At 60.3% G+C, this 114,562-nt stretch carries 104 protein-coding genes, 3 tRNA genes and 1 pseudogene (2 of these 108 only partly in view); 42 read left to right on the plus strand and 66 right to left on the minus strand.

The genetic code is table 11. From position 1 onward, the window contains the following. Both OHL14_RS09600 and tsaE read left to right on the plus strand, forming a co-directional pair. Positions 1-237: the final stretch of an NAD(P)H-hydrate dehydratase gene (locus OHL14_RS09600; protein ID WP_263379124.1), read on the plus strand. It extends 1,437 nt beyond the left edge of the window; the window shows 237 of its 1,674 coding nt (coding positions 1,438-1,674); its start codon lies beyond the left edge, outside the window; the stop codon is at positions 235-237. 171 nt (positions 238-408) lie between these two features. Then, positions 409-858 carry a tRNA (adenosine(37)-N6)-threonylcarbamoyltransferase complex ATPase subunit type 1 TsaE gene (gene tsaE / locus OHL14_RS09605; RefSeq protein ID WP_263379125.1) on the plus strand — a complete coding sequence of 150 codons (450 nt, stop codon included), beginning with the start codon at positions 409-411 and terminating at the stop codon, positions 856-858. Between the two features lie 895 nt (positions 859-1,753). Here the strand turns inward: tsaE and OHL14_RS09610 are convergent. From OHL14_RS09610 to OHL14_RS09655, 10 genes are all read right to left on the minus strand, one after another. Continuing rightward, positions 1,754-2,482, minus strand: coding sequence for a class I SAM-dependent methyltransferase (locus OHL14_RS09610; protein ID WP_263379126.1), 729 nt, complete (start codon positions 2,480-2,482; stop codon positions 1,754-1,756). A gap of 125 nt (positions 2,483-2,607) precedes the next feature. Continuing rightward, the gene (locus OHL14_RS09615; protein WP_263379127.1) at positions 2,608-2,952 is read right to left on the minus strand and encodes a DUF59 domain-containing protein; all 345 of its coding nucleotides are present in this window, start codon (positions 2,950-2,952) and stop codon (positions 2,608-2,610) included. Between the two features lie 30 nt (positions 2,953-2,982). Beyond that, complete coding sequence (locus OHL14_RS09620) at positions 2,983-3,387, minus strand: hypothetical protein (protein WP_263379128.1); 405 nt, start codon at positions 3,385-3,387, stop codon at positions 2,983-2,985. A gap of 5 nt (positions 3,388-3,392) precedes the next feature. After that, positions 3,393-3,545: a hypothetical protein gene (locus OHL14_RS09625; protein ID WP_263379129.1), complete on the minus strand. Its 153-nt coding sequence runs from the start codon at positions 3,543-3,545 to the stop codon at positions 3,393-3,395. Between the two features lie 19 nt (positions 3,546-3,564). Further along, a complete protein-coding gene (locus OHL14_RS09630; RefSeq protein ID WP_263379130.1) occupies positions 3,565-4,044 on the minus strand; it encodes a hypothetical protein in 480 nt (159 codons plus the stop codon). Positions 4,045-4,204: 160 nt separating this feature from the next. After that, complete coding sequence (locus OHL14_RS09635; RefSeq protein WP_263379131.1) at positions 4,205-5,242, minus strand: polyprenyl synthetase family protein; 1,038 nt, start codon at positions 5,240-5,242, stop codon at positions 4,205-4,207. Between the two features lie 187 nt (positions 5,243-5,429). Further along, positions 5,430-7,334 (minus strand): hypothetical protein, encoded by a 1,905-nt coding sequence (locus OHL14_RS09640; RefSeq protein ID WP_263379132.1) that lies wholly within the window; start codon positions 7,332-7,334, stop codon positions 5,430-5,432. A 216-nt stretch (positions 7,335-7,550) separates the two neighbouring features. Beyond that, entirely contained in the window at positions 7,551-8,099 is a 549-nt protein-coding gene (locus OHL14_RS09645) for an MOSC domain-containing protein (protein WP_263379133.1), read from the minus strand. Next, a complete protein-coding gene (locus OHL14_RS09650; RefSeq protein ID WP_263379134.1) occupies positions 8,096-10,768 on the minus strand; it encodes a penicillin acylase family protein in 2,673 nt (890 codons plus the stop codon). Before OHL14_RS09650 ends, OHL14_RS09645 begins: the two co-directional genes overlap by 4 nt. A 114-nt stretch (positions 10,769-10,882) precedes the next feature. Next, positions 10,883-11,971 carry a CPBP family intramembrane glutamic endopeptidase gene (locus OHL14_RS09655; RefSeq protein WP_263379135.1) on the minus strand — a complete coding sequence of 363 codons (1,089 nt, stop codon included), beginning with the start codon at positions 11,969-11,971 and terminating at the stop codon, positions 10,883-10,885. Positions 11,972-12,107: 136 nt separating this feature from the next. Between OHL14_RS09655 and OHL14_RS09660 the strand changes: the two genes are divergently transcribed. The 4 genes from OHL14_RS09660 (at position 12,108) to OHL14_RS09675 (ending at position 15,940) form a co-directional block, all read left to right on the plus strand. Continuing rightward, entirely contained in the window at positions 12,108-13,715 is a 1,608-nt protein-coding gene (locus OHL14_RS09660) for a Na+/H+ antiporter (RefSeq protein ID WP_263379136.1), read from the plus strand. 174 nt (positions 13,716-13,889) lie between these two features. Next, positions 13,890-14,894, plus strand: a complete 1,005-nt coding sequence (locus OHL14_RS09665) for a phosphoesterase (protein WP_263379137.1) — start codon at positions 13,890-13,892, stop codon at positions 14,892-14,894. Between the two features lie 120 nt (positions 14,895-15,014). Next, a complete protein-coding gene (locus OHL14_RS09670) occupies positions 15,015-15,410 on the plus strand; it encodes a hypothetical protein (protein WP_263379138.1) in 396 nt (131 codons plus the stop codon). Between the two features lie 146 nt (positions 15,411-15,556). Beyond that, a complete protein-coding gene (locus OHL14_RS09675; protein WP_263379139.1) occupies positions 15,557-15,940 on the plus strand; it encodes a MarR family winged helix-turn-helix transcriptional regulator in 384 nt (127 codons plus the stop codon). 1 nt (position 15,941) lies between these two features. On the opposite strand, the gene rseP is transcribed toward OHL14_RS09675, so the two are convergent. Further along, a complete protein-coding gene (gene rseP, locus OHL14_RS09680; protein WP_263379140.1) occupies positions 15,942-17,315 on the minus strand; it encodes an RIP metalloprotease RseP in 1,374 nt (457 codons plus the stop codon). 161 nt (positions 17,316-17,476) lie between these two features. Then, a complete protein-coding gene (gene dxr, locus OHL14_RS09685) occupies positions 17,477-18,646 on the minus strand; it encodes a 1-deoxy-D-xylulose-5-phosphate reductoisomerase (RefSeq protein ID WP_263379141.1) in 1,170 nt (389 codons plus the stop codon). Between the two features lie 271 nt (positions 18,647-18,917). On the opposite strand from dxr, the gene OHL14_RS09690 reads away from it, so the two are divergent. Beyond that, positions 18,918-19,841: a carboxypeptidase-like regulatory domain-containing protein gene (locus OHL14_RS09690; protein WP_263379142.1), complete on the plus strand. Its 924-nt coding sequence runs from the start codon at positions 18,918-18,920 to the stop codon at positions 19,839-19,841. Positions 19,842-20,219: 378 nt separating this feature from the next. On the opposite strand, the gene OHL14_RS09695 is transcribed toward OHL14_RS09690, so the two are convergent. Further along, positions 20,220-21,065 (minus strand): phosphatidate cytidylyltransferase, encoded by an 846-nt coding sequence (locus OHL14_RS09695; RefSeq protein WP_263379143.1) that lies wholly within the window; start codon positions 21,063-21,065, stop codon positions 20,220-20,222. Between the two features lie 170 nt (positions 21,066-21,235). On the opposite strand from OHL14_RS09695, the gene OHL14_RS09700 reads away from it, so the two are divergent. Next, positions 21,236-23,101 carry a glycoside hydrolase family 127 protein gene (locus OHL14_RS09700; protein ID WP_263379144.1) on the plus strand — a complete coding sequence of 622 codons (1,866 nt, stop codon included), beginning with the start codon at positions 21,236-21,238 and terminating at the stop codon, positions 23,099-23,101. A 101-nt stretch (positions 23,102-23,202) separates the two neighbouring features. Here the strand turns inward: OHL14_RS09700 and OHL14_RS09705 are convergent, their stop codons facing one another. From OHL14_RS09705 to OHL14_RS09720, 4 genes are all read right to left on the minus strand, one after another. After that, on the minus strand, positions 23,203-24,120 hold the full coding sequence (locus OHL14_RS09705) for a hypothetical protein (protein WP_263379145.1): 918 nt from the start codon (positions 24,118-24,120) through the stop codon (positions 23,203-23,205). Between the two features lie 138 nt (positions 24,121-24,258). Then, positions 24,259-25,386: a hypothetical protein gene (locus tag OHL14_RS09710; protein WP_263379146.1), complete on the minus strand. Its 1,128-nt coding sequence runs from the start codon at positions 25,384-25,386 to the stop codon at positions 24,259-24,261. 132 nt (positions 25,387-25,518) lie between these two features. Then, the gene (gene uppS, locus OHL14_RS09715; protein ID WP_263379147.1) at positions 25,519-26,433 is read right to left on the minus strand and encodes a polyprenyl diphosphate synthase; all 915 of its coding nucleotides are present in this window, start codon (positions 26,431-26,433) and stop codon (positions 25,519-25,521) included. A gap of 323 nt (positions 26,434-26,756) precedes the next feature. Then, positions 26,757-27,353: a helix-turn-helix domain-containing protein gene (locus tag OHL14_RS09720; RefSeq protein ID WP_263379148.1), complete on the minus strand. Its 597-nt coding sequence runs from the start codon at positions 27,351-27,353 to the stop codon at positions 26,757-26,759. A 188-nt stretch (positions 27,354-27,541) separates the two neighbouring features. Here OHL14_RS09720 and OHL14_RS09725 point away from each other — a divergent pair, with 188 nt between their 5' ends. Next, positions 27,542-28,153 carry an HD domain-containing protein gene (locus OHL14_RS09725; protein WP_263379149.1) on the plus strand — a complete coding sequence of 204 codons (612 nt, stop codon included), beginning with the start codon at positions 27,542-27,544 and terminating at the stop codon, positions 28,151-28,153. Here the strand turns inward: OHL14_RS09725 and OHL14_RS09730 are convergent. Together OHL14_RS09730 and OHL14_RS09735 are read right to left on the minus strand one after the other, a co-directional pair. Then, on the minus strand, positions 28,150-28,539 hold the full coding sequence (locus OHL14_RS09730) for a hypothetical protein (RefSeq protein ID WP_263379150.1): 390 nt from the start codon (positions 28,537-28,539) through the stop codon (positions 28,150-28,152). The two genes, OHL14_RS09725 and OHL14_RS09730, sit on opposite strands and share 4 nt — an antisense overlap. Further along, the gene (locus OHL14_RS09735) at positions 28,529-29,206 is read right to left on the minus strand and encodes a nicotinamidase (protein ID WP_263379151.1); all 678 of its coding nucleotides are present in this window, start codon (positions 29,204-29,206) and stop codon (positions 28,529-28,531) included. Before OHL14_RS09735 ends, OHL14_RS09730 begins: the two co-directional genes overlap by 11 nt. Positions 29,207-29,321: 115 nt before the next feature. Between OHL14_RS09735 and OHL14_RS09740 the strand changes: the two genes are divergently transcribed. From OHL14_RS09740 to OHL14_RS09760, 5 genes are read left to right on the plus strand one after another with little or no spacing between them, the layout of a single operon-like run. Continuing rightward, on the plus strand, positions 29,322-30,362 hold the full coding sequence (locus OHL14_RS09740; protein ID WP_263379152.1) for a carboxypeptidase-like regulatory domain-containing protein: 1,041 nt from the start codon (positions 29,322-29,324) through the stop codon (positions 30,360-30,362). A 27-nt stretch (positions 30,363-30,389) separates the two neighbouring features. Next, positions 30,390-30,959 carry a PPC domain-containing DNA-binding protein gene (locus tag OHL14_RS09745; protein ID WP_263379153.1) on the plus strand — a complete coding sequence of 190 codons (570 nt, stop codon included), beginning with the start codon at positions 30,390-30,392 and terminating at the stop codon, positions 30,957-30,959. A gap of 31 nt (positions 30,960-30,990) precedes the next feature. Continuing rightward, a complete protein-coding gene (locus OHL14_RS09750) occupies positions 30,991-31,863 on the plus strand; it encodes a beta/alpha barrel domain-containing protein (RefSeq protein WP_263379154.1) in 873 nt (290 codons plus the stop codon). A gap of 53 nt (positions 31,864-31,916) precedes the next feature. After that, positions 31,917-32,372, plus strand: coding sequence for an acyl-CoA thioesterase (locus OHL14_RS09755; protein WP_263379155.1), 456 nt, complete (start codon positions 31,917-31,919; stop codon positions 32,370-32,372). 20 nt (positions 32,373-32,392) lie between these two features. Beyond that, positions 32,393-33,130: an SDR family oxidoreductase gene (locus OHL14_RS09760; protein WP_263379156.1), complete on the plus strand. Its 738-nt coding sequence runs from the start codon at positions 32,393-32,395 to the stop codon at positions 33,128-33,130. A 73-nt stretch (positions 33,131-33,203) separates the two neighbouring features. On the opposite strand, the gene OHL14_RS09765 is transcribed toward OHL14_RS09760, so the two are convergent. The 6 genes from OHL14_RS09765 to OHL14_RS09790 all read right to left on the minus strand — a co-directional run bounded on the left by OHL14_RS09765 (position 33,204) and on the right by OHL14_RS09790 (position 38,472). Then, a complete protein-coding gene (locus tag OHL14_RS09765; protein ID WP_263379157.1) occupies positions 33,204-33,974 on the minus strand; it encodes a glycosyltransferase family 2 protein in 771 nt (256 codons plus the stop codon). A 114-nt stretch (positions 33,975-34,088) separates the two neighbouring features. Beyond that, on the minus strand, positions 34,089-34,433 hold the full coding sequence (gene cyaY, locus OHL14_RS09770; RefSeq protein WP_263379158.1) for an iron donor protein CyaY: 345 nt from the start codon (positions 34,431-34,433) through the stop codon (positions 34,089-34,091). A 31-nt stretch (positions 34,434-34,464) separates the two neighbouring features. Continuing rightward, entirely contained in the window at positions 34,465-35,445 is a 981-nt protein-coding gene (locus OHL14_RS09775; RefSeq protein WP_263379159.1) for a hypothetical protein, read from the minus strand. Between the two features lie 30 nt (positions 35,446-35,475). Next, the gene (locus OHL14_RS09780) at positions 35,476-35,958 is read right to left on the minus strand and encodes a single-stranded DNA-binding protein (protein WP_263379160.1); all 483 of its coding nucleotides are present in this window, start codon (positions 35,956-35,958) and stop codon (positions 35,476-35,478) included. Positions 35,959-36,037: 79 nt separating this feature from the next. Further along, complete coding sequence (locus OHL14_RS09785; RefSeq protein WP_263379161.1) at positions 36,038-37,207, minus strand: acyltransferase family protein; 1,170 nt, start codon at positions 37,205-37,207, stop codon at positions 36,038-36,040. 185 nt (positions 37,208-37,392) lie between these two features. Further along, positions 37,393-38,472: a LolA-like protein gene (locus tag OHL14_RS09790; protein WP_263379162.1), complete on the minus strand. Its 1,080-nt coding sequence runs from the start codon at positions 38,470-38,472 to the stop codon at positions 37,393-37,395. A 260-nt stretch (positions 38,473-38,732) separates the two neighbouring features. On the opposite strand from OHL14_RS09790, the gene dnaK reads away from it, so the two are divergent. The 6 genes from dnaK (at position 38,733) to OHL14_RS09820 (ending at position 44,103) form a co-directional block, all read left to right on the plus strand. Continuing rightward, positions 38,733-40,646 (plus strand): molecular chaperone DnaK, encoded by a 1,914-nt coding sequence (gene dnaK / locus OHL14_RS09795; protein ID WP_263379163.1) that lies wholly within the window; start codon positions 38,733-38,735, stop codon positions 40,644-40,646. Between the two features lie 260 nt (positions 40,647-40,906). Beyond that, entirely contained in the window at positions 40,907-41,191 is a 285-nt protein-coding gene (locus OHL14_RS09800) for a hypothetical protein (protein ID WP_263379164.1), read from the plus strand. Between the two features lie 99 nt (positions 41,192-41,290). Further along, entirely contained in the window at positions 41,291-42,184 is an 894-nt protein-coding gene (locus tag OHL14_RS09805; protein ID WP_263379165.1) for an Fpg/Nei family DNA glycosylase, read from the plus strand. A gap of 38 nt (positions 42,185-42,222) precedes the next feature. Then, positions 42,223-42,501, plus strand: coding sequence for a type II toxin-antitoxin system RelE/ParE family toxin (locus OHL14_RS09810; RefSeq protein WP_263379166.1), 279 nt, complete (start codon positions 42,223-42,225; stop codon positions 42,499-42,501). A 31-nt stretch (positions 42,502-42,532) separates the two neighbouring features. Beyond that, the gene (locus tag OHL14_RS09815; RefSeq protein ID WP_263379564.1) at positions 42,533-42,850 is read left to right on the plus strand and encodes a HigA family addiction module antitoxin; all 318 of its coding nucleotides are present in this window, start codon (positions 42,533-42,535) and stop codon (positions 42,848-42,850) included. 11 nt (positions 42,851-42,861) lie between these two features. Further along, on the plus strand, positions 42,862-44,103 hold the full coding sequence (locus OHL14_RS09820) for a J domain-containing protein (protein ID WP_263379167.1): 1,242 nt from the start codon (positions 42,862-42,864) through the stop codon (positions 44,101-44,103). Between the two features lie 2 nt (positions 44,104-44,105). Here the strand turns inward: OHL14_RS09820 and OHL14_RS09825 are convergent, their stop codons facing one another. Beyond that, positions 44,106-45,065, minus strand: a complete 960-nt coding sequence (locus OHL14_RS09825) for an SDR family NAD(P)-dependent oxidoreductase (protein WP_263379168.1) — start codon at positions 45,063-45,065, stop codon at positions 44,106-44,108. A 100-nt stretch (positions 45,066-45,165) separates the two neighbouring features. Between OHL14_RS09825 and OHL14_RS09830 the strand changes: the two genes are divergently transcribed. Both OHL14_RS09830 and OHL14_RS09835 read left to right on the plus strand, forming a co-directional pair. Then, complete coding sequence (locus OHL14_RS09830; RefSeq protein WP_263379169.1) at positions 45,166-45,594, plus strand: MerR family transcriptional regulator; 429 nt, start codon at positions 45,166-45,168, stop codon at positions 45,592-45,594. 303 nt (positions 45,595-45,897) lie between these two features. Next, positions 45,898-47,079, plus strand: coding sequence for a glycosyltransferase (locus OHL14_RS09835; RefSeq protein ID WP_263379170.1), 1,182 nt, complete (start codon positions 45,898-45,900; stop codon positions 47,077-47,079). Between the two features lie 289 nt (positions 47,080-47,368). On the opposite strand, the gene OHL14_RS09840 is transcribed toward OHL14_RS09835, so the two are convergent. Both OHL14_RS09840 and OHL14_RS09845 read right to left on the minus strand, forming a co-directional pair. Beyond that, complete coding sequence (locus tag OHL14_RS09840; RefSeq protein WP_263379171.1) at positions 47,369-49,366, minus strand: ArnT family glycosyltransferase; 1,998 nt, start codon at positions 49,364-49,366, stop codon at positions 47,369-47,371. Then, positions 49,363-51,405: an ArnT family glycosyltransferase gene (locus OHL14_RS09845; RefSeq protein WP_263379172.1), complete on the minus strand. Its 2,043-nt coding sequence runs from the start codon at positions 51,403-51,405 to the stop codon at positions 49,363-49,365. Before OHL14_RS09845 ends, OHL14_RS09840 begins: the two co-directional genes overlap by 4 nt. 145 nt (positions 51,406-51,550) lie before the next feature. On the opposite strand from OHL14_RS09845, the gene OHL14_RS09850 reads away from it, so the two are divergent. Then, positions 51,551-53,125 carry a Ppx/GppA phosphatase family protein gene (locus OHL14_RS09850; RefSeq protein WP_263379173.1) on the plus strand — a complete coding sequence of 525 codons (1,575 nt, stop codon included), beginning with the start codon at positions 51,551-51,553 and terminating at the stop codon, positions 53,123-53,125. Here OHL14_RS09850 and OHL14_RS09855 read toward each other — a convergent pair. The 5 genes from OHL14_RS09855 to OHL14_RS09875 all read right to left on the minus strand — a co-directional run bounded on the left by OHL14_RS09855 (position 53,077) and on the right by OHL14_RS09875 (position 58,461). Then, positions 53,077-53,613 (minus strand): SixA phosphatase family protein, encoded by a 537-nt coding sequence (locus OHL14_RS09855; RefSeq protein ID WP_263379174.1) that lies wholly within the window; start codon positions 53,611-53,613, stop codon positions 53,077-53,079. The genes OHL14_RS09850 and OHL14_RS09855 overlap by 49 nt on opposite strands. An 81-nt stretch (positions 53,614-53,694) precedes the next feature. After that, positions 53,695-54,336 carry a class I SAM-dependent methyltransferase gene (locus OHL14_RS09860; RefSeq protein ID WP_263379175.1) on the minus strand — a complete coding sequence of 214 codons (642 nt, stop codon included), beginning with the start codon at positions 54,334-54,336 and terminating at the stop codon, positions 53,695-53,697. Continuing rightward, positions 54,333-55,256: a hypothetical protein gene (locus tag OHL14_RS09865; RefSeq protein WP_263379176.1), complete on the minus strand. Its 924-nt coding sequence runs from the start codon at positions 55,254-55,256 to the stop codon at positions 54,333-54,335. The genes OHL14_RS09860 and OHL14_RS09865 overlap by 4 nt, the downstream gene beginning before the upstream one ends. Before the next feature lie 152 nt (positions 55,257-55,408). Next, on the minus strand, positions 55,409-57,232 hold the full coding sequence (locus OHL14_RS09870; protein WP_263379177.1) for a glycoside hydrolase family 57 protein: 1,824 nt from the start codon (positions 57,230-57,232) through the stop codon (positions 55,409-55,411). Positions 57,233-57,426: 194 nt separating this feature from the next. Beyond that, positions 57,427-58,461: a BON domain-containing protein gene (locus OHL14_RS09875; protein ID WP_263379178.1), complete on the minus strand. Its 1,035-nt coding sequence runs from the start codon at positions 58,459-58,461 to the stop codon at positions 57,427-57,429. Between the two features lie 314 nt (positions 58,462-58,775). Between OHL14_RS09875 and OHL14_RS09880 the strand changes: the two genes are divergently transcribed. From OHL14_RS09880 to OHL14_RS09895, 4 genes are all read left to right on the plus strand, one after another. After that, a complete protein-coding gene (locus tag OHL14_RS09880) occupies positions 58,776-59,165 on the plus strand; it encodes a YtxH domain-containing protein (RefSeq protein WP_263379179.1) in 390 nt (129 codons plus the stop codon). Positions 59,166-59,264: 99 nt separating this feature from the next. Further along, on the plus strand, positions 59,265-59,819 hold the full coding sequence (locus OHL14_RS09885) for a hypothetical protein (protein ID WP_263379180.1): 555 nt from the start codon (positions 59,265-59,267) through the stop codon (positions 59,817-59,819). Positions 59,820-59,941: 122 nt separating this feature from the next. Next, complete coding sequence (locus OHL14_RS09890) at positions 59,942-60,208, plus strand: hypothetical protein (RefSeq protein ID WP_263379181.1); 267 nt, start codon at positions 59,942-59,944, stop codon at positions 60,206-60,208. Between the two features lie 41 nt (positions 60,209-60,249). Beyond that, positions 60,250-60,612 carry a hypothetical protein gene (locus OHL14_RS09895; protein WP_263379182.1) on the plus strand — a complete coding sequence of 121 codons (363 nt, stop codon included), beginning with the start codon at positions 60,250-60,252 and terminating at the stop codon, positions 60,610-60,612. Between the two features lie 17 nt (positions 60,613-60,629). Here OHL14_RS09895 and alaC read toward each other — a convergent pair whose 3' ends face one another. Both alaC and mnmA read right to left on the minus strand, forming a co-directional pair. Next, a complete protein-coding gene (alaC, locus tag OHL14_RS09900; RefSeq protein WP_263379183.1) occupies positions 60,630-61,817 on the minus strand; it encodes an alanine transaminase in 1,188 nt (395 codons plus the stop codon). Between the two features lie 87 nt (positions 61,818-61,904). Next, positions 61,905-63,047, minus strand: a complete 1,143-nt coding sequence (mnmA, locus tag OHL14_RS09905) for a tRNA 2-thiouridine(34) synthase MnmA (RefSeq protein ID WP_263379184.1) — start codon at positions 63,045-63,047, stop codon at positions 61,905-61,907. Between the two features lie 174 nt (positions 63,048-63,221). Between mnmA and OHL14_RS09910 the strand changes: the two genes are divergently transcribed. Both OHL14_RS09910 and OHL14_RS09915 read left to right on the plus strand, forming a co-directional pair. Beyond that, a complete protein-coding gene (locus tag OHL14_RS09910) occupies positions 63,222-64,493 on the plus strand; it encodes an MFS transporter (RefSeq protein WP_263379185.1) in 1,272 nt (423 codons plus the stop codon). Between the two features lie 545 nt (positions 64,494-65,038). Further along, positions 65,039-68,506: a Plug and carboxypeptidase regulatory-like domain-containing protein gene (locus OHL14_RS09915; RefSeq protein WP_263379186.1), complete on the plus strand. Its 3,468-nt coding sequence runs from the start codon at positions 65,039-65,041 to the stop codon at positions 68,504-68,506. Between the two features lie 75 nt (positions 68,507-68,581). Here OHL14_RS09915 and OHL14_RS09920 read toward each other — a convergent pair. Both OHL14_RS09920 and OHL14_RS09925 read right to left on the minus strand, forming a co-directional pair. Next, a tRNA-Arg gene (locus OHL14_RS09920) sits at positions 68,582-68,658 on the minus strand. 32 nt (positions 68,659-68,690) lie between these two features. Then, complete coding sequence (locus tag OHL14_RS09925) at positions 68,691-69,329, minus strand: hypothetical protein (protein WP_263379187.1); 639 nt, start codon at positions 69,327-69,329, stop codon at positions 68,691-68,693. Between the two features lie 199 nt (positions 69,330-69,528). On the opposite strand from OHL14_RS09925, the gene OHL14_RS09930 reads away from it, so the two are divergent. After that, complete coding sequence (locus OHL14_RS09930) at positions 69,529-69,756, plus strand: hypothetical protein (protein ID WP_263379188.1); 228 nt, start codon at positions 69,529-69,531, stop codon at positions 69,754-69,756. Positions 69,757-69,781: 25 nt separating this feature from the next. Here the strand turns inward: OHL14_RS09930 and OHL14_RS09935 are convergent, their stop codons facing one another. The 3 genes from OHL14_RS09935 to OHL14_RS09945 form a co-directional block, all read right to left on the minus strand. Continuing rightward, a complete protein-coding gene (locus OHL14_RS09935) occupies positions 69,782-70,825 on the minus strand; it encodes a YheT family hydrolase (protein WP_263379189.1) in 1,044 nt (347 codons plus the stop codon). Positions 70,826-70,827: 2 nt separating this feature from the next. After that, on the minus strand, positions 70,828-71,613 hold the full coding sequence (locus tag OHL14_RS09940) for a DUF72 domain-containing protein (RefSeq protein WP_263379190.1): 786 nt from the start codon (positions 71,611-71,613) through the stop codon (positions 70,828-70,830). A gap of 68 nt (positions 71,614-71,681) precedes the next feature. Continuing rightward, a tRNA-His gene (locus OHL14_RS09945) sits at positions 71,682-71,756 on the minus strand. 67 nt (positions 71,757-71,823) lie between these two features. On the opposite strand from OHL14_RS09945, the gene OHL14_RS09950 reads away from it, so the two are divergent. Both OHL14_RS09950 and OHL14_RS09955 read left to right on the plus strand, forming a co-directional pair. Then, complete coding sequence (locus tag OHL14_RS09950) at positions 71,824-72,357, plus strand: DUF4112 domain-containing protein (protein ID WP_263379191.1); 534 nt, start codon at positions 71,824-71,826, stop codon at positions 72,355-72,357. A gap of 41 nt (positions 72,358-72,398) precedes the next feature. After that, positions 72,399-72,475: transfer RNA gene (locus OHL14_RS09955), tRNA-Pro, on the plus strand. Between the two features lie 58 nt (positions 72,476-72,533). Here OHL14_RS09955 and OHL14_RS09960 read toward each other — a convergent pair. The 12 genes and pseudogenes from OHL14_RS09960 to OHL14_RS20220 all read right to left on the minus strand — a co-directional run. After that, positions 72,534-72,995 carry a chemotaxis protein CheX gene (locus tag OHL14_RS09960; protein ID WP_263379192.1) on the minus strand — a complete coding sequence of 154 codons (462 nt, stop codon included), beginning with the start codon at positions 72,993-72,995 and terminating at the stop codon, positions 72,534-72,536. Between the two features lie 14 nt (positions 72,996-73,009). After that, the gene (locus OHL14_RS09965; protein ID WP_263379193.1) at positions 73,010-73,843 is read right to left on the minus strand and encodes a CheR family methyltransferase; all 834 of its coding nucleotides are present in this window, start codon (positions 73,841-73,843) and stop codon (positions 73,010-73,012) included. Continuing rightward, entirely contained in the window at positions 73,840-74,961 is a 1,122-nt protein-coding gene (locus tag OHL14_RS09970) for a protein-glutamate methylesterase/protein-glutamine glutaminase (protein ID WP_263379194.1), read from the minus strand. The genes OHL14_RS09965 and OHL14_RS09970 overlap by 4 nt, the downstream gene beginning before the upstream one ends. A gap of 36 nt (positions 74,962-74,997) precedes the next feature. Further along, positions 74,998-75,372, minus strand: coding sequence for a response regulator (locus OHL14_RS09975; RefSeq protein ID WP_263379195.1), 375 nt, complete (start codon positions 75,370-75,372; stop codon positions 74,998-75,000). Positions 75,373-75,482: 110 nt separating this feature from the next. Then, a complete protein-coding gene (locus OHL14_RS09980; protein WP_263379196.1) occupies positions 75,483-77,405 on the minus strand; it encodes a methyl-accepting chemotaxis protein in 1,923 nt (640 codons plus the stop codon). Between the two features lie 62 nt (positions 77,406-77,467). Next, entirely contained in the window at positions 77,468-77,941 is a 474-nt protein-coding gene (locus OHL14_RS09985) for a chemotaxis protein CheW (protein WP_263379197.1), read from the minus strand. Beyond that, positions 77,938-80,622, minus strand: a complete 2,685-nt coding sequence (locus OHL14_RS09990) for a chemotaxis protein CheW (RefSeq protein ID WP_263379198.1) — start codon at positions 80,620-80,622, stop codon at positions 77,938-77,940. Before OHL14_RS09990 ends, OHL14_RS09985 begins: the two co-directional genes overlap by 4 nt. Before the next feature lie 27 nt (positions 80,623-80,649). Beyond that, entirely contained in the window at positions 80,650-81,138 is a 489-nt protein-coding gene (locus tag OHL14_RS09995; RefSeq protein ID WP_263379199.1) for a hypothetical protein, read from the minus strand. Then, positions 81,135-81,500: a response regulator gene (locus OHL14_RS10000; protein WP_263379200.1), complete on the minus strand. Its 366-nt coding sequence runs from the start codon at positions 81,498-81,500 to the stop codon at positions 81,135-81,137. The genes OHL14_RS09995 and OHL14_RS10000 overlap by 4 nt, the downstream gene beginning before the upstream one ends. 387 nt (positions 81,501-81,887) lie before the next feature. After that, positions 81,888-82,955, minus strand: coding sequence for a 3-deoxy-7-phosphoheptulonate synthase (locus OHL14_RS10005; RefSeq protein ID WP_263379201.1), 1,068 nt, complete (start codon positions 82,953-82,955; stop codon positions 81,888-81,890). Positions 82,956-83,012: 57 nt separating this feature from the next. After that, positions 83,013-83,441, minus strand: a complete 429-nt coding sequence (locus OHL14_RS10010) for a sugar transferase (protein ID WP_263379202.1) — start codon at positions 83,439-83,441, stop codon at positions 83,013-83,015. 55 nt (positions 83,442-83,496) lie between these two features. Next, positions 83,497-84,021 (minus strand): annotated as a pseudogene (locus OHL14_RS20220) (glycosyltransferase family 2 protein); the annotation flags it as partial. 258 nt (positions 84,022-84,279) lie between these two features. On the opposite strand from OHL14_RS20220, the gene OHL14_RS10015 reads away from it, so the two are divergent. After that, on the plus strand, positions 84,280-86,451 hold the full coding sequence (locus OHL14_RS10015) for a polysaccharide lyase family 8 super-sandwich domain-containing protein (RefSeq protein WP_263379203.1): 2,172 nt from the start codon (positions 84,280-84,282) through the stop codon (positions 86,449-86,451). A 293-nt stretch (positions 86,452-86,744) separates the two neighbouring features. On the opposite strand, the gene OHL14_RS10020 is transcribed toward OHL14_RS10015, so the two are convergent. The 4 genes from OHL14_RS10020 to OHL14_RS10035 form a co-directional block, all read right to left on the minus strand. Continuing rightward, complete coding sequence (locus OHL14_RS10020) at positions 86,745-87,320, minus strand: cob(I)yrinic acid a,c-diamide adenosyltransferase (protein WP_263379204.1); 576 nt, start codon at positions 87,318-87,320, stop codon at positions 86,745-86,747. Positions 87,321-87,344: 24 nt separating this feature from the next. Next, on the minus strand, positions 87,345-90,686 hold the full coding sequence (locus OHL14_RS10025) for a S41 family peptidase (RefSeq protein WP_263379205.1): 3,342 nt from the start codon (positions 90,684-90,686) through the stop codon (positions 87,345-87,347). A gap of 116 nt (positions 90,687-90,802) precedes the next feature. Next, on the minus strand, positions 90,803-91,489 hold the full coding sequence (locus OHL14_RS10030) for a CDP-alcohol phosphatidyltransferase family protein (protein WP_263379206.1): 687 nt from the start codon (positions 91,487-91,489) through the stop codon (positions 90,803-90,805). A gap of 18 nt (positions 91,490-91,507) precedes the next feature. Further along, positions 91,508-92,299 (minus strand): hypothetical protein, encoded by a 792-nt coding sequence (locus OHL14_RS10035; protein WP_263379207.1) that lies wholly within the window; start codon positions 92,297-92,299, stop codon positions 91,508-91,510. A gap of 166 nt (positions 92,300-92,465) precedes the next feature. Between OHL14_RS10035 and OHL14_RS10040 the strand changes: the two genes are divergently transcribed. Both OHL14_RS10040 and OHL14_RS10045 read left to right on the plus strand, forming a co-directional pair. Beyond that, positions 92,466-93,308, plus strand: coding sequence for a winged helix-turn-helix domain-containing protein (locus OHL14_RS10040; protein WP_263379208.1), 843 nt, complete (start codon positions 92,466-92,468; stop codon positions 93,306-93,308). Positions 93,309-93,497: 189 nt separating this feature from the next. Further along, a complete protein-coding gene (locus OHL14_RS10045) occupies positions 93,498-97,178 on the plus strand; it encodes an alpha-amylase family glycosyl hydrolase (RefSeq protein WP_263379209.1) in 3,681 nt (1,226 codons plus the stop codon). A gap of 261 nt (positions 97,179-97,439) precedes the next feature. Here the strand turns inward: OHL14_RS10045 and OHL14_RS10050 are convergent, their stop codons facing one another. Together OHL14_RS10050 and OHL14_RS10055 are read right to left on the minus strand one after the other, a co-directional pair. Then, positions 97,440-98,276, minus strand: a complete 837-nt coding sequence (locus OHL14_RS10050; RefSeq protein ID WP_263379210.1) for a hypothetical protein — start codon at positions 98,274-98,276, stop codon at positions 97,440-97,442. Positions 98,277-99,204: 928 nt separating this feature from the next. Then, positions 99,205-100,059, minus strand: a complete 855-nt coding sequence (locus OHL14_RS10055) for a DNA-methyltransferase (RefSeq protein WP_263379211.1) — start codon at positions 100,057-100,059, stop codon at positions 99,205-99,207. 176 nt (positions 100,060-100,235) lie between these two features. On the opposite strand from OHL14_RS10055, the gene OHL14_RS10060 reads away from it, so the two are divergent. The 4 genes from OHL14_RS10060 to OHL14_RS10075 all read left to right on the plus strand — a co-directional run bounded on the left by OHL14_RS10060 (position 100,236) and on the right by OHL14_RS10075 (position 103,321). After that, a complete protein-coding gene (locus OHL14_RS10060) occupies positions 100,236-100,700 on the plus strand; it encodes a MaoC family dehydratase (RefSeq protein WP_263379212.1) in 465 nt (154 codons plus the stop codon). A 59-nt stretch (positions 100,701-100,759) separates the two neighbouring features. Beyond that, entirely contained in the window at positions 100,760-101,734 is a 975-nt protein-coding gene (locus OHL14_RS10065; RefSeq protein ID WP_263379213.1) for an MBL fold metallo-hydrolase, read from the plus strand. 103 nt (positions 101,735-101,837) lie between these two features. After that, positions 101,838-102,371, plus strand: a complete 534-nt coding sequence (locus OHL14_RS10070) for a hypothetical protein (protein ID WP_263379215.1) — start codon at positions 101,838-101,840, stop codon at positions 102,369-102,371. A gap of 35 nt (positions 102,372-102,406) precedes the next feature. Continuing rightward, positions 102,407-103,321 (plus strand): rhomboid family intramembrane serine protease, encoded by a 915-nt coding sequence (locus OHL14_RS10075; RefSeq protein ID WP_263379216.1) that lies wholly within the window; start codon positions 102,407-102,409, stop codon positions 103,319-103,321. Between the two features lie 86 nt (positions 103,322-103,407). On the opposite strand, the gene OHL14_RS10080 is transcribed toward OHL14_RS10075, so the two are convergent. Then, positions 103,408-103,821, minus strand: coding sequence for a helix-turn-helix domain-containing protein (locus tag OHL14_RS10080; protein WP_263379217.1), 414 nt, complete (start codon positions 103,819-103,821; stop codon positions 103,408-103,410). Positions 103,822-104,001: 180 nt separating this feature from the next. Further along, the gene (fabG, locus tag OHL14_RS10085; protein WP_263379218.1) at positions 104,002-104,748 is read right to left on the minus strand and encodes a 3-oxoacyl-[acyl-carrier-protein] reductase; all 747 of its coding nucleotides are present in this window, start codon (positions 104,746-104,748) and stop codon (positions 104,002-104,004) included. A 70-nt stretch (positions 104,749-104,818) separates the two neighbouring features. Between fabG and OHL14_RS10090 the strand changes: the two genes are divergently transcribed. After that, a complete protein-coding gene (locus OHL14_RS10090; RefSeq protein WP_263379219.1) occupies positions 104,819-106,399 on the plus strand; it encodes an FAD-dependent thymidylate synthase in 1,581 nt (526 codons plus the stop codon). Positions 106,400-106,562: 163 nt separating this feature from the next. Here OHL14_RS10090 and OHL14_RS10095 read toward each other — a convergent pair whose 3' ends face one another. From OHL14_RS10095 to OHL14_RS10110, 4 genes are all read right to left on the minus strand, one after another. Then, positions 106,563-106,856, minus strand: a complete 294-nt coding sequence (locus tag OHL14_RS10095; RefSeq protein ID WP_263379220.1) for an addiction module antidote protein — start codon at positions 106,854-106,856, stop codon at positions 106,563-106,565. A 102-nt stretch (positions 106,857-106,958) separates the two neighbouring features. Next, positions 106,959-107,156 (minus strand): type II toxin-antitoxin system RelE/ParE family toxin, encoded by a 198-nt coding sequence (locus tag OHL14_RS10100; protein ID WP_263379221.1) that lies wholly within the window; start codon positions 107,154-107,156, stop codon positions 106,959-106,961. A gap of 20 nt (positions 107,157-107,176) precedes the next feature. Next, entirely contained in the window at positions 107,177-108,187 is a 1,011-nt protein-coding gene (locus OHL14_RS10105; protein ID WP_263379222.1) for an ABC transporter substrate-binding protein, read from the minus strand. Between the two features lie 31 nt (positions 108,188-108,218). Continuing rightward, on the minus strand, positions 108,219-108,950 hold the full coding sequence (locus tag OHL14_RS10110) for a queuosine precursor transporter (protein WP_263379223.1): 732 nt from the start codon (positions 108,948-108,950) through the stop codon (positions 108,219-108,221). A 133-nt stretch (positions 108,951-109,083) separates the two neighbouring features. On the opposite strand from OHL14_RS10110, the gene recA reads away from it, so the two are divergent. Further along, positions 109,084-110,172, plus strand: a complete 1,089-nt coding sequence (gene recA, locus OHL14_RS10115) for a recombinase RecA (protein WP_317890408.1) — start codon at positions 109,084-109,086, stop codon at positions 110,170-110,172. Between the two features lie 205 nt (positions 110,173-110,377). On the opposite strand, the gene OHL14_RS10120 is transcribed toward recA, so the two are convergent. Both OHL14_RS10120 and OHL14_RS10125 read right to left on the minus strand, forming a co-directional pair. Continuing rightward, entirely contained in the window at positions 110,378-111,982 is a 1,605-nt protein-coding gene (locus OHL14_RS10120; protein ID WP_263379224.1) for an alpha-L-fucosidase, read from the minus strand. Positions 111,983-112,007: 25 nt separating this feature from the next. Next, entirely contained in the window at positions 112,008-114,083 is a 2,076-nt protein-coding gene (locus OHL14_RS10125) for a glycoside hydrolase family 88 protein (protein ID WP_263379225.1), read from the minus strand. Between the two features lie 274 nt (positions 114,084-114,357). Here OHL14_RS10125 and OHL14_RS10130 point away from each other — a divergent pair, with 274 nt between their 5' ends. Further along, on the plus strand, positions 114,358-114,562 hold the beginning of the coding sequence (locus OHL14_RS10130) for an aldose epimerase family protein (protein WP_317890409.1). Its footprint extends 869 nt past the window's final position; the window shows 205 of its 1,074 coding nt (coding positions 1-205); it begins with the start codon at positions 114,358-114,360; its stop codon lies off the right edge, out of view.

Raw genomic sequence — 114,562 nt, forward strand, 5'->3', positions numbered from 1 at the left:
GCGATGCTGGCGCAGTATGCGCGGTCGGGTGAGGCTACGGACGTGGCGAAGGCGGTAGAGGCAGCGGTGTATCTGCATGGACTGGCCGGGGATTTCGCGACGGCGGCGCAGGATGAGCACACGGTGCTGGCGACCGATACGGTGGCGCATCTGAAGGATGCGTTCAAGGCGCGGGTGCGGGATGAGGATGGGTTTGTGCGGGTGGTGGGGAGAGGCCGGGGGCCGGGAATCAGCTGAAGCGTCGGGCTTTGTTCAGCTTAGAGCTTGGAGTGTTTGAGCTTAGAGTGTTTGAGGTTGGAGTGTGCCCGCGGCTCTCGCTACAGTAAAAATAGGAGTCTCTCTGCCGCGGCGCAAAGGCGCGTCTCCGGTCGAGAATATACAGCATAGGTTGGGAAAAGTAGAAGGGCGATGATGAGAGAGTGGACACGAGAGAAGCGGCTGCGGACTCGCAGTGAGAATGGGACGCTGGGGTTAGGCGAGATTATGACCGAGCTGCTGGTGGCTCCGAAGCTTGTGGTGCTGCGGGGCGACCTGGGGATGGGGAAGACGACGTTAGTGCGCGGGATGGCTGCCGCGCTGGGAGCAGACGCGAGCGAGGTGACAAGCCCGACCTTCACGCTGGTGCATGAGTATAGAGGGCGGAAGACGCGGCTGATTCATCTGGATCTGTATCGGCTGGAGAACGAGGCCGAGGTGGAGACGACCGGGCTGTGGGAGATGGCCGATGCCGGCGATGCGCTGGTGATGGTGGAGTGGGGTGAAAAGTTTGCAAGCGTGATGGAGCGGGCGGACGCGGTCGTGTCGATGGAGCAGGGCGAGGTGGAGAATGAGCGGCTGCTGCATGTGGTGTGGAGATAGGGCTGAGAAGTGAGAAGACAAGAGTGAGAAGTGTTGAGTGGAAAAGGCTGCGTTCGACGCAGCCTTTGCTTTTTGGTTCGGATTAGATTCTGGGGTGGTTCAGAAGCAGATTCCCTGCGGGAATGACAAAGCAAAATCAGAAGCAGACTCCCTGCGGGAATGACAAAGCAAGAGCAGAAGCAGGTTCCCTGCGGGAATGACAAAGCAGGCTTAAACACTAAAGCCGCGACGGGGAGGTCGCGGCTTATTCGATCCGAGTCTAACGGGCCGAAGCTTACAGGTTGCGCCAGTTGCCGTTGGTGCGGGCACGGATACCGATGAAGCTGGGGACGAAGACGGTGGAAGCGAAGACGGTTGCGATGAGTGCGAGGTACATGGTTCTTTCTCCTGTGGCGCGCGCGGCCGGACGTGCCGGGATAGCGGCGCTCTACTACTGCTAGTGATGCTTGGGGTATTTTTCAGGGATGGCGGACTTGAGATCAAGACTCAGCCGTCGCGTTCCCTGTCGTAAAGTTCGGGTCCCTTGTTGGTTGACCCTGTGGGGCTCGTCACCCGTCCTGATCCGTCAGGACGCTCCAGCGACTGCACTCTTTACTCGTCTATTAGGATGTCAGAAACCGCGAAAGGTTTCAACCTTTTATCGTTCACCCTGGGCGGTATTCGGATCGAGGCTCGTTTGAGCGGCGGTTCAAATATCGTCTGTTGTGGATACGGGGGTGGGGTAGGATTGGTTCCGTTTATTTTGAAAATGTTTTTGGCGGAAATGCAGTTGCATCTCCGCTATGTCCGCAAGAGCGCGGACTTCAGTCGAGATGACAACGTACCAGGTGGGCCTGGAGAAGCAGGTCCTTCCCCTTCGACTTCGCTCAGGGTCAGGATGACAATTTCAAAGGCACTAGTCCTTGTGGCGGCCGGTGAAGCGGTAGATGGCGCAGAGTTCGTCGCCGGTGGAGCCGTATTCTTTTTGCTCGGCGATGGCTTCCAGGTCGGCGACGTGGTCGGCGGGGGACATCGCGATGGAGCCCTTCCAGAGGCGGGTGAAGGCGGGGTGGCGGTCGAGGTAGGAGTCGTGCTCGGAGTTGGCGTAGACGAGGTCGAAGGGGTGGGAGGCTGCGGCCTGCGAGGTTTCGACGTGACGGAGGAAGCGTTTGAGGATGGGCAGCTCGAAGGGGTGGAAGAGGAAGGCGAGGGTGGGCGCGGAGGGCAGTGGGTGCCTGGTGGCGTCGGCGTGGTGGAGTGAGAGGGGGGCGAGGGCGTTGGCGGTGGGATCGTGCTGCCAAAGGGCGATGTTGGCGGTGGCGATGCGGACGAGTTCGGCGTTGAGCTCGACGCCTTCAACACGGAGAAAGGGGTGTTGCGAGGCGAGGAGCAGGGCGCGGCCTTTGCCGGCGCCGACGTCGAGGAAGACGGTGCGCTCGATGGGGCTTTGGGGGGCTGCGTGCTGCATCCAGAGGTCGATGATGCCCTGAAGGATGCTGGGAGCGATGCCGTAGTAGGCGGTGAGCTCGTCGACGGGGACGCCGGTGCCGTCGGCGATGACGGAGCCGGGGATGAGACCGGAGGTGTCGGTGCCGTGGAGCTGGTCGAAGGGGTGGATGGCGGGTTGGGGCTTCTTGCGGGGCACTAACGTGAGCATAGCGTAGGCAGAAGGGGGTAGAGGAGAGAAGAGGGAGGAGAACTGCAGGGGGCTCCGCTACGTGGGACGATGAAGCTATCCTTCTCCGGTCGAGATGACACATTTTCTGTGGATTAGAGGATGGAGAAGAGGGCGGGAAGGATGGCGAGAGAGACGGCGGAGATGGCCGGGGTGCCGAGGAGGCGGTTTTCGATCTGGGCGGCGAGTTGCGCGGTGGCGGTCTCGTCGGAGGTGGGGGCGAGCAGGGTGATGGCGGCTCGGTAGCGCGGAGGTACGCCGGGGATGCCTGCGCCGGGGGCTTCGGTGTCGAAAGTGAGGGTGGCGGACTTGATGAGGTTCGCTTCGACGACGTTGCGGCCGAGTGCGGTGTAGCAGTCGCGGAGGAGGGTGAGGAGGTCGGCTTCGATCATGAGGGGTGCAGAGGTGATTCCGGAAGACAGCAGGTCCTTCCCCTTCACTTTGCTGAGGATGACAATGTTTGAAGGGAGCTAGTTGGTGGTGTCGAGGTGGTATTTGCTGCAGCCATCGAGGTGACGGGTGCTGCGGTCCTTCCAGGAGGTGTCCCTCGAGGGGTGGTTGACGCCCTGGCGGTAGAACTGGAGCCAGGTGAGGCAGCCGTTGAGGTCGCCGGTGGTGGTGTCGTGGGTGGCGTCAAGCTGTTTTTGGAACGCCTGCATGAGGGGATCGAATTGGTCGTTCGGCGCATCGCGCTTGGCGGCTGCCTGATCGAAGGCGGTCCAGACGGGTGTCTGGACAGGGGCCGGGTGCGTGGTGGTGACGACGCGACCGGAGCCTTCAGTGGGAATGGCTGCGTGGCGGTGCCTGTAGATATTGAAGGCGAAGAGAGCGAAGATCACGGCGATGAGGACGAAGTGGCGCGGCTTGAGAGACACGATCTTTACGAGACCCTGCGGAGAATAAACTTTGGCTTATCGGGGTTCTTCGCGTCTTCAGCTTGCTGTTCGAGGCGGCGGCGTTTCAACTCGGCAAGCTTTTCCTTATTGACCGGCTTGCCGCTGACGATGCTGGTGTTTTTGAAATGAACGACCATGAACGGCTTCTCTCCGAGGCTAAGGATTGACGGCTGTTCGAACCAAGTCCGTCCGAGACCATTGTACTCCGTCCGAGACAACGAGCAGGGTCACCTTCATCCATACGATGCGTTCGGCTGTCTCGGGGACGCTCCAGCACAGGGTGTCGGCCATGGCCTCACCGGGTTCGAGGGTATCGTCTTCGGTAAAGATATCGAAGACACGAATGATCTCTTCTGAGAGGTCTTCACGAACGATGGAGAGTTCGCAGGATGTGTCTTCGTGCTCTACCACGTGCTGCGTATTGCCAATGTTCTTGACGGTCAACTTGATGTCGCAATAGAGGTTGCCGCGCGTGAAGACGGTGCCGACGATGTCCAGCTCGAGCTTCTGCTCGTAGGTGCGACCCTTTTGGTAGTTCCAGTAGGTCCAGACGCCTCCGAGCAGGACGGCGGCAAGCTTGATGATCTTGTCTGCGACGTCAAGCGCGAAGGTGAAGTGCGGATGGGTGGTCTGCAAGGGAAATCCATCGGGAAGCTTGGCAAGGCGTTCGTACGTGAAAAGAGGTTTAGAGCGTAGGCGCGGCGATCGGTTTCGGGGTTCTTCGACTTCGCCCGGCGCAAAGAACGCGCCGGGCTTCGCTCAGAATGACAAGAGATGGGGCATTCAGGACTATCCGCTAGTTTTTGCGTTCGACGAGGTAGCTGGCGAGGGCCTTGAGTGGGGCGGCGGCTTCGCCGAAGGGTTCGAGGGCGGCGAAGGCGTCCGCGATAAGCTGGGCGGCGTCTTTTTCGGACTGCTCGATGCCGTAGACGGCGGGCCAGGTGGCCTTGTCGGAGGCGGTGTCTTTGCCTGCGGTCTTACCGAGCTGCTCGGAGGATTGGGTCATATCAAGGATGTCGTCGACGATCTGGAAGGCGAGACCGGCTTTTTCGCCGAAGGTGCGGAGGCGGGCGATGGTGTCGATACGCTTTGCATGTTGCTCCGCTAGCTGCGTCTCTGTGGCTTCCTTCCGAATACGAACTGCCTCCTCGGGGGTGGCGTCCTTTGGGGTTATAAAGCCAACGTGCGCGGCTGACGTAAGGCCGAGGAGGCCGCCCGAGACGATGCTGGTGGTGATAAGGGCGCCGGTCTTGGCGCGGTGGATGCGCTCGACGAGGTCGGCGGTGGGCTTCTGGCCCTCGCCTTCGATATCCATGACCTGTCCGCCGATCATGCCGGAGGGGATGCCCGTGTCCTGGTCTTCCTTGAAGCGGCCGACGCCGGTGCCGATGGCGAGAGAGAAGTCATGCAGGATGGCGACGATGGTCGCGGCGGGAGCGGGAAGCTGCGCGAGGGTCTGGAAGGCGAGGGTCTGCAGGGCGTCTCCAGCGAGGATGGCGATGGCTTCGCCGTAGACGACGTGGCAGGTGGGCTGGCCGCGACGGAGATCGTCGTTGTCGAGCGCGGGGAGGTCGTCGTGGATGAGCGAGTAGGTGTGCACCATCTCGAGCGCGGCGCCAAGGTCGGCTGCACCTTCAGGGAGAGTGCCGGCGACCATGCGTGCGGCTTCCATGCAGAGCACGGGGCGGAGGCGTTTGCCACCGGCGAAGGTGCTGTGGCGCATGGCGCGGTGGATAGAGTGAGGCATTGTGGTGGCAGAAGGGAGCAGGCGCTCCAGAGCGGCGTCGGTGAGGGCTGCGCCAGAGGTGAGGATGGTTTTGACGTCGGTGTTCATGGGCAGTTCTGATTCTACGGGAAGGCAGGGAACAGGGAGTTAGGAGTAGGGAATAGGAGAGCTGTTGGGACTGCGAGAGTGGCGGATGGGCAGGTTTCTGTTCAGCCTGGAGCTTCGAGTGATTGAGCGAAGAGGGGACTCGCTTATGGCTTCGGGCCTTTGTGCAAGTGCTTGGCGCCCGGCCAGCTTAGGACCTGTAGGTTGGTTCTGGGTTCCAGAGGAGGAGCATGAGGGCAAGGCCGGAAAGGCAGAGGCCGAGGATCTGGTCTTCGCTATAGTGCCAGTCGATGTTGACGAGCGTGGAGCCAGCGGCGGTGATCGGGATGACGAGCAGGCCGTCGTCGCGCTGCAGGTGTTTGGGTGCGAAGGGTACCGGGTCGGCTTCGCCGCGCTCGGTGACGCGCCAGCTGGGGTAGTCGCGGAGATTGAGAATGAGGTAGCCGGGGCGGTTGGTATGCACGGTGATGCTGTGCGGGGCTGGGGTGGAGAGGGTCTGGGAGTCGGGGATGGGAGTGTCGTCGGTGGTGATGCTGGGGTCGAGCTCGGCGGCGGTGGGCGTGGTGTGCAGCGCCTGTGCGTTAGGGCTGGTTGCGAGCCACCAGCCGGGGTTGTTGGAGCGGAGGGTGTCGTTGTCGGCGGCGATGGGTGTGTACTCGTCGGTGGGGGGAGCGCCGTGGTGCGTGGTGTAGAGGGTGGTGATGGTGTTGGGTTGGTCGGGGGTGTCGCAGGCCTGCGCGTAGAGGTGATAGCCGAGGAAGGTGAGGAGGAGTGGCAGGGCAAGAGCTGTGGCTGCGGACAAAAAGACAAATGCAGGGGGCTCTCCACTGCGTCTGCGCTCTGCTTCGTCTTCGGTCGAGATGACAGCGTCCTTGGTGGGATGGTGAGTGAGACGGTGGATCAGGAGGGCCAGGGCGAAGGCGAGGACTGCGGAGAGGAGGGTGAGGAGTCGCCAGGGGAACTGGAGGTATTGGAGGTTGGGCAGGTGCTGCCAGAGGAGCGACGAGGCGGGTGTGAGCAGCAGGCCGATGACCACGGTGAGGATGGTGAGCGTGGTGGCGAGGGTGCGGGTGGACTCGGCTGAGGCGAGGTCGCGGTCGGTCGTGTCGGCGGCGTCTTCGAGAGGTGACGGTGCGAAGAGGAAGAGGCCAACGAGGGTGAAGATAGTCAGCGCGAGGAGGGTGAGAGCGAGGGTGCTTGCGGTGTGGTTGACGGCGTTATGCGCGGCGTCGGCGGTGGTGGTGAAGAGGTAGTTGTCCTGCACGCGCATGTTGGGGATGACGGCCATGGCGACCTGTACGAACTGGCGTTCGTACGCGGCGGGGATGAGGTAGAAGGCGGGGAGGGTGAGTCCGAGGAGGGTGGCGTAGAGGAAGGTTTGGGTGAGGCGGAAGGGGCTGGGGCTTGCAGGTTGGAAAGCTCCGGAGAGTGTGGGGGCGTCCAGCTCTGTCGGGGTCCTTCGGCTGCGCTGCGCTCCGCTCAGGATGACGAACAGTATGCGGAGGAGGGCTAGCAGGGCGAAGGCGTAGCTGGCCATGACGGCGGCAGGGGCGTTGGTGAGCCAGAGCAGGGCGAGGGGGATCGCGAGGCCACGGACGGTGGGGCGTGGTTTGAAGAGGCCTGCGAAGAGGAGCGGGATCCAGGCGGCGGCGAGGAGTTCGGCGAAGGCGGTGCGCTCGTAGGCGCAGAAGAGGATGTAGGGGTTGGCGAGATAGAAGGCTGCGGCGATGAAGGCTGCGGTGGTGGAGGTGTACTGCCTGGCGAGGTGGTACATCGCGAAGCCCGAGGCGAGGAGCGCGAGGAAGATGTACGCGATGGGAGCGGCGGTGATGGGGAGGACGCTGGTGAGCGCTGCGCCGAAGAGCCAGGAGAGCGGCGGATAGAAGAGGAAGCGGGGTTCGCCGGCGTTCCATGCGGGCGTGATGGCCCAGCGGGGGTAGTCGCCCTGGCCGAGTTGGTGGGCGGCGTCGAGCCAGCTCTGGAGATGGAAGGACATGTCCTGCCCGCAGGAGATGCCGTGCAGGAGCAGCGGCAGGATGGCGAGGAGGGCCGCGATCGGCAGCAGGAACAAGGGGAGTTTGGTGGTGCGCGGCATGGAGCTATTGTGCCATTGCGATGCGAGATGCGAGGTTCCAGGTGTTCAGGGGTTGAGTGGTCCTTTACAAGTTGTCATCCTGAGCGCAGCGAAGGACCTACTTTCTGCCGGTGAGGTATGGATGCCTGCGCCAGAAGCAGACCTTTGCTGCGCTCAGGATGACAATGGGAAGAGGTCGTACCTCGTATCTGGCACCTAGAACCTCGCCTCTCGCACCTAGACGGGGCCGAGGGGTTCGTGGGGCTCGGGTGGGAGTTCGACGCGGATGGGGTCATCCGGATGGATGAGGCCGCCGGTGAGGACGATGCTCATGATGCCCGCACGGCGGGTGCGCTGGCCGGTGGCGTCGCGGTCACCCCAGAGGAGTTGTTGCAGGCCGCTGGCGTGCTTGTCGACTTGCGAGCAGGGTGTGCGGAGGCCGGTGACCTCGAGGATTGCTTCAGGTCCGATGTGGAGGCGCGTGGAGCGCGGGAGGGTGAGGAGATCGAGGTGGCGGGTGAGGAGGTTTTCGCCGATGTCTCCGGGCTGGAGAGGGAAGCCCTTGGCGGCGAGTTCGTCGAGCATCTCGGCGGCGAAGAGATGGACTTGCGCGAGGTTTGGCTGGGTGGGGTTCTTCCGTTTGAGGTAGAGGTGCTGGGTGGTGGTGCCGCGGTGGGCGTCGCCTTCGATGCCTTCGCCAGCGATGAGGCGCAGAGAGAGTTGTGGCTGCTTGGAGAAGCCGTGGCGGGAGCTGCAGGCGAGGGCGATGATGGTGGGTGAGGTCATTGGGGGAGCAGCTTCAGCGTGTGCGAGGTGGTGGGTTGGTTGAGGGGCATGAGGAGGGTTGTGCCTGCCTGCCATAGGGGAAACTGATCGAGGTAGAAGGGGCTGGCGGGGTTGCCGGATTCGCCGGTGGTGATGTTGGCGAAGGTGTGGTCGGGGTTGGCGAGGTCGGCGGTGAAGCGTTCGCTGGGGCCGAAGTGCAGGCCAGCGGCGTGGACGGTGGTGTTGTCTCCGCCGAGGGGTTGGAGGCCGGTACCGGTGCGTGCGCCTATGAGGCGGCTGAGGAAGGACTCGCTGCCGAAGACAGGGTGAGCGATCTCGACCGGATGATAGACGCCGTACTTCCATGTGGCGAGGTTGCCGGGTGCCTGCTTGAGGGCGCGAGCGACGGCGCCGGTGAGGAGGTCGTTCCAGTTGGGGAAGTTTGCGGGGAGCCAGCGTTTGGGCTGGTGCGCGATGAGGCGTTCGAGCGCTGTGCCTTTCTCTCCCCAGAGATAAAGGGCGGTGAGGTCGGCGTTCTGTTTGTCATCGGTGACGCCGTGGGCGCGGAGTTGCGCGCTGAGGAGCATGGGCCAGAGCTCGGTGCGTGTGGCTACGGTGATGGTGGCTGCGGCGGAGTCAGTGGTGAGATCGCCGTGCCAGGCGCGCAGAAGATTGGCGGCGTCGTGGAGGCGCTTGTCGGCGTGGAGAGCAGAGGGTGATGCGTGGTCGAGGGCGTAGGCGAGGCGCTGCGCGATGACGAGGTCGACGTCGGAGTGGACATCTGTCTGGACGTGGAGCATGTCGGCTGGGGTGAGGTTGGTGCGGTTGTCGAGGAGATGCCGGATGCGCTCGACGCGGTAGGGATCGACCCAGTTGTTGGTGATGGTGTAGGGGTAATTGTCGGGGGTGATGCGGGCGTTGGCGGTTGCGAGGACTCCGAAGGGTGGGTCGATGATGGAGGGCAGCTCGTTGTAGGGGATGTAGCCTGCCCACTGGTGCGTGGGGTCGAGGGCGTCGACGGGAGTGTTGGCGAGCGGAGAGCCGATGGTGTAGTCGATGACGGGAGCGGCGGGGGTCTGCTCGGGTGAGGGTTTGACGGTGAGCTGCGTGGGGTCTTCGTCGGTATCGGGTGAGACGGGCGCGGCGATGAGTGAGGGCAGGGCGCGCTGGCGATGATCGAGCGCGCCGCGAATGGGGATACGGCCAAGGGTGTGGTAGCCGATGTGTTGCGCGTCGGCGTAGACGAGGTTTTGCGAGGGACCGCCGAAGGTGCTGAAGGCGTTGACGAGCGAGGCGGCGTCCTGCGCGGAGTTGATGGCGAGGAAGGGCGAGGTGATGGCGGTGGGGTCGTAGATGTTCCAGGCGAGGGCGAGGGCGCGGCGCTCGGATTTGTAGAGCGGTGAGATGACGGGTGTCTGGATGGTGGAGGTGCCGATGCTGTGGGTGGTGGTGAGGACGTCGAGGGTGAGGTCGCGTCCGCCGCGGACGTGGATATTCTCGGGGTGGTGGGTGACGGGTGCCCAGGAGCCGTCGAGTTGCTGGAACTGGGTGTCGGAGCCGGAGCCTTGCAGGTGCTCGATGTAGAGGTCCTGCACGTCGGAGCCGGTGTTGGTGAGTCCCCAGGCAACGTGCTGGTTGCGACCGACGATGACGAAGGGGACGCCGGGCAAGGTGAAGCCTTCTACGTCGAGAGAGTGATCGTTGATGTGTAAGGCGGCTTCGTACCAGATGCCGGGGGCTGTGAGCGAGAGGTGCATGTCGTCGGAGAGCAGGGGCGCGCCGGTGGCGGAGCGGTTGCCGGCGACGACCCAGTTATTCGAGCCTGCACGGCAGCCTTCGCAGGTCTCGCGGGAGAGGGCGGTGTTGGTGGTAAGGAGGTCGTGGGGCGTGGCGGTGGGTCGTAGCGAGGACTGTGAGTTGTCGAGGGGGATTTGGGGGACGTCGACCGGGGCGGTGAGGTCGACGGGCGGCTGCATGGGTGGATGATCACGCCAGGATCCGACGGGGTACATGTCGGCGATGAGGTTGGCTGGGAGATGTGCGGCGAGGGCTTCGCGATTGAGCTTGGTGGGGAAGCTAGTGCTGAGGTCCTGGCTCATAACGAGAGCGATGAGCAGCGTGTCGCGAGGTGTCCAGGGGGCGGGCGTGTAATGGAGTACGTGGAACTCGACGGGCAGGGAGTTGGCATGGGTGTCAATGTAGGCGTTGATGCCGCGGGCGTAGGCGTTGAGCTGGTGCAGCTGGTCTGCTGGGAGAGCATTGACCGCTCGTTCGGCGGCGTTGCGGAGTTGGAGGTAGCGCTGCTGGCGATCGTGGTCGACCATGGACGGGCCGAGGATTTCGGCGAGCTCGCCCGCGCCGTGTCGGCGGAGGGCGTCCATCTGCCAGAGGCGGTCGGTGGCTGTGAGATAGCCCTGGGCGAAGAGTAAGTCGTCGAGGCTGTTGGCATCGATCGAAGGGACGCCGTGCGGGTCGCGCGTGATCGTGACGGGGGCGCTGAGGCCAGCGATGTGGACCTCGCCGTCGAGCTGCGCGAGGTTCGTATGCAGCGTGTGGCGCAGGTAGATCGTGGTAACGAGGGCCGCGAGGACGAGGAGGAGCAGAAGGATCTCTGTGGCGAGGACGAGGCGCTTCGCCGTGTGGGTGCGGAGGCGAGAGGTGGTGCTGGTGGTGGGAGTGGCTGTGCTCATGCGCTAGGGAGATTCTAGCGGGAGGCTACGGGGCTGAAGCCCCTGATTTTAGTCGGAAGGTATGAGACCCGACCTTGAAGGGTCGGGCTATCTGAGCTGTGGCTCACGGTCTCACTAATAGGTTGGGCTGATGGTGGGAGCGGTGTTGGCCTCCTCGGGTTGTTGCTCGATGGCGGGCTGTGAGCCTAGGCTGGCAAGGTGGATGGCGCCTAGCGTGAGCAGCAGGGCGATGCTGGCGAAGATGCTGCCTTCAGGGCCGTCGGCTCCGCCGGAGAGGATGGCTTTGCCTTGCGAGTGCGTGATGAAGAGGCGGCCGATGCTGATGTTGCCGCTGTCAGCTACACCGAAGAGGTAGGACTGTGCCCAGTCCCAGGTGGCGTGGAAGCCGATGCCCCACCAGAGCGAGCCGGTGCGCCAGAGGGCGTAGGCGAAGACCATGCCGGCGAGAAAAACCTGCACGAGGCCGAAGAGGTTTTCGCCACCGTTACCGAGGTGAGCGCAGGCGAAGAGCAGCGAGAGGAGGGTGGCGGCAATCCAGAAGGCTGCGGCGCGAGGGTTGCCCGGAGAGAGTCGCTCAGCCCAGCCCCAGACGCCGCGCATGAGGGTGAACTGCATGTAGCCGCGGAAGGAGTACTCCTCTGAGAAGCCGACGCACAGGAAGGCGAGCAGCCACTTGATGCCATAGAGGTAGATGGCTACGCCGTGGAGGTTCTGGCCGTCGAAGACGATGAAGTGACCGAGGTGCAGAACGAGGATGACGAGGCTGAGCATGACGAGTCCCCAGAAGGCACCGGGGAGGATGTCAGCGAGGCGATTGCGACCGATGCCGTAGGAGGCGAGCGGGCGGCGTTCGCCGCGCGAGAAGAACCAGGCGAGGGCGAAGAGGCCGAGAAAGCTGATGCCGTCCTGTACGGTGACGAGCACGGGAACGAAGTCGATGTGGATATGAGGCTTGGGAGCGCCAGGGCTGGCGCTGGCTTGAAGGCGGGCCTGCATGATCTGCTTTGCCTGGCCGGTGGCACCGACGGCGAAGAGGCCGCCGATGGCGGAGAAGATGATGTAGCCGAGGATCCAGATGGCGATGCCGTAGCCGGCGCGAAGACCGAAGCGACCGAAGAAGAGCGGGTTTGCAGCAGGCGGCGCAGGCGGCGGTGGGAATGTCAGGGGCTCTGCTGCGAGGGGCTGCTCGGAGTACGGTTCCATGGGGGTCCTTTGCGATTGCTACTGATGATACGTGCAAAGGCATTCGTGATGAGATAAGTATCCTGCAAAACCATGTCCGAAGATCCGGACACGGGGCACCCGGAGACGTTGTGGGTTAGGGTGTTGAGGAGGAGGAATGGCTTTGACCCTTTCCGCAATGCAGGGAATTCTGCTGATGCTGCTGGTGCTGGTGGCCGCTTGTGCGCTGCTGGCGGAGCGCGTGAAGGTGCCGTATCCGATTGTGCTGCTGGTGGCAGGGCTGGGTTTGAGCTTTGTGCCGCATGTGCCGCGGGTGCCGTTGAAGCCGGAGATTGTGTTCCTGGTGTTTCTGCCGCCGCTGCTGTATCACTCGGCGTGGCTGACGAGCTGGCGTGAGTTTCAGCGGAACATGGTATCAATCGTGATGCTGGCGGTGGGGCTGGTGACGTTTACGGTGGTGGGGATTGCGCTGTTTTCTGACCATGTGATCGCGGCGCTGGATTGGAAGTCGGGGCTGGTGCTGGGAGCAGTCGTGGCGACGACGGACGCGATTGCGGCGACGGCGATCGGCAAACGTATTGGTCTTCCGAAGGGAGTGATGGATCTGCTGGAAGGCGAGAGCCTGCTGAACGATGCGACGGGCCTGCTGGCGCTGGAGTTCGGCGTGCTGATCGTGGTGCAGGGGCAGACGCCAACCGTGGGCATGGCGGTGGGCAGGTTCCTGTGGTTGATCGTCGGTGGCGTGGGTGTGGGGCTGGTGCTGGGCGCGCTGGTGGTGTGGCTGGAGCGTTTTATCGACGATGCTCCGGTGGAGATTGTGATCAGCCTGGTGACGCCGTATGCGGCGTATCTGATCGGCGAGCGCATCGGGGCTTCAGGTGTATTGAGTGTGGTGGCATGCGGGCTGCTGGTGAGTCGCAAAGGGAGCCAGCTGTATTCGCCGGCTGCGCGCATGCAGTTGAGTGCGGTGTGGCAGTCGCTGGATTTTGTGCTGAACGGGCTGGTGTTCTGCCTGATCGGACTGCAGTTGCCGTATGTGCTTTCGGGGATGGTGCGTGGCTACTCGTGGGTGACGCTGGTGAAGTATGGGCTGGGGTTCAGCGCGGTGCTGATCGTTCTGCGGCTGTTGTGGATGTATCCGGCGGCGTGGGTGGCGTATGCGATTCGAACACGGTGGCTAAAACAACAGCATGCGCAGCCGTCGGTGAAGGGGACCTTCGTTGTGGGATGGACGGGGATGCGTGGCGTGGTGACGCTCGCTGCAGCGATTGGACTGCCGTACCAGCTGGCGGATGGGCGGCCGTTTGAGCAGCGCGACCTGATTGTGTTTCTGGCGTTTTGTGTGATCCTTGTGACGCTGGTGGGACAGGGGCTGACGCTGCCGATGTTGATTCGCGCGCTGGGCATGGCGGGTGTAGATACCGAGGTAGCAGAAGAGAAGAAGCTGGCTCGTGGTACTGCTCTGGAGGCTGCAGTCGCGTGGTTGAACGAGGAGCGCGCGAAGGCGGAGATGGCGTCGTGGCCGATCTTCGACAACATGCTGAAGACGTATGAGAGCCGTCTGAAAGTCTTGTGCAAGGCAGAGCCGGGCGAGAGTGGGACGCAGACGGCCAAGGTGCAGGAACTGGTGCGTGGAGCGGCGCGGCAGCAGCGACATGCGCTGCTGCGGCTGCGTGCTGAAGGTCGCGTGGGGGACGAGGCGATGCGTGCGGTGGAGCGTGAGCTGGACCTGATGGAGACGCGGCTGGATACGGCGAACTCGTGAGGCAATTCGGACAGGAACGGCGAAGTACCGACGTCCGCTCACTCCGGGGCTAAAGCCCTGAACTTCATTTGACTCTAGACGTACGGGCTAAAGCCCGTACCCTTCAACGCGCGTATGTGCAGAGATTCCGTGCGACCGTTATCCTAAAAGGATAAAGGTTTAAAAGGGTGACGCGTGTCTGCTTGCAAGGTTTTTTATCACGACAAATGTTTTGATGGGGCGTGTTCGGCCGCGCTGTTCACGAAGTTCCATCGCGAGTGTGTGGGGACGGCGACGGAGTTTGCGTATCAGGGGTTGGTGCATCGTGCGGGACAGCTGATGGACGATGCCTGGTGGGGCGCGGGTGAGAATGCGATTGTGGATTTCAAATACTCGGCTTCGCCGCGGTTGACGTGGTGGTTCGATCATCATCAGTCGGCGTTTGCGAGCGCGGAGGATGAGGCGGCGTTTCGCGCGGGGCAGGGAACGGAGGGCACGCCGGGGCCATTGGCGATGCGGCAATTCTTTGACCCGAGTTATATCAGCTGCACCAGCTGGATCGCGAACATCGCGAGCACGAAATTTGGCATGGATATTTCGAGGTTGAAGGAGCTGTTGTACTGGGCGGACATCGTGGATGGAGCGAAGTATGAGAGCGCGAAGTCTGCGGTGGAGATGGAAGCTGCCGCGATGAAGCTGACGATGGTGGTGGAGAGTGCGAGCGATGTCGATGGTGTGTCGATGTCGCGGCAGATGATTCCGCTGCTGACGGAGATGCCGCTTGATGCGGTGCTGGGGCAGCCATTTGTGCAGGGGGCGCTGGGACCTCTGATGGGGCGGCATCATGCGCTGGTGAAGCTGATTGGAGAGCGCGCGGTGTGCGAGCGTGGCGTGATTCGCTTCGATATTACGGACCATCCGACGGAGGGATACAACAAGTTCATCCCGTATTACCTGCATCCGGAAGGGACGTACAACGTGGGGCTGTCGCGGTCGAGCTTTCGGAACAAAGTGTCGGTGGGGACGAACCCCTGGACGAAAAAGCCAGCGAGTGAACTGGCGAATATAGCGGCGATCTGCGAGCGGTTTGGTGGTGGGGGACATGCGCGGGTGGGAGCGATCAGCTTTCCGGTGGAGGCTGCGGAGGAGGCGAAAGCCGCGGCGAAGGTGATTGCGGAGGAGCTGGCTTTGCTGGGATGAGAGGACTCCTGCGAAGGGTAAGTGTTCAGCGTAGAGCCAGGAGTAAAGACAGCCAGGAGTGGGGCTATGGCTTTCCTTCGCATTTCCATGTATATACATGGAAATGCGAATGGAGGTTTTATGCGTTCTTTACTAACGAGTGTTCTGGCTTTTGGAATTTGTGCGGGAGCTGCTGGCATGAGGGCGCAGGCTCCGATGATGCAGAGTGTGCCAACGACGAAGGTGCTGGCGATCGGGCATCTGACGGTGGAGCGCGGAGCCATCGGTGGCGTGATGCCGAGCGAGGTGCGGGAGACGGTGAAGCTGTATCTGGGCGGCAAGATTGACCAGTGGTATGTGCGGCAGGACGGCAAGGGCGTGGTGTTTGTGATGAATGTGACTTCGGTTGAGGAAGCTCATGCGCTTCTGGAGAAGCTGCCTTTAGGGGTGAACAAGATGATGGAGTTTGACCTGATGCCGCTGGGGCCGCTCCGCCCGCTGTCGATTTTGCTGGCTGAGCCTGCGGCAAAGCCATAAATCCTGAAGCGCAGGCCTCAGGGGCTAAAGCCCCTTCTCAATTTAGGCGGGATGGATGTACGAGCTGAAGCTCGTACCCTTCAAAGCTATGCTCGATTTTCCCGGAGCAGATAAAGGGTGTTGTCATGCGGTGCTATTGTGCGACGGTGCGGCGGTTGTCCCGGCGGCTGACGAAGATGTATGAGCAGGAGTTGTCGGCGGCGGGAATGAATGCGGCGCAGTATGAGTTGATGAGTCACTTGAAGGCGCGGCCGGGGAGCAGCCAAGGATCGCTGGCGGTGTCTGTCGATATCGATCAGACGACGCTGTCGCGGAATCTGAAGCTGCTGATGGAGCAGGGGCGCGTGGTGAGCGATGTGTCGAAGGCCGATGCGCGGCGCGTGGAGTATCGGTTGAGTTCGCAGGGTGTCCGCGATCTGAAGGCGGCTGTGCCTTGCTGGAAGCGCGCGATGGTGAGGGTGGAAAGAGAACTGCCACACCCTGAGAGTGTGTGGCAGTCGCTTGAAGCCTTAGGTGAAGCGGTCAGCTAATTCATCGGCCTATGTGTAGTCGCGAGATGTCGTTGAACATGACGAAGACAAACATGCAGATGATGCAGACGAAGGCGATCTGGTAGATGCGCTCCTTGAACTGCTGGTTTACGTCGCGCCGGATGATGCTTTCGACCAGGAGGAAGAAGATCATGCCGCCGTCGAGTGGAGGGAAGGGCAGCAGGTTGAAGATGGCGAGGTTGATGGAGATGAAGCTCGTCATTTCAACTAAGGACCACGGGCCGATCTGGAAGGCGAGGTCGATCTGCTGAGCGATGCCGACGGGGCCGGACATCTGCTTGACGGAGACGTGGCGGGTGAAGAGGCCCTGCAGGATGCGGACGAGGAGAAGCGACTTCGCTTTGTTGTCCTTGATGGACTGAGCGATGGCCTTGCCCCAGGGCAATTGCACGACATCGACGGGTGCAGCCTTGGGCAGGAACCCTATTTGATACTGCTTGGTCTTGGCGTCGACGCTGACCTGCTCGGGCACCATGCTGAGCGTAACCTGCTGGCCGGAACGGTTGACGAGGATGGTTGCGGGTGCGCCGTTGCGGTCGTTGAAGTAGGCGTGCAGCGTCTGGACAGAGTGCGGCTGGATGTTGTCCACGCGCAGAATCTGGTCGCCGACCTTGAGGCCTGCGTGATCGGCGGGCGTGCCAGCGGAGACGCTGGAGACGCCGATGGCGTTGGCCTGCATCTGCGGGATGAGGCCGATGGTGGCGAAGGAGTCGAGCGAGAGTTCGCCGTCTGCGTCGGGGGTGATGGGCAGCGTGGCTGAGGTCGGCTTACCTTCGTGGGTAAAGGTGATGGGCAGCGACTGGTTCAGGTTGAGAGCGGACTCGTCGAGCACCTGCTCCCAGGTGGGATTGTCGGCGGTGCCGAAGTGCGTGAGGGTGTCTCCAGCGACGAGGCCGATCTTTGCGGCAGGTGTGTTGGTGGGGACGTAATCGACGACAGCCGGGCCGTTGAGGTACTGATCGACCTCATGATGGTAGTGGCCTGCGAATGCGAGCAGGAAGAACGACAGCACAAAGTTCGCAGCCGGGCCTGCGAGCGCAATGAGGATGCGCTGGAAACGGGTCTTGGAGGTGAACTCATCGGGAGCACCGGTGTTGGATTCGCCACCCATTTCCCCGGCCATCTTGACGTAGCCGCCGAGGGGGAGCGCGGCGATGCGGTAGTCGGTGCCGTTGTGGGTGTAGCCGAAGAGCCGTTTGCCGAAGCCGATGGAGAAGACCTCGACGCGGACGCCGCACATCTTGGCGACGATGAAGTGGCCGAACTCATGGATGAGCACCATGATGCCGAGCACGATGGCGAAGAGGACAACGATACGGGCGTCGACGAAGAGAGTGTGAAGGAAAGAGTGCATAGTTTGGAGAGGTCAGTCGATACGGGTGCGGCTACGTCTTTGTCTCAAAGGTGCGTTCAATGGTCCCAGCGGTAAACGGGGATTGCCAACCGAAGCAAGAAGCAGGTCTTTCGCTGCGCTCAGGATGACAATGCCTGCAGGGCAAAGTCAAAATCAAGACACTAATTTCCGATGAAACTGCGGGCGCTTTCGCGCGCGCGGAGGTCGGCTGCAAGCACCTCCTGGATAGACGCAGGGGAACCGGTGGGGGTGTCCGCCAGAACCTTTTCGATTGTACGCGGTATGCCGAGGAAGGGCAGCTTTCCGTTGAGGAACGCGTCGACGGCGATCTCGTCGGCGGCGTTGAGCGCGATGCAGTGGTTCTGGCTGGCTGCGGCGGCCTCGTAAGCGAGGCGCAGGCAGGGGAAGCGCTCGAAGTCGGGCTGCTGGAAGTCGAGATGCGCGAGGGCGGCCATGTCGAAGGTGAGCGGGGTCTTGCCTTCAACGGCGATGCGTTCAGGGTAGGAGAGCGCGTAGAGAATGGGCAGGCGCATGTCGGTGACGGAGATCTGCGCGAGGATGGAGCCATCGATGTACTCGACGAGCGAGTGGATGGTGGACTGCGGATGCACGGTGACCTTGACGGCCGAGGGCGGTAGATTGAAGAGGCGGCAGGCTTCGATGATCTCGAGACCCTTGTTGAGCATGGTGGCCGAGTCGACGGTGATGCGCTGGCCCATGACCCAGGTGGGATGTTTGAGGGCTTGTGCCGGGGTGATGTGCTCGAAGTCTGCGAGCGGCGTGTTGCGGAACGGACCACCGGAGGCAGTGAGCCAGATCTGCTTGACCTCGTTGGAGGCTCCGCCACGAAGGCATTGATGGATGGCGTTGTGCTCGGAATCGATGGGCAGGAGATCGACGCTTTGCTCGCGGGCGGCGGCGAGGATGAGATCGCCTGCGGCGACGAGGCACTCCTTGTTGGCGAGACCGATGGTCTTGCCGGAGAGCACGGCGGCGTAGGTGGCTTCGAGTCCAGCGACGCCGACGATGGCTGAGACGACGAAGTCGGCGTCGGGTAATGTTGCGACGCGGACGGTGCCTGCGGTACCGTAGACGACTTCGACGCCGGTGATGCCTTTTTCCCTGAGGCGCGTGGCGAGCTGGTGGGCGAGCTCTTTGGTGGCTATGGAGATGACCTGCGGACGCCAGCGTTCGCATTGCGCGAAGGCGACGTCGAGGTTGGTGCCAGCGGCAAGGGCGACGGGATGAAAGCGGTCGGGGTAGGACTCGCAGAGGCTGAGCGTGCTCTGACCGATGGAGCCGGTCGAGCCGAGGAGGGCTATCTTCTTCACATAAGTATTTTCGCAGAAGATAGAGCCGTTACGGGTGGGGTTCATCGGAACACGAGGCACAGGCAACATTTTGCACCCCTAATGCATCTGCGACCGTCTATTACGGGAGCTGCCAACTGGCGGTGAACGCTCCTCGCGAGTGCATCGCGTAGTTGAAAGGCCTATGAACCAAAGACAATTTTGCTTGTTTCTGCTGCTGGGGACTTGTGTGTCCGCAGGGGCCCAGGAAGTCCCTTCTCCGCATGCGAAAACTGAGTCGACAGCAGCCTTGATGGTATCGGCACCGACACCGCAGACCGGCGTGGTGACAGGGATAGTTACGGACATCGATGGAGCAGCGATTCCTGGTGCGACGGTCATGTTGCAAGGAGCAACACCGGAGGACCGCTGGATTGTGCGTTCGGATGATGGTGGTGCGTTCCACGTTGATGGTGTGAGGCCAACGGTTTCCTATGCGGTGTCCGTGAGTGCGAACGGGTTTGGTTCGTGGACCTCTACGGTGCAGGTGCAGCCGGGCGAGCACTTCGAACTAAAGGATGTCGCGTTGAAGGTGTCCGTAGTGGAGACGTCTGTTTCGGCGGAGACGTCAGAGCAGATTGCGATAGAGCAGGTACATGCAGAGGAGCATCAGCGCGTATTGGGCATTGTGCCAAACTTTTTCGTGAGTTATGCGCCTGATCCGCAGCCGTTGTCGACGAAGCTGAAGTTTCAGCTGGCGTTTCGTGCGGCTACGGATTCGGTAACGCTGGCGAGCGCAGTGTTTGTGGGTGCGATTTACCAGGCATCCGATACGCCGGGTTATGTGCAGGGTGCAAAGGGCTATGGGCAGCGCGTGGGCGCAGCGTATGCGAATGCAGCTACGGATGTGATGATCGGCGGCGCGATTCTGCCTTCGTTGCTGCACCAAGACCCACGATATTTTTACAAGGGCACAGGCACGAAGAAGCAAAGGGCGCTGCATGCGTTGTCTGCTCCATTCATCGCGAGAGGCGATAACGGGAAGCAGCAGTTTAACTTCTCGAGTATCGGGGGTGACGTTCTCTCGAGCTCATTGGAGAATGTGTACTATCCGCCGGTGGATCGAGGGGCGCATCTGGTGGTGAATGGCGCGTTGATTGACACAGCCGGGCGGATGCTGAGTGCGCTGGCGCAGGAGTTTTTGCTGAACAAGGTGACGACGCACAGCGGGCAATAAGGCTGGTTGATGCCGCGCAGGGGCTGCACTGAAATAGAGTCAGCCGCGCGCACTTTTCGCTTCGAGGGCAGCCAAGCGTTCTCGAAGCTCTGTCGATTTTGTCTGATAGTTGTCGAAGGTTATCGGACAAGTGTTGCACCGATTGGGTCAGCTTATCGTCGATGGACTTGGTGGCCTGCACCTGTTTTTCATCTCGGCGCCGCATCTCTGTGCGAATCAAATCAAAACTGGTATTCATCTCGCTGCGAAGAGACGCAACCTCGACCTTAATCGCTTTAGGTTCAGGGACAAGGAAGTCCTGAACAATCTCTCGTACCGAGTCGATGCTGCTCTCCGTTTTCATCGCGGTAACGGCCTGAGGGAGCTCCTATACCGGAGCTATAAATTCCCGAGCGAAAACGTATGCAGAAGGGCGATGACGAGCCAGAGTACGGGCGCAGCCATCAGCAGGGCGTCGATGCGGTCGAGGACGCCGCCGTGGCCGGGGAGCAGGGTGCCGGAGTCCTTGATACCGGCACCACGCTTGAGGGCGGATTCCAGGAGATCGCCGAACTGAGCGGCGACGTTGAGCAGCAACGCGAGCAGGACGAAGACCCACCAGGGATCAGAGGTATGCAGGCTGGTAAAGCTGGAGCCCTGCTGACTGAACCAGTCGCCGAGCAGTACGATCGCCATGCCGAACACGATGCTGGCGACGACCGAGGCGATGGAGCCTGCCCAGGTTTTGTTGGGAGAGAGATGCGGGGCGAGCTTGCTCTTGCCGAAACGCTTGCCGATGTAGAGGGCGGCGATGTCTCCGGACCACACGCAGAGGAAGAGAAAGAGCAGCAGAGCGATGCCGTTCTCTTCGTTGTAGATCTTGGGGATGAGCGTGAGCGGGTAGGCGACGTAAATGAGCATCAGCACGCCCGCGGAGGTTTCCCAGAGGACGCGTTCGAGTGAGGTTCTGAAGGCGGCGACGGCGAAGAGGATCAGCGTGACGGTAGAGACGACGGTGATGGTGTCGTCGGGCTGATAGAAGACGGCGAGGAAGAAGGCGGCGATGGCTCCGAAGGTCCACCAGATGGGAAGGGGGCAGCCACCGGCGACGGTGAAGCCGCGGAACTCCCACGCGGCGAGGCCGGCGACGATGGCGGCGAGGAGAGTAATCATCCAAGGCTTGCCGAAGAAGATGAGCGCGCCGACGAGGGCGATCAGAACGATGGCTGTAAGGATTCGCTTCATAAGTCAATGTTGAGGATACAGGGGGTGGAAGGCAGGGGGAAGAGGAGAGGGGGTAGGGAGGTTCTATGAAGGGATAAGGGATACGGGATAGAGCAGGAGAGGTAAGGCGCAATGTATTGCCGGGTCGTTACAATCGATGGGCGTTTTCAATCCTGATGTCTGAGGTGCTTATGGCTGGTCGAATTTCCAGACGGTCGATGCTGCGTGGTGGCGTACAGGCGGGAGCGGCGATGGCGTTGCCTCGAATGGCGTGGGGTGCGTTGGCGGGAGCGAAGCCGCTGGAGGAGGTGGGTTATGGGCAGGTGACGATGAAGAGCCCGCTGCTGGTTTCTCAGCGTGAGAGCTCGCACGCGGTGCTGATGGGGCTGGACAATGTCGACCTGGTGAAGCCGTATCGCGTGATGTGTGGGATGAAGGACGCGCCGGGTGAAGACCTCGGCGGCTGGTATACGTACAACGCGGACTTCAACTACAGAGTCTGGCAGAAGACGGGATTTTGTCCAGGACATACGCTGGGGCAGTGGGTGTCGGCGCTGTCGCGGTACTACGCGACGACGGGTGATGTGGCCACACGAGACAAAGTGCTGGCGATCAACAAACTGTATGCGTTGACGGGAATGTGTTCTGCGGAGGCTGCGCAGTTTTATGCGAAGACTCGATTCATAGCTTATACGTATGACAAGCTGACGTGCGGGCTGGTGGATTCGGCGACGCTCGTGAAGGACCCGGATGCATGGAAGATCCTGGGAGCGACGACCGATCAGGCAATGAAGGCTTTGCCGGGACATGCGGTGGAGTATGGCACACATTGGCGCGCAGGCAAGGACGACAGCTACTCGTGGGATGAGAGCTATACGCTGCCGGAGAACCTGTATCGCGCGTATGGCGCAGGGGCAGGAGCGCGGTATCGGCAGATGGCCGCGCAGTATCTGGACGATCCGCTGTACTTCGATCTGCTGGCGAAGAACGAGCCAGTGATTGCAGGCAAACATGCGTATAGCCATGTGAATGCCATGTCGTCGGCGATGCAGGCTTATCTGGTGGAAGGGAGCGATAAACATCTGCGTGCAGCGAAGAATGGCTTTGCGATGGTGCAGGCGCAAAGCTTTGCAACGGGTGGCTGGGGGCCGGATGAGTTGCTGCGTAAGCCGGGTTCGGAGGATGTGTTCGAAAGTCTGACGAAGTCGCACAACAGCTTTGAGACTCCGTGTGGCGCCTATGGGCATATGAAGCTGACGCGTTACCTGCTGCGCGTGACGCGCGATGGTCACTACGGCGACAGCCTGGAGCGTGTGCTTTGGAACACGGTGCTGGGAGCACTGCCTCTGCGTGCGGACGGCACGGCGTTTTATTACCAGGATTTGAACTTCAAAGGGACGAAGAAGTATTCAGACAGTGTGTGGCCCTGCTGCTCGGGGACGCTGCCGCAGGTGGCGAACGACTATGGCATCTGTAGTTACTTCCGCGAGAGCGCCGCAGCGCACGGTCACAGCGCGGTGTGGGTGAGTCAGTACTTTGAGTCGGAGCTGCGGTGGCAGGAGGATGGGTCGCCGGTATTGCTGGAGCAGCGAGCGCCCCAAGGGCAGGCGGCGTATCCGCTGGGGGATACGGTGGAGTTTCGCGTGAGCGTAGAGAAGCCGACGCGGTTTGCATTGAAGCTGCGCATCCCTGTGTGGTGCGAGAAGGCGACGATCTATGTGAATGGAGCGAAGGTGCCGGTTCAGCCGGTGCTGGGGTTCGCGACGGTGCAGCAGGTGTGGCGGGATGGCGATCGCGTGGAGTTGGAGCTGCCTGCGAAGGTACGGCTTGAGCAGAGCTTCGCGACGCATCCAGAGGTGGTGGCGGTGATGTATGGGCCGCTGGTGCTGTTTGCGCAGACGAAGGAGCAGCCGAAGATTACGAAGGAGCAGGCGCTGGGAGCGCGGCGGGTTTCGAGAGGGGTGTGGGTAGTGGATACGGCGAGTGGGTCGTTGAAGCTGGTGCCTTATACGGATGTTGGCGATGCGGAGTATGCGACGTATCTGCGGATGACTTAGGCGGAAGAGAGATAGGCGGGAGCTGTCGTGTGTCTTAACGCGCGATGCCCACCTTAGCGACGATAGAGCCGTCGCAAAGATGGGGCACCGGTTCATACTCTTCAGCCGCCGGCGCATTCCGAAAGCGGGATGTGGTTGGCTTCGCAGAAGGCGTCCTGCGAGGCCTTCTGGTTGGCCAGGCTGTTTTCGAACTCATGGTGAAGGATGAGTCCGCCGGCTACGCCTGCAGCCACCACGCTGCCGGTGATGATGAGGGCGGTACGCGCGAAGTGGTAGTTGGGGTAGGTTGTGAGTTCCGCTGTTTCAGTGTTGGAGAGGGGCTGGCCTGCGAGGACCTTCAGGCGGCTCAAAAGGTTGGTGACGGAGAGGTTTTCCCAGCGGGTGAGTGTGTCACCTCTGCCTTTGAGCAGGATGGGCGAGGTGACGGTCCAGAGCGGGACCATGGTTTGCGTATCGACGATGGTCAGCTGGAAGGCGGGCGAGACGATGGGGGTGACGCTACCTCGCGCTCCGGTGACGTTGGTGGTGGTGATGATGTTGCGAAGGCGGAAGATCAGTTCAGCCTGGGCAGGGGCGCTGACAAGTTGGTAGCGGCCCCAGCTTTGCAGGGCGGCATAGACCTGGTTGTAGACCTGCGTGGAGTCGATGGGGAAGTTGGGGTCGGCTCCGGCGTTCGTGAAGAAGATGGTGTGCGCGGTGCGAAGCTGGCTGGGCACAGGCGTATTCGGATCCATGGGAGCGACGGGGTACTGTGGTCGTGAGGAACTGTATATCGGCGCGGACGTGGCATTGTCCTGTGCGTTCTGCATGGCTTGCTGTGCTGCCTGCATGGCCTGCTGGTTTGCTTGTTGGGCAGCCTGTGCCGCCTGCTGGCTGGCCTGCATGGCGTCCTGCGCGGCTTGCGTGCCGGGGTCTATCTGGGCGAGTGCCCGATGGGAGAGAAGCGTGACGGTGAGGAAGAGGGCGACGACGGGGAGGGAAGAGAGACGGCGAATTGCACGGCGAGCGACGTTCTGCACGGGAGTGGCCTCAGGTTAGGCGGCTAGAAGATGTGCCAGTCAACCTGTAGGTGAAAACGTTGATACATAAAGGAAAGTCGCTCGTCGATGTAAATATTTTTACGGTAGCGGTAACGCGGGTTCTTTTCCGAACCGACGCTACCGCGGGTTGGTAATGAGTTCGCTGAGCTGCCGCGAGCGTTCGAGGGTGACGTAGGCGGCGGTCTGATCGGCGATAGTGGGCGAAGCGTTGGTCAGAGAGATGAAGGCGCGCCAGTGGTCGCGGAGATTGAGCCAGATCTGTTCTGTGTCTTCGACGCCTTTGTAGGTGATGGTGGTGCCTGCGAGTTTTTTAGGGATGGCGACGCGTGCGGTCTTGAGGGACGCGTCCAGGGACTTTTCGGCTTTCTTGAGGTCGTACGTTTCGGTGAAGCTGGGAGCGGTGACGCGTTTGAGGTCTTCGAGGAATCGGTCGGCGAGGTTGTTCTGCTCTTCGAGCTGCGCGGAGCTGAGAAAAGGTGTCGCGGCGACAGGAGGAGCAGGGGCTGCGGCGTCCGATGCGGGACGATCGAAGATATGCGTGATCTGGAACGTCTTCTCTGCTGTGTGGAAGCCGGCGAAGACGGGCGTTGCTCCGGTGAGGTCGAGTTCGTTCTGGATGTGTGCGTCTTCGAAGTCCTTCTCGGCGGCGAGTAGGTCGTTGAAGGGAACCCGTGCCGCTTCGGTTAGGTTGGCGCGGAGAGTGTCGAAGCCGCGGTTACGCTCGGCGGCGGACTGGCGAGCCTCGATGCTGGTACACCAGTCGCGGGTGTTGGCGGTGTCGGCGGTCGCGCAGAGGTCGAGTGGTTGTGCGGATGGCGTTTCGCGGGCTGCGGCGAGGTGGTCAAGGCGGGCCTCGATCTCCGAGGGTGCAGCCCAATTTTCGCAGGTGTAGCGCGTGGCGAGGTCGAGATTCTGCGCGGTGCCCTGGCCATTGGCGTAGATCATGCTGAGAATGCCTGCGCCGGGAAACGGATTGGAGGGGTTAGCTGCGGGATCGGGATGAGTGTATTCGACGGCGGCGCAAGCGAGGGCCGCTTTGTAATCGACCGCCTGACCAATGCCGAAGTAGGTGACGGTGGAGTCGCAGTCGGGCTTGAGATTGGGAGTGGCTGCGGGAGGCGTGAAGGTCTTTGCCAGAGCTTCTCGACAGACCGCGCGATATTGCGGGTCGGTGTCGTCGAGCTGGGCGTGAAGGGCGGGAGCCGAGACGCAAAGGAGTGCAAGGGCGAGCGAGAAGGTCTTCATCAAAGTGAGACAGGGTCTTCTTGGCTATAGATTTTGTTGATTTAGATCAAGCCAAGTATAGGAGAGACGCGGGGGTACAGAAGGCGCAGTCAGAATGAGTGCCTTAAGCCAGTTCGGCTCGTGCTGCGGGAGTTAGCTGCGGGCGAGTTCGGCTTCGGTGGGGAGGGTGTCGGAGAGGTCTTCGTCGGAGGATTCACCGAGGCCGCCGAAGCGGCGCTCGCGCTGCTGGTAGTCGGCGATGGCTTCGAGCAGGTGGAGGCCGCGGAAGTCGGGCCAGAGGCGTTCGGTAACGAAGATTTCGGCGTAGGCGATCTGCCAGAGCAGGAAGTTGGAGATGCGCTGCTCGCCCGAGGTACGGACGATGAGGTCCGGGTCAGGCATGTGCGCGGTGTAGAGCGCGGAGGAGAGCTGCTGTTCGTCGAGGCGGGCGTTGATGGCGTCGTCGACGCCTTCGGTGGCGAGCATGTCCTCGACGGAGATGCCGCGGCGGTGGGCTTCGGCCAGCATGTTATGGACGAGCTTGCGGGTGGCGTCGACTATCTCCGACCGCGAGCCATAGTTGAGGGCGAGGGTGAGCGTGGTGCCGGTGTTTTTGGAGGTCTGCTCGGTGGCCCACTGCATGGTGTCCTGCACCTCGGAGGGCAGTTCGTGGGTGCGGCCGATGTAGGCCATGCGGATGTTGTTGTCGTTCATCCGCTTGACGTTCGAGATGAGGTAGCTCTTGAGGAGCTTCATCAGGAAGTTGACTTCGGTCTTTGGCCGTCGCAGGTTGTTTTCGAGCGAGAAGGCGTAGAGGGTCAGCCAGGGAAGGTTGATGCGCGAGGCGGTCTCGACGACGAACTGGACGGATTCGGCACCCTGTTGGTGGCCGAGGAAGCGCTTGAGGGCACGTTTGCCAGCCCAGCGACCGTTGCCGTCCATGATGATGGCGACATGCTGCGGGATGCGGGTGGGGTCGAGCGTGGCATAGATTGCGCGCTCGTCTACTGAGAGCTCGTGAGCTCTGTCGGATGGTTGGAAACCGCGAATGTTATTGGTGTCGCGCAATGGTGTCTCGCAACAATGACGATAGCTCAAAAGCAGGAAGTAGGGAATAGGAAGTAGGGAATAGTGATGACGAGGGTGGTGCGGTTGCTCTGGTTTGGGCCCGCGGCCGCTAAGATGCAGATCTCTCCGCTGCAGCGCATAAAGCCTGCCTTCGGTCGATAGGACAACGTGTTTTGGAACGCCAAAAATAAACTTAGATTCCCTGCTGCGGGAATGACAAACCAGGCAGAGGAGGCGCGGGAGGGGGAGAGGCACCGCAGCGGCTCGACGAACGAGCGGAGCTGCCGCGGTGCTTGGAGAGGAGGTGTTTGCTGCTTCGCTGACTAGGCGGAGCGGCGGGTGCGGGTCTGGTTGGCAGCCTGAGCCATCTCGCGTACATGGTTCAGAAAGATGGACTTCTGCGTGGAGGTGAGGTGAGCGCTGTAGCGGGCTAGCTCAGCCAGGAAGGGATCGGCGGTGAGCATGGCCGTCTCGTCCTGGTGACGGGTGGGGGCGTCACGGAGCAGGGCGGAGATGTCCACCTGCAGGGCGCGGGCGAGGCGCTCAAGCGAGGACAGCGTGGGCATGGCCTTGCCGTTCTCGATCTTGGAGATGTAGGTGCGTGGCACGCTCATGCGGGCGGCGAGCTGACGCTGCGAGAGGTTGCGAACATGGCGCAGATCGCGGACGGCGGTCGCTACGGAGATACCTTCGCCCTTGATGGCGACGACGGCTTCAGTGACGAGAGCGATGGCCGACTGGGCTTTGGGGGGCTCGGGGAGCAGGGACTTCTTGCAGCGGCGGCAATGGTCGACGGCCGAGCGGAACTGGTTGAGCTTGCAGTGCTCACAGCGAACGACCTCTCGCTGGGGGGCAGCCTGCAGCTGCGATGCTTCCATAGGTCCGACAGGGTTGCTGACGGGCGCGATCATGGTTGCCATGTTGTGTGATGCGGACGGCTGCCAGAGCGGGGCACCGTACGGAGACGTCCCAAAGGAGGCCACCGATGAACATAGAGTGACACTGGGGTATCGTGTGAGTCAAGAGGAAGCCCGAAGATTCTGGCAAGAAACGTGGTATGAAGGGTACGAGAACCCAACTAGTTAACAGGCATCAGAAAGGCTGAGCGATGGCAGAGTGGAGTGCGGTGGAAGCGGAGAGGTTGCTGCGGGAGTGGACGCAGGGTGAATCGCTGGTGAAGCATGGTCTGAGTGTGGCTCGAAGCACCGAGGGCTATGGGCAGCGTGAGGCAGCACGGCTCGGGTTGGAGGGTGCGGAGGCGGAGAGATTTGCGGAGATGTATCGCTGCGCCGGGCTGCTGCATGACATGGACTATGAGCGGCATCCGTCGGTCGAGGAGCACCCGTTTGTCGGCGTGGCGTATCTGCGGGAGAACGGTTGGCCGGAGGAGATTTTGCAGGCCATCCTGGCCCATGCTGACTACTCGGGCGTAGTGCCGGAGACGCACCTGCAGCGGGCGTTGTTTGCGTGCGATGAGCTGTCAGGGTTTCTGACGGCTTGTGCGTTGGTGAAGCCGACGAAGTCAATCGCGGATGTAGAAGTCGCTGGCGTGAAGAAGAAGATGAAGGATAAGGCATTTGCGCGGGCGGTGAAGCGTGAGGATATGACGCGTGGGGCGGAGTTGCTGGCGATTCCGATCGAGGAGCACATCGGGAATTGTCTGGTGGCGTTGCAGGCGCATGCGGCAGAGCTGGGGTTGGCGGGGACCAGCGCTGACTAGCGGCAACCGCGCAGCATTGCGAACCAGACGATCGAGAGCACGATCGAGCCGAGGATGCCGAATATGAGCAGGGAGTTGCGGGGGCTCGAGACGGTGACCGAGGAGTAGGCGTGCAGGTGGTCGCTCGGGGTGTCGGGGTTGTAGCGGATGGGGAAGAGAGTGTTCTGGGCTAGATAGTGGTCGGAGACGAATTCGCCTCTGTGGATTGTGTCGACGCCGTCTTCGTTGGGGGCCCAGTAGTTGTAGGTGATGCGGAAGTGCTTCGTCGTCGGAATGCCGACGAGGGCGCGGCCTGCGCCGAAGTCGTATTTGCACGAGAGCACGGTGGCCAGGGCTTCGGGCCAAGCCTCGGGAGTGGTCGGGTTTTCGGCGGGGCTAACGGGCATAGGGTTCGAGGGCTAGCACTTCTTCTGATGAGATGCGACGAACGTTGAGGTCGGCAAAAGTCTTATTTGTGGCCTCGATGCTGGCGGTGGCGATGCCCCGGCAGAGGTCTTCGATGACCCAGGTATCGAATCCAAGCTGGGCGGCGGCAATGGCGGAGAAGCCTACGCAATAGTCGTAGGCGAGGCCGCAGAAGAACAGGCGATGCAAACCGCGGGCCTGCAGATAGGCGGCGAGCCCCGTGGTAGTGGTGCGGTCGTTTTCGGTGAAGGCGGAGTAGCTGTCAATGTCGCGGCGGAAGCCTTTGCGGAGGATGAGCTCGGCGTGGGGGATGGAGAGCGCAGAGTACAACTCGGCGCCGGGTGAGCCCTGCAGGCAGTGGTCGGGCCAAAGATGCTGGATGCCGTACGGAGCCTGGACTGTGTCGGTGAAGGGCTTGAGGCCGTGCGTGCTGGCGAGGGAGATATGGCCTGCCGGGTGCCAGTCCTGCGTGAGGATGACGTGGGTGAAATGAGCAGCGAGAGCGTTGATGCCGGGAACGATCCCTTCGCCTCCAGGCACCGAGAGTGAACCTGTGGGGCTGACAAAGTCGTCCTGCATATCGATGACTAGCAGGGCGTCGTGGTCGGTGAGGGTGACGGGTGGGAGGGTGTGGACCTCTGCGCTCATGCATTCGATTGTACGGCGATGCTGGCTGGAGACGGCTGGGTTGGCCGAGATGCGGGCAGGGAGCGAAAGTTTCTGTTTTTTCATGGTTACCCGCTATGCTCGGAAAGTGTTCTTGATGCGAGATAGGTTACCCACTGGCTGGGTACGTGGTGGGGTGCTGGGTTATCTGCTGTTGCTGTCGGTGCATGGAGCGCTGGCGCAGCAGACGTTACCCGATTCTCCGTCGGCTGTGCTGGCGCAGAACCAGAGCTTGAGTGGAGCGGTGAAGGACGTCGGTGGAACGCCGGTCGCCGATGCGACCGTGAACGTTGTCGGACCCGGCGGGTTTGCGCGTTCGACGACGACGGATGAGGATGGCGAGTACCGGTTTGAGGGCGTGCCGGTGGGCGAGTTCGTGCTGACCGTTAAGGCCGAGGGTCTGGCCGAGAGTTCTGCGAAGGTGGCGGTCGAGGCCAACGAGCAGAAGACTGTCGATGAGTTTTCACTGAAGCTGGTGGCGGCACACTTCGAGGTGAATGCGATCTCGCAGGTGCAGATGGCGGAAATTCAGCTGAAGCAAGAGGAGCAGCAGCGGTTGCTGGGAATTCTGCCAAACTTCTTCGTGACCTACGATCACAATGCCGTGCCGCTGACGAGTAAACAGAAGTTCAAGCTGGCGACACATAACGCGCTGGACCCGGTAAACATCGGGGTGGTTGCGCTGGTCGCGGGCGTGGAGCAGATTGACGGTACTTTCTCAGGCTATGGCAGCGATATGCCTGCCTATGGCGAGCGGTTTGGCGCGGGCGCGGCCAACCTGGCGATCGGAACGTATCTTGGGGGAGCCATATATCCATCGCTGTTTCACCAGGACCCGCGCTACTTCTACAAGGGCACGGGCACGATTCGCCAACGGGCGTTATATGCGCTTTCGACTGCCGTGCGCCAGAAGGGCGACAACGGCAAGTGGCAGCCCGCGTATTCGAGCATTCTTGGAGACTTTAGTGCGACTGCGATTGCGAACGCTTATTACCCGCCGCAGAACCGCAACGGTGCGGGGCTGACGCTAGGGCTTGGGGCTCTCACGGTTTTATCCGACGCGGTCAATAACCTCGTGCAGGAGTTTGTCCTGAACCACGTTACGACCAAGGGCAAGAAGCAGAAGAGCACACCGTAGGCGTAGCCTGTTAGCTGGAGGTGCATCATGCGCAGAGGGTTGCTGATGGCGGTTTTGATGGTGGGATGTGTGGCCGCGGGCGCGCAGGTTTCGAACCAGGCAGAGGCGGGCATGATCTCGCCATCGCAGCCAGTGCCGGTGGGCAAGGCACCGGGTATGAAGTGGCAGCTGGTGAAGGATACGCCCGGAGAGAAGGTTTACGCGGTCATCTTCTACAAGGGGGATGAAGCGCTGAGCGGACTGACGGACTTTGCGATTGCGAACAATGTGAAGGACGCGCATTTCACTGGCATTGGAGCTGTGAGTAGCGCTACGCTGGCGGCGCTTGATCTGTCGAAGAAGAGCTATAAACGGATTCCGGTGACGAGCCAGGCTGAGGTGCTGAGCTTGATCGGTGATATCGCGTTGTTCAACGGCAAGCCAGTGGTGCATATGCACGCTACGATCGGGCGCCCGGATGGAACGGTCACGGGCGGGCATGTATTTGAGCTGAATGTGAATCCGACGCTGGAGGTTTTTGTGACAGCGTATCCTATGGGGCTGGCGAAGAGGCCGGATGATGCGTCGGGGATGAAGGTGATTGATCCGAAGCCGTAGGCTTATAGAGATTGGGAAGGCGAACAAGCGGATGGTAAAGATTGTGGAGAGCACGCGGAGTGCGTGGCAGTCGTTGGCGAAGGTGGTGCCGACGGAGATCAAGGCGGAGTATCTGCGGGCGGTGGTGGCTGCGGGGTTTACGCATCTCGATGCGATGAGCCTGGTGTCAAAACAGGCGATGCCGCAGATGGCTGACGCGGAGCTGGTGCTGGAGTACCTGGATGCTCCGGAAGACACAGAGATCATTGCGATGGTGGCGAATGCGAAGGGAGCGGAGCGCGCTGTGGAGAGCGAGCGAGTGACGACGATGGCGTTTCCGTATTCGATCTCGCCGCTGTTTCTGGATCGCAACCAACGACAGACGCCGCAGGAGGCTCTGGACCAGCTCGAGCAGATCGGCGAGATTGCTTACAAGAACGGGCAGGACGTGGTGGCCTATGTCGCGATGGCGTTTGGCAATCCGTTCGGTGATCCATGGGACATCGATGAGGTGGTGAGTGCTGTAGATCTGCTTGTCGATAACGGCGTGGCGCAGGTGGTGTTGTCGGATACTTCTGGCACGGCGACGCCGGCGTTGTTGAGCAACGTGATCGCATGCGTACTGGGAGTGCATGAGGATGTGGAGATAGGCGTGAAGCTGCGCGTCACCGCAAAGGATGGAGCCGAGAAGATTCGCGCCGCGTTTGAGGCGGGTTGCCGACGTTTCGACGCGACGCTGGGTGGCGTGGGTGGACCCCCGATTGCGGCGGGGTTTGAGGCCGATGCCGTGGTAAATCTGCCGACCGAGTTGCTGGTGGAGACGCTGCGGAAGTTGGGCGCGGAGATGCCGGAGCTGGAGTCACTGGACAGGCTCGTGATGACGAGCCGCGCGCTGGAGAAACGCTACGCTGCGGTCGTGCAGTAAAGTAAATGATTCATGCTCACACATTTGAACGCTATATAGGTGGAGACAATTGCATGAATCAGCGGGATAAGGTTTTGGAGCAGGGGTACGCCGACACGCGGGTGCGTGTGCGGTATGCAGAGACTGACCAGATGGGTGTGGTGTATCACGCGAACTATCTGGTGTGGTTCGAGGTGGGCCGCGTGGAGATGATGCGCCAGATCGGTCTGGAGTATCGCGAGATGGAGCGCGAAGAGGGTGCGCTGATCGCGGTGGTTGAGGCGACGGCTCGCTATAAAGCTCCAGCACGCTATGACGATGAACTGATTATCCGGACGCGGATCGCGAGTGCGCGCGCGGCGGTGCTGCGCTTCAAATATGAGGTGCTGCGGGTCAGCGATGAGGCTTTGTTGTGCGAGGGTGAAACAGTTCACCTGGTTGTTGGACGGGACATGAAACGCCGCACGATGCCGGAGAAATATGTAGAGAAGTTTGGGTCACTGATCCTTAGGATGGTGAAGGCAGAGTAGCTCTGCCGGGAGCGAGAGTCATGAGCGAGACAAAGATTGCGCTGATCAGCGGAGCGAACAAAGGCATCGGGTTGGAGACGGCTCGGCAACTTGGCAAGCTCGGGTATACGGTGCTGCTGGGGTCGCGCGATGCGCTGAAGGGCGAGGTTGCCGCGCGAGTGTTGCGCGACGAGAAGATCGACGCGCGTGTGGTGAAGCTCGACGTAACGAAGCAGGGCGACATCGATGCGGCTGCAGCGATGGTCGAGGCAGAGTTCGGCAAGCTCGATGTGCTCGTGAACAACGCGGGCGTGATGATCGAGAAGGGCTGGACGAAGAACACGACCAGCGAGACGACGCTGGAAAATCTGCGCGCTACGTTTGAGGCGAACTTGTTCGCGGTCTTTGCGCTGACGAAATCTTTGCTGCCTGCTCTGAAGAAGAGCGAGGCGGGCAGAATCGTGAATGTGTCGAGCATCCTGGGATCGGTGAGCTTGCAGGCGACGAAGGGTTCGCCGACGTATTCGACCAAGCTGTTTGCGTATAACGCCTCGAAGGCTGCGCTGAATGTGCTGACGATCTCGCTAGCGCATGAACTGCGAAGCACGAAGATCAAGGTGAACTCGGCACATCCGGGCTGGGTGAAGACGGACCTTGGCGGCGATGCGGCGCCGATGAATGTGGTGGATGGAGCGAAGACCGAGGTGGAACTTGCGACGCTCGGTGAGGATGGACCGACGGGCGGATTCTTCCATAACGGCAAGGAGATCGCCTGGTAGGCATCAAGTGAGAAGACAAGAGTGAAAAGACCAGAGTGAATTCTTCCTTTGTTTCTTCACTCTTGTCTTGTCACTACTGTCTATCTTTTTCCCATGCTTTTGCGTACTTCCAGCTGGTGTAGGCAGCGTGGTAGAGATGCAGCAGGAAGCCCTCGCGGCCATCTGAGAAGCCGAAGCGGAAGAGGTAGTTCTTCACGAACGTCAGCGCGGGGATGAGCGCTGTAGTGGTGATGAATGTGAGCAGCGATCGGCTGGTGCGACCTTTAGCGACGAGGACATCAGCGCCAAGGGAGCTGTAGCGGTCCATGTGCTCGATGTAGTCGGAGAGCGTGGGATAGGCATGGTGGATCAGATCGCCGTGGAGCGTTGCAGTGCTGCCGGTGAAGTGAATCACCTCATGCACAGGGCGGACGGTGAAGCTTGGTGTGGCTTCGGCGCTGCGACGGAAGAGGCGCAGCTTGGCGTCGGGATAAAAACCGCCACGCTTGATCCAGCGGCCAAGGAAGAGGTTACGACGCTTGAGGTAGAAGCCTTCGGCTGCGGGCTGCTTGGTGAGGAGAGACTGGATTTCCTGCTGCAGTTCAGACGTAAGTTCTTCGTCGGCATCGAGCGAGAGCAGCCAATCGCCGGTGCATTGGGCGAGGGCGAAGTTCTTCTGCTCGGCGAAGCCAGGCCAGGCTCGCTCGATGACAGTGGTGTTAAAGCTGCGGGCGATCTCAACGGTGCGGTCGGTGGAGTGGGAGTCGACCACGACGATTTGGTCAGCCCAGGTGACGCTGGCCAGCGTGCGTGCGAGGTTGGCCTCTTCGTTGTGGGTAACGATCGCGACCGAGAGTGTGGGCATGGTGAGGATTATGGCTCAGAAAAGAATGCAGATCCTTCGCTTCGCTCAGGATGACAATGTTTCGCAGGATGACAGTGTTTCTGAGGATGACAATGCTTCAAAGTTTGGCTAAGGCTAGGTGAGCGAGATCGAGTCGTCGCCGATCTGCTCGCGGAGCAGGCGCTCGGTGAGGGTGCGAAGGTCTTCGCCGGACTTTGGCAGCGTGAAGGCATTCTTTGCCTCGTCCCACTCGAGCTTGTAGCTGGTGGAGAGCGCAGAGATCCAGACCTGTCGGACGGGCGTGTTTGGCGTGAAGACGAACTTTGCTGAGCCGTCTTCAAAGAGAACATTGAGTACGCCATTCTTCTCTTCGGTCTCGAAGATGGGCTCATCACCAAGCTCTTCGGCGCGGATGAGGGACTGCTTCAAGGCTTCGAGAGCTTTGTCGGATACGTTGCGGAAGGTAGCTTCATCGATCATGTCTCTACCAGTGTAAGCGGAGTGGACGAGATTAGTGGCTGGCGGCGAGTGCGGCTGGCGGGCAGGGGCCGGAGTTCGCGGTGGGTTCGTAGCGCTGCGTCGTTTCGGAGAAGGCGTAGGGCTGGCAGGCGAAGGTGCGCAGGTGCGACTGCTGATAGGTCGCCGAGTTTGCGAGGGGATCGAGAGCTTCGCGGGGTGCGAGATGGCCGGTGGCCGTGACGAGCAGCGAGTGCTGCGTTGGATCGGCGGGATCGGGCTGCAGCCAGCGACGGGTGAGATCGCAGCCGGGACGCTTGGCGATGTTGCAGGCGCGGGCGCTGGAGACGAAGCTGATGAGGGTCGTGAGTTTGTTGTTCAGCACGCGAAGGTGCGCTTCGTTTTCGGTGAAGTCGCCGTTCGGGTTGTTCTGCGTGGCTCGATAGACGGCTCGGTAACGCTCGTGCTGCATCAGTGAGCGAGCAAGATGCAGGAAGGTCGCGGGCGTGGTGTTTGGGTCGCTGAAGGGCGTTGCGTAGACGACTGTAGCGATGCGGTGCCAGCTGTCGCCTTCGGGCACGAGGATGGCGCTGACCATGTGCTGGTCGAGCTCGATGGTGACGATGGCGTCGAGATCGTCGGTGAGGCCGAGGGCGATGAGGTCGAGCTGGATCGAATGCGGATAAGGGACGTGTCCGCGTGAGAGATACTGGCCGGGCGTGCCGAGAGCGGAGAGCGCTGCGATGCGGGTCCGGTCGTCATCGGCCTGCAGCTGGCGGGTCAGGGATTGCGGCGCCGGGACACCGTAGTCGACGATGGCGATTTGCAGAGCGCCGAGGCCGGAGCTTACCGGGACGATGGCCTGCGTGTTGTTGCCTGGCTTTTGGGGTGGTGGGGTTGGCGGCGAGGAAAGACCGTTGTGGCGCTGCCCGTTTGCAGCTGGGGTAAACACAGCTGCAAACAGCGCGAGCGCGGACGCGAGCAGGCAAGGCACGAATGTCGATCTCGTTGGCAGCGAGTGAGGCAGGCGGCACATGAGGGCTGCAGTCCTTGCGGCGTCGAGTGGCTAGAAGGGGATGTCGTCGTCGGTGATCTGCTGATCGCCGTAGTCGGGCGTGGAGGCGTAGCTGGCACTGCTGCTCGTCGCCGGAGCGGACGAGGAGCGTGAGCCGCTGTAGGAGCCGGAGCCACTGCTGCTACCGCCGCCTTCACCACGACCGCCGAGCAGGGTGAGCTCGTTGACGAGGATCTCGGTGCGGTACTTCTTCTCGCCGGAGGTCTTATCGTCCCAGGAGCGGGTCTGGAGCTTGCCTTCGATGAAGACCTGCGAGCCCTTCTTGACGTAGTCGCGGATGATCTCAGCGGTGCGTTGGAAGGCTACGAGGTTGTGCCATTCGGTCTTGTCGACCCAGTTTCCTGTGGAGTCCTTGGCGCGCTCGGCGGTAGCGAGCGAGAAAGTGGCAACGGTCATGCCGTTAGGGGTGGTGCGGATTTCAGGGTCCTTGCCGAGGTTGCCGAGGAGCAGAACTTTGTTAACGCCTTTTGCCATGAGTATGTCTCCGTATCGTTGTCGAGGATAGCAGAAGGGTGGGGGAGGATTCTGGGGGGAAAGGGCTCTGGACCGGGTGCTAGGGGAGAGGTTGATGCATGGGGAATCGGTATTTGAGGCGGAGGAAGGGTTTTTCGATCAGCTGGAAAGAGAGCCAGGCGGTGGCCAAGGTGAGGGATAGCGCGAGCAGGAAGCGGACGGCGAAGTAGAGCAGGCCGTGGCCGGTCGGTATCAGCGTCAGAGTGAGTCTATGGATGGTTGGTTGCAAAACGAGCTGAGAGAGGTAGACGCCATAGCCGATGCGTCCGACGAAGCGCAGAACGGAAGTGGAGAGCAGGATCCGAGGGGAGCCTGGGCGGAGGGCGATGAGGATCAGCGCGGCGGAGGCGAGGGAGATGCCAGGAAGTCCGATGACGAACTGGGCGGGCGAGCCGGAGTTGAAGGTATGGGCGAGGAGGCTGGCAATAAGGTACAGGCTTCCGCCGAGGAACAGGGCTGGGAGGGCCCACTTGTTGAGTTCGGCGTGGGTTTTCGTACCTCGGGAGCGCGAACGGAGGGCTAGCGCGGCACCTAAGAGAAGAGCGCCGCATTGAGTGAAGAGGAAATAGTCAAAATGATGGCGGAATGGGAAGACCCAGGGATTTCCGTAGACGGCGAGCAGGAAGACGAGGGTGAAAGCGAAGAGGGTGAGGGTGAGCTGGAGAAGTCCGCGGCGAGGGCTGTGGCTGCGCTGCGCGGCGAAGAGCAGAACGAGGGGCCAGATGAGGTAGAACTGCTCTTCGACGGCGAGCGACCAGAGGTGATAGAGCGGGAAAGGGGAAGGGTTATCGAGCGCGCGGACCCAGATGACGGGCAGGTTTTGGAGAAAGAAAGCGAAGAGGGTGAGGCGTTGGAGCTGGTGCAGAGAGGCGCCGTGCAGGACGGCGCCGATAAGCGCTAGCAGGAGAACGAAGTAGTAGAGAGGGAGGGTGCGGAGGGCGCGTCGTGCGTAAAAGTTGCGGAGGAGATGGGGCTCGGAGAGGGAGTCGAAGAGGGAGCCGGTTATGAGGAAGCCGGAGAGGGCGAAGAAGAGGACGACGCCGATCCAGCCGGCTTGGACGAGTACGCCCAAAGCGTGCACGAAGGGGTTCGGTGAGGAAAGGCCACCGCCGAAGTGGAAGCAGAAGACGAGAAGCACGGCAAGTCCACGCAGGCCGTCGAGAGCGGGGTCGCGCGACGGTGAGGGAGCCCTGGTCGTGGAGGCGTGCATGGGCGAAGCGTAGAAGGGAAATCGGGTGGAGTCAATGACGCGGGGCAAAGGGTATAGGGGATACGAACCAAAGCCCGATTCTGCGCGAGACAATATGAGACCCGACGCTGAAGCGTTGGAGTGTCTGAGCGTGGCGGTCGTCATTGCACCGGCGCCTGAGTGTCAGGTGGCGGTCGAGTGAGCTCTTAGTTTGTGGTTGGGGCTGGGGTAAAGCTGGGTTGAGGGGGTGGTGGCGGGTTCTTCTTCGCGTCGTCCTTTGCCTTCTTGTCCGCCTTTGCTTTGGCCTTGGCCTCACGGGCGAGGCGCTTGTCTTCTTCCTTGTCGAAGGAGGTCTCGTTGGGCTTAACGACCTTGGCCGGAGCCGCCGTTTCGGCGGGCAGGTCGGCGGGGGCTTCGGAGATCATGTGGAGGGTGACGGTAGCGTGGAAGCGGCGGTAGTTGGTGTAGGTGATGTCGCGGTGGATGCGGATCGCTTTATTCATCAGCTCGGCGAAGCGAACCGTCGTGTCCCAGGTCTGGTGGCTGGCGAGGGGGACGCCGTTGATGAGGGTGTAGTGGGTGTCGAGGACGCTGCCTTTGGAGAAGCCGGAGTCGTCGGCGAGGAACTCGATGCGGATGTCGAGGACGACCTGGGAGCTGTTCTCGATGTCGATTCTGATGTGGCGGGCATTCACGGGGGCGGTGCTGCCGGGCTTGGGGACGGCGTCGAGGATGACGCAGTCGTGGCCGTCGACGTCCTCATGGCCGAGGATGGAGAGGTCGAAGTTGGCGGCGAGCTTGTCGAGGTCGGTGCGGGAGCTGGTGCGGAGGGCGTGGCGCTCGAGGTTGGCGCGGGTGGCGAGGTCGAGCGAGGTGCGCTTCTTGACGGCTTCGTCATAAAGGGCGGTCTCGTGCTTGAGGTCTTTGCCGGCGAGGGGCTTGCCGTCGACCGAGGTCTTCCGCATGTAGGGAAGGTTGTGGATGAAGATGTTTTCGAAGACGGTGGTGTGATCGACCTGGAGCTGGCCGTCGATGTAGTTCTGGATGTGCTCGGTCTCGGTATAGGTGTACTTCTCGGTGAAGAGATTGGTGGCCTGGATGCCGCGGGCGGCGACGTCAGCGAGCTGGGCGGGGGTCATGGCGGAGGCCGTGACGGGGGCCTGTCCGGCGTTTTGGTCAGCAACCGCAGGAGCGGTCTGGGCGCGTAGCGGCGAGGCCGCCAGAGTCGCTGCGAGAAGGGGCAGCGCAAAAAAAGAAGTGAGAGAACCAGTAAAACAGGGGCGCATGAGGTTGAGGTATATCGGGAAAGCGCGATTGTGGCAAGGGGACGAATGTACTGAGGGTGGCTACAAATGTAATGGATTGAGAGGGATTGGGGCGAAGAGGGCGGAAGTGAGTGACTTATTATCTGGTTTACTTGACATAAAGTCACTCACATGTGATTCTAGTTAAGGATTTTCGAGAGTCGTCAGCCATACCGAGGGGCGAATCTCCAATCAAAGGTGTAGATAGACGCCCCGGCGAGGCCGGGAGAGGTGAGGACAAGATGGGCAAGATTATTGGTATCGATCTCGGAACGACGAACAGCTGCGTCGCGGTGATGGAAGGCGGCGAGCCGAAGGTAATTCCGAACGAAGAGGGTGGTCGCACAACGCCGTCGATCGTTGCGTTCACTAAGGGTGGCGAGCGTCTGGTGGGTCAGGTGGCAAAGCGCCAGGCGATCACGAACCCGGAGAACACGATCTACTCGGTAAAGCGCTTCATGGGACGTCGTCAGAACGAAGTAAACGACGAGATGAAGATGGTGCCGTACAAGGTTGTGGCGCATGGCGACAACGTTGCGATCGTGGCACAGGGCAAGGAGTACACCGCGCCTGAGGTGTCGGCGATGATCCTGCAGAAGCTGAAGAAGGCTGCTGAGGACTATCTGGGTCAGAACGTAACCGAGGCCGTCATCACGGTTCCGGCGTACTTCAACGACGCGCAGCGTCAGGCGACGAAGGATGCGGGCAAGATCGCGGGTCTCGATGTGAAGCGCATCGTGAACGAGCCGACGGCTGCTGCTCTGGCGTACGGCCTGGACAAGAAGAAGGACGAGACGATCGCTGTGTATGATTTCGGCGGCGGTACGTTCGATGTGTCGATCCTCGAGGTTGGCGATGGCGTGATCGAGGTGAAGTCGACCAATGGCGATACGCACCTGGGTGGCGACAATCTTGACCAGCGCATCGTGGACTGGCTCATCAGCGAGTTCAAGAACGAGAGCGGTCTGGACCTGACGGCGAAGGGCAATGAGATGGCCCTGCAGCGCCTGAAGGATGCTGCCGAGCGCGCGAAGATCGAGCTGTCGACGGCGCAGGAGACGGAGATCAACCTGCCGTTTATCACGGCCGATGCAAGCGGACCGAAGCACCTCGTGCGGACGCTGAGCCGTGCCAAGCTGGAGTCGCTGGTCGACGATCTGCTGCAGAAGTCGGTTGGACCCTGCAAGCAGGCGCTGAAGGATGCAGGCATCGATATGAGCAAGATCGATGAGGTTGTGCTGGTCGGTGGACAGACGCGCATGCCGGCGATTCAGAAGCTGGTGAAGGAACTGTTCGGCAAGGAACCGCATAAGGGTGTGAACCCGGATGAGGTTGTGGCGATCGGTGCCGCGGTGCAGGCTGGTGTTCTGGCCGGCGATGTGAAGGACCTGCTACTGCTCGACGTAACGCCGCTGACGCTCTCGATCGAGACGCAGGGTGGTGTGGCGACCGCGATGATTCCTCGCAACACGACAATTCCGACGAAGAAGTCGGAGACATTCTCGACGGCGGCTGATAACCAGACCGAAGTTGAGGTTCACGTGATGCAGGGCGAGCGCCCGATGGCGACGCAAAACCGCACACTGGGCAAGTTCAAGCTGGGCGGCATCATGCCGGCTCCGCGTGGCGTGCCTCAGATTGAGGTGACGTTCGACATCGATGCCAACGGCATTTTGAACGTTTCGGCGAAGGACAATGCGACGGGCAAGGACGCGAAGATCCAGATCACGAGCTCTTCTGGTTTGAGCAAAGAAGAGGTTGAGCGCATGGCGAAGGACGCCGAGGCGCACGCGGCCGAGGACAAGGAAGCCAAGGAGAAGATCGAGGCGAAGAACCAGCTCGATTCCATGGTCTACAACGTCGAGAAGATGCTGAAGGACGGCGGCGAGAAGATCGAAGGCTCGGATAAGGGCGATGTTGAATCGGCCCTGGCTGAGGCGAAGACCACGCTGAGCGGCGATGCGGACACGGCTGCTTTGAACGCAGCGCGGGAGAAGCTGACCGAGGCAAGCCACAAGCTGGCCGAGGCGCTATACAAGGCGAACGCTGCCGGTGGCGCTCCTGAAGGTGGCGAAGCTGCCGCTGCGGGAACTGCTGACGAGCACAAGAAGGACGAAGGCGTGATCGACGCGGAGTATGTCGATAACGAGAAGTAATGACCAGAACGGTACAGGCGGATCAAAAAAGAGTTAATCCGTAAGAACCGCCGATTCGTAGGGTGCGTACAGAGAAGGAGGGGCCGCGGCTCCTCCTTCTTGCACAAGAAGCAGTTGTCTATTCGGGTCAGCGTCTGAAAAGGATGACATGCCGGAATGCAGACACCGCATCAAGTGAGATGAATGTGGGTTGAAGAAAGTGAACCGAAATAGGGCAGATCAAGCGTCCTATAGAAGAAGCAAAAAAGGGGGTAACGGCCATGAAGAACGATAGAAACGACTACGAGGTGGAGGTCGCGGACCGCGCTAAGCAGGACCGGGATGAGGCTTGGCCGGGACAGGTGCAATGGGACCTGGGAGCGGCGCACGGGTACATCGGCGAGTTGGTGTGGCGCTGTGACGCGCTGAGGGCGGGGAAGTTGTACACGCGCAACCTGTTCGGCAGCCAGGAAGAGGCGCGCCAATTCGTGGCTCGGATGCAGGAGAAAGAGCCGGACCAGATGTTCCAGGTGGAGAGCGTGCAGGCCAGCACCATGTGGAACTAAGGCAGGGATTGAGGAAGAGCGACTAGCTATTAGTAATTTGATTGGGCCGGGGATGGAGTTTCGTCTCCGGCCTTTCTGCGAGGGTTTGAGGAGATTTGGATGCCTGAAGGAAATGAGATACATCGCTGGGCGGAGCGGCATGAGGCTGCTTTTGCAGGGAAGCCGGTGATGGTGGATGGACCGCAGGGGCGGTTTACAGATGGGGAGATGCTGAGCGGCCGCAAGCTGGTGCGGGTACGGGCGCAGGGAAAGCATCTTGGGTATGACTTTGGAAAAGACCTGATTCTGCATGTGCACCTTGGGCTGCAGGGAGATTTTACGGAGGGCTCCGGGCCGTTGCCACCGGTGAAGGGAGCGTTGCGGCTGCGTCTGTGGAGCGCGGCGAAGGTGAAGCTGCCCGCCGTACCGGGTGAGAGTAAGCGGCACGCGTGGTACTCGTCCGATGATGGAACGGGGCATCTTGATCCGGCTCAGGTGGCGTGGGTGGAGTTGCGGGGGCCGACGGACTGTTCAGTATGGAGCGAGGAGCAGTGGGAGACGCTGGTGGCGCGGCTGGGTGTCGACCCGCTGAATGGCGATGGGCCGGAGAAGGCGTTTGCGAAGGTGGCGAAGAGCAAGAAGTCGATTGGACTGCTGCTGATGGATCAGGACGTGTTTGCGGGAGTTGGCAATATCTATCGAGCGGAGTTGTTGTTTCGAGCGCGACAGAGTCCGTTTACTGCGGGCAGGGATGTGGCTCCGGCGGTGATGCAGAAGATGTGGAAGGACATGGGACCGCTGATGCGCGCGGGTATGGTCGATCGGCGAATTGTGACGACGCTTGCGAAGGACAGGCAGCACAAGACGGGAAAGGCGCAGGTGGGCGAGGAGCATTACGTCTATCGGCGAAATGGGCAGCCGTGTCTTGTGTGTGAAACGAAGGTGATGAAGCAGGAAGGATTTGGCGGAAGGAATTTGTTCTGGTGCCCGATGTGTCAGGCGGAGGGTGTATAACGCTTAGCGTATAACGCGAGACGTGATAGGATTGTGGCGTGATAGGTAGTTTCAAGAACGAAGAGACTCGCCGTATCTTCCAGCGTGAACCCAGCAGGCGCTTTGGTCTGCTGGCCCGGGTGATCTATCGAAAATTATTGGAGATCGATGCTGCTATCACCGTCGACAAGCTACGATCTCCACCGGGAAATCGACTGGAAGCGTTGCGGGCAGATCGGGCAGGGCAACACAGCATTCGGGTCAACGACCAATTCCGCATCTGTTTTGAATGGAGAGATGGACATGCCTACGACATTGAAGTCACGGACTACCACTAAACGGGTGTCTTCCAAAAGCGCTTTGAAGCGGATGCCGCCTGTGCATCCCGGTGAGATGTTGCGCGAGGAGTTTCTCGTCCCGCTGGGTTTGAGTGCGAACGCGTTGGCTCTGGCAATTTCTGTTCCTGCTACGAGGATTGGCGAGATTGTGAATGAACGTCGAGGGATCACGGGGGATACCGCGATTCGTTTAGGCGAGTATTTTCGGACAGGGCCGGAGTTCTGGATCAACTTACAAGGCCGGTATGAACTGGAACTGGCCAGGGATGCTCACGACGCTGCAGGCATCGGAAAGATAGAGCCGGCTCCTGTTGATGAAAGTGGAATGCTGCTGGCACGCAGCGCTTAGAAGGGTTCAAGATGGCATCGACACAAACGAAGGACTATTACGGCACGCTGGGCGTGAAGAAGACGGCGACGGCGGATGAGATTCGCAAGGCGTTTCGCAAGCTGGCGCGGAAGTATCACCCGGATGTGAATCCGGGGGACAAGAAGGCTGAGGAGAAGTTTAAAGAAATCTCCGAGGCGAACGATGTGTTGAGCGATGAAAAGAAGCGGAAGATCTTTGACCAGGTCGGCTTCTATTCGGACAACATCGACGCGGCAACGGCGGAGGCCTATGCGCGTGGCGGTGGTGCTCCCGGAGCTGGTGGCTTCGGAGGCGGAGCGGGGCCGAGAGGTCAGCGCGGTGGGCCCGTGGATTTTGAGGGCTTTGATTTTTCGGGCTTTCAAGGTGGCGGCGCGCGCGGGGCTCGCGGCGACGAAGGCTTTGGATCGAGCTTCAAGGATGTGTTCACCGGGATGTTCAACGGAGGCGGTGGCAGACAGGCCCGTGGACCGCAGCCGGGAACAGACGTTGAGTACAAGGTGGAGATCGACTTCTGGACGGCGATCCGGGGCGGCGTGACGCGGCTGGAGATTCAGCGGCAGGAACAGTGCCCGACGTGCAAAGGACGTGCCGTTACGGGTGGGGCAATGACGTGTCCGGAGTGCGAGGGTTCAGGCCAGGTTACGCAGATGGGCGGACGCATGAAGTTCAACATCCAGTGCCCACGCTGCGGTGGCAGCGGACAGGTGCAGAATGCCTGCCGCACCTGCGATGGTGCGGGCGTGGTTTCGAAGCGTGAGCCGCTGGAGTTTCGTGTGAAGGCAGGAACGCGCGACGGGCAACGGATTCGGCTGGCGGGCAAGGGCAATGCCGGGACCGAGGGAGCGCCTGCGGGCGATCTGTACCTGATCATCGCGGTGACGGGGAACAAGCTTTTCCGGCGTGTAGGAGACGACATTCATGTGACGGTGCCGGTGACGGTGATGGAGGCTGCGCTGGGAGCGAAGATTGATGTGCCGACCATTGACGGTGTGGGCACGCAGGTTGGGCAATCGCAGCTGAAGATTCCGCCGGGAACGCAGACGGGGCAGAAGCTGCGGATGCGCGAGAAGGGCGTGACCAGCGCGACGCGCGAGGGCGTGCGCGGCGACCAGATCGTCGAGGTGAAGATCGTGGTGCCGAAGGTGCAGGATGAGCGGTCGAAGGAGATTCTGCGTGAGCTGCAGAAGCTGAATCCGGAGGACCCGCGGGCGGAGCTGCTGGAAGGGGTCTAGCTTTATGGCGGTGCTTTGGGCAAGATAAGTTCATTGCTGACGGCGTTGGCGAACTGCAGGGTTTCGGGGCAGAGGCCACCGAAGCGAGCGGCGAGCCAGGCCTGCGGGGTGATGGTGATCTCGGCGCGGTTGGATTCGACGGCGCGGAAGACCTTATTGGCGGCGTGTTCGACGCTGGTGGCGAAGATGTGGCTCTTGGCAGCGAAATTGAACCAGCGTTTCTCTCCTTCAACATTGCCTATGAACTTGGCGTGGGCCTCGCCGCCGGTGCGCATGAGACCGGGGCAGACGGTGGTGACGAGCACCTTCTTGCCGTGGAGCTCGGCGTGGAGACCTTCGGAGAAGCCGACGAGCGCGAACTTGGCGGTGGTGTAAGGAAGCATGTGGGGGACGGCGATCTTGCCGCCGATGCTGGCGATGTTGACGATGGCGGCGCGGCGCGGGCCTGCGATGGGGGCCTGCTGAAGCAGGCGCGGAAGCGCCGCCCAGGTGGCGTGGAAGGCTGCGAGGAAGTTGATCTGCAACGCGCGCTCGAAGGCTTCGGTGGGTTGGATTTCGGCGGGCCCGACCTCCATGATGCCGGCGTTGTTGACGAGGACGTCGATGCGGCCGAAGCGGGCGAAGGCTTCGGCGATGAGGCGCTGGCATTCGGCTGGCTTGGCGAGATCGGCTTCGACGAGGTGGATGTCTTCGGGCTTGAGGTGAGCGTAGTGGGTGAGAAGCTTTGCTTTCGCCTGCTCAAGTTCGTCAAGGTGACGTGCGGCGAGGACGAGGCGGGCGGAGAGTCTCTGGGCGAAGCGGGAGGCGATGGCGAAGCCGAGGCCGCGTGAGCCTCCGGTGACGACGATGACAGCCCCTGCGGGCAGGCGCACGGAGCTGAGCGCGCGGGTAATGCCGATCGAGAGGAGAAGCAGGGCGAAGATGACGGCGGCGAGTGTGATCCAGTAGAGCGGGGTGTGCATGAGAGAGTCCTGTCGACTTCGAGATTACATGGGTGGCCTGCAAGTTCTTTGATGCGATAGGGTGGACGCGGTATTCTTGTGGCAGGTATCCAAGTAACCAATGGCAACGAAGCGTAAAAGCAAGGGCGCGTACATGATCTCTGCGGTGGCGGAGATGTACCAGATTCATCCGCAGACACTGCGTTTGTATGAGCGCGAGGGGTTGTTGCGGCCGTCGCGGTCGGACGGCAATACGCGGCTGTATACGGATGAGGACCTGGAGCGGCTGGAGTTTATTTTGAACCTGGCGCGGGACCTTGGCGTGAATATGGCGGGGATCGCGATTGTGCTGCAGATGCGCGAGCGCATGGAGGAGATGAACCGGCAGATGCAGGGGTTCGTAGACTACGTGCGAGTGGAGATGCTGGCGCGAATGCAGGAGCAGGCACCGATGGCGGGGCTGGTGCCGGTGCGGCGGACGATTCGTCCGGTGGTGAAGGTGGTGGCGAAGCCGGTGAAAGAAACGAAGGTGGGGAAGAGCAAGGGGTAGGGAAGGCATATCTTTGGGCTAAAGCCCAATTTCTCTTTCGAGGCTATGAGACCCGAGCCTCAAAGCTCGGGGTCCCCGAGTTGTGGCTGATATCCGAAATTGTGGCTTATATCGGGGATCGAGGGTATCTCCATCAAGATGCAGATTCCTTCGCTTCACTACGGAATGACAAAGGGTTGAAGTCGTGCGGAACGACGAAGGTTAAGGCGTTGGGCGGAGCGGTCGCGTAGACTTATCTAGTTTGGCTGCGGGCGGCGTCAGGTCGTTGTTGCGGCTGGGCATATTCCGAGTTGGCGCGGTGCGATGAAGGTCTTGCTTCACATTTTGTTCTGGGTGGCGGCGTTGGGGTCAGTGACCTCGACCATTTATTGCTTTATGGTGCTGGCTGCGGCGACGCGGTTCGGGCTGATCAAGCGGCGCGAGCAAAATGAAGCAATCGATTACCTGCCGCCGATCAGCGTGTTGAAGCCGCTGCATGGGACTGAAGATGGCATGGAGCGGAATCTCGAGACGTTCTTTGAGCAGGACTATCCGGAGTTCGAACTGCTGTTCTGCGCGCGTCACGCGACCGATGAGGGGTTGCTGCTGGCGGAGCGGGTGGGGCAGCGGTATCCGCAGGTGCCTGCGAAATATGTGACGTGCGGCGAGCCGATGCCGAAGTTTCACAATGCGAAGGTGTACTCGTTGGCGAAGCTGGACTCGATTGCGAGGTATGACACGTACATCACCGCGGATGCGGATGTGCGTGTGGAGAAGAACTACCTGCAGCGCATGGTGCAGACGCTGAAGGACCCGAAGATTGCGATAGCGAGCTGCGTGTACCTGGGCACGGCGCACCAGGGCGCGGGGTTTTCGTCGAAGCTGGATGCGGTGGGCAAGAGCGTGGAGATGAGCAGCGGCGTGCTGGTGGCGACGATGCTGGAAGGCACGAAGTTTGCACTGGGCGCGACGATGGCGCTGCCAAAGAAGAGCTTTCAGGATGTGGGTGGGTTCGACGAGCTGGGGCAGTTCTATGCTGATGACTTCGTGATCGGCAACCGGCTCGCGGGACAAGGCAAGGGAGTACGGATGGCGACGCATATCATCCGGCTGATGGTGCAGGACTCGCCGTTCTGGCTGAGCTTCCGCAACCAGTTGCGGTGGATGCAGAGCACGCGGCGGTCGCGGCCGTGGGGACACTTTGGGTCGGGGCTTACGTTTGCGATGCCGTTCGGCGTGCTTGGACTGCTGTGGGGCTTGCTGAGCGGACATGCGCTGCTGGGGCTGGCGTGGCTGGTGGCGATGGCGGTGAATCGCTGGCTGCAGGCCGGGGCGATCCTGAATGTGCTGGGCGATCCGGACTGGGTGTACTACACGGCGATCTATCCGCTGCGGGACCTGCTGGGCGGGATTCTGTGGGTAGGGAGCTATGGTGGTGAAAACTTCTACTACCGGGGCAAGGTGTACAAGCTGAAAGAGGGCGGTCGGGTCGAGGCGCCCGAGTAGGATAGGGATTGCGAAATGACAGAGCCCGCCCGAAACGGGCGGGCTTCTTTCGTTTGGTACAAGCTATGTGATCTACCGGACGGACGGTTGCTCAAGTCAGGCATTGACTTGAGCTATGCCTATGCCACAGTTCATTTCGCGGAAGGGAGATCACGGCGAATCGGTATGTACGATTTGCCGAGTGGCCATCTTCGCTTCGACCGAGCAGCCTCTTGCCGAAGCCGAGCAAATACACCGGTGTCATCCGCTGGACATTATGGTTCTTTTGCAGGAGCCGTAATGGATTCTTTTATCGGTTGGTGAGGATGGTCTTGCCTCCGGAGTCCGCGAAGATGTGGACTCCGCCGAACGGGGTGAGGTCGGGGATGCGCTTGTCGGGGTGATAAGTGAGCAGGAAGATGCGGTGGGAGCCTTGCCAGAGCTGGTGAAGCTGCGAGTCATCGGTGAAGATGTGGGGTGAGTTCGGCCAGAAGCTGCCGAACCAGGGACCGTTCTCGTGGCCGTTGACGAGCAGCGTGTTGGGGGCGGGAGTGCGGCTGTAGAAGAGCAGGGTGGAGCCTGCGGTAAGCTCTCCATCGATGAGGACAAGGTCGCCGGGCTGGCGCACGGCGTCGATCTGCAGAGCGAGATCTTTTGAACCGAGGATGGGATAGAAGCGGACCAGGCCTTCGTGCGCGGCGAGCAGGACGGCGGACATCGCGGCGGTGATGAGCAGGTTCGCGAGAAAGGTATGTCCTTTGCGGCGGACAAGGTAAGCGATGGGGCCAAGCGTCAGCATGCCGAGGGCGACGGTGAGGAGTGGACCGCGGAAGAGTCCCATGGCGCGACCAGTGATGTCGAAGACGTGGCCGAGCGAGAGGTTGTAGAAGTAGGGATTACTGCTGAGTAGCGAGCTGAGGGTTTCGCCGGGGTGAGGTGTGGGGGCGGTGACAGCGAAGTAACCGCAGACGAGGAAGAGCAGCGTGCCGAGCGGAACGAGGAAGTAGAACGAACCGCGCAGCGCCTGCAAACGTGCGTTAACGCGAGGCCGGAGGGTGGGTCCGCTGGAGGTGCTGGCGCCGGGGGCGGCATCGGCGGCGGCAAGGAGTCCTCCGACGAGAAGCGCGAGGGCGGGCAGCGCGGGCAGGTGGTAGTACTCCTGTCGTGAGCTGAGGGTGAAGAAGCCGAGGATGATACCAGCCCAGAGCAGGAGGGCGAGCGCGGCCTCGTAGCGGCGAGCGGTGGCCTGCATGAGGCTGATGGTGTCAAGGCCGGAGAAGATGTCGGAGTCGAAGCGGCGTGAGTTGCTGCGGTTGCTGCGGAGCTCGCGCACGGCGTCGATGAGGGCTCCGACGAGGAAGGCGACCCAGGGGAAGAGCCAGAGCAGGAGCAGGAGCCAGAAGAGAGGGATGGGAACCTGGCCGTAGTCGTGGGGGACGCGCTTGCCGAGGAAGCGGGCGATGTGCTCGTTGTAGAGGTAGAACCAGGCCCAGCCAGCGTGGGCGGGCAAGCCTGCGGCTTGGGCTTCGGCGGGCATGGCGATGGCGGGGTTTCGTAGCGCGGCGAGGATGTGCCAGGGAGCGGCGATGAGCAGGAAGAAGACGGTGGCTGCGGGGATCTGGAGTTTGGCGAGCAGGCGAAGGCTGCTGGTGATGGCGAGATAGAGGAAGACGAAGAGTAGCGGAAAGACGACGCCGATGAGTCCTTTAGTGAGGACGTCGAGAGCGAGGACGGCGGCGAAGCCGTGCATGGGCAGAAGCGCGGAGCGGCCTTCGCGGATATGATCGAGCGCGATGAGGAAGAGATGGATGGAAAGCGTCATCCACAGCGCGATGAGGATGTCGGGGATGTAGAACCGGGTGTAGAGGTAGGGGCCGAGGGCGGTGGCCATGGCGAGGGCGGCGTAGAGACCTCCGCGATCGGGGGCTGACGCGGGCGAGACAGCACGGAAGAGGCGGATACCGAGCGCGTAGGTGGCGAAGAGGAGAGCGAGCACGCCGAGGGCGAGTGGGAGCCGAGCAGCCCAGTCGTGCGGGCCGAAGAGACGCATGGAGCCGGCGGCCATCCAGTACATGAGGGGCGGCTTGTCGAAGAAACGGATGCCGTCGATGGTGGGGGTGACGAAGTCGTGCCGCTGCAGCATCTCGCGGGCGATCTGGATGTAGACGGAGTCGACGTCGTCGAGCAGGCCGGGCGTGAAGAGGCAACCGATCTGGAGGACGAGCCAGGGCAGGGTGATGAGGGCAAGCGAAGAGAGGCGCCAGGACTTTGCGGGCGCGTGGTGCGTGATGCTGTGGGTTGCGTTCACTGAAGGTCTTTCATGGAAGAGGTTGGATCGAGGGGGCGGTCGGTGAAGAGGGCTTTGCCGGAGGCTTCGGTGATCAGGATTTTGCGTGAGCCGAGGAGGTGGTCAACCTGATCGCGGAGCTCGAGGGGGACGAAGAGGATTTTACGGGGGCCGGTGCCCCATGCGGCGAGGAGTTGCTGATGGGTGAGGAAGAGGGATGGGGCGTCTGGGAAGGTGCTGCCGAAGAGCATGGAGGTGGTGCGGCCGTCGACCAGAGAGACATGACGATGGAGGTAGAAGGGGATGGAGGAGCCGTAGGCCTGATCTCCGAAGAGAAGGATTTGCGAACCGGGCGCGATGCGGTGCGTGGCTTCGAGGGATTCGATGGTCTGCGCGAAGCTGGCGGAGGAGAGCATCGGGGCGAAGCGGAGCAGGGCGAGGTGCGCGGCGACGAAGAAGACGGCGCTGGTGGCGGCGATGGTCAGCATCGCGGCGAGTTCTTTGCGCCGAGTGTGTAGCAGCCAGGCGAGGCTGGGACCGACGAGGAAGGCCAGGGCGGCGAGGATGGCGGGAAGGCGCAGGGCGGCGAAGGAGGTGTCGGTGAGGTCGAAAAAATGGGACATCGATAGGGTGTAGTCGCCGACGCCGCGATGGGCGAGGGCGGAACCGATGTCGGGGTTGTAGGGGAGGGCGCGGGAGGACCAGAGGCCAACGGTGAGGGCGGTGGTGATAAGGAGCCCGAGGACGGTGTAGGCGGCGAAGGCGAAGGTGGTGGCGCTGGTCGAGGTTTGAGGGGATTCAGCCCATGTCCCAGCGGCGGGACATGGGGCACCCAGATTGGTAGTTCGAGGTGAGAGCGCGGCAGCCAGGAGCATCAGGAGCGGGAGATAGACGGGGAAGGTGTAGTATTCCTGATTGGTCGAGAGCGAGAAGAAACAGAGGACCAGCGCGGAGAAGATGCCGAGCAGCAAGATGGTGCGGGATGCGCGGGCGGGGGCGAGGAGTTCCGTGCGGCGACGCCATGCTGTGAAGATGGCGGCGGGAGCGAAGAGGCTCCAGGGGAAGAGCCAGACGAGGTGCAACGACCAGTACAGCGCGAAGGGGAGCTTGTTGTAGTCGCGGGGCAGACGCTGGCCGAGGAAGCGCAGTAGGTGCTCGTTGACGAAGTAGAACCAGAAGAAGCCGTGGCCGGGAGCGAAGCCGAAGCCGCCGAGGCTGCCGGTGTTGCGAAGGCCGGCGAGGATGTGCCACGGGGCGGCGATGGCGAGGAAGAGCAGCGTGCCGGTGAAGGGTCTCAGCTCGCGCCAGCGGGAGAGCTGCTTCGTGATTGCGAGATAGAGTGCGACGGTGGCGAGAAAAAAGACGGGGGCGATGAGGCCCTTGGTGAGGGTGGCGAGGGCGAGGGTGGCCCACATGGCAAGAGCGGTGGCAGTTTGCGATGCAGATCTCTCCACTGCGTCCGCAAATTGCGCGGACTTCGGTCGAGATGACAATTTTGTTGTCTGGGTGTCGTCGAGGATTCGTTGGAAAAGATAGAGCGCGAAGGCAAGCAGCAGGGAGAGCAGGGCGTCGGGGATGAAGACGCGTGTGAAGAGGAAGGTGCCTGCGGAGGTGAGGAGGAAGATGGCGGTGAGGAGCGCGGCTGTTTCGTTGAAGGCGCGGCGGGACCAGGCGTAGCCGAGCAGCGCGAGTCCGAGGATGGTGAGCGCGAGCGGCAGATGGATGGCGAAGGCCGGGTGTGCGCTGAAGAGACGAAGGCTGACAGCCGCGATCCAATAGGGGAGTGGCGGTTTTTCAAGGTAACGGATGCCGTCGACGTGCAGGGTGACCCAGTCGCCGGTAGAGAGCATGGCCTGTGCGGCCTGTGCGTGGGTGGCGTCGGCATCGTCAAGCAGCGTTGGGCCTGCGAGGGCGGAGGTGAAGATCGCCAGCCACAGCGTGAGGAGGATGCAGAGGTGGGGGGCGCGCCAGCGTCCGGCTAGCACGGCAGAAGGGGAGGCGGAGATCGCAGGGTTGCGGTCTGTTTGCTGTCCGATGTCTGTGGCTGTCGTGGTTCCCATAGCTGCTTTGAGATTCGGCGATGTACTGCAGAATGCTCTGTAGTAAGGATATCGGACGGTTGTGGATTGCAGGCCGGTGCGAGGTGCTTTCTCAGCATGTATCGTGATCGAAAGAGCGTTTCTGGTTGAAGGGGAAGTGTTACCTATGCCTACGTTTGCAGCGATCGATATTGGTTCGAACTCATGCCGCCTGGCGATTGCGTCGGTGCAGCAGCACAAGCTGAAGATTCTGCATGAGGATCGCGAGGTGACGCGGCTGGGCGAGAGTGTCTTCGATGCCGGGGTAATCTCTCCAGAGGCAATGGCCGCGACGGTGGATGCGCTGAAGCGATTCCAGAAGGCGGTGCAAGCGCATGTGGTGGACAAGGTGCGGGTGGTGGCGACGAGCGCGACGCGCGATGCGCGGAACTCAGCGGCGTTCAAGGCGTGGGTGAAATCGACGACCGGTTGGGACATGGAGGTGATTTCAGGTCTCGAAGAAGGTCGGCTGATTCACCTCGGCGTCGTGACGCATGAGGCTGGAGCGCGCGGCAAATGTATGCTGATCGATCTTGGCGGAGGCAGCTGCGAGGTCACGGTGTCGGAGAACGGCCGCATCAAGGAGATGGTGAGCCTGCCGCTGGGCGCGGTGCGATTGCAGCAGGAGTTTCTGCGCAACGATCCTCCGGGCAAGGATGATATTGCGCGGCTGAAGAAGTTTATCGACCGCGAGTTGAAGCGCGGCGAGCGCAAGCTGGGACAGCCGAAGGTGGGGTTGGTGATTGCGACGTCGGGTACAGCGGCGGCGCTGGCTAGTGTGGGCGTGGAGGAGATCGTCGCGGCTAAGAAGCCGTTGAAGGCGACGCGGACGGTGCGGACGCGCGCGAAGGCAGGCTATGTGGTACTGTCGGCGGAGACGAAGGCGGTGCGCTGGCTGGCGGAACGGCTGCTGAAGATGAACAACGCGCAGCGGGCGGCGGTGCCGGGCATCGGGCCGAAGCGTTCGGAGATCATCTCAGGCGGAGCGCAGGTATATGCGGCGCTGCTGGAGCGGTTCGGACTGAAGGGTTTCCGGTATTCTCCGCTGGGGTTGCGGGATGGTGTGCTGGCGCAGATGCTGGCGGACTCGGATGTGCGGGCGAGCGCTCACCAGACGATGGAGGCAGAGCGCTGGGAGGGTATACACGAGGTCTGCCGCCGATATGGTGTAAACCCGCGGATGGCAGAGCCGGAACGGGTGCATGCGGGGCAGCTCTTCGATCAACTGCAGAGAGTGCATGAACTGCCGCCGGAGTATCGGCTGTGGCTGGAGTCAGCGGCGATGATGCAGGGAGTGGGCAAGTTCCTGAATCACCAGGGGCACCATCGCCACTCGCAGTACATCATTGCGCACTCGGAGATCTTTGGATTTTCGCCGTCGCAGCGGGCGATTGTGGCTGCGATTGCACGATACCTAGGGCGCAGCCGGCCGGATCCGATGGACCGCACGATGCGCATGGTGCCGGTGGACGAGCATATCCATGTGCAGCGCGCCGTGGTGCTGCTGCGGCTGGCGCAGGCGCTGAATCAGGATCGGGCGACGGATGCGGTGAAGCTGCACACGAAGGTGTATCCGAAGCGCGTGTTATTGCAGTTGCTGCCTGCGCGTGGGCGCGCCGATCTTGAGGTGTGGGCGCTGAAGAAAGAGGCGGATTATTTCCGCGAGGTCTTCCGGCGGGAGCTCTTGGTCGACGTGGAATAGAGAGCGCGGACGATGCGTGGGTCGAGCAGGCTCTGCAATACAGCGGGGCCGCGCATAAGGCTGACACGGGCGAGTGATCCCTTGCGGAGCCGGACGCCGGGGATAGTGGTTTCGCCAGGGGCCGCGAGGAGTTGGCCGAGGAACTGCGTCAAATTAGGGTTGTGACCGACGACGAGAACGTTCTCATAGTTGGAACAGTCACGAAGCAGCTTCTGGAAGTCGGCGAATGTGGCCGCAGGCGACAGGCCGTTGGAGATGACGATGTTCTGCTCGAAGCCGGTTTCGGTGGCGACGAGTTGGGCGGTCTGCAGGCTGCGCTTGAGCGGGCTGGAGACGACGAGGTCGAAGTTGATCTTCATGGCGTTAAGCACATGCGCTAGCTGCAGGCAGTGGCTCTTGCCGTCTTTATCGAGGGGACGCTTCGTATCGAGTGTGGGATTGAGTCGGCGCAGACCTGCGCTGGCGTGACGGAGTACGTAAAGATTCATCGGTGTGTCTGACTTCCCTTGGTTTTCTGGTGTGCGGGACTATCGGCACTCTTGTTATTTTACCGGATGTTAACAATTCGCTTATGGGAGCAGCCAAAGCTCTGTGTAAAGCAGGCCGAAGAGCCGCTGGTGGTGAGCTATGCGGGTAAAGCCAGCGCGGGTGAGGGCGGATTGCGGGTCGGGCAGGTGCGAGGTGTGGAGACCTGTGAGGAGGGCGAAGGCGAAATAGAGCGCTCGGATGTAGAGGCTGGCAAGAGGCCTCAGGAATGGGTGAGCGGGGATCGCGAAGTCCGAGACGAGCCAGAGTGTGCCGGGAGCGAGTTGTGCGGCGAGGCGCTGGGTGAGCGCGTCGACCTCGGGCTGGGTGAAGCAGTCGAGTAGGAAATGTGTGGTGATGAGGTCGGTGCCGGGTGGGGGATGGAGGGTGAGAGCGGAGGTCTGCTGCGTGTGAAGGCGGTCTGAGGCGAAGGTGCAGCGCGTGCGGAGGAGTTGCAGCATGGTGGCGCTGGTGTCGATGGCGAGGGCTTGCAGGGTAGAGTTCTGGTGGAGGAGACGGGCGAGGAAGCGACCGTCTCCGTCGCCGAGGATGAGGGCGTGGCGGCGATCGGTAAGGGCAGGCAGGTGATGCTCGCGGGTGCGTTCGAGCAGGGGACCGAGGGAGAGATATTCCGCCCAGCGATAGATGTGGGCGACGCGGTCGAAGTTGGGGCAGCGCTGCGTCATCGAGTGAAGAGAAAGAGCAGCGGAGTGAGCAGCACGAGATCGGCGGCGGCGCGGAGGTGGAGCGGCGTGAGGCGACGGCGCTGGATGTGAAGCAGGAAGAGTAGGGCGATGCTGAGAGCGCAGGCGATCGCAGGAGCGACGGCGATGGGCGTGCGGAGGATGACAGCGATGCTAAGAGCGAGGAGACCGAGACTAAGCTGTGGGAGATGGCGAATGGCCCAGAGCGTCGTCCAGTGGGCGTTGGGTTGGGAGTGTGGCTGGGGTGGGTGCTCCCATGCGTAGAGAAAGAGGCAGTTGAGGGTGCAGGCGGCGGCGAAGAGCGCGGCGATGGGGAGCAACTGGAGTTGAAGCTGTGGGACGCGCGCGACTGTGGGAATGAAGATGGCTGCCGGGAAGAAGATGCCGACGGCGAGTTCTTTGGGAAGGCGCTGGGCTCCTTTGTGCGGTTGAGGCCGCACGTGAATGAGCAGCAGCCAGGTGCCGAGCAGGGTGGCGAGGAGCATATAGAGCTCGAGGGCCCGGTGATGGATGTTGAGCAGGAGAGCTGTGAGTGCGAGTGAGGCGAGGACGATGACGGAGAGGAAGCGCGAGCGATGGCGGTGGTGGAAGCGGTGGCGCTCTTCGAGGTCTCTCGAGGAGAACTCGGTGTCGAGCTGACGGGCGTCGAGAAGACGGGCATCAAGGAGTCGGTCGGCGGCGTAGATCATCCAGACGGCGGTGAACATGGCGGCGATGGCCTGCCATGGCAACGCGAGGCCTAGGGAGTGGGCGATGAACCAGGTCCAGAGGGCAGCGACGCTGGGGGCGTCGAGCGAGAGCAGGTGCCAGAGTGCGAGGGGGGTGTGGCGTCTTGGTCGGGGTGGGACAAGGTACGGACGGGAGCCAAGGTCTTGCGGGGCGAGATGTGGGTGGCTTGGCAAACGGCTGTCCCTGAACAAGTCTATTTGGATTGGATGCTCAGGGAGAGTGTTTGGTAGGGAGAGTCTGCAAACCCAGCTCCGAGATCCAGAGCCGGGGCACATCCTTTGGGTATTCGACGTTAGGCGAGGGAGCTGGGGAGGAACTTGGCGACCTATGTGTTGGAGGGAGCCTGCGAGGCCGGAATGTTCGAGCGGGCTGGCGGCTCCTGTGAGCGGTTGCTGCTGGCGGTGGGGGTTCCGCCTTCGCGATGTTGGCGTGAGCCGGTGGCCCAGAAGGTGGGATCGATGTCGGGGAAGATGCTGTCGCGGTGCTCGATGGCGGCGACGCGGGCTTCGTGCTCCGGCAGGATGGAGCCGTAGTGGTCGAAGTCGTGCCAGATCTTCTTGAGCTCGTTGAACTGATCGTTGTGGCTGTTGAAGCGAAGCTCGGCGTAGTCGCGGGCGGCGCCGGTAGTGATGAGGAACTGCCAGTCGGAGGATTCGAGGAGCAGGAGTTCACGGCAGAGCTGCTTGATGATGCGCTCGCCGAGACCGCCATCGCGCCACTTGTCCGTGGAGCAGACCTCGCGGGTGAAGAGCTCCGCTGGATAGAGGTGCGTGTAGGTCCAGGAGGTATCCGGGTTGAGCCAGACCTGGTTATTACCTTCGGCTCCCCACGAGCCTTCCTTCATGGAGATCAGGCCGGCGCGCGGGAATTTGTCCAGGTAGTCCGAGCACGAGATGAGCTTGAGATCGCCGGGGAACTCATGCAGGATGCGGGCGACGGCTTCGAGCCAGAGCGGACCTTCGAACCACCAGTGACCAAAGAGCTCGGCATCGAAGGGCGAGCAGAGGATTGGCGGGATGGGGTCATTGAGATTGTGCTGAAGGGCTTCCCAGACGAGGTGCACGAAGTGGGCTGCGTGGCCGCGGACGCGGACAGCGGCGTCCTGCGGGTAGTAGGGTTCCTTGTCGCCCATGTCGACGCCATGGCCGGTGACGCGCCAGTAGCGATGGCCGCCGGGCCAGCGCTTTTTGTGGAAGTCGAGGTAGTTGCTGTCTCCGGGATAGCCGGAGTCGCCGGACCAGACCTGCACGCCGGTGCGCGGATCGCGCGGGAAGACGGTGGTAGCGTGCTGCTTATCGTAGGGGCCGTCGACGAAGTAAGGCTGATAAAGGGCGCGCGTGTTGCTGCTGGGATCGCCGAGGACATGCGCTACCTTACCCGCCATGAGGTCATACGGCGAGTTCGCAGCGGAGGCCTGCTCGATGAGGTGGGTATCGACGAAGAAGTATTCGAGATCGCTTTCGGAGAGCGCTTGTTCAACCCCGATGCGTTCGAAGTCGGCGTTGGTGGAGCCGTCGGCGTTGGGGACGGGGTAGCTCCATAGGCCGGAGGGGCGATAACCGCATTCAGGTGACCAGATGCCACGCGGAGCTTTGCCAATGTGACGCTTGTGGGCGTTGACGCCGGTGCGGACCTGCGCGCGAACGCTCTCGTCGGTGCCGAGCAATGGCATGTAGCCGTGGGTGGCGGCGCAGGTGATGATCTCGATGAGACCCTTGTCGTTGAAGTAGCGGAAGCCGCGGATGATGTCGCTGTCAAGTGCGCGGAAGTCGACGAGCGCTTCGGAGAAAAAGCGGTGCCAGAAGCGGGCGGTCTCGGCGTACTGATGCTCGTTGATGGAGACGAAGAAGGCTTCGTCTTCTCGGGCGGCGGCGATCTTGCGCTCGAGGTAATGAGGGAACTCGGTCTTGAAGACCGGGTGTGCGAGCTGCTCGAGCAGGATCGGCGAGATATTGAGGTTACAGTGGAGTGCGATGCCATCGGCTTCGAGGCGGCCGAACACGCGAAGGAGGGGGAGGTAGGTTTCGGCGGCAGCTTCGTGTAGCCACTCCATACCGTGAGGCCAGGTGCCGTGATTCACCACATAGGGCAGGTGCGCGTGCAGGGTAAAGGTGAGAAAACCGGTCGGCTTCGCGGCAGGTGCGGTCAAAGTGCGTTCCCCTTGCGGTTGTATGTAACGATGACGAGCTGGCGGGCTGTTCCCTGCGCCAAGTGTAGCAGCGAGTCTTTGCGGTAAAGGTCGGGGGAGCAAACAGAACGGGCGAAGCTTGAGGCTTCGCCCGTTGGGCTGTGCTGCTCGTTGAAATTGGATGCTTAAGGACTGACTGAGGTTTTCACAGGTTCTTAACGCTGCTGCAAACCGGGGTTTTCGTCATCGACGTCGGCCGCCTGTTCGGTGGTCTGCACGGTAATCGAGTTGGTGAGGCGGAAGGGAATGACGGACTCAGAGCTAATGCCCACCTGCTGGCCGCGGGTTGCGCCCTGCAGGATCGTGCCGCCGCCGGCACCGGCTCCAGCACCGATGGCTGCTCCCTTGCCGCCACCGAAGATGCCGCCGAGGACTGCGCCGATCGCGGCGCCGCCGCCAATCTTCTCTGCGGTGTTCTTGCCGCGACCCTTACCCTCGAGGACGTAGGGCTCAGCCTGGATGGGAATGCGCTCGCCATGGCGACGCACGGAGTCAAGCCGAAGGACCAGCAAGGAATTGCCCTTGAAGTGGCCTGCGTCCTTCGCGTCGGTCACGGTCCCCTGAACGGACGCGCCTGCAGGGATGACGACATAGCCATCTCGGATGATGGGGCGAGAGACGACGCCGGAGAACGGCGTGCCGGGCTGAGTGGTTTCGCTGCTGAGGCTCTCGGTGATGCGGATGGAGAGGTTGGTCCCCGAAGCCAGCGTGATGTTATGCACGATCGGTGCAGGCGGTGCGGGAGCGGCTGCCGTAGGTGCAGGCGGCGGAGGCAGCGGCTGATGCTGCTGGATGGCGACGCGCTCAGTCTTGGTGGCGAGGCGTGGGGCAGCAGGTGCCGAGGGCTGCGTAATGGTCGGGGCGACGGCTAGACCTGCGATGGTGAGGTTGTTGACGACCTCTTTGACGCCGTCTACCTTGGCGGTGTCCTGGGCGGCGAGGGAACTGGCGGTCTCGTCGGTCACATTGCCTGTGAGCGTCACAACACCAGCCTGCGTTGCAACCTGGATGGGCTGCTGTGCGATGACGGAGTCTCCCGAGAGAGCAGCCTTGACGTTGTTGTTCAGGGTTGCGTCATCGACCGTCTTCTTGCAGCCTGCGAAGGACAGCAGAGCGAGAGCGGCTACGGCGGCGGACATCCCAACACGCGTGCGGGTCGAGAACCGATGTAGATCAGATGTGTGCTTCATACTGGGATAACCTCGTAATTGGAGGGAGTTGCTATGTTGTATCTCTGAGCTGAGAAACGAGCTCAATGGCTATGTTGGATGCGCGACAAAGAGCTTTGGGTGGAAGGATTTACACAACTTCCAATGGGTCGTCAGCAGAAGTAAATGCAACGTTGAGGTTGCAACCCGGCGGAGTGCTTCTATCATCTACTCCATACGCGTCCTTCTATGCAAATAGATAGAGATGGCACGCTGATGGAACCGATGTGATCGGGGCTAGTAAAAGTTTATGGATTTAGTGTTAAGCGGCGTAAACGCCAGAAGGAGTGATAGCAATGGCAGATAACGAGAACGGTGGATTTGGATGGTTTCTGGCTGGCCTAGGCATTGGTGCCCTTGTGGGTGTTTTGTATGCGCCGAAGTCTGGTAAGGAGACGCGCGACGACTTGAAGGCCAGTGCTCTGGATGCGAAGGATCGCGCTGCTAAGCTGTACGTCGAGACGACGGATCAAGTGACCGGCTACGTGCGCCAAGGCAAGGATGTCGCCAACGACTACGTCGACAAGGGCCGCGAGTACTACGAGAAGGGCCGCTCGCAGTTCAACGATTATGTGGACAAGGGCAAGGATCTGATCCAGAACCAGGCGGATGCCGCGAAGGCTGCCGTCGAGGCGGGTAAGAGCGCCTATGTGGAAAAGACGACCACCAATCCTCCGTTGGTTTAGCTTTCTCTTGGATAGGCCCCTGCCGTTGCACGCTGGCGATTTGCTCGTGCACGGCGGGGGCTATTATGTTTTGAACAAATTCTTGGATTGAGGAAGACGATGACTGTATCTATCGCAGCGCTTGCAATGTTTCAGGGCACGGATGCTGCCGCTGCACATGATGTTCACATGATGATGTACGCGGTGTGGATCATTGCGATCGCTCTGGGAGTGGCTGCGGGCGCGATGGTGCTGATCGCGGGCTATGCAGCGAAGCTTCTTTTGACCGTAAATGGCATGGCGAAAGAGGTGAAGGAGAATACGGCGCCGCTGCTACAGAAGACCCATATGCTGGTCTCTGAAATTGCTCCGAAGATCAGCAGCTTTACGACGAATGCGGAGCATGTCAGTTCGACGGTTCGCGCAAAGGTCGATGAGCTTTCGGTGACGGTAACACAATTAAATGCGACGGCGCAGAACCTGAATGCTCGTGCCCAGGTACATGTGGCTCATGCGGATGACATTGTGAAGGACGCCTTGGATGCAGCTGAGGATATTTCGTACACCGTGCAACAGCAGATCAAGGCTCCGCTGCGGCAAGTGATCGGAGTAGTGGCTGGCGTTCGGGCCGGAGTGGAAAAACTGATCCAGCTATCACCATTCGGTCGCGGGTAGGCGGGGAGACTGCGGGTCTGCTCGTGGGGGATGTTCCGTTTCGCGACATGAAGAGTTTCAGATTCGGCGCCGATAGGGAGTGGGAAGTGCAGACTTCCATCGCTCTATCGGAGCCGAAGAGTATGACCAGCGTAGCCCTGAGCAACAGTTTGTTTTCGCAGATGGCCGGTTCGTCCGGCACTGAGAATGTTTTTGCCACCGACCTTAGTCAACTGACGCAAGACCTGCAAAGCGGCAATCTATCGGCCGCTCAGCAGGACTGGGTGACGTTGTCATCGGATGCTTTGAATGGAGCGTCGGCGACAAGCGCGACGACTTCGGCCAGTGGGATCAGTGCGGACGTGTTGAGCAATCTGGCGGTAGCGCAAGCGCGACGAGTACGTTTGTAAGCGAACTGAATCAGGTTGGAACTGATTTGCAGAACGGCGACTTGAGCTCAGCCCAAGGCGATATGCTGGCCGTGGATGCGACGGTGATGGGAGCTTCGCCAGCTTCGACGAGTAGCGGCACGAGTGTAGCGACGCCAAGCACGATTGCAAAGACTACGGACAACGAAGTATTGATCGCGGCGATTGTGAAGGCCATGGGGGCAGGTGATACTTCGCTGGTGAGCACCGGCCTCTCTCAACTTGCAGCGTCTTCGTCGAGCTCTGAGGGAGCGAGTGTGCTGGCTTCGATGAGTGGGGGTTCGGTTGCATCGAGTGCGAGCGGTTCTGCGACGAGCCAGGTGAGCCAGCTATTGCAGAGCCTGACGACGAATAGTGCGAGCTCGTCGCTAAGCCTGCTGGCGTAGCGACAAGCTCCCTTTCACTATTCGGCGTTCTTGAACATCTGGCGGATGCCGCGAAGCGCCTGGCGCGTGCGCTCTTCGTTTTCGATGAGCGAGAAGCGAACGTGGGTGTCTCCGAGGTCTCCGAAGCCAACGCCGGGGCTGACGGCGGTGTGGGCTTCGGCGAGGAGTTTCTTGGAGAACTCGATGGAGCCGAGCGCTTTGAATTGATCAGGGATCTTTGCCCAGACGAACATGGTGGCCTTCGGCATGTCGACGTGCCAGCCGAGTTTATTCAGGCCGGGGACGAGGACGTCGCGACGACGCTTGTAGACGTCGACGATGTCGGCGACACATTGCTGAGGGCCTTCAAGCGCGGCGATCGAGGCGACTTGAATCGGCGTGAAGGTGCCGTAGTCGAAGTAGCTCTTGATGCGCCCGAGAGCGTAGACGAGTTTTGGGCAGCCGACCATGAAGCCGACGCGCCAGCCGGGCATGTTGTAGGACTTGGAAAGCGTGAAGAACTCGACGGCGATGTCTTTCGCGCCGGTGACTTCAAGGACGCTGGGGGCGCGGTACCCGTCAAAGACGATGTCGGCGTAGGCGAGGTCGTGGACGATAAAGATGCCGAGCTCTTTGCAGAGCGGCACGAGCTTTTCAAAGAAGCTGAGATCGACGCACTGCGTTGTGGGGTTCGCCGGGAAGTTGAGGATGAGGATCTTGGGCCGCGGCTCGAGGCGTGGGAGCTGGTAGGCAAACTGCTCGAACAGGGCATCGGAATCAGCGTTGGGATCAAGCTGCAGGGACTGCACCTGCGAACCGGCGATGACGGGTCCGAAGATGTGAATCGGATAGCTGGGATTCGGGACGGCGACGGTGTCTTTATCGTCGAGCAGGGCGAGACAGAGATGGGCGATGCCTTCCTTGCTGCCGATGGTGACGATGGCTTCGGTGTCGGGGTTCAGGTCGACGTCGTAGCGACGCTTGTACCAGTCGCAGATAGCTTTGCGCAAGCGCGGGATGCCTTTGGAGAGCGAGTAGCGGTGCGTGGTGGTGCGCTGTGCGGCTTCGATGAGCTTGTCGACGATGAACTTGGGGGTCGCGCCGTCGGGATTGCCCATGCCGAAGTCGATGATGTCTTCGCCGCGCTTGCGTGCTGCTGCCTTCAACTCGCCTGTGATGTTAAAGACGTAGGCGGGGAGGCGAGTGAGGCGGCGAAATTCTTCCATGATGGTGCGCGAGCTCCTTAAAAAGATGTTCGTTAAGGGTAGCGCATTGTGAGGAATGGGAGTTGCTGTAACAGGTGCGTTCCGCGATTAAACGATCCAGCCGCCCCCAGCAACCTCATCGCCCTGGTAGAAGACGGCGGACTGGCCGGGCGTGATGGCACGCTGCGGCTCGTCGAAGGTGGCTTCGATCTGGGTGTCTCCGTTGGGGCCGGGGCCGAGGACGCGGAGTGTGGCGGGTGCGGGTTCGTGGCGATGGCGTATCTTGATGTCGACGCGGATGGGGGCATCGGGTTCGGGGATCGAGACCCAGTTGAGCCGGTCGGCGATGAGCGTGCGCGAGAGCAGGGCGGTGTCAGGGCCGACCTCGACGGCGTGGCTGTCAGGGTGGATCTTCAACACGTAAAGCGGGTCAGGCGAGCTAAGACCGAGTCCCTTGCGCTGGCCGACGGTGAAGCTGTGAATGCCTCCGTGGCGACCGACGACGGCAGTTTCGCCATTGGGTCCTGCGGTGACGAGCTCGCCCGAGGAATCGGGGAGAGCTTCACCCTGCTCGTCGAGGTAGGCCTTGAGAAAGTCGGAGTAGCTGCCGCCCGGTATGAAGCAGATCTCCTGGGAGTCAGGCTTCTGAGCGAGGGCGAGGCCGTGGTCGGCGGCCATCTCGCGGACGGCAGGCTTCTGCATCTCGCCGAGCGGAAAAAGGGTGCGCGAGAGCTGCTCCTGGGTAAGACCGAAGAGGAAGTAGGTCTGGTCCTTGCTGCGATCGGCGGGGCGCGACAGCACCCAGCGCTGGCGCCCCTCTTCGAAGTGGTTGCGGGCGTAATGGCCGGTGGCGATGCGGTCGGCACCGATCTGGCGGGCCGTGAGCAGCAGTTGATCGAACTTGAGATGGTTGTTGCAGAGGGTGCAGGGAATAGGCGTGCGACCGGCGAGGTACTCGGAGACAAAGGGACGGACGACCTCGGCCTCGAAGCGGTCCTGAGCGTTGATGAGGTAGTAAGGAATGCCAAGGTGCTCGGCGACGCGGCGAGCATCGTAGACGTCGTCGATGGAGCAGCAGCGGCCCTGCGAGGTCTCCGGAATGCCGGGCTTGCCGGCGAGCCGGCGCTGGTTCCAGAGCTGGAGGGTGAGGCCGACGAGCGAAAGTCCCTGCGCGTGCAGCAGGGCTGCAACGGCGGAGGAGTCGACGCCGCCGGACATGGCTACGGCTACGGTTTCATTGAAGTCAGACATAGGGTTTCGAAAAAAGCGTCAACCCGACTAGCCCGGTGGATGTACCGGTCGCGGGAGCGGAGGGAAACTCCGTCTACAGAGATGATAGTCTCCGGTAGGTAGGCAGGGAAAGCTGTTTGACCGGTGGAGACAATCGGCTGCCTCGTAAGGTAGACTCGGCCAAACATAATTCCAATGGAGAAAGAGTTTCCAATCCGTCAGAGGCAGTGGGTCCTCGCGTTCCTCGGGCTGGCGTGCGCGGTGGGCGTGGCGTCGATTTATTACAACCAGCCCCTGCTGCTGGTTATGGGGAAAGACTTTGGCGCCGGTGCACGGGCTATGGGGTTTGTCGCGGTGGCGACGCAGGTGGGTTACGCCCTGGGAATCCTTTTCTTCGTGCCACTGGGTGACGTAGCGGAGCGCCGCGCCTTGATGATGCGGATGTACGCAGGCGTAAGCGTGGCGCTGCTGATGTGCGCGTTCGCACGTGGGCTGGGGTGGATGATTGCTGCCAGCGCGCTGATCGGTCTACTAGCTTCGGTGACGCATGTGGCGCTCCCGATGGCTCCTGATCTTGTACCTCACGAGCGTCGCGGTCGGGCGATCGGAACGGTGATGACGGGGCTGCTGTTGGGTATCCTGTTGGCTCGGAGCTTTGCTGGCTGGGTGGCGAAGCTGAGCCACTTTACGGGTGTGCTTGCACCAATCAGCGGATGGCGCACGGTGTATGTTGTGGCCGCGCTGATGAACCTGGCGTTTGTGCCGGTAATCTTCCGCATCATGCCGCGGATGGAGCCGCGCCAGTCGCTGAGCTACGGGCAGACGATGCAATCGCTCTGGACGCTGTTCCGCACGGAGCCTCTACTACGAGAATCTTGCGCGATGGGGGCTCTTTGTTTTGCGTCGTTTAGCTGCTTCTGGACGACCCTCGCTTTTATGCTGCACACGCACTACGGCATGGGCCCGGATGTGGCGGGTACCTTTGGTGTAGTGGGCGCTGCGGGTGCGTTGACAGCTTCGCTGGCAGGGCGCATGGCGGACCGCAGGGGGACGCGGTATGTGCTCGGGATTGCCGGTGGCGTGTTGACGCTCTCGTACTTGGTGCTGTGGGTTGGGGACCGACTGCATGTCTCGACGCCATGGCACATGGCGGCGCTAGTCGTCGGCGTGGTGGTGCTCGATGTCGGGGCGCAGATGATGCAGGTGGGAAATCAGACCCGCATCTTTGGTCTGGGGTCCGAGGCGCGGAGCCGATTGAACACGATCTACATGACGGTGTACTTCGCTGGTGGAGCGATGGGTTCGGCGCTGGCAGGAGTGGCCTGGTCGCGGTGGGGCTGGGACGGGGTCTGCGTGCTGGCACTGGGGTTGGTTGGGCTTGCAGGGCTGCGCCACGCGACAGGGTATAGCCGGAGGCACAAAGAGGCCGCGGTGCATATCCCGGTTGTAGAGCAAGAGCCCGCCTAGACTATCCGATGGCGATGGCTTCGGCTTTGAATCATCTTCAAATGTGCCCCTGCCCTTACGCCAGTTGAGTCATTGGCGAGGTACTTGTTGCCTGTGTCAAAACACTCTGGGCGTCTGATTCTACTTATGAGCGCAAGAGGGCAACCCACCGCATGAGGTGGGCATCTGTTGGCGAAGTGCAGATACCACTTCACAGGTTGGGTAAAGACGTTTTGTTATCACTTCAATGGAGATTCGCGTCGGATTGACAACGGTCAGTCGATCTCGATATACCGATTGGGCTCGCAAGGATCGCCCAACGACGTTCGCGAACGATAAACCAGATGGTCGGCTTGACTGATCGCGCGCAATACCCGATTCAAACTCCCTACAGCTAATCACTTGAACGCCCAACCCCAGACCTGCGCCTGCGGGTTGATACCAAAAGAGGGTCACAGAGAATGCATCAACTTATTTCGGAGTACCGGGCCACGCAATGGAAACGTTTCCAACCAGTTGGATTGAACCCTTTCAAATCATCTCTAGCTTCCATCTCCACATTTATCGTGGCCATCGTTATCTTCCTGAGCGGTAGCACAGGACTATCTCAGAACGTTACGTCTTCTATTTCCGGCACAATCTCCGACGCTACGGGTGCGGTGGTTCCGAATGCAAAGATCAACGTACATAACGACGGGACAGGGCAGGCCTTATCGGTCACGACCGACGCGCACGGCAGTTATACGCTGACCAATATTCAGCCCGGCAATTACACGCTGAGCGTGTCTGCCGAAGGCTTCCAGGCGGAGACGCAGAAGGGCATCACGGTCGACCCGAACATCGGTCGCCAAGTGAACGTCGCTCTCAAAACCGGCAGTTCGAGCACGAGCATCACGGTAGACGCCGATGCGAATGCGCTGCAGACGGAGTCCGCTTCTGTAGGCCAGTTGGTGACGAGTGACCAGGTGAAGTCCATTGCACTGAATGGCCGCAACCCGATCTACCTATCTCAGCTTGAGCCCGGTGTGACGCGTAACTCTCCGCTGACCTCCTTCAACTTCACGCCCGACTTTGGCGGTCCGCAGATCAGCGGAGCGCGTAACGACGAGATCTCCGTCACGCTGGATGGCGCCCCGATGATCCGCACACGCGGCAACGGCACCACCACTGGTGTCGCCGACGTCGACAGCGTGTCGTCGATGCAGATTCTTTCAACTACGTATCCTGCGCAGTACGGCGGGACCTCCGGCGGTATCCTGGCACAGGTTCCGAAGACGGGCGGGCGCGAGTTCCATGGCACGGTCTTCGAATACCTGCGCAACTCTTTTTTCAACGCGAACACATGGGTGAACAAGCAGTCCACCGATCCGCAAGTGGCGGACCACCCGTCGCCCTTCCGTTACAACCAGTTCGGCTGGAACCTGAATGGTCCTGTCGCCATTCCGCATCTGTGGGAGGGAGCACGCAACAAACTGTTCTTCCTCGTGGGTCAGGAGTATCTGCGTTATCGCCAGTCGCCAACTCAGACCGGTAAGGTGCCTTCAGCGCTCATGCGCCAGGGCAACTTCAGCGAACTGCTGGTCCCCGGCAACATCTACAGCGCTTGCACAGGCACCGGAACGGGCGCAGCCGCTTGTGCCAATAACCAGGTCTACATCCCCGGAACCACGGTTGTGAATCCGACGACCGGCGCTGTGACGGGTACGCCATATCAAAACAACGTGATCCCGACGGCGTCATTGAGTGCGAACGGTCTCGCACTGCTGAACGCGTTCCCAGCGGCAAACCAGAACCAGCCGCAATACAACTGGGAGGCGCAGTCTCCCTACCCGCAGAACCAGCGCAAGGACACCGTCACGTTGGACTACCTGCCCACATCAAACAACCAGATTCGGTTCTCCTTCCTGCACTATGACTACTACCAGGACAGTCCGTTTGCTGGAAACTTCAACCGCACGCCGCAGATCTGGCATTGGCCGGACGAGGTAGGTGTCGTTCACTGGACTTCGACGATCCGACCGACTCTCGTGAATGACTTGACGGTTTCGGGTTCAACCGATCACGTAACCATTACCGACGATCTGTCGAGCGGACTGTACGACCGCACGAACTACGGGATCAACTTCCCCTATCTCTTCCCGGCTGCTGACAAGCTGCTGCCAACCAAGATCCCGACGATCGAGATCCAAAACTTCACCACTCTCGACGGCGGACCCTATCCTTCGCACTCGGGCGGTATCGTCATCTCCGCTGCAGATAATTTGACGAAGATCCTCGGCCGGCACACGATCACCGTCGGCGGTGTGTACTCGTATTCGGGTGAGAACAACTTCGATCAAATCGACGTAAGCAGCACGACGCCTGGCGCAACCAACAACCAGAACGGCCAGTTCGGCTTTACGAACCAGCGCAATGCCTACTCCGCACCCACGTCGAACGTGGCCATCGCGAATACGGCGCTGGGCTTGTTCGATACCTATGGCGAGATCGGGCAGAAGTCGTATACGCTCTTCCGCGGCAATGCGGGTGAGTTCTTTGCACAGGACAGCTGGCATGCAACGCCGAAGACCGTGATCGAATACGGCATTCGGTACAGCTTGTTCCAGCCGTACTATGCACTGTGGGGCAATCAGTCGATGTTCAACGCCGGTCTTTACAACCCCAGCATTGCACCGACGGTGAATCCGACGACGGGCGTAGAGACGGCAAATGGTGTTGCCAGCATCTACGACGGCATGGTGATTCCGGGTAGCGGGTTCCCCAGCAAGGCCAACGGACACGTACCGGCGGCGCTTCTGGGTGGTGCATACAACGTGCTGTTCCATAACTTCAGCCCAAGCTACTCGCCGACGCAGAAGAACACGGTTCAACCGCGCCTCGGCATCACGCAGCAGATCTCATCGACCACGGTATTCCGCGCAGGCGGTGGACGGTTTATCCAGCGCACTGGCATAAGCGATGCTTTGCAGCTCGGCGGCAACGCGCCGTTCCAAGCGGCTGAGTCGGTGACGAACGGCAACGTGGATAACCCTGGTGGTACAACGAGCAACCTGTATCCGCTGCAGATCTCGTCGCAGGCTTACAACTTCCCGAACCCGGAGGCGTGGGCGTGGAGTGCGAGCCTGGAACAGGACCTGAAGTTCGCCAACCTTACCATCTCCTATGTAGGTCGGAGGGGCATTCACCTCGGCCAGCTCGGCAACCAGAACGAATTGCAGCCGGGAACGATCCAGGCGAACCCGGGCGTAGCTCCTGATGCTCTGCGTCCATACAAGGGTTACTCGGACATCATCGAGCAGTCCGATCGCGGCAGCTCGAACTATAACGGCATGCAGGTCGACCTGAAGCGCCGTTTGACGAAGAACGTTTCGTTTGGCGCTGCTTACACGTGGGCCAAGCTGTTGGACTACGGTTCGAGCAAAGGCTACGAGCTGCCGAATTACTACAACCCGAAGAGCAACTACGGACCGGCTGACTTCGATCTGCGCAATGTGCTGGTTCTGAACTACCTGTGGAACATGCCGTATGCAGATCATGCGAACAACTGGTTCGTGCGGAATGCTCTCGGCGACTGGCAGCTTTCAGGCGTGACGCAGGCGCAGACAGGACAGCCGTTCAACATCACCGATGGTCAGGATTACGCCGGTGTTGGACCGGGGGCGGGCTCGCAGCTGTACCGACTGGTGAAGCCGGTGCGCACGCTGAAGCACTTCGGTTCAGCGGGCTGGTTCGATACGAGCTCGTTTGCTGCTCCGTTGACTGGAACGTTCGCTCCACGCGGCAGCCGCAACGCCGTGAACGAGCCGGGCTTCCAGAGCTGGAACATCGCGCTGGAGAAGCCGTTCCACGTGATTCCAGGCCATCCTGGCAACCTGCTGACGTTCCGCGCCGAGGCGTTCAACTTCACGAACCATCCAAACCTGGATAACGTGGATGCGACGCCGACCGACAGCTCGTTCGGTCAGGTGACGTCTAAGGGACAGACTTACTCTTCGGCTCGCCAGATGCAGTTCATGTTGCGTTACTCGTTCTAGTTCATCAACCGCTCCGAACGACAAAGCCCTTCCAAAAGGAGGGGCTTTGTCATTTGTGAAGCTTGAATTTTGAAGTGGTAGGCGAGACAGGGATCGAACCTGTAACCCCGGACTTAGAAGGTCCGTGCTCTATCCAATTGAGCTACTCGCCCGTGCTGGGAGATGTGAGATGCGCTGACCGCACTTACGATCTGGCCACTGCATCGATTGTAGCGGAGCCGCGCTGCGGTTCAAGCTCTTTACTGCGGAGGAGCGTCACGATGTCTTCGAGAGCGAGTTCCCAGCGGCGATGGGCGATCTCTGGCTCCGGGCCGAGAGCGGTGACGTAGAGCGTGACGGCGAAGCCTTCGAGTGGGCTATTGAGGTCGAGGAATGCGGGGCGTAGAACGCACTCGAGGGCAGCTTCGTTGTGAGGCAGCTTCTGAGCGCGCCGAACGATGCGATCGAGGCGGTCCTGCTGCTGGTGCGCTGAAGCGAAGACGGAACGCTCGCGCCAGATGAGATCGATGTAGCTGGCGAAGCCGTAGAGAGCATCTTCCTCAGCGAGCATGAGTTCGAGGCGAAGGGCTTCGAGAGTCTCTGTGTCGTCGGCTGCAGTGAGAGTCCAGGCGTCGCATTTGGCGGTGAGCAGAGGCGAGCGAGTTGCGTTGAGCGAGCGGAGAGCGCGGCCGAGTGTTGGCTGCAGCTCGGCTTCGGGGATCTCGGCGATGTCGTAGGGTTCGGCGCGGAGATCGATGAAGCGAGCTGTGCTGTTCGCGTCGGCCCAGGGGACGACGAGCGTGGGAGAGTCTGGCGAGCACTCGGCATTCCACTCAGAGAGCATCTATGTAGAGTAACTTGTTTGCGGAGGTGGGGGTACCCCCCCTCCCCCCATACTTAGGTCCTAAAGTCTTGACAAGGCTACGGATCGGTCGGGACTTGAGGTCGCCATGGTGGGCAAAGGAAAAAGGCCGCTTGCGCGGCCTTCTTTTGTTTCTTCTTTAAGCTTAGCAAATGGGAGAGGGTAAACATGCAAAAGTTTTTTGGCTGTAATCGCCTTTGTTTATGCGGTGTTTCGCGTTTTCGGGGAAGCCTGGGGGCTTGACAGGAAAAGAAGAGGCAGAGGAAAAGGCTGGCAGGATGGCAACGAAAAAGCAAGTGCAAAGGCAAATGCAGATCCCTACGGGATGACAAGCAAAGGGAAAAAAGCAAGTGCGAATGTAGATTCCTACGGGATGAGAAGCAAACGCAAAAGGCAAGTGCGAATGTAGAGTCTGCGGGAGTGGCTGATGGGTTTCAGGTGTGGTCGAGGATGAAGCGGAGGGCGATGTGTTCGGCCCAGTAACCGTCGTTGATGGGGGTGGAGGTAGCGAGGAAGGCGCAGTGGCCGCCGTGCTCGGTTTCGAGCCAGGTGATGTGGGGATTGGCGGCGATGTCGGCGCGGGCTTCTGTGGGGAAGCGGATGAAGGGATCGTCGGCTGCGTGGATGAGCAGCGTGGGAACGGCGATGTGGTCAAGCACGCGGGCGGCGGCGGCTCGGTAGTAGTAGTCATCGGCTGATTTGAAGCCGGAGTATAGAGCCGTAATGCGGTCGTCGAAGTCGCGGAGGCTGCCGATGGCGGCGGCCATCTGGGGATCGTAGGCGCGGGGGAAGAGCATGGACTTGCGGCGAAAGCGCTTGAGCAGTGCGCGGAGAAACTTCTGCTCGTAGAGTCGGTTCTGGGGCTCGTGCAGGGCGTCGGCTGACGCGGCGAGATCGACAGCAGGGGAGACTCCGACGACGCAGCGGAGCTGAGGCGGGGCATCGGTGCCGAGTTCGCCGGTGAGTTTGAGCACGAGGTTGCCGCCCATGGAATAGCCGATGAGGGCGACGGACTGCGAGCCGTGGACTTCGATGCAATGACGGAGGACGGCGTCGACGTCTCCGGAGAGGCCGGAGTGGTAGAGCGTAGGGGTGAGCTTTTCGGTGCCGCCGCAGTTGCGCATGTTCATGCGAACGACGTTGCAACCAGCGGCCCAGAGCTTGTTAGCGTTGCCGATAACGTACTGCGAGTTCGAAGAGCCTTCGAGTCCGTGCAGAAGGATGACGGTGGTGCGGCGTGCGCGAACGGAGGCGGGTTGCCAGTGACATTCGCAGAGGATCTGGGTTGCGATTTGCCGGTTGTGGGCGGGCGTAACTTCGATGAGCTCGGGAACGGGCCTGGGGAGCGTGTTCTTGCGCGGCAGGAAGTTGCCGACGATGGTCTGGAGGTGCGGATTGCTGAGCCATCTGCGCGGTATGAAGCGAGGAAAGCCTGAGGGCCAGGAAGGAAGTGGCTGCGTGGGAAGAGCTTCGGACATAGTTAGAGCGAACCTGCCTGCTGCAAGAGAGATGCTGCGTTGAGAGCGCCGGTGGGCTCGTCTTCGTGCTTCAGGTAGGCGTAGACCTCGGAGTGCCTGGCGAGGTCGGTGAAGCGGGTGGCGAAGGATTTGATTTCGGCAGGAGAGTAGCCACCGTTGCGACGCAGGCGATAACAGCGGAAGTTTGCGGTGACGACGTCGGGGGTTTCGAGGTCGTCGCTTTCCGCTACGCAGAGGGCGGCCTTGTGCTGGCGGAGCGTTGCGTAGGTGGCGTCGGTGAACCAGGAGGCGTGGCGGAACTCGAAGGCGATCTTGAGGGAGGCATCGGCGAGCGCGGGGGTTGCGAGGAAGTCTGCGAGGCGCTGCTGATGATCGTTCTTGTCGGCGGCGAAGTTGGGCGGCAGCTGAAAGAGCAGTGGACCAAGATTGTTCGCGGCGCGGGCAGGCGCGAGGGAGGCGATGAACTCGGTGAGAGTGGCTTCGCTGCCGGCGAGTCGCTGGAAGTGCGTGATGCGCTGGGGAGCTTTGAAGGCGAAGCGGAAGTCCGCGGGGGTGGATTCGAGCCAGCCGTTGAGTTGCTTTTCCGTGGGCAGGGTGCGGAAGGTGTAATTGACCTCAACCGAGGAGAGCTGCGAGGCATAGTAGCTGAGGAAACTGCGCGCCGGTGTCTTCGCGGGATAGAAGCCAGGCTTCCAGGTGGGGTAGGCCCAGCCGGAGGTGCCGACAAAGAGGTTGCGCGGATGAGGTGCGGCGACGGATACGGGCTGGGGGGGTGTCGCGCGCGGCAATCGATTTTCCTTCACGGCGCACGGTCCGATGACCAGTGCGGTTGAGATGGAGATTGCAGGAGGGAGATTGGGGCGGCTAGTGGGGTTCGAACCCACGACATCCGCTGCCACAGAGCGGCGTTCTGCCACTGAACTATAGCCGCCGTATCGAGTTCAATTGTAGCATCCAACGTAGAAGAAGCGAAATGCGCGGTGGAAATGAGGAATGTGATGGCTGTGACACCAGAGATTTTGTTGCCAGGGGATAAGGGGAGATCGCGACTGGGTGGCGGGGGCGGCGCGTTCCGCGATGAGAACCTGGATTTTCTATCGAAGGTCTTAGACACATGGTTCCGCGTGCCGGGCACGCAGATACGGTTTGGGCTGGACGGCATCGTCGGTTTCTTCCCGGGCGTGGGAGATTTTATCGGCGGCGCGGCGAGCTGCATCATCGTGCTGGCAGCGTTCTTTCGCGGCGTACCGATGATTACGATTGCGCGCATGGTGATGAACCTGGTGATCGAGGTCGGTGTGGGACTGGTGCCGATCGTAGGGAACCTGTTCGATATTGGCTGGAGAGCGAACCGGCGGAACTATCATCTGCTGGAGAGCAGCCTGGAAGGGCCGGTGCGCAATACGGCGAGCGACTGGCTGTTTATGGGCGTGCTGGCGCTGGGATTGCTGGCGCTGGCGATGGTGCCGTTTCTGCTGCTGCTGTGGATCGGAAATGGTCTACTAAAGGGGCTTCATGCGCCGGGATATTGATGCTTTCATGTGGATAGCGAAGATGCAATAATGAAGGAAGTCGGGGCGTAGCGCAGCCTGGTAGCGCATCTGCTTTGGGAGCAGAGGGTCGGGAGTTCGAATCTCTCCGCCCCGACCATTCAAATCAACAACTTGGGCATGACGGGTGCAGTGGCTAGATACGGGCTGCGTCGCGGTCAGTTCTGCGCCTGCGTAAAAGTGATGTAGAACGGCCCATCTTCGCAATCGAAGCCCACTGTGGTGCTGGAACTTGCATCGCTCAGATGCAAGACGTAGTTCTCTCCTTCGGCAACTAATGGCAGAGAGAGAATTCCGCGAGGAGAGAAGATCGACTTGAGGTTGCCTCCTACGACATTCGCAAGCTCAGCGAGCACATCGCGCACATCGTCATTGACGTGATTTAGAGGTTCACCCAACATCCGACTGGCAAAAGCGATAGCCTGCGCTTCCTGGCAGTGAATAAGAACAGAGCCGCGAAGTTCTCCTAGAAACTGCACCGTAGCCGTGAGGCCGCTAAGGGATTCGTTGACCTCTTCCGCTTTTGGAAGCAGCTCAAGTTCCAGCATCGTGCGAAACACTTCACTGGCAACCTCAGCCACGGTGCTTCTGCAGGTAGACATCTCGATTAGATTGCTCATCGTTCACATTCCTCTTAGGGTGCCTGATAGAAAACTGGTCTTCCGAACGCCACGCGTTTGAATTGATCGTTTAGATTCAGCGTGGACTCAGTGCCGCCAAGGCAGAGATAACCGCCTGAAAATAAGGTCCCGCGTAACTCAGTAAGGATTTTTTTCTTTGTCTCAATGTCGAAGTAGATCAGCACATTTCGGCAAAAGATTACATCGAAAGGCCCTTTTGTGCGCATGCTTTGGCGAAGGTCGAACTTCTCGAAGTGCACCATTTTTCGAACGCGTTCCCGGAGTTGCCAATCGAAGCCGCACCGCTCAAAATACTTCACCAGATAACTCGCAGGCAGACCTCGGTTGACTTCAATCTGCAGATATCGTCCCTCGCGTGCCTTGTCGAGAATCTTTTCTGAAAGATCGGTACCGAGAATTTTGATATTCCAGTCACCAAGGCCCATCTCCAGCAGGAGCATCGCGAGGCTGTAGGCCTCCTGGCCTGAGGAGGCTGCGGCCGACCAGAAAGTGAGTTTCTTCAGGGATCTCCTCTGTTCAATCAATGGAGGAAGGATATGGGTCTTCAGTGCATCGAAAGGAGCGCTATCGCGGAAGAAGAGGGTTTCGTGCGTTGTCATCGCTTCCACGATCTGCTGCTGCAACGGACCGCCGTTTCCACTTCTTAGTTTCGCGCAAAGCAGGTCGAAGGACTCTATGTGACTTGCTTGAAGAATCGGAACAAGGCGAGCTTCTACTAGATATTGTTTTTCGTCGTCAAGGTTGATCCCCGACTCGCGACGGATATAGTCGGTCAGAAAATGGAAGTCTTCGAGCCGAATGGGTGGTGTTAGCTTGCCAGCGATCATAGCCTCACCTTCGATCCGGATTGATTGACTCCTGCGGGTGCTCGGTGAGCTCCGTAACGCAGCAGGACGGAGGGCACGATTTCACTTAGCGGTAAGACTTCGTTGGCGAGACCGGCAGTGACTACAGCGCCCGGCATTCCCCAGACGACACTGCTCGCTTCGTCCTGCGCAATGATGTGAGCTCCTTGCTTCTTCAGTAGCTCAGTGCCTTTCAGACCATCGAAGCCCATCCCTGTCAACATGATCGCCAACGTGGAATGGCCATAGAGTTGCGCTGCGGAGCGGAAGAGCACGTCCACCGCGGGCCTACACGAATTTTCCATTGCGCCCTGGTCGAGGCGGACCTTGACCTCGGTTCCTTCTCGCACAACGTGCATGTGATAGTCCCCGGGCGCGATCAATACGCTCCCCGCGCGCACCACCATGCCTTCCGTGGCCTCATGAACTTTGAGCATCGACCTACTCTGTAATCTCTCCGCCAACAACCGAGTGAACACGGGAGGCATGTGTTGCACGATTAAAATTGGAAGTGGGAACGTAGCTGGGAAGAGTGGAATAACCTCGTTCAACGCGCTGGGGCCACCTGTCGAAACCCCTATGACCACGACCTGAGCGTTCGATCGCGAGACACTTTTTGTCATGGCCAAAGGGGGCAAAGGTGCGCTTATCAACCGCGGTGGACTGACCTCGCCTTGCAGATCGAAGAATTGCTTGATCTTTGGAATCAGTTCACGACGCAGGCTCAGCATCGACTTATCCAGCGAGCCTTCATTCGAAGCTTTGCTTACATAGTCGTCAGCACCGTTTGATAAGGCTTCGAAGGTTGCTGTTGCTCCTCGTTCCGTGAGCGTGCTGAACATGATGACGCGCACATCTTTGTAGCTGTGGGTTTTGCGCAGCTCGCACAACATCTGCAGCCCATCCATCTCTGCCATCTCGATGTCCAGCGTAATCAAGTCTGGCCTTGACTGCGCCAGCATCTTCAGGGCGACGGCACCATTTGAGGCCGTGCCCACGATCTCGACCGTTGGCTCTTCTTCAAGCGCAAGGGTGACGAGTCGGCGGATGACGACGGAGTCGTCCACGATGAGAACTCGGATGCGGGAGCCCTTCGGCATGGACTTTTTGTAAAGTACGTTCATAGCGCCTCGGACTCAGCCTTGCTGCGACATCATCTGGATCTTTTCCAGAACTGCCTCTTTGGTGAAGGGTTTCATCACGTACTCATTTGCTCCAGCTTCGAGTGCCAGTTGAACATGCCCTATCTCGGTTTCGGTCGTGACCATGATCAAGGGAACGCGCGAGAAACGTTGTTGTGCCCGGAAGTGGCGGATAAACTCCAGTCCATTCATCTCCGGCATGTTCCAGTCCACAAGAATGAGTGAGGGCGTGCCCTCTGTCTGCTCTACCAGATCCAGAGCCTCTCGCCCGTTCCCTGCCTGGCTTACCTCATAGCCAAGCTCGGTCAACATTCTTGTCAGGATCATTCGCACAGGCCGGGAATCGTCGATCACCATTGCCTTATTCATGAGCTTAGCCTCGGCTCCTCATCGTTCCATGTTCAAGTGTTCTTCTTTACAGACAGCATGCACAGGATGATCGAAGACCAGGTCGTCGATCATCCCGCTGGTTCGTCGAGTTACTGCAGCTGTCGGGACTGAGCCACAAACCCCTGCAGCTGCAATGCGAGATGACTCAGTTCCTGCGCTGCCTTCTGCGTGTCGTTCGCAGCCTGCGTCGTTTCCAAGGCCGCCGATGCAACACCGGAGATGTTTTTCGCAATATCGCCGACACCTTTGGCTGCTTCGGCAACGTTTCTGCCGATTTCGTTTGTGGTCACCGACTGCTCTTCAACAGCGGACGCGATGCTGTTGGAGATGTCGCTGATCTGGTTGATGATGTTGCTGATTTCGCCGATGGCGTCAACCGCTCCACGTGTGTCTGTCTGGATCGCGTCGATCTTTTGACCGATGTCTTCGGTCGCTGTCGCTGTTTGCTTTGCCAGCTCCTTCACCTCGTTCGCGACAACGGCGAAGCCTTTGCCCGCCTCGCCTGCACGCGCAGCTTCAATCGTTGCGTTCAGCGCGAGGAGATTCGTCTGCTGCGCGATGGATGTGATGACCTTGATGACCTTGCCGATCTCCTTACTCGAATCACCGAGTTTGCCCATGATCGTGTTCGTCGATTCAGCTACAGTCACAGCATTCTTCGCGACCCGTGCCGCTTCGTTTGCATTCTTGGAGATTTCGCGGATCGAGACCTGCATCTCCTCCGAGCCTGCTGCCACGACGGTGACGTTTGTGGAGACCTCGGAACTCGCATCAGACACCACATTTGCCTGAGTCGCTGTCTCCTCTGCGTTGCCCGCCATCTGCTGACTGATGGAGGTGAGTTCTTCTGAGGAAGACGACACGGACGAGGCCGTCTGCTCGATTCTGTCTTCCAGTTCCCTGCGTGGTGTGATATCGGTCAGATACTTCAAGACGCGAAATGGCTTACCGCTCTGATCCGACAGCAGGGAATAGGTCGCATCGATCCATACCTCGCGGCCCCCCTTGGCGAGTCGCTGAAATGCTCCTGCCACCTGCTCACCCAGATTCAAACGTCTCCACAAGTCCTTATATTCCGGGCTCTGCGCGAACGAGGGACTGCAAAGCACCCGGTGGTTTTTCCCTTTGACTTCTTCAAGGGAGTAACCAAAGAGGTGTAACAGCGTCTCGTTCGCCGTAATGATGGTTCCATCCATGAGGAACTCAATAAATCCTCTTCCTCTGAGCATCGCTTGACGCGCTGCGGTGGAATCGGTCGCATACTTCACGATGCGATAGGGACGGCCGTCTCCATCAAGAAGAGGACAATAGGAAGCTTGCAACCAGATCGATTTACCAGCCTTGCCATAGCGATGAAACTCGCCGGTCTGCGCTTCGCCAAGGCCGAGGTGTTGCCAGAACTCTCGATAGATCGGAAGGCTTCGTTCCAATTCATCTACAAAGATGCTGTGGTGCTTACCTACGATCTCGTCCAGGCGGAAATCGACGAGCCTAAGGAAGGCTTCGTTGGCTGTCAGGATGTTTCCCGACAGGTCAAACTCGATGATGCCTTGGACCTTATTCAGCGCTTCGTTACGGCTTCTTACTTCTGTGATCTCATCCCAGTTCACAACCGTGCCGACATATTCGCCCTCCTTGTCGAGGACGGCATTAATATTGAGGTCGAGCCACAGATTGCCGATCCTGATATCTTTGCGAATAGGCAGTGAGCGCACATCCTCTAACATCTTGCGTATCTGGTCGGCACGGTTGCCGTGGAAGGCATCAATCTTCATGCCAACCAGGTCTTCGTGAGTGACACCGAACTGCTTCTTGAGGGTCCCATCCAGCTTGCGCATGGTTTCACGGGCTTTACGATTCAAGTAGACGAGTCGGAGATCTCTGTCCGCAACAAAGACGTTTACGCCAATGTTTTCCATCGCGAGGGAGATGTCCGCTAGACCACTCGTAGCTTCAGACATGGGTTCTTCGAGAGCGACGTCGCTGTGTGCCTTACTTCCGTTCCTTGCCATGATGAATCCTCTTTTCAAAACTCGATAGGTGATTACTTCAGAACCGATAAAGGGCCGATGTCTTACGCCGCTATCTCAAGCGCTCGATCGAGATCGAGTACCAGCATGAGCTTGCCATCCAGTTTGTAGACGCCTTCGATAATTTCGCTCTCTTCCAGCGTGAGGCTTTCGGGTAGCCGTTCGAACGCGTCGGCAGGTGCATCGAGCACATCACCAATCTCATCCACCAGCAGACTGACAACGCCATCGTTCGTCCTCACCACAATGCTGATAGGCGCCTGCCCGAGCTGTCCCGTGGGGACGTTCAACCGTCTACGCATATCGACGGCCGTTACAATCTGCCCCCGCAGGTTCATCAATCCTTCAATAACCGGTGGGGCTAGCGGAACCCTGGTGATCTCCGGGGAACGAAGGACCTCCTGTACACGCAGAACGGCAATGCCAAAGAAATGACCGTCCACATAGAAGGTCGAATAGCGATTGATATCTGCCAATTTTGAGTCGCACGCACTCAAGGGTTGTGATCTCTCGCTCATGCGGCCACCTTCGAAGATCCGGCGTCACGGTCCGTTGGCACAGATGTAGTCTTCTCCAGATGGAGGAGAGACCGAATCAGTCCATCCCGATCAAATCGCTCAAGCCATATCTCCGATGCAGCCTCACTGTATTCAGGGATCTCGTCTTTGCGCTCGCAAAGAAGAATGAGAGGCAGCGACTCTGCGCCTTTCTGCTCTGCAAGAATGCGAGTGAGACCCGCGTGCAGTTGCGACCGAAGTTTTCCAGTAAGCACAATGGCTTTCGGCAGCTTTCTCGCGATCTTCTGCAGTGCGTCGTTTGTGTCTTGAGCCTCAAGCACAGGGTGACCAGCCAGCTCTAGATAATTTCGCACCAGGCCGCGGGAGAAGCCGTTGTCATCCAGCAGGAGTACGGGTTGCTTACTCGGCGCCAGGTGCGGTGCCCAAGCGGTGCCGGCGAGCTGCAATACGGCGGCCAGATCCAGAAACTCCGTAATCTCGCCGTCGATCACGGCGTGCCCGGAGATACCGGCGCGCCGACCTTCTTTAGAGATTCGCAAGGTCTCTGAATGAATGTCGAGTATCTGATCCACGATCAGTCCTACATGGCGATTGGCTTCTGAGAATACGATGACTGGGAGGGAATCATTCTGTTCTTCATGAACGGATGGCTGGCCATCGAGCAATTCGGAGAGACAAACCAGATCGAGTATCTCGTCTCTATATTGGACGACGAGCGAGCCGTTGCTTTGCTGGACACTCTTGCGTGAGAACTCCTCAAGCCTTGCGACGATCGAAATGGGAACCGCCACCCGGGCGTGGGCCCCGGAGCGGAAAAGCAGATATGTCTGCTGATCTTCATACGCGTCCTCGCGTTCGTCTGCGTCATGCCTGGTCTTCAGGGGGCTGTCGGCAACGACATTCGCAATCTGACCCAGGCCGACGACATCCAGGATGAGCGCCACACTGCCATCGCCCATGATGGTGGCACCTGCGAAGGGACGGAGACCTTTCAATTGATTTCCAAGCGGCTTGACGACGATCTCCTGCGTGTCGCGAATGGAATCCACAATCAGGCCGAAGAGCTGCTCGTCCGATTGCAGGATGACGATGTTCAGCACCTCGGAGTCTTCACCGCTGGCAGGAAGCTTGAGAATGTCGCGCAGGGAGACTATCGGGAGTAGCTTTCCGCGACGACGGTATACCGGCGTGCCATACACCATCTCGATCTGTCCGGATCCGGGGTTGTTCTCCAGCCGAAGCAGCTCACGCAGGCTCGCCTGTGGGATCACAAACTGCTCGCCACCGCTCTCGATAATCAGGCCGGGAATGATGGCGAGGGTCAGAGGGATCTTGATCTTGATGGTCGTGCCGTGACCCGTGGTGCTGCTCATATCCACAACACCGCCGATCTTCTCGATGTTTGTCTTGACGACGTCCATCCCCACACCACGACCGGAGATGCTTGTGACCTGCTCGGCTGTAGAGAAGCCGGGAAGGAATACAAGGTTGACCGCCTCGCGATCGCTTAGTTTCGCGATCTGCTCGGGATTCATCAATCCACGGTCGAGCGCTTTACGCTTCACGCGGTTGACGTCGATGCCACCTCCGTCGTCTGCGATCTCAATGTTGACCTTGCCACCCTCGTGATAGGCCCGCAGGGTAAGAGTGCCTGTTGCCGCTTTGCCCCGACGTGTCCGCTCTGCCGGAGCTTCAATGCCGTGATCGCAGCAGTTTCGAATAATGTGGGTCAATGGATCTTTGATGGCTTCGATGATGCTCTTGTCCAACTCGGTTTCGGCGCCGTCCATCTCCAGGCGGATCTGCTTGCCACAGGAGGACGCCAGGTCACGCACTACGCGCGGCAGCTTATTCCAGACCACACCAATTGGCTGCATCCGCGCCTTCATCACGTCCTCCTGCAGTTGCGACGTGATGAGGTTGAGGCGTTGTGCCGTCGCATTCAACATCGGATCATCCTGCTGCGTGGTGTATTGCAGAATCTGATTGCGCGCCAGCACCAGCTCGCCCACGAGGTTCATCACCTTATCCAGATGACCGACATCGACGCGGATCGTCGAATCAGCAATAGGGCCTGCCTTGTTTGCTGTGATCTTGTCCGCATCCTCACCCGGAGAAGTGAGCAGGGCTTCCTGTACGGGGACCGACATGATTGCTTCCGACGGCGGAGCCGTTGTCGTTGCCGACTGCAACTGAGCTTGCGCAGGCGCGCTTGCTGCTTTCGTTTCAGCCTCAACCGCTTCCAATCGCACCGTCTCAGTAATTTCGACGGTTGCTGCGAGACTTCCATCGGACGTGCCTTTTACACTTGCTGCAGAAAGCCGCTGTCGCAGGTCCTCATACGTTTCACCACTCTCCTGCGATGTCTTCTCGATGCTGGAAAGCTCATTCTTGATGGCGTCCGTAGATTCGAGCACCAGAGAGATCAGTTCGGCTGTAAGCTGCTTCTCGCCGGTACGCAGCTGCGAGAGAATATTTTCAGCAAGGTGCGTTACAGATTCGAGATTGCCGAATCCCAGAAATCCGCATGCACCCTTGATACTGTGAATCGTGCGGAAGATGCTACCCAGCAGCAGAGCGTCATCGGGATGCTTTTCGAGATCGACAATCTCCTGCTCGAGGCGCGACAGATTCTCGTTGCTCTCAATCAAAAACTCGTTAATGATTTCCTGATCGTCCACGTGTTCCTCTGCAGTTGCTTCAAGCGGTTAGCTGTTGCGGCCCGGTCCGTAGAGAAGAGTGAGTTGCCCGGTGCCGTAGCCCGCAATGTCTACGGCAAAATCCACGCGCTCTGTTGGCGTTTTGATGGTTTGGTCGATATCCACTGGCACCACCGGTGGAGGCATTACCAGCCGTTGGAACACCTGGTGTCCGAGGCCTCGAAACAACTGCGCGCAGATGTTCAGCACTTCTTTTGCAGAGTCAGCGAGGCTATCTTCCATCGCCCCAGCTTTGATGGAATCGAGCATCGCACAAGCGGGAAAGCTCAAGAGAGCGCCCGCCACATAGACCAGCAGTGGGAAATCGCATATCAGCAGACACGTTTGAATCTCATCCGCATCGCGGTAGACGCTGTAGACCCGCTTGCCTTTGGCAGATAGATCGAATGGCTTGGCGGGCTTGAGATCGATGGCGCGATTCAAGGTTCCGCACAGGAGTCGGGAGATCGTCTCTGCAGCAGGCAATCTTGTGCTCATTGCCCGAACTCCCCGGCCAGTGCCAGCTTCAGATCGTTCGAGGTAAAGGGCTTGGTAATCATGAACTGCGCACCGGCAGCGATAGCGCGTGCTCGCATCTCGGGGGCCGATTCTGACGTAATAAATCCGAACTTGACCACGCTGCCGATGGCCCGCAGCTGATTCAGCAATTCAATCCCCGTGGTGCCCGGCATGTTCCAGTCCGACAGCAGTAGATCGAGCACATTCTGCCTGGCAATCTGAAGCGCTTCTTCACCGTTCGAAGCTTCCAGCACTGTTCCCGTGCCGTATCCGGCTTCGCGAAGCGCACGCTTCACCAAAAGCCTCATAGCCTTGCTGTCATCCACCAGCAAAATATTCATACCTTGCCCTCGATACCCGGGGTTGCTACCCGACGTCGTTCTCGTAGACGCTATCGGCAGGGCAGGGAACTTCCATGAGGTACAAACTTCCGCTTATCTCAGACTGGCTGCTTTTCGTTAAGCGAGGAGATGGCTGAGAAAGATTTGAGTGGCAGTGGCGGGGCGCGCTCGCCTGTGCAGGCGAGGAGGATCTATATCCCGAGTGGCAACTCGTCTTCGCCAAGGAGCCAGCCGCGGAGATTGTGCGTGCGCTCGCATGGGCAGGTCGGGAACGGGTCCAGTCTGCCTGCACCGATCCGACCTGCGATCAGGAGAAGGTCTTGGCGTATGCGGTGAAACAAACCGCCGTAGCCCCGACCGTTTCCTTCCAACTTGAGTCTTTGAGAGCTACCGCTTCGATGTGGCGCGGCGTTGCTGCGTGGCTGTGGCGAGCTCCTGCAGGAGGGTTCGCGTCTCGGACCAGTCGATGCAGGCATCAGTGATGCTCTGGCCGTAGACAGGGGCCTTCCCGTCAAGCAGCGGCTGCGAGCCAGCGACGAGGTTGCTTTCGATCATGACGCCCATGATGCGATGGTCGCCTGCGGCGAGTTGCTGGGCTACATCGTGGGAGACCACTGCCTGGCGGCGATGATCTTTGCCACTGTTGGCGTGGCTGAAGTCGATCATGATGCGAGGTTTCACGCCCGCTTTTTCCATCTGTTCGGCTGTGGATGCGATGGAGGCAGCGTCGAAGTTGGTGATCTGGCGGCCGCCGCGGAGGATGACGTGGCAGTCGGGGTTACCCGAGGTGAGAAGGATGGCGGACTGAGCGGTTTCTGTGGTGCCAAGGAAGGTGTGCGGATGGCTTGCGGAGAGGATCGCTTCAATAGCAATCTGCACGTTGCCGGAGGTGCCGTTCTTGAAGCCAATCGGGCAGGAGAGACCGGAGGCGAGCTGACGGTGGACCTGGCTTTCGGTGGTGCGCGCTCCAATGGCGCCCCAGCTTACGAGGTCGGCCACGTATTGCGGAGAGATCATATCGAGGAACTCAGTGCCCGCGGGGACACCCATCTCGGCGAGTTCAAGCAGCAGGCGCCGCGCGATGCGCAGGCCGTCGCTGATGCGAAACGACTCGTCAAAGTACGGATCGTTGATGAGGCCCTTCCAGCCGAGAGTGGTGCGCGGCTTTTCGAAGTAGACGCGCATAACAAGGATGAGATCGCTCGAAAAGTCGGAGATGGCCTGCTTCAACAGGCCTGCATATTCCGTGGCAGCGATGGGATCGTGGATAGAGCAAGGGCCCACGACGACCAGCAGACGGTCGTCTTCGCCGTTGAGCAGGTCGACGACCTGACGGCGAGCTTCGAAGACGGTGCGCGAAGCGCTGTCCGTAAGTGGCAGCTCCTCTTCAAGAAAGATGGGAGGGATGACGACTTTGCTGGATACGATCCTGAGGTTGTTTGTGGGATATGTCATGGCCGCCTACCAGAATACTAGCTATGGGCCGTTTGCAGCGGGGAGGTGCAGAGTATGTCAGTAGGCGCCGTCGCGACGCAAGACGGCGCTGAAGGTCTGGGAGAGTATCTTCAGGTCTCCTCTCAGAGAGCAGGCGAGTGCATATTCGCGATCAAGCAGCACGCGTTGCTCGAAGGTGAGGCGGCTGCGACCGGAGATCTGCCATAGCCCGGTAAGGCCAGGCTTGACGGTGCAGTAGTCGGAGAAGTGCGGGCCGTAACGCGCTACCTCCGCCTGCACGATGGGGCGTGGACCGACGATGCTCATGTCTCCTGAGAGCACGTTGAAGAACTGAGGCAACTCGTCGAGGCTGGTGCGCCGGAGGAGGCGTCCGACGCGCGTGGTGCGCGGATCCTGCTTTAGCTTGTGACTGCAGGCCCACTCGGAGCGGGCGCGTTCGTCGTCGGTCAGGTGCTGCTGCAGTCGCGTCTCGGCGTCGACGCACATGGAGCGAAAGCTCCTGACCGCGTCGCAGCCCCTTCAACATCGGCACCCGCAGCAGCAGCTCACGCGGGATCAGCAGCGTCGAGGTCTGGAGAAACCCTTCGCCTCCGCGCACGCCCTCAGGCCAGTAGAAGTATTCGCTGATCGGCTCCCCCGCCCGTGGCAACCGCGAAGGCGAGGTGGCACCCTTACCCAGAGCTTCGTTGTAAAAGCGGCACGCGATAAAGGCGTTCCTATCTTCGAGTGTCGCGGCCAACAGCATCTGCTGCTCGATCTTCTCCGGCATCCACTCGTCGTCATCGTCAAGCAGAGCGACCCATTCGCCCTTTGCCGCGCGTGCTCCAAGATTGCGCGCCTCCGAGCCGCCTACATGTTCCTCAAGCGCGAGCACGCGCACCCGCGACTCCTCCAGCGATTGCAGCGCCCGCTCCGTCGCCGTATCGGGACCGTCTATCACCACAATCACCTCGACGTTGGGATAGGTCTGCTCCAACGCGCAGCGCACCGCCCGGCATACCAGGTGCGGTCGATTCCGCGTCGGTATCACCACACTCACCAAAGGCATCTGCGCTATCGGCTGCATCCCAGGCACTCTAGTCCGTCCCTTCGCAGGTTAGCGATCGCAGCTCTGCAGGAACAGGGAATCACGCGCTCGCAATCAAAGTATGCAGAGAAATCATGATCGCGCGTACGCCTTGGAAAAACTTACTTACGATCCCCGGACCATAATGATCCACTTCGTCGCGCAACGAAATCACTCGGTTGTTGATGCTGCGGCCAGAGCGTCATTTCCGCCCTGCAGCTCATCGTCTGCGTTGAGATCTGTCATGAGGAGCCGTTCGTGAAGCGTTCTCATCCTGCTATGCTCGCCATCGCGTTCTTCTTTCCATCGCTATATGCGGCACATGCGCAAACCGCAGCAGCTCCAAGTCAGATAGCGAAGAACTTTTCTCGGTCGATCGTGGCGCAGAACGGTGGCGCGGCCCTGGTGGCGAAGGCCTACAGCCTCGCGGCGACTGAGACCTCCGATGGCAGCTGGTCAGACATCCCCTATCAGAGCAAGGCCGACATGAACTGGCCTTTGCAGGACCATCTCCATCGCATGGAACTGCTGGCCGCTGCCGCGTATGCCGCGCGCGACACAGGCCATCCCGACCCGAAGCTGGACGGCAAAGCCATCTCAGCTCTGCGCTTCTGGCTCAAGAACGATTTTCAAAACTCCAACTGGTGGTGGGGAACTCTTTGGATCCCGCAGGAGATCGGCAAGACTGCATTGCTGCTGCAACCCAGCCTGACGCCGCAGGACAACCAGGCCGTGACAAAGCTCATGGCACGCACCGGCGACTTCGGGACCTACACCGGCGAAAACCTCGTCTGGGCGCGGCAGATCGAGATCCTCGCAGGCATTCTGCAAGGTAACGAACCAAACGTTGTCGAGGGCTTCCATGGTCTCTTCGCCGACGCTGGGTACACCGAAGACCTCCTGTCCGGCAACCAGCGCGGGGAGGGAATCATGAGCGATAACTCCTTCCACCAGCATGGAGCTCTGCTGTACTCCGGCGGCTATGGGCTTACCTTCGCGCAGGACGTGATGCAGATGATCCTCATCTCCTGGCACACGCCGTTCCAGATCGCACCCGACAAGCTCCACACCTTCATCGCCTTTCTTCTCGATGGCGATCAGTGGATGATCCGTGGCGACACCTTCGATCACGCCACGGCTGGCCGCGAAATCACCTGGCCGTATCTGCCGCGTGTCGGCGCCAACTCCACCTTCCAGCGGCTCGTGCAGCAGTTAGCTGCGAAGCCCGTTCCGCGCCAGGCCGAGATGAAGGCCTTCGCCGATCGCCTTCTCCTCGGCGACAGCGTCGCATCGCCTGACTCGCCTGTAAACGGCGACAGGTTCTTCTGGCACTCCGACTACCTCGTCTCTCGCCGCAGCGGGTATCTCGCCTCGCTGCGCATGTTCTCCACACGCACGCGCAACTCTGAGCTCGTTGGTGGTCAGGGGCTTCGTTCCGTGCACCTTGCCGATGGCATGAACCTTCTCTATCGCTCCGGCAATGAATACCTCGACATCTTTCCCGTGTGGGACTGGACGCTGATCCCCGGCACCACCGCCCTCCACACCTCCATGCCCAATGGCGTTCCGCAGACCTTCGAGGTCAACAACATCATGCAGACCGGAGCGACGGCCTTCGTTGGCGCAGCCACGGACGGACACACCTCCGCCGCTGCCATGGACCTGCGGCGTGGTCCGCTGCAGGCACGCAAGGCCTGGTTCTTCTTTGATGGCGTCTATCTTTGTCTCGGAGCTGGCATCCGCGCCGTTGGACCGCAGGCGAGCGACGACGACATAGCGACCGATATCAATCAGACCCTTGCGCGTGGCTCCGTTCAGATCGGGCCTCAGCGGCAATTCGTTGTCGGCCTCCGCAAGGGCATCGCTGACGCCGCCTCCCGCTTCGTGCTGCACGATCATGTCGGCTATCTACTTTGGCCCGGCGCGCACTTTGTCGTCTCTAGTCAATCGCAGGTTGGCGCCTGGTCGGATATCGGCACCGGCCCTCGAACCCCCGTCAGCCACCAGGTCTTCAATCTCTGGATCGACCACGGTCCGCGTCCCGCCAGCGGCACCTACACGTACGCTGTCTTTCCGGATACCAGCGTAGAGCAGATGAACGCCGCCGCCTCTGCTCCACCGCTCGCAGTACTTTCCAATACCGAGACGTTGCAGAGCGTGTACAACCCCGCCGAACACGTTGTCGCGTTGATCTTCTACACCGCTGGCGCAGCCCACAGCCCGCTCGGTGATATCTCCGTGGACAAACCCTCAATGTTGCTGGTCCGTCGCCTGCCCGGTGGTATCACTGTAACCGCCTCCGAGCCGACGCACCAGACCACGATGTTGCGCGTTACTACCACGATGTTGCGCGTTACTGTCGGCCCACGTTCCGGCAGCGTCTCTCTCGCCGATGGCAGATCGGCCACGCTCCACCTTCAGCCTCAATGATCGCTGCGTGATTGCACTAAGTCGCTCTTCGTGTGAGAGCCGCCGCGTTCCGGCAGATACTGTCGTCTGCGGCAGGTCGCGCACTCCCACGGATAATAGCCCAGTCGAGACAGAATGCTGTTTTCCAGGAAACCATGTCGGCTCAACCGCCGCATCGTCTGTCCCGAACACAGGTTGCACACGGATGATTTTTTCTTAAGATCGCTCATTGCTCTGTTTCCGCAGCTTATCGCGAATCGAGGTCTCGCATCGTGTTCCTAAAGCTTTTCACGCTATTTTTCTGTGTTAAACTCCTACCAGGCGCGCGACCAGCGAGGTCCACCCTCGGTCTCCGGCCGCAGCCGCGACTCCACCCCGGCGTGGAACTCGATCCAGCGGCCGAAGAGCCAGACTACATCGGAGAGCCGGTTCAGATACGCAATCACCGTCGGCGGCACCGCTTCACCAGACTCGGCCAGTCGGACCACCGCGCGTTCCGCTCGCCGACACACAGTGCGTGCCACCTCGTATGCCGCGGACTGCGTATGCGCTCCCGGCAGCGACCAGTCTGACAGGATACCTTCCGTCGTCTCCATCTTCGTAACAAGTTCGGTGAGCATGTCGATGTCCTCGGCAACGATCGCCGCTGATTGACCCTCTTTCTGCACCGGCGTCGCCAGCGCACCGCCAACACGAAACAGTGTTCGCTGAATCGTCTCAGTCCACCCGGCAATCTCCTTGTCCTCACAAATGCTGCGCGCAAAACCCAGCACCGAGTTCAGTTCATCCACGCAGCCGTACGACTCCACCCGCAGGTCTGCCTTGGAGACGCGCGCCCCGCCCACCAGCGCCGTCTGGCCACCGTCTCCCTGTTTCGTCGCAATGCTCATCGTCCTTCTCCTGTCACCGTAAAGCTACTTCTTCAGTTGATCCAGCAGTGTCGTCACCGCGGTCTTCAGTTGGATGTCTTCACCCGTCTCCGTCTCACCGAGCGGTCGAAGCTGCTCGATGTCCACCGGTCGCGGATGCATCTCCATGTCCTTGTTCTCCAGCGTCTGAATCCGCTCGCCCGGCACGCGCACGCTGGAGCCATCGATCAGCCGCTGCGCTCCGGTGAAGATGATCCAGCCAGCCGTCGGCGTGCCCACCACCTTGCCGAGACCCAGCGTGCGATAGCCTTCAGTGAAATCTTCGCCATCAGACAGCGTCGATTCATTCGTGACCAGCGCCGTCGGCAGTCCCAGCGAGCGCTGGCCCAACGCCTGTCGGCTGGGCACCGTGCCGCCGTCACGCGGCGTCATCAGCAGGTAGTTGCGCCGTGCAAATACGTCGATCACGCGACCATTCACGTAGCCGCCATTGTTGTTACGCACATCGACGATGACGCCCTGCTTCTCCTGGTTTTGCGCGTCGAGATCGAGATACAGCTGCGCGAGATCGCTATCACCCATCGCTGCGATGTGGACATACCCGAGCTTGCCACCCGAGATCTTCTCGACATAGGCTCGCCGCGAATCGACCCAGTCGCGATAGAGCAGACCGGACTCCACCTGCAGCGTCACCGGACGAACAACGACATCATGCTTCTTCGCCACGTCGCCCTTAGGAGCAACGGAAAGCACGACCCGCTTGCCAGCTTTGTCCTCGAGCAGAGCATCGAGATTGGTGGTCGCATTCACAGGCACGCCATCAATAGCAGCCAGCTGATCGCCCACCTGCAGCGCTGCTGGCTTTCCATCGCTGGTAGCCAGCGCCGCAGGCGACAGCGGCACGACCTCGCGCACGATCAGCTTGCCGTCGTTCTCATACGGCAGCCGTTCGAAGCGCAGCCCCAGACGTCCTGTTCGAACTGCAGGCATAGCAGGCTTGCTGATGCCGGAGTGCGAGCTGTTCAACTCGCCGATCAGCAAACTAATATCGCGTCGAAGCTCGGGGCCTGAGCGCGCTCCCTCAATATAGGGTTTCCACTGCTCGCGCAGCGCGGGCCAGTTCGCTCCATTGAACTCCCCGTTCCAGAAGCGGTGATCGAGTGTCGTCCACGCCTCGTCAAAGACCACCATCTTCTCTTTGTCGAAGTCGACGTCGATTGACGTCGCGAGCGTCAAAGGCTTCGGCGTGCGCGTCTCGATAGCGATGCTGCGAACGCCTGCACCGCCTTCTCCACCCGGGCCAGAGCCTTCGAGATAGTACAGGCTCTTGGAGTCGGGCGTGAATGCGATGTTCGACTTCGACCCCGCAGTCGAGGTCAGCTGGCGCGGCGTCGCCGGCTCACGCGAAAGCTCATCGAGCGAGTACGTGTAGATATTCTGCGTACCCGAAACATCCGCGAGAAACGCGAGCGTTTTGCCATCCGGGCTGATAACAGGGAAGCGCAGCTCCAGATCGATCGGCAGCAGCGTTAGCCGCGAGCGAATCCCCTCAAAGACAATCAGCGTCGGCTCAGGCTTCTTCTTCGCCGCAGGCTTAGCCTCCGCCTTCGCGTCTGCCTTGGCCTCTGGCTTCGAATCTGCCGGCTCAGGACTCGGCTCGCTGGCAGGCGCAGCAGGCTCCGTGCCCGGCGTTGTCTCCGTGTGTGAGGGTGTATCCGGAGCGCCCGGCGAAGACTGCTTGCGGAACAGATCCGTAAACTGGTCTTCGCGATACACCGGCACATGCGGCACCAGATCGACACGCGCGAGTTGAGGCGTCTCCGCACGCTGCGCTGTATCGAACAGAATGTATTTGCCATCGGGCGACCACGCGAGATGTGACGCCGTCTGCCCATTCGCAAGGAAGGTCAGCGCCTGCGCAGGCTTGCTGCCATCGGCAGGCACGGCGTACAAGTTGCTAAAGCCATCAATGCCTGTCGGCACGAACACAACCCAGTGCGAATCCGGCGACCACGCAATTGCAGACCCTCCATAGCTGTTGATCTCAGCACGCGCAATCACCTTGTCCTTCATCTCCGTCTTCGCCTTGGCATCGGCCAGCGTCAGGATGTGCAGCTCTTTGCGATTCCGCAGGTACGCGATGGACTTGCCATCCGGCGACCACGTCGGAGATAGATCGATGGCCGTCGAGTGCGTCAGCGGGTGCTCGCTGTTGGTGGCAAAGTCGTATTCGTAAAGACTGGAGCCGCCATCGCGCTCGGAGAGGTAAAGCACCTTCGTCGAATCCGGTGACCACTGCGGATCGGTCTCAGCAGAGTCGGTCGTCGTAAGCCGCTGCGGTTCGCCGCCGTCCTTCGCGCTCGCAGCAAACACTTCGCCGTGCGCCACGACGGCGATCTTCTTGCCATCGGGCGAAAGATTGAGGTTCGACCACGAAGCAAGGTGCTCATGCACTACGCCTGGAGAACTTGGCACGCCGCGCAGAGCGAGGTGCAACTCCTCCGTCTTGCCGGTCGCGACGTTCAGTGACCAGATCGCGAAGTTGCGCTCGAAGAGAATCGTTTTGCCGTCATAAGAGATCGTGGGCCACAGGCAGCGTCCCGAGGTGAAGTGCGTAACCTCCTTCGCCGTTCCCGTTGCCGCGTCTGCCGACCAGATATTTTCCGCGCCCGATTTGTCGCTTATGAAGTAGAGCGTGCGCCCATCCGCAGACCACATCGGCCACGCGTGCTTTGCATCGGCCGGAACGAGCTTCTTGTAGCCCGCGTCTGTCGCAGAAGGTGCCAAGACAGGCTTGATCCACAACTCTGTCTCATCGATGTGCGAGTGGCCCTTGCGCCACCACTGCGAACTCGAGATGCCCTTTGCCACCAGCACAATGGATTTGCCATCGGGCGAAGGCGACGACTCAAACTCGTTCAGATAACGCTCCGCAGAAACCTCCAGCGGCGTTCCGCCTGTCGCCTGCACGCGGAAGATATCGCCTTGACCCGCAACGTCAGTCGCCGACGATGTGAAGTACAGCCATCGCCCATCGCGCGACCAGGCATCGAGCGTCACCGGCGCATCGGTATACGTAATGCGTTGCAGCGACCCCGTCGCAAACGTCAGTACGTAGATATCGTTCGCTCCGGTGCGCGTGGACTGGAACGCCAGCTTCGAGCCATCGGGCGAATATAACGGGCGCGACTCCTCTGCCGGATTCGATATCAGCAGATGCGCGTCACCGCCTCCGAGGGGCGCGGTCCAGATGTCGCCACCCGAAGCAAACGCAACCTCCTTGCCATCGGGCGACAGTGCCGGATTGGCAAATGTCGGCTTGGCAGACTGCGACTGGGCGGCGATGGGAAGAAGAGCGAAAAGAAAGGCGGCAAACGATACGCGCAACGTTGGACCCTCGGTAGGAAAGATAACGGTGAGACGAGTGTAACGGATCAGGAGACGCCAATCTCCGTCCGCAAACGCTCAGCTTTTGCCCCACCGAAGTTACCCACCGAACCCCTTCATGGCAGTGGCTCCTCGCGATAAAGCTGTGCCGTGTGCCGCGCGGTGGTGATAATCGCCATCGCAAACATGCCGATTGTCGCGATCACTCCACCGAGATCGAAGAGCAGGATGCGATGTCCGAGGACCGTTGAGTAAGGACTCCGCAGCAAAGCAAGATTGCCAGCGATGAGCAGGATGCGAATCTCCGTAGGGCCGAAGAACCCTTGCGACAACTCGAAGCGAGAAAGGGTATAGGTCGCCAGATAGCTCTCGCTGGAGAGCAGCAGAAAGGCGACGAGCATCGCTATAGCCGTCTGCCAGTGCAGAAATCCTGAGAGCGCGAGGCCGCTCATCAACGCAATCGAGCCGAAGCTGTCGACGATATGGTCGACATAAAATCCATAGCGCGGGCGCTGCTGGTTACGCACGCGGGCCAGTGTCCCATCCAGTGAGTCGCCCAGCCAGTTCAGAAGGATGCACACGATCACCACCATCAGCGCGCGAGAGTCGAATCGCGACAGAGCGTAGAACACCCCGGCAGCCATCTGCGCGCAGAATCCAAGCAGCGTGAGTTGATCGGAGGTGAGCCATGCGGGCGCGTGTTGAGCCAGCCACATCAGCAGTCGCTTTTCTCCAGCGGCCGTTAGCGACTGGTGGATGCGTTGCGCGGACGTAAATGTACTTGCAGCGGTCGTTGTCGTCATCTTGATGTCCTCGGGTCGTTACTTGTGGAGTGCGTTGGCTGTAGCGCGAAGCGTAAACTCCAGCGATTCGCGCGGAATGCTCTCGACGAACGGTTGCACCACCCACGCCAGCCCATGTGGAATCGATCGCGTCAACGTGATCGACTCGATCTGTATAGAGAGGCCGCCATCCCGTTCCTCATAGCTCCAGTAGGTGTTGAGTCGCCATAAAAAGCCATGCTCTTGTGCGGGTGAAAGCGCATGTTCTGAAGCACTTCCCGGTGAGTCGATCTCCGCGATATGAGTGCTGCGCGACATACTGTAGCCGTGCTGCGGATCAAGCCGAGCCAACGTCACGTCATAGCTCGTATCCATCACCACGGCGATCACATGCTTCTGCCGGACGCGCATAAAGGCCGTCAGATGATCCCCATCCTGGCGCAGCACCCCGGCTCGCAACACCTGAGGAGCATATATCTGTGGATAGGCGCCGAAGTTCCTCAGAAGCCGCTCAAAGTCTGCAGCCGAAGCCCCCGGCACAAACGCCGTCCCTCGCCAGTGATGCAACAAAGCGCCAGGCACCGCCGGAGTCGCGATCGACTCGATCTCCGGAACCCCTCGGCGCACCTCTGGCGATGCCGGCACCAGAAAACTCGCAGCCGCCTGATGTTGCCGAGCCAGCCGTGCCTCGACGATAGCGGCGTAGCTACTGAAAGCTGCATTGGCTGCCGACGGCGCTTCCGCCAAACTGCGACCAGCCGCGCTCAGGATCAACGCAACTCCGCCAAATAAGACTCCGAGCCGATATACCAACGAATAACGTCGCTTCATGTCTGTACTCTGCCTTGCCGCCGCGCACGAAGCAATAGATCGGCCCTCACCTGAGCAGGATTGTTTCTCACCGCCCAACCCTTTGCGGCACAGCATCTTACGCAGAGTCCTCGCTGATGCCCATCCCTGAAGTCCCGCCCCTGTTCGGATACACTGGCCTGAAGACATGACCGCTCCCCAGCCAGCCCGACGCTATCGCTTTGGCATCTTCGAAGCCGATGCGTCCGCAGGCGAACTCCGCCGCAAGGGAATTCGCGTCAAGCTCACCGCTCAGCCCTTCCAGCTCCTCTCTCTGCTGCTGGAGCACCCTGGACAAATCCTCTCCCGCGAAGAGATCTCCCGCGAGCTGTGGCCCGACGGCACCTTCGTCGACTACGAGCACGGCGTCAACTCCGCCATCAACCGCATCCGCGAGGCCCTCGGCGACACCGCCAGCAACCCTCGCTTCGTCGAAACCCTCGCCCGCCGTGGCTACCGGTTCGTCGCCCCCGTGGAGCAGATCGGCGCCCCCACGCCCAACCCGGCACCCGAAACCACCTCCCCCAACCCCAGCGAGATCGGCCTCCTCGATCGAGTGCTCGCCTCTCCGGACGAACTCCCGGCCGCTTCGCACAAAGTCGTACAAACGCTCTTCCTCTCGCTGCAGGGCATGTATCTGGCCTTCTATGTAGGCGCCCTGGCAAACCTCGCCGAGATCTCCGACATCCTCTCCTCGCTCCAGCGCTCCTCCCAGCTTCTCAGCCTCTTGATCGCAACGGCTGCGGTCATGATCCCCGTCCGGGCGTTCGTTCTCTCGGCTACGCTCTTCCACGCACCACGTGCCCGCGAAAAGTTCCTGAAGATGTGGCCGTTTCTTCTCCCTGCTGACCTCCTCTGGTCGCTCTCGCCCTTCCTTCTCATCCATCACATCAGCGCGGGCCTCGCCCTGGCCTGCACCGCGATTCTCGTCTACTCACCTTTTGCACAGCGTTCGTTAGTGCTTATGGGAGCCTGTGGCCCGTATGAATAGCCAAATCCCTGCATCGATTCGCCGCAACTCCCTCCGCACAGCCATCGGTGCGAGCCTAGAATGGTCTTCCGTTGGCAGCAAAGCGATGCATGTCGTCTTCCCTGCATCTATCTATCTGTCTGGTGTCTAACATGTGGGTACGGCGCACCGCCGTCGCATTTGGAGCAAGGTCTCTTGGAGCAAGGTCTCATGGAATTTCATATCGCCCGTTCTCTGCGAGAGCGACTCAATATAGACGAGGTTCTGTTCAGCTATAACGGCAACGCCATCTTCGCGAACGTGGCGGCGGCGCGCAAACTTGCCCTCGGCCTGAACAGGCTTCGCGGCGAATCCGCCGAGACTCCGCAGAGCATCCACGGCGCCGCGCTCTTCGCCATGGGCCTCATCGACGAGCTCAGCCACGCCATGGTGGCGCACTATCGCCAGACCGTCGACGCCGCCGTGCTCACCGAAGCCCTGAAGTGGTTCGCGCAGCGCATCGGCAGCCGAAATCTCGACAAGCTCCTGCTCACCTTCGCTGAAAAATTCCCGGGCACCGCCGTCTTTCGCGGGGAGGTGACAGCCGCGGAATGGCTTAAACGCAGCACCGAAGGCATGCCCCATCGCGAATCGGAGATGGAAGAGCTTCTGCTCCTCTGGCTCGCCAACCAGAACCCTGCCTTCCTCCGTTTCCGCGAGCTCTTCGCCGACGACGATCTGCGCAAGCAGACCTCCTACCCCGACCTCACCGCGGGCCTGCCCGGCTACTTCGAAACCCGTCCACCACTCTCCAAAGAAGCCGGCACGCTCATCCAGGCCCTCCGCGCTCCCATGCTGGCTTCGCCTGATTCGCTGACCGGTCAACTTGAGTTCATGCGCGAACGTTGGACACCGTTCCTCGGCGAAGATCTCAAGCGCGCGCTGCTCGCCATCGACGTCGTGCGCGAAGAAGACGTTGCCATCTGGATGCAGTTCCACCCCAACCACGGCGGCCTGCGCCCCATGCATGGCGGCGACGGCTGGTCCCCCGAAGGCTACGTCGGTGACGAGTACGTCGGCTGGGAAGACGAGTACGTCACCGGCTCTGACGGTGTCCGCCGCCGCAAGCAGTACGCTACCGACCACCAGGCCCCGCTCGTCGAGTACGAAGCCTTCAGCGCGGACTACGCCTGGATGCCGACCGTCGTCATGATGGCCAAGAGCACCTATGTCTGGCTCGAACAGCTCTCCAAGAAATATCAGCGCCATATCTATCGCCTCGACCAGATCCCCGACGAAGAGTTGAAGGCCCTCGCCGACCGCGGTATGACCGCGCTCTGGCTCATTGGTCTCTGGGAGCGCAGCATCGCGTCGCGCACCATTAAGCGACTGCGAGGGCAGGCCGATGCCGTCGCCTCCGCTTACTCGCTCAAGGACTACAACATTGCGGAAGATCTCGGTGGCAACGCAGCCTACGAACGCCTGCGCGATCGCGCGGCAGCGTACGGTCTACGCCTCGCCAGCGACATGGTGCCCAACCACATGGGCATCGATTCGCCCTGGGTCATCGAGCACCCTGAGTGGTTCATCACTCGCAAGGACAGCCCGTTCCCGGTCTACAGCTTCGAAGGCCCCGATCTCTCCACCGACAGCCGCGCCGAGATCAAGATCGAAGACCACTACTACGATCAGACCGACGCCGCCGTGGCCTTTCGCCTCCGCACCTATGGCGATGGTCAGACACACTTCATGTATCACGGCAACGACGGCACCACCTTTGCCTGGAACGATACCGCGCAGCTCGACTACTCCAAGGCCTTCGTCCGTGAGCACGTCATGCAGGTCATCCTGCACGTTGCGCGACTCTTCCCGATCATCCGCTTCGACGCCGCCATGGTGCTCGCCAAGCGCCATGTGCAGCGCCTCTGGTTCCCGCTCCCCGGCGTTGGCGGTTCTATTCCTTCTCGTGCTGAAAACGCCATGTCGCAGGAGGAGTTCGACGCCCTGATGCCGAACGAGTTCTGGCGTGAGGTCGTCGATCGTGTCGCCGTCGAAGTCCCCGGCACCCTGCTACTCGCTGAGGCGTTCTGGCTCCTCGAAGGCTACTTCGTCCGCACCCTCGGCATGCATCGCGTCTACAACAGCGCCTTCATGAACATGCTGCGCGACGAAGAGAATGCCAAGTATCGCTCCTACCTGAAGAAGACGCTCGAATTCGATCCAGACATCCTCAAGCGCTACGTCAACTTCATGAGCAACCCTGACGAGAAGACAGCAGCGGAGCAGTTCGGAGACGGAGACAAGCACTTCGGCACCTGCACCCTGCTGGCCACGCTGCCCGGCCTGCCCATGTTTGCGCACGGTCAGATCGAAGGCTTCTCCGAGCGCTACGGCATGGACTTCAAGCAGGCGCGCATGGACGAAACTCCGGATGAGCGCCTCATGCAGCGCTATCAGCGAGAGATCACCCCACTGCTCAAGAACCGCAAGCTTTTCGCTGAAAGCACCAACTTCGTGCTCTACGACTTCTGGACAAGTTTTGGCTCTGTCGACGAGAACGTCATGGCGTACTCCAACCGCCTGGGCGATGAGCGCGCCGTCATCCTCTACAACAACATCTACGAGAGCACCTGGGGGACTATCAAAACCTCCGTCGGCTCCATCGACAAGGGCAGCGGCCACCTGCGCCACAGAACGCTGATGGAAGCGCTCGCGCTGCCCTTCGACAATGATGTGCTCATCGCCTACAAGGACAGCAACGAAGGCACCGAGTATCTGCGTCGCGGCTCCGAACTGCGTGACGAAGGTCTCACGCTGCGCCTCCGCGGCTATCAGTATGTCGTCCTGCAGAACTGGCGCGAGTTGAGGTCCTCCGAAGAGTATCCCTGGCACGACCTTTGCGACTCGCTGAACGGAGCCGGTGTTCCGAATCTCGATCAGGCACTCCGTGAGCTTCGCCTCAAAAAGGTTCACGGCGCGTTACGCGATCTTGCCAGCCCTCAGCACCTCCAGTCGTTCGTCGAAGCCGTGAAGGCTTTGCCTCGTCCCTCCGCGGCGCTTGTTGAGGTGGAAGAGATCACGGAGTCGGCAGACGCCGGTTTACCCAACGCCGAAGAAGTTTTGGACGACGCCGTCGCCGAAGCGCCGATCGAGTCTGTCATAGAGTCAGCCCTCGTCGAACAGGACTCCAAGTTTGAGCAATTCCTCAGCTCAGGCGAACGCCTGCGCCACGAGATCTCGCAGGTCGTGCCGCTGCCTGTGTCCGCTTCGGACTACGGCGAGAGCCTGCTCGAACAAGCGATCTCTGTACGTAAGTCGATCGCTGAGACGACGCTCGTCGACATAACCTCCGAGATGTGGGCAACGTACCTGCTTCAGGTCGTGCTGGAATCTTTTCCTGACTCCGTCGGCAGAGTAGCGCTCTTCGACGAACTTGGGCTGAGACGCCCAATCGCCGATATCTTCGCAACACTCGGTATCTGGGGCCAGGACTCGTGGCTGGCAAGCGCGCGCGTTCGTGTCCTGCTTGCTTATAAGGGTGATCTTCTGAAGTCGATCAAAGACAATGCCTTTTGGAGCGATCCCGACGTTCGCTGGCTCACCGGCGTCAACGAATCGGAAGGAATCACGTACCTTGATCGCGATAAGTTCGCGAGTTTGATGGAGTGGCTTGAGCGGCAGAATAGGCCTGCAGCGGAAGAAAAACCAGCTTCCATACAGCCCATTTTGTCGGACGCTGAAAATGCGGGCTACAAGGTGGAGAGCTTCCGGAAGTTGTTAAGCGCAGAGAAAAAGTCATCGAGGGTCCAGAAGAAAGCCGCTGCTCCGGCTGAACCCAGTGAAAAGACCTCAGAGAAGACGTTAGATGAGCCATATCCGGTGGGTCACGTCCCAACAGGGGGCGCTAAATAGAGCGGCCGCAGTTGCGAAGGGCGAAACTCGGAATATTGAATTACTGTCAAGCCCATAATCCTGTAAGTCTTTGATTTAAAATGGAATAGAGTTGCATGTTTACATATCTCAATCCGTTATAATTGAAATAGAAGGAAAAAAGAGCGACAGCGGAACTCTCCGCGTGTCGCTCTTTCTTTGTTTTAGACTTCACAAACACTAGATTCGGACTTAAGCCCTATAAATTCAGTACTTTAGACCTTAAAGTAAGGGGGGAGGGGGTTACGGTACAGCGATCGGTCCGGGTACGCTCTTCGGCGTGCTCAGGTAACCAGTTACCTGGTTCTTGTTGATATCGTTCACCACGATCTCAAACAAAGCAGGCGACTTACCCGAGTAAAACTGCACAGGCTCATCCAGGTTCTTGTCCTTCTTCTGGATGCTCTTGTCGTCCGAGCTAACCGTCAGCGTGTACTTCGAGCGCTTCGGATCGACCTTATTCAACGCCACCTTGATCGTGCCAACGTTCTGCGCTCCGCCGCCCTTATGCAGCGTGAACTCGTAGTAGTTGCGATCGCCTCGGTGCTTCAGCTCCTCCAGCTCGGAATGGTTCGTCGCAATCAAGCCGCTCATCACGCCCGCATCGCCAACCACGCGCGTCAGCTGCGACTTGGTGTCCGCCAGATCAGCCTGCGTGTTCGCCACATCGGTCTTTACACCGCCAACATCGGTCTTCACGGAAGCGACATCGGTCTGAACCGCACCAACCTGCGCAGCCGTCGCCTTCTGCTCGCGTGCCAGGCGAGAGGCATCGGCACGCTCCACCGCAACAAGCTGCTGCGAACGGTCTTCGAGCTGCTTCTGAGTCAGGCCCACGCTTTGGCCAAGTGCCTCGCCCTGTGCCTTGAGGCGTTCATTCGTGTCTTCCAGCTTCTGCGTCAGCACGGAGTTCTGCTGAGTAGCCGCGCTAAGCTGCTGCTCGGCATTGCTCAGATGGCTCTGCAAGCCGATGTTCCAGGCCAGCGCGCCAAGACCTGCCAGCAACGCGACAACAGATACGCCGGACAGCCACACGGGCGCGGATTTGGTGTGTACTTCCTCGTGGTCGAGATCACTCATATTCGTTCTTCCTCCTTGCGGGTTTTCCAGGGGATTGCGGGTGATGTTGCCGAGGTGGCAGCCTTGAGTCCAAGGCGGCGAGATACACCTCAAGTGCAGTAGGACGCTATTTCAACCCCGCGAGATAGCTCACAGGCAAAAAACGCCGTCAGGTAAAGCCATGCACGAGAGGACTCAGGATGCGCGCTGCCGTCTCCATAAACTGCTTTGGATAGGGTGGGTCGAGTGTACCGTTCTGAGTGCGAAATGGAAACCGGCGCTCACGTACCAACGCAGCGAATGCGTGAGCTTTCAGAGGAGACCTACCAGCATAGTCAGTCTTGCCAAGGCAGATAGTCCCTCTGCATCTCCTCTGGTTATGCCCCTAAAGGGGTAGTCTCTCCCCCTCCGAAAAGCGTGTAAACCATTGACCCGTTTATGTTTGGAAGATACTGTCTTTTTAGTAACAACATTTCAGGAGGAAATACCATGTTTTGCTGCTTCTTCTCTCTCTTTAACTTCGCTTCCGTTAGCTGCTGCCACCACACCTGCGGTTCCACGACCACCGTCACGACCCCAGTCTCGACCACCACTGTCTCGCAGTCGGCTGCTTAACTCTTTCTACTTTCGCTTCTCTGCTTCATTTTCTCTGCTGTACGTGATGACCTCCGAATCCTTTCGGTGAACATCGAACGATAGTCGCCTTCGCAAGAGCTTTGAACGAACCTGAGTGTGAAGTAGGCCACCAAGGTATCTTCGCTCCTCTAATGCGAGGTCGGTCCGGTCAAGTCGGATCGCCAGCGTACTATTCTCAACGCGATCAGTCATTCGGGAATCGCGGACTTCTATGGGCCCCTGGGGGTGACGATGCTCAGCATCGTCACCCCTGTTGTCATTAATCGGGAACAGAGAATACAGAGTTGGAAGCCGGAGCCGCAGAGCAACTCCTCTATGGGCTGACAACCTTGAGGGGGCTGACAACCTTCAGGCGCTTACGCATCAGCTTGACAGCCTCAGGGTTCTGGTCGATCAGGATGTACTCTCGACCGTTGCGAGCGGCAGCTACCCCTGCTGTCCCGCTGCCTGCGAAGAAGTCCAGCACCGTGTCGCCAGGGTTCGAATGCACCCGGATGATGCGTTCCAGAATGCCCAGCGGCTTCTGAGTCGGGTAGCCCGTCTTCTCCTTGCCGGTGGGCGAGACGATCGTGTGCCACCAGACATCCGTGGGCGTCTTACCGCGCGCTGCCTTCGTTGCTCCTACAAGACCGGGCGCCATGTAGGGAATGCGGTCCGTTCCCTCAAGATTGAAGGTGTATAGCTTCGGGTCTTTCGTGTACCAGAGGATGTTGTCATGCTTGGCGGGCCAGCGCTTGGTCGGGCGAGCGCCATAGTCGTAGGCCCAGATGATCTCGTTCTGGAAGCAGTCGCGGCCCGAGACCCCCGGCGTGGTGAAGATCTCATCGAGCAGCACCTTGCAGTAATGGACCTCGCGCGGGTCGATGTGGAAGAAGAGCGAGCCGGTGGGCGTAAGCAGGCGGTGCGCTTCGAGCAGGCGCGGGCGCAGAAAGCCCAGATAGTCGTCGAAGATGTCGATGTAGGTAGGTGCAGTTTTGAGAATCTCTGTGCGGTAGCGATGGCCGCCGAAGCCGGTGCGGTCGCCGGTTACGTCGCGGACGGCGCGGATGCGGGTTCGCTTCTGCCGCACGCCGGTGTTGAACGGCGGATCGATATAGATCAGCGGCACACTGGCGGAAGGCAGCTTGCGGAGCGCGGCGAGGTTTTCCTGTCGAATGATTCTGTTCATAGCCGCTCTCGGATAGTGCGTGCGCTTCGGGTGAGTCTATTATCGGATAGTCAGAATCAGATAGGGTGTAACGGCGGCGCATTCCGTGGATATCAGGACAAGTGGGATCCGCGTGCGCCAATACTAGTGGGCCAGGCGGCAGAGGGCTTTTCGCCGAAGAACGAGGAGACAGGGTCGTGCAAACGGAGCTTTATTTCGAAGATTTTTATCCGGGGCTGAAGTTCGTCTCCGGCCGCAGCTACAAGGTGACAGCCGAAGAGATCAAGCAGTTTGCTGAACAGTACGATCCGCAACCGTTCCATCTGGATGAGGCCGCCGGCGAGAGCTCGTTCTTCAAAGGCCTGGCAGCCTCGGGCTGGCTTACAGCCGCGATCGTGATGCGACTGCGTGTGGAGTCGATCCATGTGGCGGGCGGCATGATCGGCGCGGGCGTGGAAGAGATGCGCTGGACGCAGGCGGTTCGTCCGGGCGACTCCCTCCGCACCGAGGCGGAGATCCTGAATGTGCGCGCCTCGGCGTCGCGTCCGAAGTACGGCGTGGTGCGCTCGCGGACGACGGTGTTCAACCAGCGGGGCGAGGTGGTGATGCGCTCCGTCGTGAACTTCCTGGCTCCTTTAAAGCAGGCTGGAAGCGGCGAGTAGGTAGCGCCTCGAGCTACCCCCCTCGTGCTTGCACAGGGGGCGAGCGTATCGTTAAAGCAATGCGGATGACGGTACTGGCATCGGGTTCCAAGGGCAATGCAACGATTGTTGCTGCCGGAAAGACCTCTCTGCTGGTCGACGCCGGACTCAGCTGCCGCGAGTTGCTGCGCCGCATGGCGGTCGCCGGGGAAGACCCCACGACGATCAGCGCGATTCTTGTAACCCATGAGCATATTGATCACGTAGCAGGGCTGGCGGTGCTGGCTCGGCGGCTGGGCGTGCCCGTGTACTTCACCGAGCAGACGCATCGCGCGTGGGTGCGAATGCTGACGCCAAAGACAACGATGAGCTACGCCAAGTGGCTGGAGCTGCGCGAGCGTGAGGCTGCAGCGGCGAAAGAGGCTCCAGCGCACACGTTGCTGGCCGCCGCTGAGGAAGAAGATCTGGGCAGCGAAGAGGCTCAGATTCCGGTCGATCCCGAAGGCGAAGAGGAGTGCGCGCCCAAGGTTAAGGCAAACCCTGCGGCTCTGCCGGCTGTGGAGTTTTTCCGGGCGGGGCAAGCGTTCTCTATCGGCGATATCGACGTCAATCCGTTTACCATCCCGCACGACGCGGCTGACCCCTGTGGTTTCGTCTTCCACGCCCGCAAAGAGAGCCTTCGTATGGCGGTGGCCACCGACCTGGGTTATGTGCCACCAAATGTGAAGATGGCGTTGAAGAACATCGATGTTCTTCTGATGGAATCGAACCACGATCTGGAGATGTTGAAGGACGGACCATACCCATGGAGCGTCAAGCAGCGCGTACTTAGCCGGGTTGGTCACCTATCGAACACAGCGACCGCTGAATTTTTGAGCCGCGATTACGACGGTGGAGCCCACACCATAGTTCTCGGGCACTTGTCGGAACAGAACAACCTGCCGGAGCTTGCGCTGCTAGCGGCGGAACAGGCTATCGGCAATCGAATGAGCCTCTTAGGGAATCGCGTTGTGCTTGCACGTCAGGCAGAGCCGATGCCGCCAATCCTGCTTTGAATCGCATTTCGATGAATCCGGGGCAAGGCTGAAACGTCTAAATAAGGTGTGTGGAACAATGCGCTTCCTGCCGTCGTATCGGTTGGGATAAACTTGTAGAAACGTGAACCCAAATATGCCAAATCAGTCACGCCCAAGTCGCAAAGAGACCCGCGCCAATAAGAACAGCCTGTGCACGGACCCAGTCGTCGGGGCTATCCTTTCGGGCTGGCGGTATGACATTACTGGAAACTCCCCGGATCTGCGCCTTGAATACGAGGCGCACCTGAGCGAGTGTGGCCACTGCCGTCACCGTCAGCGAATTCATCGCACGGTTGACGTGCTGCTCCTGGCCGCGACATCTCTCTCGTTTGCTGCGTTTTTACTCGCTGCGCTGGTCATGCACCGCGTCGAAGCCATCAGCCATATCACGAATGTTCATCTGCATCTCCATCCTGATAGCGTGACCGCGCTGGCACGGATTCCCGACAGCATCACGGTCGGCCTGGAGACGGTGGCGATTGCGGGTGTGGTCGTTTCGATGTTGCTGTGGATTCTCGTTGCGATGGCGACGCCCATCTTCGGCATCGCCGTTTCGATGATGCGCGAGCGTATCTCCCCCGAGCTGCGCGAGTTGCTGCGCAAGCAGGAAGTTTAGTAGCGCCTGCCGGTTCAGGCCTTCTCCGGAAATTCTTGAGCGACATCCCTTACACAGACGGCCTCGAACCTCGCTCACATTCCAGCGGAGAGAGCCTCGCGGCTGTTGAGGCCTCAATGGGCGAAGCCGCCTCTGCGACCTCTGCGGAGAACGACGCGCGGACGTCTCTGTGGAATTATCCGGCTACCTACACCCTTATCGGAATCAATATCGCCGTATATGCGGTGATGTTTGGCTATGGGCCGATCCCGGCGCTGCTCCGCAGCCATGCCTTAGGGAGTGTGCTTACCGCACCGTTCGACATACCCGTGCTCGAGCGGTTTGGAGCTACGGGCTCGTACCTGATCCAGCAGGGGCAGTGGTGGAGGCTGATAACAGGCACGTTTGTGCACGTAACGCTGCTGCACATCCTGCTGAATATGTGGTGCCTGTGGAACCTTGGACTCTTCGGCGAGCCCTTGCTGGGTAAGCGCGGGTTGATTGCGGTGTACCTGCTGACAGGAACGGCAGGGATGCTGCTTTCCTACACCCTGACCCTGTATTCCGGGGAGCCTGGAATCGTGGCTGGAGCGTCGGGATCTGTATTTGGCATCGCGGGCATCCTGATCGTGCTGCTATCCAACCGAAAGCTTTCAGTACCGTGGAACGAGTTGAAGAAGCTGCGGCAGCAGGTGATCTTTTTTGCTGTGGTCAACCTGGTGCTGGGCGTGGCGCCAAAGCTCGTGGCGCTAGGTTCGTCGCAGTTTTCTGCGATGATGCCACGGATCGATAACTCCGCTCATCTGGGCGGCTTTCTAAGTGGCCTCGCGCTGGGACTGCCGCTGTTTCCCAAGATGACCACAGGACGATCAAGTTACCGGCGGAGGCAGCGGATTACCTACGCAGTTTCGGCGCTGCTGCTGTGCCTCTATGCCTATGCTTTGGCGACGTTCGTGCGACCGATCAACTAGCTCTCCACATGGAACCTGGCAAAAAATGAGCGCCCCGGAAGCCGGGACGCTTTTCTATTGTCGTGCGATCGGTTTTAGTGCTCTACCTAGCTCATGGATGTGGAGGCGGTCGCAGCGAACTTGCGGACCATTGCAAGCAGCAGACGACGGTCGTTCTCTGTCAGCTGCGAGGAGTAGCGCTGTACCTGCGTAAGGAAGCGAATCTCTTCACCGCTCAGGGCTGCACCCTGCAGCTCGCGATCGGTGTCCTCGGCGAAGAACTGGCTGAGAGGCAGATCCAGCGCGCCTGCGATCTTCTGCAATGTGTCCAGCGACGGAACCGTGTGGCCGTTTTCTACGCGGGAGAGATAGCAGCGCAGAAGCCCGGTGCGCTTTTCGATATCACCCTGCGACATTCCGCGTTGCAGGCGGAAGCTGCGGATCGTGACACCGATATTGATCGGCGTGACCTCCGGCGAGGGCCTTGCCTGCTCCGGAACGAGTGTTTGCATAGAAGCCATTAGCCGTAAGCTACCGATACAGATGGACGGTAGCAAGCGTTAAACGACCGATTCTCGTTCGATCTCGTACCTTTGGAGATTCGTGTCGAGGTAGAGACGCGGAAAAGCTGCTGAAAACCTTGCCCAAACAGAGCAAAACCTTCAGCAGCTTCGGAAAACAGGGATCTCAATAGACCCACATCAGCCCATGTACATGCCGCCGTTGACGTCCAGGGTGTGGCCGGTGATGTACCCAGCGTTCTCTGAGGCCAGGTAAACCACTGCCGCAGCGATGTCGGAGTCGGCTCCATAGCGAGCCAGCGGAATCTGGCTGAGGATGCCTGTCTTCTGGTCGTCGGTCAGCACGTCGGTCATGGGCGTCTGGATGAAGCCCGGAGCAATGGCGTTCACGGTGATGCCGCGGGAGGCAAACTCACGGGCGAGTGACTTGGTGAGGCCGATCATGCCCGCTTTGGACGCTGCGTAGTTAGCCTGGCCTGCCGCGCCGGTCTCGCCGACGACCGAGGTGATGTTCAGGATGCGGCCCCAGCGGGCCTTCATCATAGGCGATATCAGCGCCTGGGTGAGCAGGAAACTGCCCGTGAGATTGGTGCGAAGCACGTCCTCGAAGTCGGCAAGCTTCATGCGCATCACGAGCCCGTCCTTGGTGATGCCGGCGTTATTGACGAGGATATGCACGGCTCCGTGGTCGGCCAGCACGGCCTTTGCGCCAGCCTTGATGGAATCTTCGCTGGAGATATCGAGCGCGTAGGCCTTGGCGGTGCCGCCAGCGGCTGTGATCTCAGCCGCGACGGCCTCGAGCTTTTCGACGTTACGGGCGGCGAGGGCGACGGTGGCGCCCGCCTTGGCGAGTTCGAGAGCGCAGGCGCGTCCAATGCCCTGCGAAGCGCCAGTAACTAACGCAATTCTTCCTGTCAGGTGACTCAATGTTTCCTCCAAATGTCTTTACGTATTAAATCACTTCCCCAGAGGGGGTCGCGATATCCTTGTCCGAGTCATGTCTGATAGCCCGCAGAAGCACCCCTCGCCCAACACCACCGAAGTCTACGCCATTCATGGCGCTGAGCCAGAGGTCCTCGCGTATGCGATGGCCAAGTACTCGCGGTCGGCGCTAACGATGCGCGAGTCGCTGACCGAGATCAGTTCGCAGCGGGCCGAGCAGTTTCTGAACACCTTCTATTTTCAGTATGGACATCGGTCCATTGCCGACCTGGCGCACATTCCGTTTGCGATCGAACGGCTGAGCTTGCTCGCGGCCATCGACCTCGTCGACGAAACGCGCTGGGATGGGCAGGAGCGGTCGACGCGTTACCAGGACTTCCGTCGCAGTGGCTGGTACACGCCTGCTCTGAGTGAAGAGCGGAAGGCCGCCTACACCAAGGCGGTTGAAGGTCTCTTCGCTTCGTACGATGCGTTGAGTTCCGGCATGTTTGAGGCGCTGACGGCGGCGATCCCAAAGCCCGAAGAGATGAAGCAGGAAGCCTACGCGCGGACGCTGAAAGCGCGGGCCTTCGATGCGGCTCGCTATCTGCTGCCGCTGGCAACCAACACCTCGCTGGGACAGATTGTGAACGCACGCACGCTGGAGACTCAAGTCTCACGGCTGCTCTCGAGCGAGTTCGCCGAAATTCGCGACCTCGGCACGAAGCTGCGCGCCGCTGCGAGCGAGCCCGCATGGAACGTGCAGCGCGACAAGCTGGAAGAGATGGCTGGCGAAGGCGTCGTCGACGCTGCGGCCACGGCAGAGATTTTGAATGATCTGATGCCGCCGGTGCGGACAGCCCCTACGCTGGTGAAGTACGCCGAGCCAAGTGCGTATCAGATCACGACCCGCAAAGAGCTCACGCAGGCAGCCGCCGAACTGATGAGAGGAGCCGATGGCGTCTCGCGCCCGATCTATCCTGCGCCCATCGTCGATCTGCTGGATGACGATGAAGACCTCGAGGTGGAGCTGGTTACGTCGCTGCTTTATCCGCACTGCCACTACAGCTATCGCCAGCTGCGAGGGGCGGTGGCCGCGTTGCCAGAGGTGCGTCGCGATGAGCTGTTGAAGATTGGCACGGCGAACCGGGGTCGCCACGATGAGCTGTTGCGGAGCTTCCACTCCGGGCATGGTTTCCGCTTCGACATCCTGATGGACATCGGCGGCTTCCGCGACATGCACCGGCATCGCCGTTGCGTGCAGCTGATCCAGGAGTTCACCGATCTGCACGGCTACGATGAACCCATCTGCCCTGGCCAGCCGACGCTGGCAGAGGCTGGGCTGGAGGATGCGTATCAAGCGGCGATGGCTGCGGCTGTGGCTGCTTACCGCTCACTAAAAGATAGCGGAGAGGCTGAAGCCGCGCAGAGTGCGCAGTATCTGCTGCCATTGGGGATGCGGTGCCGCGCGATGTTCAAGATGGACTTTGCGGAGGCGCTGTATATCTCAGAGCTGCGCAGCGGGATCGCCGGGCACTTCAGCTACAGGCTGGTGGCATGGGAGATGTATCGCGCGATCGCGGCACGGCATCCGGCGCTGAAGGGCATGTTCCGGATTGAGGACGTGCATGTGCCGGTGGACCTGCTGAAGCGATGAGCACCAGCTATCGACGAGTGGCAACAACGACTCGAAAAATGACTATTAGCGATGTAGAGCAGCCTTTGGTTCTTGCAACCAACGGTTTGTCGCAGGCCGGGCAATCACAGTCTCCCCGCATTAGGACTGCAGAGCTAACCCTAGCTAGCCGAAAGAATCGCGACTAAGCGGCAGACTTTATCTTCGTCGTCCAATCAATTCCTAATGCTTTCATTACGGCGAAGGTGCTCTTTAGCGAAGGATTGCCGTTCTTGCTAAACGAGCGGTAAAGCTGTTCGCGAGAGAGTCCGGTCTCCTTTGCGATCTGTGTCATTCCCTTCGCGCGGGCTACGACGCCGAGCGCATGTGCGATGAACGTCGGGTCTTGTGTCTTGAAGGCCTCGCTCATGAAGTAGGCGATGCCCTTGTCGGAGGTCAGGTCCTCTGCGGGGTCATAGGTTGTAAGTTTCTCAGCCATATCTATTCGGTCCCTTCTTTGGCCAGTAACTTTGCTTTCTGGATGTCCTTGGCCTGTGTGGTTTTATTGCCGCCGCAGAGATAGGACGATGATCGTTTGTCCTCAACGATGAAAATAGATGCGATATCCAGGTCCGTAGTGAATACGTAATTCACTGATACCGTCGCCGACAGGCTTGGTGTCTCCGAATTGTCCAAGTTCAAGCCGGGCAATTCGGAGGGCGATCGCCGCTCGAGCGACGTCGTCTTTCAGCTTCGATCTCCACTTCGCAAAAGTTTCTGTCTGGAGGATGTCAAACATGGTTGATTGTAGTCTAAAAACTACTTTCCGTAGAGGTCATCTAGTACGGCATAGCTTACTGCTTCCCGCTCACTCAATTTCTTATCAACCAGCCTGTAGGTTTCGAACATCTGGATCGACTTCATCCAGGTGTCGGATTGCATCATGCCGAACTGCGGGCTTTCGGTATAAAGCAGCTTCAGGACCGCCAGCAGGGACGCCTCCTGCTCGGCAAAGGAACTCTCCGGCATGTACCGGGTGACGATCATTTGCGCCGTTTCGTCGGGGTGGTCGGCGGCGTAGCGCCAGCCTTTGGCGGAAGCGCGAAGGAACCGCGTGAGCTCTTGCGGGTGCTCGTGCAGGACTGCGGTTGGCGTGAAGAGTACCTCGGCGTAGGAGACGTAGCCGTTGGCTGCCATGGGGATGATGTTGATGGGGTGCTTTTCCATCTCCAGACGCACGGCTTCGTCGATGGTGTAGCCCTGGATAGCATCGGCCTGTCCATTGATGAGCGGTTCCAGCGTGTAGGGGATGCGGATGACGTGGACATCCTGGCGGGTCATGCCGTTGAACTTCAGCAGAACATCGAGAGCTTTCTCTCCATCATCGTGGAGGCCGATGGTCTTGCCGCGCAGGCTCTTGATGCTGGTGAGGCCGGAGGTCTTCAGGGTAAGCAGGGCAAAGGGCGTGGTCTGAAAGATGGTGGCGAAGGCCTGCAGCGGCAGACCGGCGGCGCGGCCCGAGAGAAGCTCGTCGGCTTCGGTGATGCCGACCCAGGGAACGGTGTCTTTCGCGTGCGCGGCGACGATTCTCACGCTCGGCTGATCGCCAGCGTTGCCACGATCCGAGACGATAGTGACGTTCAGGCCTTCGGCTGCATAGTATCCCTGCTGTTTGGCGGCGAGGATGCCGGCGAACTGTGCGGTGGGCTTCCAGTCCAGCTGCACGGTCAGAGGTGATTGGGCGGGTACCTGAGCGTGCGTCGACCAGGATGCAAGCAGAGCGAGAGGCGCGATACATCGAGCGATCGTGCAGGGCAGTCCGCGAAACATCGGGGTCTCCTGGGAGATGGATAGGGTATAGCTACACTTGCTTGACCTCAGCGCCCTTGCTGTCCGCGAAGCGGAAGGGGTTGAAGTTTGTGTGGGTGTCGAACGTATCCAGATGCTCTGCGCGTTTCAGGAAGTTTACGACAAGATAGGTGAGCGGTGTGGCGAGAACCTCGTAGATGACCTTGAGCACGTAGCCGGTAAGGATGATTTCGACCATCTTGCCGCCGGAGAAGGTGCCAGCAAAGGTAAGGAAGATGACGAGCGAGGTATCGACGAGCTGGCCGACGACGGTGGAGCCGACCGTGCGCGTCCAGAGCCACCGACCTTTGGTGATGAGCTTGAGTTTAGCCATGGTGTAGGAGTTGGCAAACTCGCCTGCCCAGAAGGCAATGAGGCTTGCGATGAGGATGCGCGGCAGAATGCCGAAGACAGCGATAAAGGCGGCCTGGTTGTGGAACTGCGGGTCGGCGGGAAGGGCGATTACCACTGCCGACACGGCATAGAGCAGGGCGGTGCCGAAGAAGCCAAGCCAGATGGCACGGCGGCTGGCAGCGTAGCCATAGATTTCGGTGAAGACGTCGCCGAAGATGTAGGTGATAGGGAAGAGGACGATGGCGCCGGAGGTCGTGAAGGCCGGGATTGAGACAGGTCCGAACAGGTGGAACGGGCCGACACGGAAGATCTTCTGGGCGACAAGATTGGCGACAAGCAGGATCACCACGAAGGCCGTCGTGATGGCATCAAGGTAGCGGAAGCGGCGCATGAGATAAGGCTATCTCAGGAGGTTGGGAAAAGTTACCAGTTCTGCACAGACACTTTCGCTTTTATTTTGCTTTTTGGGGAGGGGTGGTGCTAGACTCTGGTTCTATCAGGCACACCGCCGAGGAGACATCTACGTGGCAGACGATCGCAGCAAGGCCATTGAAAGCGCACTCTCGCAGCTCGAGAAACAGTTTGGCAAGGGGTCGATCATGCGGCTCGGATCGAAGGCGGTTGAGCCGATCGCTGTGATCTCGACGGGCTCGATTTCGTTCGATGCCGCACTCGGGGTGGGTGGCTTCCCGCGCGGACGTGTGGTGGAGATCTTTGGACCGGAATCTTCGGGTAAGACGACCATCACCCTGCAAGTGATTGCCGAGGCACAAAAGGCGGGCGGGCTGGCAGCGTTCGTCGATGCTGAGCACGCACTTGATCCGGCCTATGCGAAGAAGCTGGGCGTCGATACCGACAATCTGCTGGTGTCGCAGCCGGATTACGGCGAGCAGGCGTTGGAGATTGTGGAGGCGCTGGTTCGCACGAACGCTGTGGACGTGCTGGTGGTCGATTCGGTCGCTGCGCTGGTGCCGAAGGCGGAGCTTGACGGCGAGATGGGCGACAGCCACATGGGCCTGCAGGCGCGTTTGATGTCGCAGGCGCTGCGCAAGCTGACCGGCACGGTTGCAAAGTCGCGTACCTGCCTGATCTTCATCAACCAGATTCGTGACAAGATCGGCGTCATGTTTGGAAACCCGGAGACGACGACCGGCGGCAAGGCTCTGAAGTTCTACTCGTCGGTGCGCATCGACATCCGCCGTATTGGTGCGGTGAAGGAGGGCGACGTCGTCGTCGGCTCGCGTACCAAGGTCAAGATCGTGAAGAACAAGGTAGCGGCGCCGTTCCGCGATGCCGAGTTCGACATTATGTATGGCGAAGGCATCTCCAAGGAAGGCGATCTGCTCGATCTGTCCGTATTGCATAACATTGTGGACAAGTCGGGTGCGTGGTATAGCTACCAGGGCGAGCGCATTGGGCAGGGTCGTGAGAACGTTCGCACCTTCCTGAAGGAGAACAAATCTGTGACCGCTCGCATGGATGTGGAGCTGCGCAAGAAGCTGGGTATTACGGCTTCGGATATTGCGGAGATTCCGGCGGCTCCAGAAGATGGTGGCGAGAAGGCTGCGGAGGCTGTGAAGCCACGTCGCGGCGCGGCTGCTCCTGCTAACTAAACGAGATTGATTTGCCTGCGAACAAGGCCGTGAGGGGTTATCCTTCACGGCTTTCTCGTGTCTGGTGGACTTGGATCAAGGCCCGTAAACGTACCTCAGCGGCTAAAGCCGCGTCGATTTAGCAACGCCTATTGTCACGACTGAAGCCGTGACCTACCGTACGTGGCTCCAAATTAAGCGTACGTGCCTTCAAATTAGAGGTTCCTCAGCTTCCTAGAGGCGTGGAGCCTTCGATGCGAAGGACGTAGGGCAGAGATGAAGGCTGGGAGTTTGCAGGGAGCGTGATGACAAGGGCCTCAGGCGTTTGCTGGAACTTGAGAGGAGCAGAAGAGCCAGGCAGTGTGACGCGCTCGACCCTGGCGGCTCCGGAGCGAAGGCTGACGAGCTTCGCGTGCTGGGCCGGAAATACGTAGCCGAAGGCGTAGAGATTGCCCCTGGCGGTCGTGAAGCGGAAATCGGCTTCGGTGGGAGCGGGCGTGTGGGGAGACTGGATGCGGGGGCCCTCGATCGCGGTGGAGCCGCCCTTCCAGTTGCCGGGGGCTTCGTTGGGGATAAGAGGGCCTTCGCCCATGCGAATCCACGGGTGTGAGCCGTAGATGGCTTCGCCATTCAGCTTGAGCCACTCGCCGATTTCGAGCAGGGCTTTCTGCTGAACGTCGGGGATGGAGCCATCTCCCATGGGAGAGATGTTGAGCAGGAGGTTGCCGCCCATGCTGGCCATCTCGATGAGTTCGCGAAGGATGCTGTTGGCGGACCGAACGGTCATGCCGTCGGTGTAACCCCAGGTGCTGCCGATGGCGTCGTCGCACTGCCAGCCGCCGCTGTAGATCCAGAGAGGGGAGCGCTGCTGCTTTTCGAAGTCTTTGACGGTGCCGAAGAGGTAGGCCTCGTCCTTGGTGGCGAGGGTGACTTCCTTGTGCCACTCGGTGGCGCGGTTGTAGAAGTACGCGGCGGCGCGGAGCTTTACGTCGTCATAGGCGCGGGTGTTGACGCCGTTGTCGAAGTAGATGAGCTGTGGCTGATATTTGTCGACGAGCTCCTGCACACGCGCGAGCCAGTCGGCCTGAAAGGCTGGCGAGGCGTTGGAGTTATTAAACTCGCCCTGGATAGGCGGCCCGTAAAAGCCTGCGTACTTCGGGTCGACCTCGTCGTTGGGGACGCCGGGGGCGGGGTAGGCGAAGGCGTCGTGCTCCATGCGATGGCTGGAGCAGCCGAAGATGAGGTTTTTTGCACGGACGGCTTTGGCGAGCTCGCCCATGAGGTCGCGCTTCGGGCCCATCTTGCCAGCGCACCAAGGAGTGAGGTCGCTGTCGTACATGGCGAAGCCGTCGTGGTGCTCGGCGACGGGGACGACGTATTTTGCGCCGGAGCGGGCGAAGAGATCGGCCCAGTCGGCGGGCTGATATCTCTTTGCGGTGAAGAGTGGGATGAAGTCTTTGTAGCCGAACTTGTCGGGCGGGCCGTAGTGCTGGGTGTGCCAGGCTGAGTCGGTGGTATACATGTGGCGCTCGTACCACTCGTTGATGTGCGCAGGAATGGAGTAGAGGCCCCAATGGATGAAGATGCCGAACTTGGCCTCGTTGAACCAGGTTGGGACGCGGTAGTGGTCGCGGAGGGACTCCCAGGTGGGCTGGTAGGGGCCTGCGGGCAGAGGCTTGGGTTTGGCGTAGGCGTCGGGAGCGCCCGCGGGGGCTCCGGTCTGGGCGAAGGCGAGGGGATGGATCGCGGCGGCTGCGGCGGTGGCTGCGGCGCTGTGGAGGAAGCGTCGGCGGGAGAGGCCTGCCGTAGCGCCGAGTTTCTGGATGGTCATCACTGCCTCGGTGGTGGGTGCTCGCTTAGTTTGCCTTGTAGGGCTTGATCGCTTTGCCTTTGGCGGAAAAATCTTTGGCGACGGGGTCTTTGGGGAGGGCTTTCAAACCTTCAACTACGCTTTCGGCGTTGAGGATGGCTCCGGCGGCGCTGGTGTGGGTGTGGGGGTCGCCGAAGAGGGGTTCGACGGCGGCTTCGCCGAGGGCGTCGTACTTGCGGGCGATGATCTCGTTGAGGTCGATATAACCGACGTGATCGCGGTCGGCGATGGCCTTGGCCCACCCGCGGTAGGTGTCGGTCTGGCGGACGATGTGGCCGTCCTTCCAGGTCTTGCGCGGGATCAGTGAGCAGATGATGGGGATGCCGCCAGCCGCCTTGGTGTCTTCGACGTACTTGTTCATGTACCAGCCGAAGGTGTGGACGGTTTCGTGGCGATGCTGGATGGGGTTTTCGATCTCGGCGGTCTCGTCGCCGACGCCGTGGATGCTGCCGCGGGCGCGGGCTGGATCGTCGTAGGGGCCGTCGTCATTATGGCCGAACTGAAAGAGCACGACGTCGCCGCGCTTGATGAGCTTCAGTGTTTCGCCCCAGTGGCCTTCGGTGATGTAGGTGCGCGAACTGCGGCCACCGATGGCGCGGTTCACGACGTTGATCTTGCTGGTGTCGAAGTAGGGAGCGAGTTCGTCGCCCCAGCCCATCTGGTTGTGCGCACCGTCGCCGTTGCCGTTGCGCACGGTGGAGTCGCCGACGAGGATGAGGTTGCGCAGCCTGGGGTTGGCGGGCGAGGGCAGGTGTATCTTCGCATAGACGGAGGGGTCTGTGACGGCTGCCTGATCGGGATGTCCGGCTGTCTGCGCTCCCATCGTAGCCATCCGATGCAGCTCGGCTCCGGCGAGCATGAAGCCGCCTACGCCGTAGTTGTAGCTGGAGGTCGGATAGTAGGGGGTCGGCTCTGCGCCGGTCTGCTGGATGTCTCCGAGGCGGCCATCAGCGTAGATGTGGTGGAGCAGACCCGCCCAGCCCTTCTCGATCACCGGCATGTAGGTGGCGCGGTCGAGGATTCCTTCATTCACGCCGTAGGCCATGCCAAAGACGATTAGCGCGGAGCCAGAGTTTTCAGGCAGAGGGAAGTCTTCGGGATCGAGCAGGCTAGAGTGCCATAGACCGGCGGCATCGCCCTTGGTTTCCTGCAGCTTGGCGAGTGCGGCTGCCATTTCCTTCATGTTCTGGATATAAAAGGGACGACGCAGATCGTCCTTGGGCAGGTATTGAAGGGTGCGGGCCAGACCGCCGAGTACCCAGCCTTCGCCTCGCGACCAGAAGATTTTCTTGCCCGTGGGGCCGAGCTTGCCGACGAAGGTGGCATCGCGCGCGTAGAGGTGAGCGTCCTTATCCCAGAGCAGGTCGTAGCTGCGCTGCCAGTTGAGGTTGAGGTAGTCGATGTACTTGTGCTCACCGGTCGCGGCGTACATACGTGCCCAGACGGGCGGCGCCATGAACAGGGCATCGCACCACCACCAGGGAATCTTGGAGTCGCCCGGCTTGAGCGTGGGCAGGTCGATGACGGAGTCCATGTTTTCGCGCAGTGGCGTAATGAGGTCGGGGTCTTTCTTGCCGCCTTCGAGGTAGAGCTCGAGGTAGGTCTGCCCGATGCTCTGGTCGTCGGCGTTGGCGATCTTGTTGCGCAGGGTGTAGTGGAAGCCCTTGGCCATGTCGGCCATCGCATCGCGGTACTTCGGGTCACCGGTGGCGTCGGAGACAGCCATGAAGCCGGAGTACATGACGCTGGAGGTCCAGATCTGATCCCAGTAAGGCTGCGAGCGGGCGAGCTGCCAGTCGGCGACCTTCTTTGTGACCTTGTCGATGGCCGCAACCGTGACTGCGGGCGAAAGGGCTGTCGAAGGAGAGGCGTCAGCGAGCGGGCCACCGTCCGCGGGGGAGTCTCCGAAGTGCCGACCGTTGTCCTTGTTGATGCCAGCCTGCTGCGTCGCATTCGGCAGCGGAAAGTTCGGCTTAGCAGGCGCGGTCTGCGCCAGCGCGCTGGATGCGAGCACTGTCCAGGTGCCAAGCGCAAGAAGCTGGGAGGTGCTTCGAAAACTCATGATATCTCCTTGAAAGGCACGCCAGCACGTGATGACGGAAAGATCGGGCGGCAGGGAAACTGTAAGAAGTGCAGACAAGGAATGTCAAATAGCAAACTATTTCAAATGAGTCTTGTAGTGGAGTTTGGCCGCGCAGTGAACTGGAGAGTGCGAGTTCTCTATCGGATACGCTAGGATAACTTTCGTTCGGTAAACGTTTGCATCCGGAGAAACTATGAAGTTGTCTCGCGCATCTCTATCCACGCTTTTCTATTCCGTCACAGGAGCAATCATTTTGGCAGCAGGTTCAGCAGCAGCACATGGGGCGGTGACAAAGGCCGCCTGGGGAAGTACGGCGGATGGCAAGCCGGTGGATGTCTACACGCTTACCAGCAAGGACCTGACGGTAAAGGTCGCAACCTATGGCGCACGAATCATTAGCATCGAGGCTCCTGACCGTAACGGCAAGAAGACCGATGTTGCCCTTGGCTATGACAGCG

The sequence above is a fragment of the Granulicella paludicola genome, assembly GCF_025685545.1.
GTDB classification, from domain to species: Bacteria; Acidobacteriota; Terriglobia; order Terriglobales; family Acidobacteriaceae; genus Granulicella; species Granulicella paludicola.

Bases quoted from the DNA above. Each gene is read 5' to 3' on its own strand.
- tsaE (WP_263379125.1), top strand. From the start codon at position 409: ATGATGAGAGAGTGGACACGAGAGAAGCGGCTGCGGACTCGCAGTGAG.
- OHL14_RS09625 (WP_263379129.1), bottom strand. From the start codon at position 3,545: ATGGTCGTTCATTTCAAAAACACCAGCATCGTCAGCGGCAAGCCGGTC.
- OHL14_RS09635 (WP_263379131.1), bottom strand. From the start codon at position 5,242: ATGAACACCGACGTCAAAACCATCCTCACCTCTGGCGCAGCCCTCACC.
- OHL14_RS09640 (WP_263379132.1), bottom strand. From the start codon at position 7,334: ATGCCGCGCACCACCAAACTCCCCTTGTTCCTGCTGCCGATCGCGGCC.
- OHL14_RS09645 (WP_263379133.1), bottom strand. From the start codon at position 8,099: ATGACCTCACCCACCATCATCGCCCTCGCCTGCAGCTCCCGCCACGGC.
- OHL14_RS09650 (WP_263379134.1), bottom strand. From the start codon at position 10,768: ATGAGCACAGCCACTCCCACCACCAGCACCACCTCTCGCCTCCGCACC.
- OHL14_RS09655 (WP_263379135.1), bottom strand. From the start codon at position 11,971: ATGGAACCGTACTCCGAGCAGCCCCTCGCAGCAGAGCCCCTGACATTC.
- OHL14_RS09660 (WP_263379136.1), top strand. From the start codon at position 12,108: ATGGCTTTGACCCTTTCCGCAATGCAGGGAATTCTGCTGATGCTGCTG.
- OHL14_RS09670 (WP_263379138.1), top strand. From the start codon at position 15,015: ATGCGTTCTTTACTAACGAGTGTTCTGGCTTTTGGAATTTGTGCGGGA.
- rseP (WP_263379140.1), bottom strand. From the start codon at position 17,315: ATGCACTCTTTCCTTCACACTCTCTTCGTCGACGCCCGTATCGTTGTC.
- OHL14_RS09690 (WP_263379142.1), top strand. From the start codon at position 18,918: ATGGTATCGGCACCGACACCGCAGACCGGCGTGGTGACAGGGATAGTT.
- OHL14_RS09695 (WP_263379143.1), bottom strand. From the start codon at position 21,065: ATGAAGCGAATCCTTACAGCCATCGTTCTGATCGCCCTCGTCGGCGCG.
- OHL14_RS09700 (WP_263379144.1), top strand. From the start codon at position 21,236: ATGGCTGGTCGAATTTCCAGACGGTCGATGCTGCGTGGTGGCGTACAG.
- OHL14_RS09710 (WP_263379146.1), bottom strand. From the start codon at position 25,386: ATGAAGACCTTCTCGCTCGCCCTTGCACTCCTTTGCGTCTCGGCTCCC.
- OHL14_RS09720 (WP_263379148.1), bottom strand. From the start codon at position 27,353: ATGGCAACCATGATCGCGCCCGTCAGCAACCCTGTCGGACCTATGGAA.
- OHL14_RS09725 (WP_263379149.1), top strand. From the start codon at position 27,542: ATGGCAGAGTGGAGTGCGGTGGAAGCGGAGAGGTTGCTGCGGGAGTGG.
- OHL14_RS09730 (WP_263379150.1), bottom strand. From the start codon at position 28,539: ATGCCCGTTAGCCCCGCCGAAAACCCGACCACTCCCGAGGCTTGGCCC.
- OHL14_RS09735 (WP_263379151.1), bottom strand. From the start codon at position 29,206: ATGAGCGCAGAGGTCCACACCCTCCCACCCGTCACCCTCACCGACCAC.
- OHL14_RS09740 (WP_263379152.1), top strand. From the start codon at position 29,322: ATGCGAGATAGGTTACCCACTGGCTGGGTACGTGGTGGGGTGCTGGGT.
- OHL14_RS09745 (WP_263379153.1), top strand. From the start codon at position 30,390: ATGCGCAGAGGGTTGCTGATGGCGGTTTTGATGGTGGGATGTGTGGCC.
- OHL14_RS09750 (WP_263379154.1), top strand. From the start codon at position 30,991: ATGGTAAAGATTGTGGAGAGCACGCGGAGTGCGTGGCAGTCGTTGGCG.
- OHL14_RS09755 (WP_263379155.1), top strand. From the start codon at position 31,917: ATGAATCAGCGGGATAAGGTTTTGGAGCAGGGGTACGCCGACACGCGG.
- OHL14_RS09760 (WP_263379156.1), top strand. From the start codon at position 32,393: ATGAGCGAGACAAAGATTGCGCTGATCAGCGGAGCGAACAAAGGCATC.
- OHL14_RS09765 (WP_263379157.1), bottom strand. From the start codon at position 33,974: ATGCCCACACTCTCGGTCGCGATCGTTACCCACAACGAAGAGGCCAAC.
- cyaY (WP_263379158.1), bottom strand. From the start codon at position 34,433: ATGATCGATGAAGCTACCTTCCGCAACGTATCCGACAAAGCTCTCGAA.
- OHL14_RS09775 (WP_263379159.1), bottom strand. From the start codon at position 35,445: ATGTGCCGCCTGCCTCACTCGCTGCCAACGAGATCGACATTCGTGCCT.
- OHL14_RS09780 (WP_263379160.1), bottom strand. From the start codon at position 35,958: ATGGCAAAAGGCGTTAACAAAGTTCTGCTCCTCGGCAACCTCGGCAAG.
- OHL14_RS09785 (WP_263379161.1), bottom strand. From the start codon at position 37,207: ATGCACGCCTCCACGACCAGGGCTCCCTCACCGTCGCGCGACCCCGCT.
- OHL14_RS09790 (WP_263379162.1), bottom strand. From the start codon at position 38,472: ATGCGCCCCTGTTTTACTGGTTCTCTCACTTCTTTTTTTGCGCTGCCC.
- dnaK (WP_263379163.1), top strand. From the start codon at position 38,733: ATGGGCAAGATTATTGGTATCGATCTCGGAACGACGAACAGCTGCGTC.
- OHL14_RS09800 (WP_263379164.1), top strand. From the start codon at position 40,907: ATGAAGAACGATAGAAACGACTACGAGGTGGAGGTCGCGGACCGCGCT.
- OHL14_RS09805 (WP_263379165.1), top strand. From the start codon at position 41,291: ATGCCTGAAGGAAATGAGATACATCGCTGGGCGGAGCGGCATGAGGCT.
- OHL14_RS09815 (WP_263379564.1), top strand. From the start codon at position 42,533: ATGCCGCCTGTGCATCCCGGTGAGATGTTGCGCGAGGAGTTTCTCGTC.
- OHL14_RS09820 (WP_263379167.1), top strand. From the start codon at position 42,862: ATGGCATCGACACAAACGAAGGACTATTACGGCACGCTGGGCGTGAAG.
- OHL14_RS09825 (WP_263379168.1), bottom strand. From the start codon at position 45,065: ATGCACACCCCGCTCTACTGGATCACACTCGCCGCCGTCATCTTCGCC.
- OHL14_RS09830 (WP_263379169.1), top strand. From the start codon at position 45,166: ATGGCAACGAAGCGTAAAAGCAAGGGCGCGTACATGATCTCTGCGGTG.
- OHL14_RS09835 (WP_263379170.1), top strand. From the start codon at position 45,898: ATGAAGGTCTTGCTTCACATTTTGTTCTGGGTGGCGGCGTTGGGGTCA.
- OHL14_RS09845 (WP_263379172.1), bottom strand. From the start codon at position 51,405: ATGGGAACCACGACAGCCACAGACATCGGACAGCAAACAGACCGCAAC.
- OHL14_RS09850 (WP_263379173.1), top strand. From the start codon at position 51,551: ATGCCTACGTTTGCAGCGATCGATATTGGTTCGAACTCATGCCGCCTG.
- OHL14_RS09855 (WP_263379174.1), bottom strand. From the start codon at position 53,613: ATGAATCTTTACGTACTCCGTCACGCCAGCGCAGGTCTGCGCCGACTC.
- OHL14_RS09860 (WP_263379175.1), bottom strand. From the start codon at position 54,336: ATGACGCAGCGCTGCCCCAACTTCGACCGCGTCGCCCACATCTATCGC.
- OHL14_RS09875 (WP_263379178.1), bottom strand. From the start codon at position 58,461: ATGAAGCACACATCTGATCTACATCGGTTCTCGACCCGCACGCGTGTT.
- OHL14_RS09880 (WP_263379179.1), top strand. From the start codon at position 58,776: ATGGCAGATAACGAGAACGGTGGATTTGGATGGTTTCTGGCTGGCCTA.
- OHL14_RS09885 (WP_263379180.1), top strand. From the start codon at position 59,265: ATGACTGTATCTATCGCAGCGCTTGCAATGTTTCAGGGCACGGATGCT.
- OHL14_RS09890 (WP_263379181.1), top strand. From the start codon at position 59,942: ATGACCAGCGTAGCCCTGAGCAACAGTTTGTTTTCGCAGATGGCCGGT.
- alaC (WP_263379183.1), bottom strand. From the start codon at position 61,817: ATGGAAGAATTTCGCCGCCTCACTCGCCTCCCCGCCTACGTCTTTAAC.
- mnmA (WP_263379184.1), bottom strand. From the start codon at position 63,047: ATGTCTGACTTCAATGAAACCGTAGCCGTAGCCATGTCCGGCGGCGTC.
- OHL14_RS09910 (WP_263379185.1), top strand. From the start codon at position 63,222: ATGGAGAAAGAGTTTCCAATCCGTCAGAGGCAGTGGGTCCTCGCGTTC.
- OHL14_RS09925 (WP_263379187.1), bottom strand. From the start codon at position 69,329: ATGCTCTCTGAGTGGAATGCCGAGTGCTCGCCAGACTCTCCCACGCTC.
- OHL14_RS09935 (WP_263379189.1), bottom strand. From the start codon at position 70,825: ATGTCCGAAGCTCTTCCCACGCAGCCACTTCCTTCCTGGCCCTCAGGC.
- OHL14_RS09950 (WP_263379191.1), top strand. From the start codon at position 71,824: ATGGCTGTGACACCAGAGATTTTGTTGCCAGGGGATAAGGGGAGATCG.
- OHL14_RS09960 (WP_263379192.1), bottom strand. From the start codon at position 72,995: ATGAGCAATCTAATCGAGATGTCTACCTGCAGAAGCACCGTGGCTGAG.
- OHL14_RS09965 (WP_263379193.1), bottom strand. From the start codon at position 73,843: ATGATCGCTGGCAAGCTAACACCACCCATTCGGCTCGAAGACTTCCAT.
- OHL14_RS09970 (WP_263379194.1), bottom strand. From the start codon at position 74,961: ATGCCGAAGGGCTCCCGCATCCGAGTTCTCATCGTGGACGACTCCGTC.
- OHL14_RS09975 (WP_263379195.1), bottom strand. From the start codon at position 75,372: ATGAATAAGGCAATGGTGATCGACGATTCCCGGCCTGTGCGAATGATC.
- OHL14_RS09980 (WP_263379196.1), bottom strand. From the start codon at position 77,405: ATGGCAAGGAACGGAAGTAAGGCACACAGCGACGTCGCTCTCGAAGAA.
- OHL14_RS09985 (WP_263379197.1), bottom strand. From the start codon at position 77,941: ATGAGCGAGAGATCACAACCCTTGAGTGCGTGCGACTCAAAATTGGCA.
- OHL14_RS09995 (WP_263379199.1), bottom strand. From the start codon at position 81,138: ATGAGCACAAGATTGCCTGCTGCAGAGACGATCTCCCGACTCCTGTGC.
- OHL14_RS10000 (WP_263379200.1), bottom strand. From the start codon at position 81,500: ATGAATATTTTGCTGGTGGATGACAGCAAGGCTATGAGGCTTTTGGTG.
- OHL14_RS10005 (WP_263379201.1), bottom strand. From the start codon at position 82,955: ATGACATATCCCACAAACAACCTCAGGATCGTATCCAGCAAAGTCGTC.
- OHL14_RS10010 (WP_263379202.1), bottom strand. From the start codon at position 83,441: ATGTGCGTCGACGCCGAGACGCGACTGCAGCAGCACCTGACCGACGAC.
- OHL14_RS10020 (WP_263379204.1), bottom strand. From the start codon at position 87,320: ATGAGCATTGCGACGAAACAGGGAGACGGTGGCCAGACGGCGCTGGTG.
- OHL14_RS10030 (WP_263379206.1), bottom strand. From the start codon at position 91,489: ATGACGACAACGACCGCTGCAAGTACATTTACGTCCGCGCAACGCATC.
- OHL14_RS10035 (WP_263379207.1), bottom strand. From the start codon at position 92,299: ATGAAGCGACGTTATTCGTTGGTATATCGGCTCGGAGTCTTATTTGGC.
- OHL14_RS10040 (WP_263379208.1), top strand. From the start codon at position 92,466: ATGACCGCTCCCCAGCCAGCCCGACGCTATCGCTTTGGCATCTTCGAA.
- OHL14_RS10045 (WP_263379209.1), top strand. From the start codon at position 93,498: ATGGAATTTCATATCGCCCGTTCTCTGCGAGAGCGACTCAATATAGAC.
- OHL14_RS10050 (WP_263379210.1), bottom strand. From the start codon at position 98,276: ATGAGTGATCTCGACCACGAGGAAGTACACACCAAATCCGCGCCCGTG.
- OHL14_RS10055 (WP_263379211.1), bottom strand. From the start codon at position 100,059: ATGAACAGAATCATTCGACAGGAAAACCTCGCCGCGCTCCGCAAGCTG.
- OHL14_RS10065 (WP_263379213.1), top strand. From the start codon at position 100,760: ATGCGGATGACGGTACTGGCATCGGGTTCCAAGGGCAATGCAACGATT.
- OHL14_RS10080 (WP_263379217.1), bottom strand. From the start codon at position 103,821: ATGGCTTCTATGCAAACACTCGTTCCGGAGCAGGCAAGGCCCTCGCCG.
- OHL14_RS10090 (WP_263379219.1), top strand. From the start codon at position 104,819: ATGTCTGATAGCCCGCAGAAGCACCCCTCGCCCAACACCACCGAAGTC.
- OHL14_RS10095 (WP_263379220.1), bottom strand. From the start codon at position 106,856: ATGGCTGAGAAACTTACAACCTATGACCCCGCAGAGGACCTGACCTCC.
- OHL14_RS10100 (WP_263379221.1), bottom strand. From the start codon at position 107,156: ATGTTTGACATCCTCCAGACAGAAACTTTTGCGAAGTGGAGATCGAAG.
- OHL14_RS10105 (WP_263379222.1), bottom strand. From the start codon at position 108,187: ATGTTTCGCGGACTGCCCTGCACGATCGCTCGATGTATCGCGCCTCTC.
- OHL14_RS10110 (WP_263379223.1), bottom strand. From the start codon at position 108,950: ATGCGCCGCTTCCGCTACCTTGATGCCATCACGACGGCCTTCGTGGTG.
- OHL14_RS10120 (WP_263379224.1), bottom strand. From the start codon at position 111,982: ATGACCATCCAGAAACTCGGCGCTACGGCAGGCCTCTCCCGCCGACGC.
- OHL14_RS10125 (WP_263379225.1), bottom strand. From the start codon at position 114,083: ATGAGTTTTCGAAGCACCTCCCAGCTTCTTGCGCTTGGCACCTGGACA.